We start from the raw sequence: 115,343 nt of genomic DNA on the forward strand, positions 1-115,343 counted from the left end.
CCACAAACGGTACTTTAAAATAAAGGCCAGGCTCTTTATTGACGGATACGATCTCACCTAGTCTTTGCACAATGACATACTGGGTTTGATTCACTGTGAAGGCAGAGGTCGATAACAACATCAACCCAACAACCACTAAAATTATTATATTTTTTGCCTTGTTCATTATTTTTCCTTATCTACTTTCTCTATCTCGGCTGCGAAAAGCTTCTCTCGAGCGCTCTGTAGTAGCTGCTGCTGAATCAAAGGCTGCGCCTGATTCAGTTTGCGGATTTAATGACTGTACGGATTGAGACTGAGGGGCATTAGACGCACCAGTCGCATTGATGAGTTTATCTAACGGTAAATACAACAAGCTATTACCTGCTTTTTGATCAACAATCACCTTACTTGTATTAGATAAAATCTGCTCTTGCGCATCTAAATACAAACGCTGACGTGTCACTTCTGGTGCATTGTTGTATTGCGCTAAAATCTGATCGAATCGACTAGCATTACCTCTAGCTTCACTTTCAACTTTTAACTTATAGCCAGCTGCCTCAGATAGCAGACGTGAAGCCGTACCACGTGCCTTTGGAATCACATCGTTAGCATATGCCTGACCTTCGTTAATTTGACGTTGGTTATCTTGGTTTGCACGGTTAACGTCTTCAAAAGCTTCTTGCACTTGCTCTGGTGGTTGAGCACTTTGTAACGATACACTGATAATTTTTACACCAGTTTTATAGCTATCAAGGATAAGTTGCATACGCTCAGAAGTATCAGCCAAGCCTTTTTGCAATAGATCATCTAATTTATTTTTACCGACCACTTCGCGAATCGCAGACTCTGCTGCAGACATAACAGCTGTATCTGTTGAGCGATTATTAAACAGATAATACTTGGCATTGTTCAAGTTATATTGCACTGCGAATTGCAGATCAATAATGTTTTCATCTTCCGTCAGCATTAAAGCCTCTTTAGGCAATTTGGTCTTTCCACCACCAGAGCCTTCTGCACTACTTCTGTAGCCAACTTCAAGCCTACGCACTTGCCCCATATTGACGACTTCTACAGTCTCAATTGGATAAGGTAAGTGCCAACGAGGGCCAGGCTCTGTTGTTTCATCTAACGCTTTACCAAAACGGGTGACTACACCAGTAGAACCTTGGTCCACAATATAGAATCCAGAACCAAGCCAAATAAGCAAAACGAGCCCCATAATCGGTACGATTGGCAAATTAATGTCCCCTGATGACGGACGTTTTGGCTGAGAGTTTGATTGATTACCACCGTTTTTTCCAAACATCGCATTAATTTTGCGGCTTAAATCACGCATCACTTCATCAAGGTCAGGTGGCCCTTCATTATTTTGCTGTCTCCAGCCAGGGAATTTAATCATTCATCACTCCAACACTAAAAATTGAATTACTTTAAATTTTGGTTTAAGCCTAAATTTTAATTTAAGCAATACTATTAAAAACCAAGCACATCAAATATATTGCACAACTTACTTAACACTTAAGCAAAGGCACTTTCTTCAGTACTTTGCTTTTGTAAATACTGGTAATGCTCAGCCATCGCCAATCTCAGAAACTCAAGCCCTTCGCCCGTTTTTGCCGAAACGTGAAGGCTCGTAATTCTACCATATTCATCACGGTCCACAGCAGGCTCTAGACCTACACGGTCGATTTGGTTATATACCAGAATCTGTGGCACATCAGAGGCCCCAATTTCATTTAACACCTTATTTACTTGCGTAATCTGCTCATCACGATTGGTACTAGCAGTATCTACGATATGTAATAGCAAATCAGCCTGCACAGCCTCTTCCAAGGTTGCGCCGAAGGCTTCAACTAATGCATGTGGCAAATGTTTAATGAATCCAACCGTGTCCGAAAGCACCACTGAACCACAATCAGGAATATAAAGCTTATGTGTTGTTGTATCTAGCGTCGCAAAAAGCTGATCTGCAGCATAAATATTAGCCTTAGTGAGCCGATTAAAAATGGTAGATTTTCCTGCATTGGTGTAGCCTACCAAAGAGACAGTCATCACATTGGAGCGCTTACGTGCCCTACGTTGCATACCTCGTTGCGCTTTTAACTTTAGCAACTTTTCACGTAATTGTTTAACGCGCACGCGTAACATGCGACGATCTAGCTCAAGTTGAGTTTCGCCAGGACCGCCACGAACGCCAATACCACCCTTTTGTCGCTCCAAGTGAGTCCAACCACGCACCAACCTTGTTGATAGATGCTCAAGCTGAGCAAGCTCAACCTGCAGCTTACCCTCATGCGTCTGGGCTCTTTGACTAAATATATCTAAAATTAACCCAGTTCTATCCACAACACGCGCTTGCAACAAGCGCTCTAGATTACGTTGTTGTGACGGTGTGAGATCATGATTAAAGACGGCAATATTAGACTCAGTCACTCGCATCATTTGCGCCAACTCATCAGCTTTACCACTGCCAATGAATAATTTAGCGTCAGGAGTAGAGCGTTTACCCTCCACTTTCCCTAGCACAGCAAGCCCTGCACTTAAGCTCAACTGACGAAGCTCTTCTAAACTTTCTTCGTAGTCGTTTTCGCCAAAATTAACACTTACTAATATGGCGGCCTCGCCACCGCTTGGCCTTTCAAATAAATCTTTCAACGCTTAATCATCACCTTCAGACAAACTAATATTGACTGCACGCGCAGGTACAATCGTTGAAATTGCATGTTTATATACCATTTGCGTCACAGTGTTTTTAAGCAGAATAACGTATTGATCAAACGAATCCACTTGACCTTGCAACTTGATACCATTCACGAGATAAATAGATACTGCCACATGTTCTTTACGTAGCGCATTGAGAAATGGGTCTTGTAACATTTGCCCTTTTTGATTCATGATGTCTCCTATTGTTTGGAGTTAAATAAAATTAACCACTAACGGCTATTTAGGCCATATACAAATATCTTACTCTCGTTAAGATATAGAACAACCAAATTCGTTCTTTAATTTAATTAAATTTAAAATTTAGCGTCATCAATTCGCATCATTACCTCATCTCTACCAAGTAAAACCATGACCTGATCAATACTTGGAGACTGTGCAATACCCGTTAACATGACACGTAACGGCATTGCCACTTTCGGAAACTTCAATTGAAACTCAGTGACCACATCATTTAACACATGGTGAATAGCCTCTGCCTGCCACTCTACCTTAGAGAGCGCCTCCGTTAGCGTTTGCATAGCTGGTTTAATTTCTGCCGTTAAATGTTTCTCAGCAGCTGCTTGATCAACCAATGGTTTCTGATAAAAATAAGCGATACTATTAGCTAACTCGTTCAAGGTATGTACACGTTCCTTGTATAGGTCAATCACCGCTGCTAAGTTAGGTGTTGCCGTGACCTGTACACCTAATTTAGTAAGGCGCTTAGTCACATCGTTCACTAGGTAATCAGAACTAGCCTGTTTAATATAGTGTGCATTGAGCCATCTAAGTTTTTCGGTATTAAATTGTGCAGCAGACGGTGTGATGTGGTCTAAATCAAACCATTCACAAAACTGTTGCATACTAAAAATCTCTTCATCACCATGACTCCAGCCTAGGCGCGCTAAATAATTAAGCACAGCTTCAGGCAAATATCCTTCATCATCGTACTGCATTACACTCACAGCCCCATGACGTTTGGACAGCTTCTGACCGTCATCACCCAAAATCATTGACAAATGCGCATATTGAGGAATGGTTGCACCAAGGGCTTTTAGCATATTGATTTGGCGTGGCGTATTATTCACATGATCGTCACCTCGAATCACTTGTGTAATCCCCATCTCCCAATCATCAACCACAACACAAAAGTTATAGGTGGGTGTTCCATCAGCGCGTGCAATGATTAAATCATCTAGCTCTTGGTTTGCGATACTAATTTCACCTTTCACCAAATCATTCCACACCACATGACCGTCTTTTGGGTTCTTAAAGCGAATGACAGCAGGAATATCTTGCGGTGGTGTTGGCAGCACCTTACCCGCTTCTGGACGCCAACGTCCATCATAGCGCGGCTTAACACCTTGTTGCATTTGCATCTCACGTAACGCTTCTAGCTCTTCTTTACTGCAATAACAATAGTAAGCACTGCCTTCATCCAGCATTTTTTGAATCACTTCTTTATAGCGATCCATACGCTGCATTTGATAAAAAGGGCCTTCGTTATAACCTAAACCAAGCCAGCCCATGCCATCAAGAATTGCTTGCACAGCATCGGGTGTACTACGCGCAACATCGGTATCTTCGATGCGCAGAATAAAGTCACCCTTGTGCTTCTTAGCAAAAGCCCATGAGAATAAAGCGGTACGGGCACCGCCGATGTGAAGAAAACCTGTTGGACTAGGGGCAAAACGTGTGCGAACTGTCATATCTGTTGATTTTTAATATCTATATTATTTAGAACAATATTTTATCATGGTCAGATGGAGTCTAAAAAATTAAAAATAGATTAATAGTCCAAACAAGCTAGGCATGAATTGGTAAAGCCATGCTCAAAACATTATAGAGCTACTTACCTTACAGCAAATAAACTGGCACATTATTTGCTGTAAGTAATATACCTAGTGAAAGAACGTAGTTAAAAATGGCATTTCTCCAAAATTTATTCAAGAACACATCAACACAGAAGATGAAAACATCTATGGATTGGATGAGTCAAATCAAAGGCATGGACGACCTCTCTGCTATTGAGTTCGCGACTGCAAAATTAGGGGATGAATTCAAAACAAACGCTTTTAACAATCCAGCCAACTTGGAGGCACTCTTTACAATCGACGAAAATACACACATTATTGTCGAAAGAATCACAACACACTTTATTCATATCGAACATATCAGCGTTGAGCTGGAAGAGCGCGTCTCTAATGCCGTGTTCTTTTACCATCGTCAGTTATTCTTAATTTACTTTTCACTCATTGATCACTTTTATGATCAATACCAAAAGCATATTCATGTTTTATTAGCGCGGGCGATTCGAAATGCAACGCAAATGGTTAAGTGGCGTTATTACAATTATCAAAGTGCACCAGCAAATGTGTGGCTACAGATATCTCAGCTATATTTATTGGCAGAAAACATATCACTTTTAAACGCTAAAATTCAACCTTATGCAGACCTTGAGCCGATTTCGATATCTAATGCTTATATACAAGTTTGCATGCTGGGTTCATTAGAGGGCTTAAGCTTAAAATGTGAACAGATAGAATTAGTGTGCAAAATGCTGTCCATTTGGACATCAAAAACTACGGTAGATAAAGTATTTGATCAACAACAACATCTTTTCTATGTTGACACCACCAGTAACAAACCTGCAAAGCGCATCCGCACTTTCAAGCCCGCAAGCACATATCGTTATTGGGATTTTGACAGTGTCATTTCAAAAATAGAACTTTGCATGTCCCTGATTGAATTTAACATCTCGCCCAAGCAACCTTTTATGAAAGAGTTAGTTTCTCATAAAGACGCATTTACAACATTTGAAATACTCAATACTGAGTGGTCACGCGTTGATTATAACCGCCAACGCAGATCAGAAGACCGCAATCGAGCTGCATCTAGCGCAACAACAACATTCGGTTTTAAAGAGGTTTGTGAGCAGCTCAAACAGGTTGAGAATATTAAGATGCAACGTGGTGAACGTGGTTACTTAGGCGAAAAGTCATTTGAAGAAAGATTAGCATCTCACAACATCAATCGTAATGAACCCAATATTATCTACATGGATTTAAGCACCGATCACTCAAGCATCATCGATCAATCCAATAGTGGATTAGGTTTACACGTCAGCAGACACCCCCACGAGGTGAGCTTGGGTATGTTAATCGGCATTTCAACGAAAGAACTCAGAAACAGAACCAGGTTAGGTATTATTAAGAACATCAGACCTATCGCACATGGAGAGTTGCACTTAGGTGTAGAGCTATTAAGCAATATTGGGTTTTACTCTCAAGCAGAAAATATGGGATTAAAAACACCGAAGGTTGCTATGTCAATTGGTGAACCTACTGTTCAAGACAACTACTTTGCTAACACAGTATTTGCTGACACAAGTAGCTTTCTAGATAGTAGCTTTGGCACTGACCCGAGTAACTTCACTTGTATTTTCTTGCCTAAGGAACAATCATTGTCTAAACAAGAGACACTGATTATTCCAAAGCTCCAATACAACAAGAATGATATTTTCAAAGTACAAATATTGGGTGAAGAGATACTTGTAAGATTCACTAAATCTTTCGAACGTCATGGTAACTGGGTACGCGTTACCTTTACTACAGACATAAGCAAATAATCAAAAGCACCGCTTCACTCATTACTTAACTTCGGCAGCTTGCCATCCGCCACCTAATACCTTAAACAAATCAACTGACGCACTCAATCTTGCCTGACGAGCTTGAACAAAAGCCAAACTAGCCTCATTGTAAGTGCGCTGCGCGTCCAATACTTCAATATAAGCTGAGTAGCCAGACTGGTATCTATTTTCAGACAAAGCCAACATTTTCTTGGCAGAATCTTGGCTAGTTAACAGAGACTGTTCGCGCTGTGTTTGTTGGCGCAAGTTGATTAATGCATCATTCACTTCTGTAAAAGCAGTTTGAATCGTACGCTCATAAGTTGCCAGTGTTTTTTTCTGTTTAGCAGCCTCTTGGTCGACTCTAGCATTCAGCCTTCCTCCATTAAAAATAGGCAAGTTCAAACTAAGCCCACCCGTCCAAATGCGCGCTGCTGATTTCAACACATCCTGCAACTCAAGACTTTCTCCACCCCAAGATGCAGTGAGCGAAATACTTGGATACAAAGCCGCTTTCGCCACAGCAATATTGGCGTTAGCTGCCACCATTTGTGCTTCAGCCTGGCGTACATCAGGACGTGATTCTAACAAACTAGAAGGTAAGCCGATTGGTGGTACTGGTGGTATCGGCAAAGCCATCATATCTGCTTGAGCCTGCTCTAATCCACGAACAGCTAAACCCATATCACCAGTTAATAACGCTAGCTGATTTAAACTTAATGATTGCAACCGTTTTAAATCGGAAATCTGTGCACGTAAATTGGCACTAGCCACTTCAGCTTGATAAACATCTAAAGCTGAAACGATTCCACCTTCTAAACGACGTTTTGTGAGCGCTAGACTTTCGTCTCGACTGACTAAATTTTGCTCTGCAATCTGAATTTGCTTTTCCAAACTTCGCAACGACAGATACTGATTCGCTACCAAGCCCGTTAGTGACAGCTCAACAGTGTCTTTTGCATAACGGCTTGATAAAGCTGATGCTCTAGCTGACTCTTTAGTTCGGCTCAACTTACCCCAAAAATCCAGCTCAAAATTAGTACCAAACTTAAAGTTATAGCTCTCTCGAGGATTATCACCAAACACTGGAAATGCACCAGCCTCTGTCACGCGTGAGCGTGTTCCACCAGCGTCTAAAGCAACGGTAGGATACAACAAAGTGCCTGCTTCTTTCATCACAGCATCTGCCTGCTCAATATTGGCGACTGCAACTTTAATATCAGTGTTGTGTTTCAAAGCACTGGCTATTAATGTGTTCAGTGTTTCATCTTGATACAGTGTCCACCAGTCCTTAGCAATTTGATTCTTTGCCGCGTCTTGGCTTATCTCAACATACCGATCTGGCGTATCAACCTTTGGCCTTAAGTAATCTGGCCATACTAGAGATTGGCACCCAGACAGCACCAAGCTACCAACCAAATAAAAAGCTGGTTTAATTAAAAAATTATTTTTTTTCTGTTTCATACAGCACCTTTATTATCGGTATCTACTGAAGTCACAACTACTGGCTCGTCGTCAGGTACTTCATGGTGTTTTCTATGCACGTTTTTATTACTTAACCATGTAAAGAACAATGGAATAAAAATAGTCGCTACAAAGGTCGCTAGCAACATACCGCCAAACACACCTGTACCCATTGATTGTCGAGCCGCAGCACCAGCACCAGTTGCAATCACCAACGGCACGATACCTAACACAAACGCCATTGAAGTCATCACAATCGGTCTAAAACGTAACCTGGCAGCTTCAAGTGCAGCCTCTGCAATCGGCATACCCTCTTCCATTTTCTGGCTTGCAAACTCCACAATCAGAATCGCGTTTTTAGCCGCCAACCCAACCAATGTAATTAAGCCAATCTGGAAGTAAATGTCATTTGGCATACCTCTCAACAACACAGACAACAAAGCACCAGCTAAGGCAAATGGCACTGCCATGATCACAGCAAGTGGTAAGGCCCAAGTTTCAAATTGTGCCGCCAATATCAAGAACACCATAATGATGGCAAAACCAAACGCAAACACTGCGGCTGACCCTGTTCTTTTTTCTTGGTACGCTTGTCCTGTCCAAGCAATTTGATAGCCATCCGGCAGGTTTGCTTCAGCAATCTTTTCAACCATTTCAATGGCATCACCCGAGCTCACGCCTGACGCGCCTTTACCTAGCACCTTAGCTGATAGCAAACCGTTGTAGCGCTCTAACTGCTCGGCACCAACAATGTAGTTCACTTTACTTAGTGCAGATAACGGCACCATCAAGCCTTTATCAGAACGTACATAAACCTTACCTAAGTCCTCTGCTTTCATACGGTAGTCTGCTTCAGCTTGCAATTGCACACGGTAAGTACGGCCAGACTTATTAAAGTCATTGACATACAAAGACCCCATCGTACTTTGCAAAGTATCATAGATACTTGATACAGGCACACCCTGAGAAATAGCTTTAGCCTCATCCACTTCTAAAAATAGCTGTGGTACGGTTGGTCTAAAGAATGTATTAATTTCAGTCAACCTTGGCTCTTTTTTAAGCGCCTCAATCAAGTTATTCACCACAGCAGCCAAACGTGCGGGATCAGAGTCACCACGTGTCTGCACATACAACTCAAAACCACCGGAACTACCTAAACCACGAATCGCTGGCGGATTAAATGCAATCGCCATCCCATCTGGTTGTTGCATACCAATGCCAAACAATTTTTGCACAATGTCATCAGCGGTCGTCTCACGTTCAGACCAATCTTTTAAACGTACAAACATAGTGGCCGCACTGGTTTTGTTACCGCCACCGATCAAATCGAAACCATTCACAGCAAACTCATGTGCAACCGCAGGATCTTGAGCAATCGCGGCCCTTACATTTTCAGTCGTTTTACTTGTACGTCCTAAGGTAGCACCATCCGGCATAATGACAGCAGATATCACATACCCCTGATCTTCGGGTGGTACAAAACTTCCTGGAATCACTTTTAACAGTACAGCCACTAACGCAATAATCGCAGCGAACACAACAGTGCCGATTATTTTATGATGTAAGGTTAAATTGACTGTTGATGTATATACATGTGTAAAACGTAAAAAAGTACGGTTAAACGCTTTAAAGAACGCCGACTCTCCGTGTGTTTTCTTTAATAGAACTGCACACAATGCAGGTGTTAACGTCAATGCAACAACGCCCGAAATCACAACAGCTACAGCAACTGTCACTGCAAACTGCCTGTACATTTCACCTGCAATACCACCCAAGAAAGCAACAGGGATAAATACCGCACACAGCACGAGCACAATCGCGACAACAGCCGCTGACACTTGCTCCATTGATTTCACAGCAGCTTTGATTGGCGACAGCTTTTCTTCTTCCATTAGCCGCTCTACGTTTTCCAACACTACAATCGCATCATCGACCACAATACCAATAGATAACACCATCGCAAACAATGTTAGCGTGTTAATTGAGAAACCAAACAACCATAAACCAGCAAATGTACCAATTAACGAAATAGGCACTGCGATGATAGGAATTAATGTCGCGCGCCAGCTTTGTAAGAACAAGAACACAACCAGCACAACGAGCACCATCGCTTCACCCAATGTTTTTAGCACTTCTAAAATAGATGCTTTTACAAAGTCACTGGTGTCATAAGGTACTTCCCAATCAATACCTTCTGGGAAACGTTCTTTCAATTCCTTCATTTGTGCTTTAACTGCTTCTGCCGTATCTAATGCGTTCGCACCAGATTGCAAGAAAATAGGGATACCTACACCAGGTGTACCATCCAAAGTTGTGCGAACGTTATAGCTCTGCGAACCAAGCTCGATACGTGCGACGTCTTTTAAATGAAGCACACCACGCTGTCCATCAGCACGAATAATGATATTACCGAATTCAGCAGGGTCAATTAAGCGACCTTTTGCTGTCACGGTATACACTAATTGCTGATTAGATGGTGATGGATCCTGACCAATTTTACCGGCAGCATATTGCGCATTTTGTGTTCGAATCGCGTTAGCAATATCAGTGGTAGTTACCCCTAATTGCGCCATACGATCAGGACGTAACCAGATACGCATTGAGTAATCTTGCGCACCAAAGATTGTAGCGTCGCCAACACCTTTTATACGCTTAATTTCATCAAGCACATTCAATGTAGCGTAGTTACTTAAAAATAAAGTGTCATACTTTTTCTGCTTATCTGTGAGCATCACAACCAGCAAGATATCGTTAGACCTTTTCTGGACAACTAAACCAGTCCGCCTCACTTCATCAGGTAAACGAGGTAAAGCAATGTTCACCCGATTACTGACGTTAAAAGTAGCCTGATTAACATCAGTGCCAACTTCAAACGTAGCAGTAATGGTCAAAGTGCCACTAGAGTCAGCACTAGAATTGAAATATAACAAGCCCTCAACACCACTTAATTGCTCTTCAATTGGGGCAGCCACTGTTTTAGATAGTGTTTCAGCACTTGCACCAGGATAGGTTGCTGTAATTAATACCGTTGGCGGTGCAATTTGCGGATACTGTGCAATCGGTAACTTCAGTGCCGCAGCTAAACCTGCGAGCACAATGATGATAGACAATACGCTCGCAAAAATAGGCCGCGTAATAAAAAATTTACTCATATAGATTCTCGATTAAGCCTGTTGTTATAGCTATTAGTAATACACTTATTTAGAACCAGCTGATTCATTGGTTTTTAGTGCAGGGCTTGTACTAGGATCGCTTAGCGGATGCGGAGATACTGGTGCACCAGGACGCAATTTAATAATATTATCGACGATTACTTTGTCACCAGTTTCTAGGCCACTTAAGATTACCCAATCCTTACCAACCCAATTACCAGCAACAATTGGTTTAATCGTCACGATATTTTTATCATTGGCCACATAAACAAACTTACCCTGATCACTACTTAACACGGCTGTTTGTGGCACAACAAATACGCCATCTTTCTTCCCTGTAATGACTCTAATCCGAGCAAACTGACCTGGAAGCAAGCGTTTATCCTCATTATCAAAAGTCGCTCGCAATAACTGTGTGCCCAATTGGGGGTCAATGCCACTAGCAGCAAAGTTCAACTGACCTGATTTTGAATACTCTTCACCACTAGGTAAAATCAGTCGTACGTCCTTAACACCTTTTTGCGTCAACGGACCACCTAACTGCGCTAACTCAGCATCTGACAAACTAAATCTCACCCAAATTGGACTAAGCTGACTCACCGTACTTAACAGACTTGTGTTAGCACTGACTAAAGCACCTTCAGACAACTCAAATCGCCCAGCCACTCCAGATAAAGGCGAAGTAACTGTCGTGTAGGATAAATTCAACTCCGCCTCACGCACAGCAGACTCATACTGAGCCAAACTTGCCAGTGCTAATGCATTATCTGAACGGGCGTTATCTGCTTCACGCTGACTCACTGATTGAGTGGCAACAAGTGCTTGCAAACGCTGAGCTTCACGCTGCGCTTGATCTAATCTTGCTTTTTGTTGTGCTAATTGTGCTTTGGCATTTGATAACGCAATTTGATATGGAACAGGATCAATTAAAAACATTGCCTGACCAGCTTTGATTGGTGCGCCCTCTTCAAATAGCTTTTTAAGCAAAATACCACCAACACGTGGTCTAATTTCCACCTCTTTAGCACCCTCTGTTTGCGCAACAGCTTCAGCGCTCATTGGTACACTAGTTGGCTCTACAGTGACCACACTGACCGGCATAGGCGGCATACCCTGTGCCTGCGCAGCGTTTTCCTGCTTACCACAAGCAGCAAGCACAGACATCGCGAGAACACCAATGAGCGCTAACATCATCCCAGATGTAACCATGGTTCGTTTAACATGAGCGCCCTGTCCATTTATAGACTGTATGCGAATATGCTGTTGATTGTGATTTGCAGTCTTAGTTACCATTGAAAACTCCACGTTTATTTTTATAACTTATTAATTATTCTATGTTTTTATTAAAACAATAGCTATCTGCACTTGCTTACATACAGATTTGTATGTATATTATATACAAACAGGAATGTATGTAAATGCCTAAATGTTAAAATATTCAATAATCTAGTTTTAACCAGTGGAATTAATATGGTCAGAAAAACCAAAGAAGATGCAGAACTCACTCGCCAAAAAATTGTAAATGCAGCACGTGCTGTATTTCTTCAACGAGGCGTTAGCAAATCCACATTGGAACATATTGCATCGCAAGCTAATGTGACGCGCGGCGCCGTGTACTGGCACTTTAATAATAAAGCAGAAATTTTTCATGCAATTCGCGAGCAAGTCTTTCTACCGCTGATTGACCGTATGGATGACACATTAGCGATCACAAGTGATAACTCACAAAACCCCCTTGATCAAATTGAAGCAAGCCTATGCCATACAATACATGAGCTTAATGACAATATTGAGATGCGTGAAATCTACGAAATCATGATGATCAAATGCGAATACGTAGATGAGTTTGCGTTGGTACTTCATCAAATATTAAACAACTGCTCGAGCTTAATTCAAAAAATTGAAATTGCTTACGAGCGTGCACAATCACAAAATCTACTAGCCAGCAAACTGACACCCCGCGCACTTGCACTTGATACTCACCTGTTCTTTGGCGGATTGTTACATATGTGGATTAAAGATGCCGATGGCACAAAATTTAGATACCAAGCGATTGAACTCATTAAATCGCATATCAATTTACGTAGGAAATAGAGTCTAAGAAATATATAGAAAATTTTACAAAAATTCTTCTTACAGAAAATTCTTGTGGTTCAGTAATTGTAGAGATACCATACGCAAATATTAAGCGTTGGAGGCATTGTGGCTATTTATACTGGTGAAATTTACGGTAAACAAACCGCAAGCAAGTTTGTGATGTACAACGTGCTAAAAGTGAGCAAGCAGCTTGTTACCTTACAAAATATAGACAACCCACTAAGCCTTTTTGAAACAACAGAACAAAAATTAAGCGCTTCAGGTTACATCCGTGTTAGCCAAACACCATTTATCGACTTAGTATCCACAACACCAAAACGTCGCAAAGCAGCAAAAAAACCTACTCGCTGCCCACTTACTTTTGATTTTTTAGAAGATCGTGCGGATAGTGAGCGTCCTGCACCTATTATGCAGGACTTATTTGGCTAGCATTTTAGCTACGTGGAGGTCCGCCTCTTAGATCATGACCATCTGCACTGTAAATTTCCACTTCCACAAAGTCACCCGGCGTTAAACCTTCAGCATCTTCTAAATAGACAACACCATCAATCTCTGGTGCATCTGCTTTAGTACGGCCGATAGCTTCGATATTACCTTCAACATCGGTCACGATCTCATCTACAAGCACAGTTTGAATACTGCCAATTTTTGCGTGTACTTTAGCTGCACTAATTCGTTCCTGCACTTCCATAAAACGGCTTAGGCGTTCTTGTTTGATCTCTTCTGGCACTTGGTCTGGCAAGGCATTCGCTACCGCACCGTCCACAGCGGAATAAGCGAAACAGCCTACTCTATCCAACTGCGCCTCCTCCATAAAGTCTAGCAACTGCTTGAAGTCATCTTCTGTTTCACCAGGGAATCCGGCAATAAAAGTGCTTCTAATCGTAATATCAGGACAGATTTCACGCCACGCTTTAATGCGTGCTAAGTTATTTTCACTGCTAGCCGGACGTTTCATCGCTTTTAATATACGTGGGCTAGCGTGCTGGAATGGCACATCAAGATAAGGCAAAATCAGGCCATCTGCCATTAATGGAATCACTTCATCAACATGTGGATATGGGTAAACATAATGAAGGCGTACCCAAACACCAAGCTCACTCAATGCTTGTGTCAGTTCTGTCATACGTGTTTTCACTGGACGTCCATTCCAGAAACCTGGACGATATTTAACATCAACACCATACGCTGAAGTATCTTGTGAAATCACTAAAATTTCACTCACGCCAGCATTGACTAGATTCTCAGCTTCGTTAAGTACTTCACCAATCGGGCGACTGACCAAGTCACCACGCATGCTAGGAATAATACAGAAACTACAACGGTGGTTACAGCCTTCAGAAATTTTAAGATAAGCATAATGCTGAGGGGTAAGTCTTACACCTTGTGGTGGCACTAGGTCAATAAATGGCTCATGGGGCTTTGGCAGATTGGCATGTACGGCAGTCATCACTTCTTCTAGCGCATGCGGACCTGTTACCGCTAGAACACTAGGGTGAGCAGCTTCAACAACTCCCTTTTTGGCACCTAAACAACCAGTCACAATGACTTTACCATTTTTGTTAATGGCTTCACCGATAGCATCTAATGACTCTTCAACAGCACTATCTATAAAACCACAGGTATTGACCACCACCAAATCGGCTTCATCATAACTACCAGAAATTTCGTAGCCTTCTGCGCGCAATTGGGTGAGAATACGCTCTGCGTCTGAACCAGCTTTAGGGCAACCTAACGATACAAAGCCTACTTTAGGCGTGGAATTTTTGCGTGTAGTACTCATTGTCATAAAAACCTATAAATCTTAAAAATTAATTCAAATGTATATTATTGCGATTGCTTGGATGTATGTTGTAATTTTAATGGCCGCCACTGAAAAATCAGTCACAGCAGGATTGCTTACATTTATATTTTATGGCCTGTTACCCTGTGCGCTGCTACTGTGGTTGCTTGGTGTAAAACATCGCCGCCACCACCAGAACAAGCAATCAATGGATGAAATGACCCACCAACAGGATGGTACCGACCCCCAACGCGATGAGTAATACCTGACTCAATGTCGCTTTTAGTTCGGTACGTTTATGTAAGCTAGGAATTAAATCAGCCACCGCCACATATAACATGCTTGCAGCTGCTAACCCTAAAATGTAGGGAATCCAACTCATCACATATTGCAGTGCAAAATAAGCAATTAGGCCGCCAACCAAAGTTGCCAAGCTAGATACTAAATTAAAAATCAGCGCCTGTTTTTTACTATAACCTGAGTGTAATAATATTAAAAAGTCACCCACCTCTTGTGGAATCTCATGTGAAATAATCGCAAGAGCGGTGACCACGCCTAATTTAACATCCACTAAAAATGCTGCTGCAATTAGCACACCATCCACAAAGTTATGAAAAGTATCGCCAATCATAATCATCATGCCACTACGACCGCTGTCATGTTGATGGTGTGCATGCGTGTGCACTTGCATTAATGATGGTGCTTTTGCTCTAGATGCCGCCTTGTACTTAGTGCTACCTGCATCAGGTTGAGGGTGCGTTAATGGACAGTTTTCTTCGCTATGAATGGCATGCACTTCACAATGATCACCATGGCAATGTCGCCAAATCACCAATTTCTCTAGCACAAAGAACAGTAGCAACCCAAATAATAGCGTTGCAGAGATACTTTCTATACTACTCGCTTCACTAAAAGCATGTGGAAGAATTTCTAAAAAGACCGCACCCAACATTGCACCAATTGCATAGCTAACGAGCATAGGAATCCAAGCAGTACGTAAGCTTAATGCAAACAATGCCGCTAAAGATACGCTCAACACCCCACCGATAAAGCTAGAAATGATGATCCATGCAAGAATGGGTAACTCTGGAATTGTCATGCAACACTTTTTTATATATGAAAGAGCGCTATTATAACCGAGCCGCCGTCATATCAGTGTTTGATTCAAACCAAATCATGCTTGCCATACGTCCTGTCACGTTATCGCGTCTAAAAGAGAAAAAGCGAGCCTCATCTGTGTAAGTACAAAAGTCTTCATTTACACTGGCACCATATACTTGCGTCACGCCAATGTTATTAAGTCGCTGCTGTGCAATTAGATATAGATTACAAAGCCATTTACCTTTTGAATCTTGATTGTTGATCGATTTAAACGCCAACGCTGCTTGGCTATCTTTTTCAATAAATTGTTCACGAACATCACTACCTACTTCAAATGCATCTGGACCAATAGCAGGGCCTAACCATACCAATACATCACTGGGCGATACATGCATTTTATTAACGGCAGCCTCTATCACACCATCACATAAGCCTCTCCAGCCAGCATGCACGGCAGCAACCACTGTACCTTTTTTATCACAAAGTAGCACTGGCAAACAGTCCGCCGTCATCGTGACACACACAACATTTGGCTTTGTCGTCAATGATGCATCCGCATTTTGCAGGCAAGTGCTAGTAGCAGCATCAATCACATCCACACCATGCACCTGATTTACCCAAACTGGCTCACTTGGCAAATATGGGCTCAATAATTGACGATTTTTTGCAACCGCCATGGGATCGTCCTGTACATGAGCACCCAAATTCAGATTCGAATACGGTCCAACACTTACACCACCAAGACGTGTTGTTTGTAACGCCTTCACGTTAGTCGGTGCAGGCCAATTTGGGGTAATGAATGTAATAGGTGCAAGATTTGTCATGGTTAATCCAGAGACTAGAATTAAACGTGATAAAAGTTAAGCGTCATCTTCTAAATCAAGATCAGCATCATCTTCCTCGTCGCCGTCGTCAAACAGGTCTTCATCATCATATTCATAGTCCTCATCAGAAAGATAAGGCTCCATGCTTAATTCAAAATCTTCCTCATCATCACGAACATCTTCATGACGCATGGCTTCTAACAATACTTTCATATCATCAGCCAACTCGATTTGCCACTCCATAAATTCATTAGTAGCGGGATGAACCAAGCCCAGCTTGATTGCGTGCAAAGCCTGACGGTTAAACTGACTCACTGCGTCACGCAACGTTTGCGTCATCGCGCGAATCGGCACAATGCCACGGAAACCATAAACAGGATCACCAACCAAGGGTGCTTTTAGATGCTGCATATGCACGCGAATCTGGTGAGTGCGGCCAGTTTCCAAGTTACAACGTAGATAAGTTTGCACAGAAAAACGCTCTAATATTTCATAGCGTGTTACTGCAGGCTTACCCATTCTGTTAATGGCCATTTTTGTACGAGAGCGTGGATCACGACCAAGCGGCTGATCAACTACACCATTACGCCATAATTGCCCCCAAACAATGGCACGATACTCACGTTTAACTGTGCGCGCTTGTAATTGGCGTACCAAATTAGTTTGTGCACTTAATGTTTTAGCCACAACTAACAAACCACTCGTCTCTTTATCTAAACGATGCACAATACCTGCACGCGGCACATCGTGTAATTGCGGTGCATGGAACAGTAAAGCATTTAGCAATGTACCTTCCCAATTACCAGCGGCTGGATGTACAACCATGCCAGCAGGTTTATTCACAACTAATATGTGCTCATCTTCATAAACAATATCAAGTGGGATATCCTGCGCAGTAAATGCATAGGTCTCGGGTTTAACCTGCACATCAACCAACACCTTCTCGCCTCCCCACACCTTAGTTTTTGAAGTACTAGGTTGACCATCTACCGTGACCAATCCAGATTTTATCCAAGCCTGTAGCCTTGAGCGTGAATGTTCAGGCAGAAGACGTTGTAAAGCGACATCTAGGCGCAAGCCGCCCAAATCTGATGAAATGGTCAGTGGAATTAGGTTATTAAGAGATTGTTGAGTAGCGTCTGTCATCGGTTATAATTGTGAGAAATTCTTAAAGGTGGTTTTGCATGAAGTATATCTCAATTTTGGCTTTTACCTTCCTACTCAGTGGTTGTGCAATCTTTGGCGCACCTACTGAGCTTGATGACACAAAAGGCTGGACCGCTGAACGCATCTATCAAGAAGGTGCGACAAAAATGCAAGAAAAAGACTACGACAAAGCGCTTGTTTACTTTCAAAAGCTAGAGTCTCGCTATCCGCATGGCCGATTTGCTACTCAGGCCCAACTTGAAACTGCATACGCTCATTATAAAAAACAAGACCCTATTTCAGCAGTCGCAGCGGCTGACCGCTTTATTAAGCTTCATCCAAATCATCCAAACGTAGATTATGCTTATTACCTAAAAGGGCTGGCTGTATTTAACGAGCGCGGGATTATTGAAAAACTAACCAAGCAACAGGTAAGTGACCGTGACCCTCGTGCATTAAAAGACTCATTCGCTACCTTTAAAGAGTTAGTGACTCGTTATCCAAAAAGCCGTTATGTTAAAGATGCAACGCAACGTATGGTATATCTGGCGAATAGCCTAGCCGACCACGAGCTACACGTTGCGCGCTACTACATGAAGCGTCAAGCATATGTAGCAGCAGTGAATCGTACTAAGTATGTTCTAGAATATTATCCACAATCACCACATATTGAAGAAGCGCTAGTGATTATGATTAGCGCCTATGATTTAATGGGTGTAGAAGATTTGAAAAATGATACGTTGAGAATCCTCAAAACCAACTATCCAGATAGCGCGATGCTTGGCAGAGGTGTACCTGATGACGAGCGCGTATGGTGGAAATTCTGGGAAAGTTTATACTGAACTAATTAGTATTAAAACTATCCATTGTTAAATGAAGTACTTGAATAAATTACCAGGATTCATTAGAACGCCATCAGGCATAGAGTGGATATTATTCAAAAAGTTACCCCTGATTTTTAGCATTGGAACAGCAATAGCCTGCATACCAATGCTAATGATTTATGTAGGTAACGAAATTATTACTCCAGATCAACAGCGAGTTATTTATCAATTACTTGGCGTACTTTTTAGTGTTTGGTTCTTTGTTGGCGCGATTGCAATTGGCTGTATTGTCGTCATTATCATGAAAGGGCCTGCTTATGTTGCAGACCCTTACGAGCTACCTAAAGAAAATAAAAAACTAGAACAACACCCTAATTTGTAGTATCAGCCATATTTAGCGCTAAAACTGCTGTCCACACAAACGCTTTTTGTAAATTCCACACCCACGATATCCCCACCCCAATCTTAACTCCGACTCGCTACTAGACTAGCTGAATTTTCAAAAATCTCAGAATGATTGCTATTCATGAATGAATTGTGTTTAATTGCGGTATTAGTCTATTAGAGTGAGTTTTGTCGAATTTAAAATTCACTCTAAAGTAATCTAAAGTTGTTACATAAACTTTCGTTTCGGCACTAACTTTTAATTCTTTTAATTAGGGATGAACGGCTACCAAGCACATTTTCTATCTGCAACGGCGCAGTTAGCTTAGGCTTAATCTAGCTAATATCAATTTAAGTTTTAACCCGCTCCCCAACGAGGGGGAGTTCGGACTGTGTTATCAATCCACACAGTCAAATTTATTCCAACGTGGGAATAGGTCTTGTAAAGCAATATTCATAACCAGAGTGTTATGAGTTACTCCTATGGAAACTAGCGGCTTAGTTGTACAAATAATTGACTTCTATCGCTCGCTATATCAATAAATTTAGGTTGAGGATAATAACTATGAACAAAGTGAGCTCTTTTAAAATTAGCAATTTGTTAAACAATTTAAGCTATAAAAGAAAATTCACACTACTCGGTTTGATTACAATTTTGCCTTTACTGGTTTTACTGTTTATCAATATCGATCGATTAAACTCAGACAAAAGAATCACACAAACAGAACTTCAAGGTATTACTTATTTAAATCCATTGCGCAATTTTATTGAGAATGTGCAAGTTCACCGTGGCATGTCTAACTCTTACCTATCTGGTAATGTGAGTTTTGCGGAAAAAATTGATGCCAATGAAAAGAAATCTGCAGACTTGATTTTAAAGATTGACACAATCGACAGTGAACTTGGTGCTCAATTCCACACAACAGACAACTGGAATAAAATAAAAAAAGACTGGAATAAAATAAAATCTAATTGGGATCTAACAAAAACAAAGTCTTTAGAAATTTCACCAAAAGACAGCTTTGAAGAACATACTAATTTAATTAACCAACTACTTGAGTTCTCTTTACAAGTAGCTGATTCAAGTACACTCACTTTAGATCCTGAAATTGACACTTATTATTTAGTGGACATTGTTTACCTAAGAACAATCAACGTTGTAGAGAACATGGCAAAGATTCGTGGTTTAGGTGCTGGTGTTGCCTCTAGGCAATTTGCAACTAATGACGAAAAACTAAAACTCTCGATATTATCCAACCAGGTGGAAGCATCTCTTAAGAGTTATGAGCATGACATGTTGGTGCTTAAAAATTACCAAAGCACTTATGACCAAATTAAACCTGTCATGAGCACACTGCATCAATCAATTTCAGAGCTAAACTCACTAGTAAAAAAAGAAATTATTGAAACAGAAGCGATTAATTTAGACTCAAAAGTCTATTTTGATAATGCCACAAAATCAATTAACGAGGGTTACCAAGCATATGATCAATTAAGCAGTTTACTTAATAGTCTACTAGCTCAACGTCTAATGCATCAAGAAGAGCAATTGTTAATGGTGTTGATTTTAGCTGCTATAACGATAGCAGTTGTTTGCATCATGTTATTCATTATCGCTAAAAGCATCATCCAAGCAACAAGTGAAGCAAAAAATTTAATGAATAATCTAGCGCAAGGAAAGGTAGCGCAACACAAAAGTGAAAAAGCCTTTAGTCGTGATGAAATGGGTGATGTAATGCGCTCCGCTTACAGCTTGGAGCAAACCATTAAAAACCTGATTGATGCTATGCAAAATGTTAGCCAACAACATCATGCTGGTGAAATTGACGCGACGCTAAATGCACAAGAGTTTAATGGCGTCTATGCTGAAATGGCAGTAGGCATTAACAAAATGGTGGCTGACCATATTGAAATGAATAAAAAGGCGATTGCTGTTGTTAAAGCCTTTGGTGAAGGTGACTTAACTCCGCAATTAGAAAAATTTCCCGGTAAGAAAGCATTTGTTAATAACGCAGTTGAACAAGTAAGAGCGAATATTAACGCGCTCGTTGTTGATACTAATGTACTTGTCAGCGCTGCAATTCAGGGTGAGCTGTCAACACGTGCTAATGCAGGTCGGCATCAAGGGGATTTCGGTAAAATTGTTCAAGGAATCAATAACACATTAGATGCCGTTATCAACCCATTAAATATGGCAGCTCAATATGTTGATAACATTGCAAAGGGTAATATCCCTACAAAAATTACAGACACTTACAATGGTGACTTTAACGCAATTAAAAATAATCTGAACCAATGTATTGATGCTGTTAATGCAATGATTACAGATACTGCCTTACTAGCTGAAGCCGCAGAGAAAGGACAACTTTCTACTCGTGCGGATACCAATCGACACCAAGGTGACTTCCGTAAAATTGTAGAGGGAGTTAACAACACCTTAGATTCTGTCGTCAACCCTCTCAACATGGCCGCTCAATATGTTGATCGTATTTCAAAGGGGGACATTCCTACGCACATCAATGAACAATACAATGGTGATTTTAATGTTATTAAGAATAACCTTAACACTTGTATTGACGCAGTGAATCGCCTAGTGAGTGATGCTAATATGTTAGCTGATGCAGCGACAGAAGGACGTATCAGCGCTCGTGCAGATGCAAGCCAACACCAAGGTGACTTCCGTAAAGTGGTAGAAGGCGTGAATGCTACACTTGAAACAATTGTAGAACCTATCGTAGCGGTAAAAGACGCGATTGAAACGATTACCACTGCGGCCAACGAAATATCAACAGGTAATAATGATCTTTCAAGCCGTACCGAGCAGCAAGCATCTAGTCTAGAGGAAACAGCAGCAAGTATGGAGGAGCTTGCTAGCACGGTTAAACACAATGCGGAAAATGCAAAGCAAGCCAACCAACTGGCACTTAACGCTTCGGATGTTGCAATTAAAGGGGGAAAAGTCGTTTCAGATGTAGTGACTACAATGATTGCGATCAATGATAGTTCTCGTAAAATTGAAGATATCATCTCAGTGATTGACGGTATCGCCTTCCAAACTAACATTCTTGCGCTAAACGCTGCCGTTGAAGCAGCCAGAGCTGGTGAACAAGGTCGAGGATTTGCAGTAGTTGCTGGCGAGGTACGTAGCCTAGCACAACGCTCAGCAAGTGCTGCTAAAGAAATTAAAGACCTAATTACTGACTCAGTAAATAAAACAACAGAAGGCACCACACTAGTTCAAAATGCAGGTCAAACTATGGAGGAAGTGGTGGTTTCAGTTAAACATGTGGCAGACATTATCGGTGAGATTGCTGCCGCATCGGTTGAACAAGCTGCTGGAATCGATCTAGTCAATGAAGCAGTCACCAGCATGGATGAATCTACTCAACAAAATGCAGCACTAGTAGAACAAGCTGCTGCTGCTGCTGAGTCGTTAGTAGAACAAGCTAATCAATTAGCTAGTGCAATTAGCGCTTTTAAACTAGACAACACTAAAAGTAATCATCGTAACAATAACAACCTGACGCCCACTCATCATAATATTGCATTATCTGTGGTGAAAAGTCGCCCTCAAGCAAGTTCTATCAGGGCGATTTCAAGTAAGTCATCAGATACTAATGGCGACTGGGAAGAGTTCTAATCATGGTGTCTTTGACGCTAACTTACTCAACGTTGTTAGCGTCAAAGACCAATTTAAAAATGATTAAAATTATCTAACATTGAAGAAATGACATCTGACCGTTAAGTGCTAAGTAATAGATACAATCGAACTATTCGTTTATGTCATTAAGCAATCAAGCAAACACTATGACCGATTGAAAAAGATAAACCTGCGATCAATCAGTCAAACTTGGCACTAATGTTTCTTAGCGCGACGATCCTTATCCTCTACTTCTTTTTTAGCTTTTAATTCAGCGCGCTGCGCAGTCTTGCGACGACGCATACTGACAATCCCCTCACCAGACTTACGCTTATCCTCTTCCTCAGCAAACGGATTATGCCCTTGTTTATACTGTACGCGTAATGGAGTGCCTGATAATTGGAATGTTCTACGGAATGTTTTCTCTAAAAAGCGAGTATAAGCGTCTTTAACACCATCCACATGGCTACCATGAATCACCACAATAGGTGGGTTACTGCCGCCCTGATGCGCATAACGTAATTTCGGACGAATGCCTTTACTGATTGGTGGTTGATGCTGCTGCATCGCATCAATCAGAACACGGGTTAACTGAGGGGTTGCTAGCTTAGCAAAAGCTGCCTTATACGCCACGTCTACCGATGTAAATAGCTCTGGTAGACCTTTTTTGCGCAACGCAGAAATGTAATGAAACTCAGCAAAGTCTAAGAACTGCAGCTTACGGTCAATCTCGCGTTTAATCCAATCGCGCTCATCGTCTTTCAAACCATCCCATTTATTGATAGCAACGACTAAAGCACGACCAGCATCTAAAATGTAAGCGGCGACGTGTGCATCTTGTTCTGTAATGCCCTCTTGCGCATCCACCACAAGAATCACCACATTAGCCTCTTCAATTGCTTGTATGGTTTTAATGACAGAGAACTTCTCAATCGCTTCAAACACACGACCACGTTTACGTACACCCGCTGTATCAATCAGCGTGTAGTGTTTACCGTTCTTTTCTAAATCAATATGAATAGAATCACGCGTAGTACCAGGCTCATCAAATGCAATCACGCGTTCTTCGCCTAGCAACGCATTTACCAAAGTAGACTTACCTACATTAGGGCGACCAACAATCGCTACTTTAGGAATTTTATCGCCTGTATAGTCCGTAACGGGCTCATCTTCTATTACCTTAAAGTTCTCTAAGGCAAGTTCAATAATGTCACGCACACCCTCACCATGAGCAGATGAAATTGAAAGCGGATAACCTAAGCCCAGTTCGTGGAAATCTGCACTAACAACTGCTTTTTGCATCCCTTCAGTTTTATTGACTGCCAACAAGATTGGACACTTAGTTTTACGTAAACGATTAGCGATTTCCATATCTTGTGGAGAAACACCTTGGCGACCATCAACCAAAAAGATGATAGCATCCGCTTCATCAATCGCTTGTAGCGTTTGCTTCGCCATTGCTTTAAGAATACCACTGTCTGTATTGGGTTCAAATCCACCTGTATCGACAACTAAATATGGCTGACTTGCACCAATGCCGCGTCCGTAGTGACGATCACGGGTTAAACCAGGTAAGTCAGCGACAAGCGCATCACGGCTTTTTGTTAATCGATTAAATAATGTTGATTTGCCGACGTTAGGTCGGCCAACCAAAACAATGGTAGGTATCATGTGAGCCTTCTATAAAGCATTGAAGCTAATTGATAAATGCAATCATCAATTAGCTTAATTAATTTTAATTCTAATGAAATGTGATTACATTAAGGTAATCATTTTACTTAATTTGAATCGCGTACAATCCGCCATCACGCGATTGAGCTAGCAAGGTGTCGCTATTAATAGTGACCATCTGCGGCATAATCGGGGTGTCATCTATTTTAATTCTGGCAGAAAATGCGCCATCTTCTCGCTTGAGAAAATGAACATAACCTTCTACATCGCCAACTGCAACGCGATCACCCATAGGCAAAGGTCCTGTCAACTGTCTGTTCTTAAGTGCAGCTTGGCGCCAGAAAGTTTTACCAGTCGTATAATCAAGCGCATAAATCGAACCGATAGCATGAGACACATAAATACGCGCATCTTCATGACTCAAGCCTGCAAGGCTAGATATATCTCGGTTCCATACCACCCGACCTGTTGCACGATCAACTGCAGCAATACGTCCTTGATAAGCAACAGCATACACTAGCGGGCCGTCAACCATAGGTAAGCTGGTAATGTCTGCAATACGTTCTATCTCAGTGACACCTTTAGGCTGTGCCACAGATGCCTCCCATAGAAGCTTGCCGTTATCGGCTCTAATGGCTGCTAATTTCCCACCGGCAAACCCTGCGTACACCGCGCCACCATCAACAACAATACCTGCACTGCTACGCAAGGTCAGTGCTGGACTTGTGCGGTCATAAACCCACTTTCTACTTCCATCATCTGCGTTAATACCATAAATACGACTATCACCTGTGCGTACAATCACCAAACCATCATAATACCTAGGTGCGCTTAACACCTCACTGCTAAGCCTAGATACCCACTGCAATTTACCAGCAATATCATAAGCATAGATCGCACCTTTTTGCGTACCGACCATTACTAAACTACCGCCTACACCTACACCACCTGTTAGTTTTTCACCAACGTTGTTGTGCCAAAGCTCTTTACCACTGACTGCATCTAACTTTACTAGGTCGCCTTCAGAACTTGCAGCATAAGCAGAACCAGCTTCAACTACTGGGGAGAAGTCATAATTGCCTGCCGAACCAAGTTTTGCCTGCCAAAGCACTTTTGCAGTAGCGTTTGCTTCGAACTCAGTCAAAGGCTCTATATCGACTAACTCTCGACCAAATACTCGTTCCGATAAGTCGGTTTTAAGATCGGTAATTGTGGTACAAGCAGATACTAGCGCTAAGCTTAATATAGCCAATAATAGTTTTGATTGTTTAATAAAACGCATTAATCACTAGCCTAGCGAATCAAGTTTTTGTTGCGTCAAATGACGATATCTACCTTGTGCATCAAGTTTAGTAAGCGCATGCTCATAAGCAGCTTTAGCTTCTGCTGTTTTACCCATACTGAGCAACACATCACCTTTTAGGTCGGAAAATAAACCATCAAAACCAGCATCATGCTTCGCCTCGAGTATTTTCAAAGCAGCATCGAAATTATTTTCTTCTGACAAAATATTCGCCAGCTGTAAACTTGCTATCGCACTCACAGCGCTTTCTTTAGCATTGCTAATTGCCCACTCCAACTGTGCTTTGGCACTTTTAATATCTTTTGCTTCGTAATTTGCTTTAGCTGCAAATATTGCTGCTCGTCCCGCATATGGTGTAGCACTATACTTCTCCATCAATACGGCAGATTTTGCTTGTATGGCTTTTAAATCTTTGGCATCCACAACCTGTAATGCCTGATATTCGGTAGACGCATCAACAGCTAGTTTGGTTTGGTAATATGTCCAACCTTGGTAAGCTGCGTAAGCCACTAACAAACCGATCACTAAATTACTTACCATTTTTCCGTAAGTTTTCCACCATGCTTTTAGTTCATCTAACTGTTCTTGCTCTTCTAAATCGTATGCCATGCTTAGTCCTAATTTATTTAATTCAAACTTAGTATTTAATTCAAAAACCTATTTTTTCAATCAACCATTCACTATTTTTTTACCGGGAATAGCTGCTAACAAATTCTGTGTATATACATGCCGTGGCCGTTCGTAAATGTCGGCGACTTCACCTTGCTCGACTACACATCCCTGATGCATCACAACAATGTCATCCGCAATATGACGCACAACACGCAAATCATGGCTAATGAAAATATAACTTAACGCCATTTCTTGCTGCAACTCTTTAAGTAATAACAATATTTGCGCTTGTATCGACACATCCAATGCAGATACAGGCTCATCACACACCACGACCTTTGGTTCTAGCACCAATGCTCTCGCAATACCAATGCGCTGCCTTTGACCACCAGAAAACTCATGCGGATATTTTTGCATATCCGCTTCAGTTAAACCAACGCGATTCAACATGGCAATCACTTTTGTTTGCCGTTCAGCCGCGCTTCCCAATCCATGTATCAGCAAACCCTCTCCCACCAAATCGCCCACTCGCATACGTGGGTTAAGTGAAGCGAAAGGATCCTGAAATACCATTTGCAGATCTTTACGGACGGATCGAAGTGATTCCGCATTTAGCTTACCAAGATCTTTCCCGGAAAAAATCACTTCGCCACTATCAATGGATTGCAATTGTAACAGACATCTCGCCAAGGTGGATTTGCCGCTTCCAGATTCACCAACAACTGCCAATGTTTTACCAGTACGTAACTTAATACTCACATCATTTAAAGCCTTTACCTGACTTTTAGCAAAACCAAAACGACCACTACGCTGTGTGTAAGTTTTGGTTAAGTGATTGGCTTCTAGAATGTATTCGTTCATCTTAAGTACCAGCCGACAGTGTTTTATTATCTGATAACCAAGCGTAATCAATTGGCTTTAAGTCTTTTTTTCCTTCTGCATCAGGCACACAGGCAAGCAAGGCTTTAGTATAGGGATGTTGAGGATTACTCAACACCTGCTCTTTACTGCCAGCCTCGACGATTTCACCTCTAAACATCACGACAACGTTATCAGCAATATCGGCCACTACGCCAAAATCATGCGTGATAAATAGCATTCCCATATTCATCCGTGTTTTCAGTTCATCTAGCAGTTTCAGTATTTGCGCCTGAACCGTTACATCCAGTGCAGTAGTAGGCTCATCTGCAATCAGTAAGCGTGGCTCGCAGGCAATACTCATGGCAATCATCACGCGTTGGCGCTGCCCGCCAGACAGTTCATCAGGGTAGCTTCCTGCTCGGTTAGACGGAATCCCCACCATTTCCAGCAACGTTGCAATCTTGGCTTTTAGTACTTCGCCTTTCAACCCCAAGTGCATGGTTAAACTTTCACCAATTTGGTAACCTACGGTCAGCACAGGATTAAGAGACGTCATAGGCTCCTGAAATATCATGGCTATCTTAGCACCACGAATTTTTTGTAGCGCTTTATCACTTAGCAACGCAATATCTTGTACACCTGACTCTTTATCGTTAAATAATACTTTGCCACTAGTAAGCTGTAACTGCTGAGACAACAACCCCATTATCGAGAGTGCAGTAAGACTTTTACCACTCCCAGACTCACCAACCACACAAGTAGTCTTACCTGCTTCAAGCGTAAAACTGACATTATTGACCAATAAGCGCGATGGAGATGTTTTAGGGGAGATACTGACATCTTGAAGTTGCAGTAAGGGCTGAACTGTATTGATTGAGTCTGTCATAGCTTATTCAATACTATAGACAATAGTCACTACTACGCGAGCAGTTTTATCAATGGTGGATTTATCGTAAACTCCACCGTAACTGTCATCGCCAGCGTCACCACCAACGGGCAAAATGTAAAATGCACCTTGGGAAGCGGACTTCATCACACCGACTTTTACGCCATCTTGTTTTACAAATTCAGTTGCCCGACTACGTGCATTTTTAGTGGCAGCTGCAATCAATGACATTTTGATATTCTCTAAATCACTGACCAAATATGATGGGGCTCTAGCTGTTACTGGGTGGTTTTCTGCTCTTAGCTGCAATAAGGCTTTATTGGCATTGGTGATTTTGTTTAAATCTTTAGTCACCACTCGAATAGTTTGATAGGCATCGAAACCGTTTTGTACTTGTCTTGGAACCTCTTTGATAAAGACTTCGTCATAATGTGGGTTCAATGTCGCAATATCAGCGCTCCAAGTCTTAGCATCTAGGCCCTGCGCAAGCAAGAAAGCTTCCACCGCTTCTCGCTCTATGGCTAAACTATCCAGGGCTGCAGCTTGCGTAGGTTGCGTCACGCCTATACTTAACTCCCATTCGGCACTATCTGCTTTAATTGGCTTTTCAGCTAGGCCTTTTACTGTGATGGACTGCTGTCCTGTCATCGCACGCTTACCTTGTACGCCTAAGATGAATGCGGCGGCAGACATACCAATTGCCAAAAAGATACCCAATGCCGCCATGGATTTAAACAAATTATTTTGTTCATTCATTGGGATTACCTTTTAAATTAATTAGTTAAATATTTAGCTTAAGTGAGTAGTTAAATACGTTATCGCAGCCTCAACACTCAGCCTCTGTTGCTCACCTTTCACGGTAGCTAACATTGGTTTTAACGTTACCTGTTGATTGGCCACTTCATCGTCACCCAATATCAACGCATATTTAGCATGGCTTCTATCCGCTTTTTTCATTTGTGACTTAAAACTACCACCACCAGCATGTAATACCACTTGAATATTGGCATTGCGCAATTGCTCAGCAATACTAAATGCAGCACTTTCGGCTTGCTCACCTACGTTCACAAGATACACATCAGGTGCGTCATCAGCCTGAACACCATACTCCTGCATCAATAAAAATACACGCTCTAAGCCAATACCAAAACCACATGCCGGTGTTACATCGCCACCCAAACGCTCCACTAACGTGTCATAGCGACCACCGCCGGCAATCGTTCCTTGTGCACCCAGTTTTGTTGTCACCCACTCAAACACTGTGCGGTTATAGTAATCTAACCCACGCACTAACCTCGGATTAATCGTATAAGTCACCCCAGCATCATTAAGTCTTTTACACAGACCCTCAAAATGTGCGCGAGTTTCAACACCTAAACAATCAATTAACTTTGGTGCACTTTCGCACATCGCTTGCATACGTGGGTTTTTTGTATCCAGAATACGTAGCGGATTTGAATGCAAACGACGTTTAGCATCTTCATCTAGCAAATCAGCATGCTGTTCAAAATAAGCAATGAGTACATTACGATATTCAGCACGCTCGTGTGCGTCACCAATACTGTTAATTTGGAGCTCTACATCCTGAATCCCAAGCTCTCGCCATAATCTAGCCAACAACACGATTTGTTCAGCATCTACTTCTGGCGTATCAAACCCAAAAGCTTCAACACCAATTTGGTGAAATTGGCGCTGACGGCCTTTTTGCACATTTTCGTGACGGAACATCGCACCTGTGTACCATAAACGCTGAGGGCCGTTATACGTCAGGTTATGCTCAACAACAGCACGCACACAGCCGGCAGTTCCTTCTGGTCGTAACGTAAGCTTGTCGCCGTTAAGTGCGTCTTCCCATGCGTACATTTCTTTTTCGACAATGTCAGTATGCTCACCAACACTGCGTACAAATAACTCTGTAGGCTCGACTAAAGGCATGCGGATATTTTTATAGCCATACTGCGCCAATACGCGACGCGCAGTATCTTCAAGTTTGAACCATAAAGGCGTCGCCTCAGGCAGAATGTCGTAAAAACCTTTAATGCTTTGAAATTTGTTACTCATGAACTTTTTGTTATTGCCTATTATTAATTAACCGATTGTATTGGAATGGTTTTTTGCACAGTTGCTAAGCGAAGCTTGCCACCTTCAGCATAGTTTTTTTGCACGTAAGCTTCAACAATTGCTTGAAACTCTTCTGCAATATGATCACCTTTCAGTGTCACAGTTTTTTCACCGTCAACAAATACAGGTGCGACTGGCACTTCACCGGTACCAGGTAAGCTAATGCCAACATTAGCTAATTTAGATTCGCCAGGTCCGTTAACCACGCAGCCCATTACAGCGACGCTCATGTTCTCAACTCCAGCATACGCATCGCGCCATATCGGCATTTGATTACGTAAGTAAGTTTGAATTTGCATGGCAAGTTCTTGGAAATAAGTTGAGGTAGTGCGGCCGCAGCCTGGGCAAGCCGTTACCAATGGAGTAAATGAACGAATACCCATGGTTTGCAAAATCTCCTGCGCCACGACCACCTCTTTAGTGCGAGACTCATTAGGTTCTGGCGTGAGAGAAACTCTTATCGTATTGCCTATACCTTGTTGTAATAACAAAGCTAAAGCAGCAGTTGAAGCAACGATACCTTTAGACCCCATCCCAGCTTCAGTTAGCCCCAGATGCAAGGGATAATCGCTACGTCCGGCCAGCTCTGTGTACACTTTCACTAAATCCTGTACATCGCTGACTTTGCATGAAATGATGATTTGATTAGGAGACAAGCCTAATGCTACTGCTTGTTCAGCACTTTCTAGTGCTGACTGAATTAAAGCTTCACGCATCAAGGCATCTGCAGTAAGCGGCTCTGCCAGCTTGGCATTATCATCCATCATCTGTGCCATTTTGGCTTGATCAAGGCTTCCCCAGTTTACACCGATACGAACAGCCTTCTTATATTGTATTGCGGCTTCTATCATCGCAGCGAACTGCTCATCCCGCTTTGAACCCTTACCTACATTACCTGGATTAATGCGGTATTTTGCTAAAGACTCAGCACAATCAGGATATTGAGCCAGCAACTTGTGTCCGTTGTAATGAAAATCACCGACTAGCGGGACATTACAACCTAACTTATCTAAGCCACGTCGAATATTACCTACTTGTGCAGCAGCTTCAGGCGAGTTAACCGTAATACGAACAACTTCTGAGCCTGCCTGCCATAATTCATATACCTGTTTAATGGTGGCATCAGCATCGGCGGTATCTGTATTGGTCATACTCTGCACAACCACAGGTGATGGTAATGTATTTAATAAGCCACCACCTACAGGTACATGACCAACCATCACTTGCAAAGTGTTACGGGCTTTATTTTGCATAAACAAACTCAATGACTACTCCAAACTAATACGTGCAACATTGTTTCGAGTATAACCAACCAAATCCACAGCTTGTCCAGAAACATTAACCGTCGCAGCTTTGGCATTACCAATAATCACATTAAATGGCGGTTGAAAACTAAGCTGTTGTGTATCCCCTGCGTTCAATGTGCTTTCATATAACACCTGACCAGCCTTATCACTAACTCGCACCCAAGTTTCTGCTGTCACGGTCATACTCACTTTTTTCGCCTCCAAAGCTGGGGCTACAGTCTCTGGCTTAATTTGAGGCTCAGGTTTAGTTTGAGATTCTGCTTTAATGGCCACTTCAGACTTAGCTGGCGCGACCTGCGGCGTTAGCGCTGCTGGGGCAGCTTGCTGAGCTGTTGCACTGACATTCGCTTGCGTAACCATCTGCGCAGGCTGATTAACAGCGACCTGACCAGGCGATACTGCATCCACTGTAGGAAGAGGCGTTTCTTCAAATTGACGCTCAGCAGCCGGCAAAGCAACTTCAGGTAAAGGCATTTCTAAAGCATGCTGATTTACTTCTGGCGACTCTACTGCTGACGTGTTTGCTTGCTGAGCATCATCACCTTGCAGTTTGAACTGCTCTGGCAAATACTCAAGATACACAAACCAAGCAAGTAAAAAGAATAAGACCAGAATGCTGCCTAAAATATAAATAAGCCAAGGTTGGCTATCTTTAGTTAACTGGACTGGCTGCATCGATGCATTAACTGCTAACTGACTGGGTGATTGTGTTGGTGACAATTGACGATAAGCATCTAATAGTGGTGCAGCATCAATTTCCAAGAGTCGCGCATAATTACGGATAAAACCGCGGGTAATCATCGCATCAGGCAACAAATCAAATGCATCTCGCTCAAGTGCATCAACTTGTTTAACGCTGTAGCGCAAACTGTCCGACACGTCTTGTTGTGACATTTTTCTTTCATTTCTAGCTGCCTGTAAAATAGCACCTAATGACGCCCCCACTAAAGTGTCAGCGCTTCCCTCTTCAACCTGTTGTGTATCTGTCATTATTAATTTCCACTCTGTAACAACTTAGCCTGCTCTGAATCTGGGTATTGGCGCCTCAACTGAAGCGCATAACTTGACTCGTCATCTCGGTGACCAAGCAACCTTGCGATTCTGACTGACAACCAAAGTAGCTCAGGACCAGGCCGACTGAGCATTGCATTCTGCAAAGTAGCTTTTGCACCAGCTACATCATTCCGGTTAAATTGAATAAGTGCAAGCTGATAAGCTGCTGAATGAAACAAAGGCTCAGTTTGCAAAGCTCGCTGAAAATAGATTTCTGCATTACGTGTATCTTGTTTGCGTAATGAGCAAATACCAGCATTGGTATATGCCATTGCTGGTGTTGCATATAATGGATTTTTTACTGCAGCCAAAAACTCTTTAATCGACTCATCGACTCGACCACGTGAGCACAAGAAACTACCATAGTTATTATGCGACTCTGAATTATTAGGCTCAATTTGTATAGCCTGCTTAAAATTCTTCTCAGCCAAAGCATCTTGACCAATTGCAGAATGCACTAAACCTAGGCCGTTGTATGCCAATCCAAAGCTTGGATCAATTTTAGTGGCGACAGTAAACTCTTCTAATGCAACCTCGAAGTTTCTTTGTTGAAAATAAACAGAACCTAAATCGTTGTGTGCGCGTGCCCGTGCTCGCGCATTTTCAGTATCGTATGCTTGCTGTTGCTGAGTTGCACAAGCAACTAAAAAACCAGAACACATCGCGACTAAAGTCAACTGGCGGCCAGCAAATTTGGCGAGAGAAAATTGTCGAGTTAAAAACTGTATCAAATTCATTTAGCATTTACCTCTTTAGCCAACGGATTCTATTGGAATGTGCCTAGCCGTTCGTTTGGTTTTATCCAATACTTTGCCTGCTAATTGACCACAAGCAGCATCAATGTCATCACCGCGTGTTTTACGTACAGTCACAACATACCCTGCCTGCATCAAAATATCACGGAAAACACGAACATGACTCGGTTTAGACGTATCATAACCGCTATTAGGGAATGGATTGAATGGAATTAAATTAAATTTACAAGAAACGTTTTTCACCAAAGCTAAGAGCTGATGCGCATGCTCAACCGTATCATTCACGCCATCTAGCATCACATATTCAAACGTCACAAAATCACGCGGGGCTTTTTCCAAATAACGATTACACGCAGCCATTAGGTCTTTAAGTGGGTATTTCTTATTAATTGGTACAATCACATCACGCAAGGCATCGTTCGGCGCATGTAGAGACACCGCCAATGCAACAGGACAATCTTCTTTCAAACGATCCATCGCTGGCACTAAGCCACTGGTAGATAATGTTACACGGCGACGGCTTAGGCCATATGCACTATCGTCCAACATGATTTGCATGGCAGTCACTACGTTATCGTAGTTAGCCAAAGGCTCACCCATACCCATCATGACTACATTACTAATGATGCGATCATTGGCAGGCAACATGTCGTAGCCTGTTTCTTGTCGCAACGATCTATTTGCAATGGCAAGCTGACCTATAATTTCTGCAACACTCAAGTTGCGATTAAAACCTTGACGCCCAGTAGAGCAAAATGTGCATTCAAGCGCACAGCCCACTTGACTAGAAACACATAAAGTACCGCGATCATCCTCAGGGATAAAAACGGTTTCAATACTGTTCGCAGTATCTGTACCAATGAGCCATTTATGAGTACCATCATTGGATACCTGTGCCAACTGCACTGTCGGCAAAGTAATCTCTGCATCGACAGCGAGTTTTTCACGCAGGCTTTTAGCAATATCAGTCATCTGCTCAAAATCATGCACGCCAAAGTGGTGCATCCAACGCATTAACTGCTTGGCACGAAAAGGTTTTTCACCTCTTTCAGCAAACCATTGAGCTAGCTGTGTTTGATTGTAATTGAGCAAATTGACCAAAATTATTACACCTTAATATTAACTTTCAATTAATTTTTCTAGGTTGCAGTACATGCGTTTGCATGACAAACCAATGTAACGCAACCCGAATAATTAAATTACTTACCGAAGAAGTAAGCGATTTCGATTGCTGCATTTTCAGCAGAATCAGAACCGTGCACTGCATTTGCGTCGATACTTTCAGCAAAATCAGCACGGATAGTACCAGCAGCAGCTTCTTTAGGGTTTGTTGCGCCCATCAAGTCACGGTTAACTTGCACTGCGTTTTCACCTTCTAACGCTTGAATCATCACTGGACCAGAAACCATGAATTTTACCAAGTCAGTAAAGAATGGACGCTCTTTGTGAACTGCGTAGAAGCCTTCAGCTTCAGCTTGTGTTAATTGCGCCATTTTAGCTTCAACAATTTTCAAACCTGCGTTTTCAAAGCGTGTGTAGATCTTACCGATTACATTTTTTGCCACTGCATCAGGTTTGATGATAGAAAGCGTACGTTGAACTGCCATAATTACTCCATTAAATAGACTTATTGAAAAGACCGTTAAAATACCATTTTTAGCACTTAAAATAAACCAACATTTTATGTTATGGTGTTAATTAAATGAGTTTTAGAATCACACTTGATGTGTCAAAATTGGCGTTATTATGAAAAACAATTTAAATTCACCCCTCCCGATCTCTGTTACTTGTCCTGCATGCGGCATGCTTTGTGATGACTTATCACTCAACGACATAACACCGGTATCGATTAAAAACGGTTGCGCCAAAAGCATTGCATTTTTTGAGCAATCTTTTAAATCAAGCAACGAAAGTGCCTGTACGCCAAGCTTATCTGGCAAGCCAACCGATTTAAACACTGCGATTAAAGCAGCAGCTGAAATCTTAGCAAAAAGCCAAGCACCGCTCTTTGCTGGACTCGGCACTGAAGTACAAGGTATGCGCGCCATCATGCGCCTAGCCGAAAAAAGCAACGCAACTCTAGACCATATGCATAGCGAGTCAACCGTACGCAATACACTCACCATGCAAAACGGTGGCTGGTTAACAACCACACTCTCAGAAATTAAAAATCGTGCTGATGTGATTTTAGCCATCGGGACAGATATTGGTAGCAGCCATCCACGTTTTTTCGAGAAACTCGTATGGGACTCGGCAAACCTTTTCAATAAACCAAGCTCCGAAGTAATTTACTTAGGGGTATCTGAAGAAAATGCCAAATCAGGCACTTCACCTAATGGCAAACCAGCAAGCATAATCGGCAACGATCCAAGCAAAGTGCCAGAGATCATTAACGCACTCAACGCCTTGTTAATCAATAAAAAAATTAACACTGAAACCATTGGCAGCATATCTGTGGTGACACTTCAAGCGCTGGTAGAAAAACTGAAAACTGCGCGATATGCGGTGATTGTATGGTCGGCAAGCAGCTTTAAATTCAGCCATGCAGAACTGACGATCCAAAGCATCGTACAACTGATTAACCAGCTTAACGAAACAACACGCGCTGCTGGCCTGCCGCTCAACTCTGGGGATGGCGACTCATCAGTGAACAATACGAGCGCATGGTTAAGTGGATATCCAACTAGAAATCGCTTCGTCAATGGCAAACCTGAGTATGATAACTATCACTTCTCAACACAGAAACAACTACAAAATAGTGATGCACTATTATGGATTAGCACATTTAATCCGCTCAGCCCACCACAAACAACATTACCAAGTATCGTGATTGGACACCCCGACACAAAACTCGACAGCACACCTGATGTGTTTATCCCTGTTGGTATTCCAGGAGTTGACCATGCAGGCACTATGTTCCGTATGGATAGCTCAATCACGTTACCATTAAAAAAATTACGCAATAACGAATTACCCAACTTGAGTGAGGTAATAAATAGAATTGAGGCAGAATTAGCATGATCACTTTACTCAAGAATGGCAAAATCTACGACCCAGCGCACAACAAAGATGGTGTGGTAGAAGATATTTACATCTACCAAGGCCGCATCGTACCGAAACCGCTTGATCAAGCAAAAGTCACCCAAACTTATGACTTAACTGGAAAAGTGGTCATGGCTGGCGCTATCGACATGCACAGTCACATCGGTGGAGGCAAGGTCAACATTGCTCGTATGATGTTGCCAGAGTATCAACAAAAACAAATGCAGGAAATTAAAAACCTGAGCGAACCAGAAGCGCATATCTGCACGCCATATTGTAGCCATCACGCAACACCAACGGCTACAGATACTGGATTTAGATATATCGAAATGGGCTACACCGCTGCTTTTGAGCCTGCAATCTCCCCCATAAATGCGCGTCAGGCGCATTTGGAGATGGGCGACACCCCGATGATTGATAAGGGTGGCTACGCAATGCTGGGCAATGATGATTATTTTTTGCGCATGCTAGCGGCAAAAAAAGACCAAAAAGCCATTAACGATTATGTTGCTTGGATTCTACATGCCACACAAGCAATTGGTATTAAAGTGGTGAACCCGGGTGGCATTAGCGCATTTAAATTTAACCAGCGCAGGCTTAACTTAGATGAAAACCATCAGCATTACCAAGTGAGCCCGCGTGAGGTTTTACAAAGCCTAAGCCGTGCTGTTCATGAGCTTGGCATTGCTAAACCTTTACATGTGCATTGTAACAACCTTGGCGCAGCTGGTAATTTTGAAACCACGCTGAACACCATGGGCGCAAGCAATGGCTTGCCTATGCATTTAACGCACATTCAATTTCATAGCTACGGTACTGAGGGCGATAAAAAATTCTCTTCAGCAGCCGCGCAAATTGCCGAGGCCCTCAATAAAAACAAAAATATTACGGCAGACGTTGGTCAAATATTGTTTAATCAAACTGTCACTGCTTCTGGCGATTCAATGATGCAACACTTGAATGCTAAGCATGCAAATCCTAAAAAGTCGGTGATTATGGATATTGAATGTGATGCTGGCTGTGGTGTATTACCATTTAAATATCGCGACCAAAACTACGTGAATGCATTGCAATGGGCAATCGGCTTGGAGATTTTCTTATCAGTTGAAGATCCATGGCGTATTTTCTTAACCACAGACCATCCTAACGGTGCGCCGTTTACCAGTTACCCTCATTTGATTCGTTTACTGATGGACAAAACTTTCAGAAATGAAGCATTTGCCAAATTGAATCTAGACGCACAATCCATGAGCAACCTCACAAGCTTAAATCGTGAATATAGCTTATACGAAATCGCCATTATGACGCGTGCTGGTGCAAGTAAACTGATTGGCCTAAACGACCGCGGTCATTTAGGTGTGGGGGCAAACGCAGATATTACGGTTTACACAGACCAAGAGAATCGTGAAGCGATGTTTGCCAAGCCTGATTATGTATTCAAAAATGGTGAGTTAGTTGTTAAGAATGGAACCATTGTTAAAGTGGTATGGGGCGCTACGCATACCGCAAAACCTGCGTTTGACATTGGTGTAGAAAAAGACCTAAAAGACTATTTCGACCGCTATCAAACCATCGGTCTAGATAACTTCAAAATTAGCGATGCCGAGATTTTTGACGACGGCAGAGGCAGTGTAGTTGTTAACAAAAACTAACAAGCTACCTTACTGAAAAGGAACGATATGAGTAGGTTATATGGCGAACAACACCGTCAATTGCAAGATGAGTTTGCTACACGAAAGATGGCAGACCGCGTTGAGGAACTGGCTTGTAAAACTGAGTTTGATGAAGAGTCTCAAGGCTTTATCGAACACATGGATATGTTCTTTTTATCGACAGTAGATCATCAAGGCCGCCCTACTGTATCTTACAAAGGTGGTGATGCTGGCTTTGTTAAAGTGATTGATAGTAAAACATTGGCTTTCCCAAGTTACGATGGCAACGGCATGTTTTTCTCGATGGGCAATATCACGACACAGCCTCAAGTTGGTTTGTTGTTTATCTCATTTGAAGCACCTCATCGAATCCGTGTACAAGGCACCGCAACGATATCTCGTACCGACCCACTCATGAGTGAATACAAAGAGGCGGACTTTATTGTTAGAGTTACCCTGTCAGAGTTATGGCAAAATTGTCCGCGCTACATTCACCAACGCACTAAAGTACGTGATTCACGCTATGTGCCACGTGAGCATTGTGAAACACCGATTGCCGAATGGAAGCGCTTGGATTTAGTTCAGGATGTACTGCCAGAAGCGGATGTTACGAAAGTAAAAGAACTAGGTACCATTCAAATTGAAGAATGGATTGATAAAATTAAAACTGCTGACCCTACGGCTTAAATGATGATGTTGCTAAATACTATACAAATTGACGATACTTTTGCCGAAGCTTTTAACATGCGCGGCACACGCGTAATTATTACCGCGCAAAACCTAAAATGGGCATATCATGCCGCCAATGCAATGACAGGCTTTGCAACCTCAGTGATTGGCTGTGGTGTTGAGGCTGGTATTGAACGTGAGCTAACGACCGAAGAAACGCCAGATGGCAGACCAGGTGTAAGTATTCTTATGTTTGCAATGGGTAGTAAAGTGCTCATGCAACAACTAGAAACTCGGATGGGCCAATGTATCTTGACTTGTCCGACTGCTGCTGCTTTTTCAGGTATTGATGGCGAAGATAAAATCAGTCTAGGCAAACACCTACGCTATTTTGGTGATGGCTTTCAAACCTCTAAACTGATTGATGGAAAACGCTACTGGCGCATTCCAGTGATGGATGGTGAGTTTATTACAGAAGAAACCACCGGCATGGTACGCGCAATTGGTGGTGGTAACTTTTTGATTCTCGCCACATCGCAACCAGCAGCGCTTGCTGCAGCTGAAGTAGCTATCGAAGCCATGAAAAAAGTGCCTAACGTGATTATGCCGTTCCCTGGTGGCGTGGTGCGGTCTGGCTCTAAAGTCGGCAGCAAATATAAAACCATGTTTGCATCGACCAACGATGCATTCTGCCCTACACTAAAAGGCGCTACCAATACCGAGCTTTCACCAGAAATTGAAAGCGTGATGGAAATTGTGATTGATGGTTTAACTTTTGAAGATATTGCACTCTCAATGAAGGTGGGTATTGAGGCGATTTGCAACCTAGGTGCTGCCAGCGGCGTTAAACGTATTTCAGCCGGTAACTATGGCGGCAAACTTGGCCCTCACCTTTTCAAATTACATGATATTTTAAATGGCAGCAACTCATGAACGCGCTCACCTTTACATTAAAAAATGCACTCAAATTTTCAGTCAACTGCAGTGGTTTAACCCCAAATAGTTTGGAAAGCAAATCGATGACTGATATTGCTAATACTAAAGTAACTTATGGCAATCACTCAGTCCAAGTGACTGATTTATTTGATATCACAGGTAGTGACGTTACGCATATCGTCTTTAAGAATGCATCCAATAAGATGGATTATATTGGTGCTCATATGTCATCTGGCAACATTACGATTGAAGGTAATGCTGGTGCCTATTTAGGCTTCACCATGAAAAGTGGCGAAATTCACTGTACTGGCAGTGCAGAAAGCTATGCTGCATGCAATATGGTTGGTGGCCTATTAAAAATTGACGCTAACGTAGGTGACTTTTTAGGCGCAGGCTCTGAAGGATTGCGTAAAGGGATGCGTGGCGGTACTGTTCTCATTAAAGGTAACGCTGGAGACCGCGTGGGTGACCAAATGCGTAGAGGTTTAATTTTAATTGAAGGCAATGTGGGAGACTATTGTGGTAGCCGCATGATTGCAGGCACTATTGGAGTGTTGGGTAACGTTGGCAGCTATACTGCTTTTAATATGCATCGCGGCACGCTGTTGCTAAAAAATGTACCTAACTTACACGCAACAGTGCAAGATTGTGGCACACACACATTGCCATATCTGAGCCTATTATTTAAATCATTTAAAAAATACAACACCCCATTTAGCCAACTCAGCTCACAACGCGTGCAGCGTTTTGTGGGAGATGCTGCTTACAAAGGCAATGGTGAGGTATTGATTCTAAACGCTTGATTTATAATTAATATAAAAAAGCGAGCTAATTCAACATGAAACCACTTGAACTTTATACTCAGCCGCTTGCCGTATCGTATCAATTAAATTCCTTATTAAGTTAGTGAAGCATTTCCTTATCAAACCATGCGTAAATGCTTCACATTCGATCAGTTAAAAATTGCAATTTTAATTAGTTGCGCATACTACGCACTTGCGTTATTAGGCGTATATCAAACAGTGAGTGCGCAAGGCATTGCAATTGTATGGCTTGCAAATGCTGTTATTTTAGCAGCGCTTCTCATACTTCCTTATCGCCAATGGCCACTCATTTTAATAGGCACCTTAGTCGCTGAAGTGATTGCTGACATTTCCACGTTTCCCATATGGTCTGCAGTATCATTTGGACTTATTAATATACTTGAAGTAACACTTGCTGCTACACTGATTCGCCGCATCAGTGGAGAACAGTTTGATTTTGATAAATTGAGGCGTGGTGGCTACTTTTTGCTCTTTGGGCCTTTAATTGCATGTGCAATTGCAGGCTTAATCGGCGCAACAATTAACTTAAAGCTTGGAAACTCAGCTCTAGACTACTCAAAGTTTTGGTTGATTTGGTGGTTTGGCGATGCACTAGGGCTGATTCTATTAACACCTATGATAGTCGTCGTTTGGCGTTTTTTTGAGTATGGTATTCCTAAAATACCTAACAAAATAATCATTGAAGCTACACTATTTTCACTCATACTAGTTTTGATTGGTATTTATGCGTTTTCTGGAAATCATGAGCAGTTACAGTTTCTCGTTAGCCCATTATTATTGTTATCTCTAGGAGTTTATGCTGCCATTAGATTCGGTGTATTAGGTGCAACTTTCGCCGTAACAATTGTTGCCACTTTAGCAGTATATCAACTCACACAAGGCATATACCCTTACTCGACTAAATCTGTACAAGAAGCTGTATGGTTAACGCAAGAATATTTGGCTCTGATTTCTGTTGTCTCAGTTGGACTAGCCATATTGATGCGCGAAATTAATAACCAACGCAGGGCGCTCGAAGAAAAAGAATATGCATTGAGAATGCATAACAGCACACTAGAGTCACATGTACACGAACGCACTTTATTGCTTGAAAAAGCCAACAATGCTTTGCATGAAGCAAATATACAACTTGCACATATTGCCTCAGTTGATGAACTAACTGGTATAGCGAATCGCCAACACTTTAGAACTGAAGCTCAACGTGAGCTTAATCGCTTGAAACAGGATAACCAAACAGCATCGATGATTTTAATCGATTTAGACTATTTTAAGCGCGTTAACGACACCTACGGCCATGGCGCTGGTGACTTCGTATTAAAGTCAATCGCAGAACCTATACGTCAATCACTAAGGCCAAAAGACCTCCTCGGACGGATGGGCGGTGAAGAATTTTTTATATTACTCACTGAAACAAACGTTAATAGTGCAGCAAATATCGCAGAGCGTATCCGTCAAGCACTTGAAAGCCTCGAACTGCATTACGATGGCAATATGATCAAAATCACTGCAAGCTTAGGTGTAGCTGAGTTAAACAAACATGAAAACTGGAGCAATCTAGAAGATCTAGATGACTTAACAAGTCGAGCGGACCAAGCACTTTACCGCGCAAAAGAGCACGGTAGGAATCGTGTTGAGACTGCAACAGAATAATTCGTATAAGATTAGTGGTAATACTCGTATAAGTGATACGAATTTGTTAGTTACTAACTTTAAAGTCTAGTAACTAGGGGGTGTAAATAATTTTGTGTAAACGTCATTTTGCAGGAAACTGCTATTTTCAGGAATGGAATAAAAATGACGATACCAAAAGTATTACCCAATGATCTAATTGATAGCTTATTAGCTAACTATAAAAAACCAGAAGACCTGATTGGTGAGAATGGTCTTCTCAAGCAACTCACCAAAGCACTGGTTGAACGTGCGCTGCAAGCTGAGATGGCTGAACACCTTGGCCATGACAAACACGAAGCAGTAATGAATGGCACTGGCAATGCCCGTAACGGTAAAAGCCGTAAGACGCTCAAGGGTGAATTCGGTGAATTGCCTATTGAGATTCCCCGTGATCGTGATGCCAGTTTTGAACCGCAACTGATTCCTAAACATCAAACACGCTGGACAGGCTTTGATGACAAGATCATCTCCCTGTACTCGCGTGGCATGACGGTGCGTGAGATTCAAGGCCACTTGGCTGAAATGTATGGCACTGAAGTGTCACCTACGCTCATTTCATCGGTCACTGATGCTGTGGTTGAAGATGTGAAGCAATGGCAGTCTCGCCCATTGGATGCTATTTACCCAGTGGTGTATCTGGATTGCATCCATGCCAAAGTACGAGATACCGGTGCGGTCAGGTCTAAGGCAGTCTATCTTGCCATCGGCATCAACATTCAGGGAGAGAAAGAAGTATTGGGGTTGTGGATCGCCCAGACCGAAGGTGCCAAGTTCTGGCTAAGTGTTGTGACTGAACTCAAGAATCGAGGGGTACAGGACATTTTCATTGCCTGTGTGGATGGTCTAAAGGGCTTTCCTGAGGCGATCGAAACTGTCTATCCCAAGGCAACGGTTCAATTGTGTATTGTGCATATGGTGCGTAACAGCTTGAATTACGTGGGCTGGCAGAAGCGTAAGCTTGTGGCTGCTGATTTAAAGCGCGTTTATACCGCGTCAACGATTGATGAAGCAGAACAATATCTGTCTGAGTTTGAAGTAAGATGGGATGATGCCTACCCACCGATTGCACAATCCTGGCGCAGCAACTGGGCGCGTATCATACCGTTCTTTGATTACCCACCAGAAATACGCAAAATCATCTACACCACCAATGCGATTGAATCGGTGAATATGAGTTTACGTAAAGTGACGAAGAGCCGTGGTTCATTTCCAAATGATGAAGCTGTGATGAAATTGTTCTACTTGGCGCTGCAAAACATCAGCAAGAAATGGACGATGCCACTACGTGATTGGAAACCTGCTTTAAATAGGTTTACTATTCAATTTGAGGAGAGGATGCCTCAGCAGTAATCAACCGACGTTTACACAAAATTCGGGACACCCTCAGTAACTAATATTTAATATTTTTAATTAAGTCCAGTTTCAGCTAAAAATCGGTTAAAACATTCATTCACAATCACTTCCATACATTAATAATGGGACGTAACACAATTAATCCTCATCTTTTCTAGGTCTCTCTGCTTTATCTGCTGTTGCTTTACACCCCAATACCACTTCAACTTGCTCTCCAAAATTCATTACCTAACACATAATTACTGTATCGATTAATTGTGTTACGTCCCCTATTTACTTATTAATCAAATTCCTAAGGTTTTATTGACGATAATGAGATACACAGCACAACTTCATTTTTTAATTTGATATTGCTGTTTGGTTTTAAAGTTTGAGTGTGATGGCAATCAGCGCTTATCAATAATGCATCAAAAAATGTTGTTTAATAAACATCATGATATTTTTCAGGGATGATATACGACACGATTACTTCAGAGTGAAGCAAGGACTTAAGTTAACAATTGTTTACAATAAGAGCTTGTTTAAATTAACTATAATCTGATTTAAATGACATCATGTTATTTCAGTTTAATAGCACTGACACATCAATGTAGATAAACATTGTTTTATAAAATCATCTGTTAAAATAGCGTATTACATATTACTGCAACTGCCATGCCTAAGTACTTGACCGCCGCCTTATACAAATTTGTTAGCTTGCCTGAATACCAGACATTGCAGGCCCCCATTCTTGCTGCATGTAAAATTCATCATATCAAAGGCACGCTATTGCTCGCAGAAGAAGGCATCAATGGCACCATTGCAGGCCTGCCTGAAGACATTCATCTTTTATTAAATTATTTACGCACAGCGCCTTTGTTTGCAAGTAAGTTTTCGGACTTGGAACACAAAGAATCTTTTGCTGATGAGCATCCGTTTTACCGCATGAAGGTAAAGTTGAAAAAAGAAATCGTTACACTTGGCGTACCTGGCGTTAGTCCTACTAAGAAAGTTGGTACTTATGTGAAACCTGAGGACTGGAATGCCCTGATTTCAGATCCTGATGTTGTGTTGATTGATACTCGTAATGACTACGAAGTGGATATTGGAACGTTCAAAGGAGCAATTGACCCTAAAACAACCACTTTCCGTGAGTTTCCTGAGTATATTGCGAAAAACTTTGATAAAACCAAACATAAAAAAGTCGCCATGTTCTGCACGGGTGGAATTCGTTGTGAAAAAGCATCTTCTTACATGTTGGACCAAGGGTTTGATGAGGTCTATCACTTACAGGGCGGAATATTGAAGTACCTGGAAACAGTGCCAGAAGAACAAAGCATGTGGGAAGGTGAATGTTTTGTATTTGATCAACGCGTCGCCGTTAAACACAATTTAGAAGTCGGTGAATTTGACCAGTGTTACGCCTGCAGACACCCGCTATCACCTGCAGAAATGAAAAGTGAGCAATACGTTGCTGGCATTTCATGCCCGCATTGTTTCGATAAAGTATCAGAAGAAAAGCGTGCAAGGTTATTGGAAAGACAAAAACAGGTGGCATTAGCAAAACAACGTGGTGAAACACATATTGGTGAAAAACAAAAATAAATGTGTACTGCTCGTGAAAAAGAAGCAATTAGCGCCTACTTCAAGTTACTTGAGAAAAAAGGCGCAAAGAGTGGCATGCTTTATAAGCGCTCGTTATTTTTAGATCAATTTATTCCATTACTAAAAAACCAACCGCTTGAGCGGTCAAGCTATAGCAAAGCCATTGAAAAAATCATTAAAACTATTCCTGCTGATATCTGGCATGATAGCCTGAACACAGCCAGAGAGTTCTACCCATTCTGGATGCAAGATATTAAATCAATCGCGGCATTTAGTCGTCAGGGTGGTTTTGATATACAGCCACTTAAATGGCAACCTCAACCTACGTCACTAAAAGTACTGACCGATGCTTTAAAAACCGCTAAATTCGATGCAACAGAATCTAGGCATTTAAGCGCGTATAAACAAGCGTTAATGGACAAAGGCGCAAACCAACAACTACTGGACAATCGTCTTAACCTTGCAAAAATATTACTCTTACAATTAAAAGGCTCACCAACTGATGATGCAAGAATCTATCGAGTTGCTGTTGATGTAACGCTTCCATTATTTAAAATTGATGAAAACAAGCAACTATTCTTGCTAGTTATCCGCGAGTTTTATCAATACTGGATAGATAACCCTGATAATAATTTAGGGTCAGACCAAGGAATTGAAGTTACCTTTATCGACTAGATTTATGATGACAGACCTATCCATACTGCCAGAAAGTCTTTTAGCACCATCTGATGATAACGCAGCACGGCATCTTAAGGGCATGAACTTACCTGCGTTAAGACTGTTAGGCACAGATTACGTCAACATTAACTTAGCTGAGCTAAAACACAGACACGTAATCTACATTTATCCAATGACGGGGCGGCCTGATACTCCTTTGCCAGATAGTTGGGATCAAATACCTGGAGCGCGTGGTTGCACACCACAATCCTGTGCATTTCGTGACCATTATGCAGAGTTGCAGGCACTGAACGTTAATGTATTCGGTCTGAGTAGTCAGACAACTGAATATCAACTTGAAGCGCGTAATCGTCTGCATCTTCCATTCCAGTTATTAAGCGATCACACACTTCAACTGAGAGATCAGTTGCAGCTACCAACGTTCTCTGTTCTCGGCAAGACACTGTACAAGCGTTTAACGATGATTATTGAGAATGGGAAAATTAAAAAAGTGTTTTACCCGGTATTCCCACCAGATCGTAATGCCGATGACGTGATTGCATGGTTACTTGCCCATCCGTTAGCGATCGAATAGTAAGTGGGATAAGTCTGTGCTAGCATGAATGGCAGTGATATTTAATTGCATCTAATCATGAAGTGAAACTAACGTGCACAACACTCTCCGTATTGCCACTTTCAATATCCACAAAGGATTAACCCATTTTAACACCAGCTTTTCGTTGCACCACCAACGTGATCTATTACGCAAACTACACGCAGACGTTGTGTTCTTACAGGAAGTGCGTGATGTACATAAAGAACACAGCAAACGCTTTGATGCTTGGCCAATAGCTGGGCAAATGGAGTTTTTAGCGGACACCGTATGGAAAGAATACGCGTATGGAAAAAACTCAGTATATCCAGCGGGTCATCATGGTAATGCTCTATTATCTAAATTCCCGATTATTAAAACGACGAATATCGATATTTCTGCACACAGCACTGAAGAGCGAGGTATGCTACATACCGAAATTAGCATCCCTAACTGGGATGTACCATTACATACGATATGTGTACACTTGGGCTTATTCGCACGCTGGCGCAAGCAACAACTGATGGCGATTAAAGACTATATCCAGCAAGAGATTCCGCCACACTCTCCATTAATTGTTGCAGGCGACTTTAATGATTGGGGCATGCGCTCTGGCAAAGACTTTGCACATCAAGTTGGGTTACAAGAGGTATTTGACCACCACACTGGCAAGCCAGCACGTAGCTTCCCATCGTGGCTACCGATTCTAAGATTAGATCGTATTTATACTCGTGGATTTAAGATTCAGCATGTAGAAGTTCACTCTGGCGCACACTTTGTTAAACTCTCTGATCATGCCATGTTGTCTGCAACATTAATCAAAGGCCATTAAGCGTTATGCATTTCATCAGCGGAAATCAAATTCAGCTGTTACGAAGCGGCATTGAGTACTTTCCTGCCCTAGAGCATGCGATTGACCATGCGCAGCATGACATTTATATACAAACCTATATTTACGAAGCAGACGAAATAGGTACACGTATTGGTAATGCTATGATTAATGCCGTGAACCGCGGTGTTTCGGTATATTTGCTGATTGATGGGTTCGGCTCAAAGACCTTACCAAAAACGTACATTGAATCGCTAGAATCAGCTGGTGTTAATGTCATGGTTTATCGGCAAAAGATATCTCCATGGACCTTTAAAAAGAATCGATTACGCAGGCTGCATCAAAAAGTAGCTGTAATAGACGGTATAGTCGCATTTGTCGGTGGAATTAATATTATTGACGACCATAATGTGCCGCACCAAACTGCCCCTAGAATTGATTACGCAGTTCGCGTACAAGGCGCACTTCTACCTACAATTTCAAATAACGTAAAAAAATTATGGCAACGTTTAGCCTGGCTACACTTTCACAGTAAACCAGTCTTAACCCCTGACACTCACGCTCCCGTTCATTCCACCAAAGAAAGTATTAAAGCCGCTTTTGTGACACGAGACAACATATTGCACAGAAGAGATATCGAAGCAGCATATTTAAAAGCCATCCATAGTGCCAAGCATGAAATCATGATTGCCAACGCTTATTTTATTCCTGGCAGACGTTTCCGAAAGGCATTAATCAGTGCGGCTAAACGTGGTGTTAAAGTAAAACTACTACTGCAAGGTCGCAAAGAATACTTTTTGATGTTCGCAACCCATGCTTTTTATCATGTTTTTTTGAAAAATGGCATTGAAATCTATGAATATCGAAAAAGTTTTATGCATAGTAAAGTCGCTGTAATTGATCAAGAATGGGCGACGGTAGGTTCATCAAACATTGACCCATTTAGCTTATTCTTGGCGCGTGAAGCTAATATCATTGTGAAAGATAAATACTTTGCCACTACCTTACACCAAGATATCCTCACGGCTATTCATGATGGTGCTTATGAAATTAAAGTGAATGACTGGGCTAAAGGAAACATTGCAAAACGCTTTCTTTCTTGGGTTGCATATGGACTGGTTCGCCTATTCTTAGGCATTATAGGGTACGCAGATCAGCATTAAAATCACACATAAAGATTCATTCTCTTAGCTCGTCCACTACACTTTCTTTGACTTGTTAAATTTCATTGAACTTTAACCCGCCTGACTTGACCAATGTGGTCGAGTGTCTATAAAAAATACAACCATGCATTCGCTGTATTTAGTACTAATACAGCCAATAGTACGTAGCTTCTAGCAAAAATAAAACAAAGAAAGATCACTATGCAGCTTACAAGCTTAGCCATTAATCTTGCAGAAAATGGAAAAATCCCAGACTGTTTAATTCGATATGGTATTCGAAACCTTTCTAAACAGCGATTGGCCGAAATCAATGCAACTGACTGTGAAAAAAGTGCTGAAATACAATCCAAGTTTATTGAGGCAATGAATACAGCTTCTGTAGCGCTTGTACCAGAGCTTGCTAATACTCAGCATTACGAGGTTCCATCTGAATTTTTCTCTCTGTGCTTAGGTATTCACAAAAAATATAGTAGCTGTTTTTGGCTACCAGAAACCCAATCTCTAGATGAAGCTGAAGCTAACGCTTTAGATTTAAGTTGCGCACATGCTGACTTAAAAGACGGGCAAACCATATTAGAGCTGGGATGTGGTTGGGGCTCTCTTACACTATGGATGGCAGCTCGTTATCCTAATACTAAAATTACAGCAGTCTCTAACTCTAACTCTCAACGTGAATACATTACAGCCCGTGCAAAAGAAAGAGGCTTGAATAATATACGTGTTATCACTTGCGACATGAATCATTTTGACCCGTCAAATTACATCAATGAGCAGTTCCATCCCAAAAATGGTTTTGATCGAGTCGTGTCAATTGAGATGTTTGAGCATATGCGTAACCACAAGGCGTTATATAAGAAGATTCATGATTGGCTGAGCCCTGGCGGTAAATTCTTTATGCATATTTTTGTACATAGAAGCACCCCCTATTTATTTGAAGTACAGGGTGAAGATGATTGGATGAGTCAATTCTTCTTTTCTGGCGGCATGATGCCAAGTGATGACTTGCCATTAAACTTTCAATCAGACCTACAGCTAGTTGAACGCTGGCGCTGGGATGGCACACACTATGAAAAAACAGCAAATGCTTGGCTTGAAAATATGGACCATCATCACAATGAGATGACCGCCATATTAGAAAAGACATACGGTGCTGAACATGCAGAGCAATGGCGTAACCGTTGGCGCATCTTTTTTATGGCCTGCGCCGAGTTGTTTGGCTATAAAAATGGTCAGGAATGGTGGGTAACTCACTATCAATTCGAACGTCCATCTCAATAGATAAAAAGACGGCTGATGCTAATACTTAATTTCATTCTGTTTCAAATTGCATGGTTTGCCTGCGTCTTAGGCGCAGCCAATGCAATGCCATGGTTAGGTGTTTTGGTCACAGTAGTGATATTAATTTGGCATCTATATAAGTCTAAAAATGTTAAGAATGAACTGAAACTACTCGTTTACACACTGGTGATTGGCGCATTTTTAGATCAAGCCTTACTTTCATTTAATCTAGTTAATTATGTACATCACGGCTGGCATCAATTTATCGTGCCCGTATGGATTTTAGCCCTTTGGTTGGCATTTGGGACTACGTTGAATATGAGTTTGGCGTGGATGCACAAACGATATTACGTAAGCGTTATTTTTGGCATGATTGGTGGGCCATTAGCATATCTTGCTGCTGAGAAACTAGGTGCAGTAACAATGACTGGCCAATTATCTTTTGTTGTATTGGCCATTGGTTGGGCCACTATAACACCTGCCCTACTTTATATTGCTCGTCGTGTGAATATTGTTAAAAGGTGATGAGATGCCAGTATTAGATCTATATTTAAACGGATTGTGGGCAATGCTTGGATTTGGCTTAATTGGTTGGATAATAAGTGTGTTCAGAAATAACGTGACACATGTCGATAGCATGTGGAGTTTGTTTTTTCTAGTTGCTGGATTCGCCTATATCGAGTCATTCAGCACGATCAGTGACAGAGGCATGCTTGTCACCATTTTAGTCGCTACTTGGGCGTTACGTTTATGCATTTACTTAACGTGGCGGAACTGGGGACCACATGAAGACCATCGCTACGCTGCTATCCGCAAAAATAACGCGCCGTATTTTAGATGGAGCAGCATTTATATCGTGTTTGGTTTACAGGCCGTATTGGCTTGGATTATTTCATTACCAATTTTGGGCGGAGTCACCTCCAGCACACCGTTAAATATGATTGATATGCTGGGCATGTTGATTGCCATTTTCGGCATCGTCTGGGAATCAATTGCAGATTGGCAATTAAGCAGATTTAAACATCACGCCACTAATAAGTATAAAGTCCTTGATACTGGAGTTTGGCGTTACTCTCGACACCCTAACTACTTTGGCGAGTGTTGTGTATGGTGGGGATTTTTCATTATTGCAGCAGCAGGCGGTGCTTGGTGGTCAATTCCCTCAGCGATATTAATGACATTATTACTACTTAAAGTGAGTGGTGTAGCACTATTAGAAAAAGATATTGCAGAACGTCGACCTGAATATTTGCGCTACATTAAAACTACCAATGCTTTTATACCTGGTAAACCCAGAAGTTAAATTTCATCATTAATGATTGCACTTACACACCTCATGAAATCATTACGTTTGCTCGCTCATACACTGCTCACACTGCTACTCGTATTACTATCGAGCAGTAGCTATGCTAAAGAATGGGCTTTTGATGTGTATTTAGATAAAACAAAAATCGGCGAACACATATTCAATTTAAGTGAAGATAAAACGCTCACAAGCCGTGCAAAATTTAATGTGAAACTACTGTTCATTAATGCTTACCAATACGATCACCAAGCAACCGAAAGTTGGGATAAAAATTGCATTAAAAGTTTAGAAGCAGACACATTAGAAAACAAAATAAAAACGGTAGTGAAAGGACAGCGTCAAGCTGACCATTTTGAGGTAAGTAATGGAAAAGAATCACAAAGCCTACCTAGTTGCACAATGACTTTTGCCTATTGGAACCAAAGAATTTTAGAGCAATCCAAGTTACTCAATCCGCAAAATGCTGAGTATTTAGACACCTCAGTGAAAAAATTAGGCAAAAAAACACTAGAAGTAAAAGGTAAGGCTTTAGAAACACTTCACTATAAGCTTGATGCTAGTTTAAATGGAAAACCTAAACTAAACATTGAGTTATGGTATTCAGCTGATCAACAGGAATGGGTTGGTTTAAAATCAATCACCCCAGAAGGTTATCAGATTTATTACAAATTAAAATAATTAACCATATGATGAATATAACAAAAAGGCTTATTTTTATGTCTCTATTAGCGAGTCTAATATCTGCTTGTGCGGGTAAGCAGCTAACACCTATTGCCACGGTTCCTCAAGTAGATTTACCTAAATTCATGGGTGATTGGTACGTGATTGCTGCGATTCCAACTGCGATTGAAACTGAGTCTTACAATGCAATTGAGAGCTACAAGCTTGATGACGATGGCACGATTGCCACTACCTTTACCTTTAATAAAGGTAGCTTAACTGGGCCACAGAAAAAATACGAGCCTCGTGGTTTTGTTGTGAAAAACTCAGGCAATGCTACATGGGGTATGCAATTTATATGGCCAATTAAAGCGGAATATTTAATCGCTCACCTTGATAAAGACTATACACAAACAGTGATTGCACGAAATGCCAGAGATTATGTATGGATTATGGCTAGGACTCCGAAAATAAGCGAAGAAGACTACAAAAAGCTGACAACGCTTGTCAACAACCTAGGCTATGACATGACCAAGCTTCGTCGCGTACCTCATAACCGCTAATATTAATTTAAGCAGTTGCCATTGAGCATCAAAAGAAATATACGAAAACCCAGTAAACATTATGTTTAATAAATTACTTTCATGGTTTGATAATCACTCAGTTCAACTTCATGCCGATGTTGACACTGTCAAGAACCAATGGCACACGATAGATTGGCTTCGTGTCGCTCCTTTTATCTTAATGCATGTTGCATGTTTTGCAGTGCTATTTGTAGGGTTTAGCTGGTTTGCGTTAGGGTTTGCACTTGTACTTTACTTAATAAGAATGTTCGCAATTACCGCTTTTTATCACCGTTATTTTTCACACAGAGCCTTCCGCACTACCCGTGTCTTTCAGTTTATTCTAGCCTTGATTGGTGCCACTGCAGTGCAGCGTGGCCCTATTTGGTGGGCATCTCATCACCGTCACCATCATTTGTACTCTGACGAAACCGAAGATGCACACTCACCTGTACAACATGGCTTTTTATGGAGCCACATTGGGTGGTTTTTATCGTCCAAACACTTCACAGCACAAACTGAAAATGTAAAAGAACTATCGAGGTATACCGAGCTTCGACTTTTAGATCGTTTTGATGCCATCATCCCAGTCATATTAGCAGTTGGCATCTACTTACTAGGCGATTGGCTAGCACATGCGTATCCAAATTTAAGCACAAATGGAATGCAGTTACTGGTTTGGGGATTTGCAGTTTCAACTGTAGTGCTTTACCACGCAACATTTACCGTTAACTCCCTCGCTCATGTATGGGGTAAACGCCGTTACGCTACAACTGACCAAAGTAGAAACAACTTTTGGATTGCGTTAGCCACATTAGGTGAAGGTTGGCATAACAATCATCATCATTACCCAGGTTCTGCCAAACAGGGTTTTTACTGGTGGGAAGTTGATCTAACCTACTATGGCCTAAAATTACTGGCAATGTGTGGGCTGATATGGGACTTACGCACTGTACCTGTATCGATAAGAGAGTCTCGTAAAATTAAACAAGACCATAAGCTTTAGCACTACTGATCAACACATAACCAAATAAGAACAATCCGACTTTTAGTTTTAACCTCTTTGAAAGACCTCAGTTTGAAAATAGCGATTATAGGAAGCGGGATTGCAGGTAATACGATTGCACACTACCTGCATGCAAATCATGACATCACCGTATTTGAAGCTGAAAGTCATATTGGCGGACATACTCATACGCATCAAGTTCAGCATGAAGGTAAAACCGTCAATGTCGATACAGGTTTTATTGTATTTAATGATCGCACCTACCCTCACTTTATCAATTTATTGAATGAGCTAAACGTTGCGTGGCAACCGAGCAGCATGAGCTTTAGTGTACGCTGTGAAAACACAGGCCTAGAATATAACGGCACTAGTCTGAATAGCTTATTTGCACAACGTATTAATCTATTCAAACCTTCGTTCCACCGCATGATTCGTGACATTTTACGATTCAATAAAACATCACTGGAGCTATTAGCTGATGGAAATGAAATAAAACTTGGTGACTACTTAAGACAAGGCAACTATAGCCAACAGTTTATAGATCAGTATATTGTGCCAATGGGTGCAGCTATCTGGTCAACCGATGCAACACAAATGCTTTCTTTTCCAGCGCGTTTTTTTGTACGATTTTTTCATCACCATGGCATGTTAACCGTGAATGATAGACCTGAATGGCGCACTATATCAGGTGGGTCAGCCAGTTATGTATATGCACTAACGACACCGTTTAAGCATAAAATCAGGCTCAACACACCAGTAGAAAGTGTACGCCGCTTAAAAACGTCCGTGCGGGTAAAACCAATCAATGGTGAGGAAGAAAAATTTGATTTTGTCTTTTTTGCGTGTCATAGCGACCAAGCACTGAAGATGTTATTAGATAAAACAGCAGAGGAAACACAAATACTTGGTGCAATCCCCTATCAAGAGAATACCATCTTTTTACACCATGACATCAATCTGATGCCAAAAAGAAAACTTGCATGGGCAGCATGGAATTATCACGTGACTAACCCAGCATCAAACAAAGTTGCGGTGACTTACAACATGAACATACTGCAAGGTTTGCAATCCGTAGAGCCTTTATTGGTGACACTCAACCATACCCATGATATTCATCCAGACAAAGTGATTAAACGCTTAACCTATATGCACCCTGTCTATACCCTAGCAGGTGCGGCTGCACAGGCAAGACATAGTGAGATAAGTGGCATAAACCGCACTGCTTATGCTGGTGCTTATTGGCGAAATGGTTTTCACGAGGATGGTGTGGTGAGCGCGTTAGAAGCACTCAAGCATTTTGAGCAGTACATCAATGCATCAACATAAATTATCTAGTAGTGCTATTTATCAGGGTTGGGTATCTCACCAGCGCTTCAAACCCAAGGCCCATGGCTTTGGCTATCAGGTATTTATGATGTTTTTAAACTTAGATGAACTGCCATCATTATTTAAAAACAATACGTTTTGGTCTTTTGAATCTAGAAATTTTGCATGGTTTAAACGTGCGGACTATTTTGGGGATCCAAACAAATTACTAAAAGACGAAATCAGCCAATTAGTTGAAGCCAACACAGGAAAGAAGCCTAAAGGCCCCATCTGCATGTTAACGAATATGCGTTATTTTGGTTATTGTTTTAACCCTGTCACATTTTATTACTGTTTTGAAGATGACGGAGAAACATTACAGGCAGTTGTAAGCCACATTACCAATACGCCTTGGAATGAGTCATTTGCTTATGTGCATGATTACTCAAAAAACAGAACTGTAAAATTTACAAACAATGGCGAACTTTCTATTTTTAAGTTTAGTAAAGCATTCCATGTGTCGCCATTTATGCCAATGAATATTGATTATGACTGGGCGTTTCAACTAGAAGAAAATCAATTGCATATACACATGAAAAATCTTCAAGATGAACATCTAATCTTTAATGCCACACTGTCGCTGACTCGAACAGAACTTACCCCGTCTAAACTCAATATACTGCTCATCAAATACCCGTTGATGACAATTAAAGTAGTACTAGCAATTTATTGGAACGCATTAAAACTGTGGCTCAAACGATTACCGTTTCATTCACATCCGAACTCTACCCATCAACCTTGATGCTCTAAAAATTTATGACAACACCCACCCTACAACAAGAAAAACTAACGACCAGCCTACGTCCAAAGAATCGGGCAAAGTGGGTTGCTGATTTAGCAAAACATAAAATTCTGCAACGACTGAAGCATTTGCATACTGGTCAATTAACCTTGATAGACGGTGAAGAAACGCACAGCTTTGGCCAAACATCCACTGAGTTGCATGCGGTGATTAAGGTTCATGATAGTCGATTTTATGGTGAAATTGCTTTTGGCGGCAGTATCGGCGCTGGTGAGGCTTACATGCTGGGCTACTGGACCACTGACCACCTCACTGAGTTGGTCAGGATTATGTGTATCAATCAATCAGTAATGGATGCACTAGAAGGTGGCTACCAATGGTTGACCAAGCCGATTCTTAAAGTATTGCATTGGTTAAATAGCAATACAACAGAAGGCAGCCGTAAAAATATTGCAGCACATTATGACTTAGGCAATGAGTTGTTTCAGTTATTTTTAGATCCAACCATGATGTACTCAAGTGCGATATTTAACCACCAAACACAGACACTGCAACAAGCATCCGAATTAAAACTAAAAACCATTTGCGATAAACTCGATTTAAAACCAACTGACCACGTGGTCGAAATTGGGACAGGCTGGGGTGGTTTTGCGATTTATGCGGCAAAACATTACGGTTGCAGAGTCACGACGACGACTATCTCTAAACAACAGTTTTCACTTGCAAAACTACGCGTGGAGGCGGCTGGGCTTAGTGACAAAATCACATTATTACTTGAAGATTATCGCCATTTAGATGGTGTGTTTGATAAATTAGTCACCATTGAAATGATTGAAGCCGTTGGACATCAGTTTTATGACACTTACTTTGCAAAAGTAGGTGCATTACTCAAACCTGACGGGCTTGCCTTGATTCAGGCAATTACGATTACCGATCAACGTTACGAGTCGGCTAAATCTTCAGTAGATTTTATTCAACGCTATATTTTTCCAGGCTCGTGCATCCCTTCTAACACTGCTATGCTTAATAGTATTACGCGGATGAGTGATATGAGATTAATTGATCTTGAAGATATTGGTCCACACTACGCAACGACACTGGGCATGTGGCGGATGAATTTCTTTAAAAACATCAACCAAGTACGTGCATTAGGTTACTCAGAAGAATTCATCAAAATGTGGGAGTTCTATTTCTGCTACTGTGAAGGTGGCTTTATCGAACGCGCCCTAGACGATGTCCACCTATTATTAGCCAAGCCAAATAATAAAAGAGACACGCTTACACCAAAAGACTAATACGAGTATTCATCCATTCTCGTTACCTGACTTGATAGTTGTCTGACTTACGCTGCTTTTATGGTTTAAAATTGAGATCAACTTGCGAATACGCTATTTGGCCTCTATTTAATCGGTATTAAAACGTATGTCAGACAACATCACACCTCATTCAGGCAACGAAGATAGGGCCATCCCTGCAGAATTAACATGGGTAGATGGTTTACCCTACTCATCCAAGTTTCAAGATGTTTATTTTTCTAGTGATAACGGCTTATTAGAAACTGAATATGTCTTTTTACAAGGTAACGATTTACCAATACGCTGGCAACAGGCTGATATAAAAAACTTTACCATTATTGAAACTGGGTTTGGCACAGGCTTAAACTTCTTATGTGCAGCTAAGCTATGGCTTGCAACGGCACCGGAGCATGCGGTATTGCATTTTGTTAGCGTAGAGAAATACCCACTTAGCTTGAGTGACATCTCAACCGCGTTAGCATTGTGGCCAGAACTCTCTGAATTAAGTACTCCTCTGATTCATCAATACGAGTCCTTGATGAATACAACATCTATTAGCCTGTACAACCATAGAATCCAGCTGTCTGTATATATAGGCGATGCCACCGATCAATTAGCACGCATCACTCATGTTGCTGATGCTTGGTTTCTGGATGGTTTCTCTCCTGCTAAGAACCCAGAGATGTGGCACAGCGGCTTGTTCTCAGAAGTGGCAAAACATGCCAAACCCTTAACCACATTCGCAACATTTACCAGTGCTGGAGGTGTAAGAAGAGGCTTAATCAACGCAGGGTTTAAGGTAAACAAGCGCACAGGGTTTGGTAAAAAACGTGAAATGCTTTGTGGGGAATTCATAGGTAAGCCGCATGGCTAATAGTGCAATTGTGATTGGTGGTGGCATTGCTGGTAGCAGTAGTGCTTATGCATTGGCTAAACGCGGTATTAAAGTCACGCTCATTGAGCGTAATGCAGAAATTGCCAGTGCCGCCTCAGGCAATCCGCTCGCGATGTTATATCCACGCTTAAGTGGCGATGACTTAAGTAGTCAATTTGCATTAGATAGCTACCTATATAGCTTGGCGTTTTATCAATCTCTTAATCTACCTGCCTCTGACTTTTCGATGTGTGGCATGTTGCAACTTGGGTTCAACGCTAGAGAGCTATCACGCATTAAAAAAGTGGCTACGCGCAATTACCCTACTAGCGTGCTCCAATATGTGTCGCATAATGAAGCTAGCACCATCGCAGGCATTTCGATTGACCATGATGCATTATATTTCCCAACAGCGGCATGGATACAACCAAAGAACCTATGTCACTATTTAACGCAACATCCAAACATTACGATTATTAACACACAGCAAGTCAATCAGCTGATTAAGCAAGCGCAAGGTTTTGAGGTTTACAGTCACCATCATTTACTCGCAACAGCAGATGTACTTATCATTGCGAATGCTAACGATGCACAACAACTGCTACCTGATTTACCGCTACAGACAAAAGCAGTACGCGGTCAGGTGAGCGTGCTGGATTCAACGATTAATAGCCGCAAAGTGAACACCATTATTTGCAGCGATGGCTACTTAAGTCCATCCGCTTATACCGCACAATCTCATTGCTTAGGTGCTTCATTTTCTGACACACAAACCACCTCAACCGAACCGCTTGATTTAACCCTGACAGAGGCAGACCATACTTCTAACTTAAATAAACTCAACAACATCTCACCAGCACTCTATCAGGACTTGAAACAAAACCTGACTGGGGGTCGCGTTTCTTACCGATGTTCCACCAGCGACTACTGGCCGTTAGTGGGTGAATTAATCGATGGTGCTAATCTCACAAAAAACCCTGTAAGACCAAGTGCATCATCTGAATCACTACCGTGGTTATCAGGTTTATATATCAACGCGGCACATGGCAGCAAAGGGTTCACCAGTGCACCATTATGTGCAGAGCTGCTAGCAAGTATGATTTGTCATCAGCCTTTACCCGTAAGCAATGAACTGGCTTGCCAACTTAACCCCAATCGATTCTTGCTCAAAGCGTTAGGATTAAAGAAATTGGCAAAAACCATCGCCTCTCAGCATAAAAATTCAGGTTAAAATGAGTCTATGGCGCAATCTCATTATCTAGCAGCAGTTCAACATCATCGTGTAGGCCAATTAGCAGAAGCAGAGTCGCTTTACCTACAAGTGCTATCCCTGCAACCCAAACATGCTGATGCACACCATATGCTAGGCCTTGTGTATTATCAAACCAATCGGGCCGCACTCGCGGTGTCACATATTGAACAAGCGCTCGCCATTAATCCTAAACAGGTGGAATATTTAAACCACTACGGTTTAGCATTGCGTGAAAACGGCCAAGTTGATGCTGCTATCAAAAGTTTTCAACAAGCAATTTTATTGCAACCTAAAGACCTTGACATCCAACTTAACCTTGGCAACACAATGCTTGCTGCTAACCGGTTTGAAGAAGCTGCAGGCTACTACCGACGTGTATTAAGAGTGAGACCAAAAGCTGATGACATACGTGAGGCACTTTGTCACTGCTTATCATCACTGGGGAATCAAGCACATGCACTTGGCAATTTCATCCAGGCGGAAGCTTGCTTTCAGGAAGCCTTACTATTTACCCCGCAAGATGCGGCACTGCTATATAACCTAGGCAACGCACAACGCGAGTTAGGCAAACCTAATGATGCCGCTAAGCAATACCAAAAAGCAATTCAGCTGGCGCCTAATGATGCCGATACACATAACAACTTAGGTAACGTACAGCGCGAATTAGGTCAGTTAGATTTAGCCGTCGCAAGCTATCAAATAGCACTCACACTCAACCCTAAGCTGCACCACGCCAAAGTGCATCTGGTTCACCAAAAGCAACATATGTGTGATTGGCAGGAGCTAGATGATGATATTCAACAGATACGCCAGTGGGTAAAACATGAGCCTAGCGCACAAATCTCCCCATTCGCTTTTCTGGCGATGCCTTCTACCACGGCAGAAGAGCAAAAGACTTGTGCTAACAACTGGGTCAATAATCGCTACGCGCAACTGATTCAACTTAGCAAACAACTCAACTTTAACCATGCCGCTACCTCTAACAAGAAAATTAAAATAGGCTATTTATCTGCGGATTTCAGATTACACCCACTGGCTTTTCTGATTAGTGAACTCATCGAACTACATGATAAAAGCCAATTTGAAATTCACGCTTTTTCCTATGGCATCAATGATAAAACTAGCGCAAGAATAAGGTTAGAAAAAGCATTTGATCATTTTCATGATATTCGCACACTGTCTGAAATAGATGCCGCGAAGAAAATACATATTGCTGGTATTGATATTTTGGTGGATTTAACTGGTTTTACACAAACTAGCCGCAGTGGTATTGCAGCACTACGTCCAGCAAAAATCAACGTTAACTGGCTTGGATTTCCAGGTACGATGGGTGACATTCATCACAACAATGAGCCAAGCACGCCATTATTCGACTATCTATTAACTGATAGCTTCATTATCCCACCTACATCAGCTCAGCATTATGCGGAAAAGCTGGCCTTACTACCGTACAGCTACCAACCGAATGACCGCAAACGTCCAGTAGGTAAAACACCTACTCGCGAAGCATGCAATCTGCCCGAAGATGCTTTTGTCTTCTGTAGTTTTAATCAATCATTCAAAATTACACCTGATGTTTTTAATGTGTGGATGCGCCTGCTCACGGCAGAGCCAAATAGTGTGTTGTGGTTGCTAGATTGCAACCCTTGGGCCAAACAGAACCTACTGCGTGAGGCTAAATTAAGGAATATTGAAGCAGAGCGTATTATTTTTGCACCTAGAGTGTCTATAGCGGACCACCTAGCAAGACATGCGCATGCGGACCTATTTTTAGACACACAACCATACAATGCACATACAACTTGTAGCGATGCCTTATGGATGGGTGTGCCAGTATTAACGTGTGTAGGTGACACATTTGCATCACGCGTCGCAGGCAGTTTGCTTCATGCTGCGGGCTTAACGCAACTCATCACTTATTCGCTAGAAGCTTATGAAAATACAGCAATGAGCTTCGTACAGAATAAAGACACGCTGACAAGTATTAAAGAAAAACTAAGCACTGAAAATATGACATCGCCCTTATTTGACACAGCTAAGTTTGCAGAATCGCTTGAAGAATCCTATCGAGAGATACTAAAACAGCATGCTAAATAACCCATATTGGCAGGCTAAATAAAGCAGCACAACTAGCTAATGAGTTCAATTAAAATTATGCTAAAGTCTTTATATGTGCAAATGCACTAAATGATAAAAACAACAAATTTGAGAACATTCAGGACACAACCATGGCAGCAATCGACATCACCCCTGTATTGAAATTTATGCTGGACAAAGGTGGTTCAGATTTATTTTTTAGCTCCGGGACCAGTATTCATATAGAAGTTGAAGGTGAAACCACACCTATTAACGCTCAAGTTATGCAACCTGGCATGATTAAAGAAATTGCTTACTCACTGATGAGTGCGGATCAAATAAAAGAGTTTGAATCAGAGCTCGAGTGCAATTTTGCACTCGGTAAAAAAGATATCGGACGATTCCGCGTTAATGTATTTAAACAACGCGGTGAAGTCGGCATGGTGATTCGCCATATCAAAACTGAAATACCCTCCTTAGAAAGCTTAGGGTTACCACCTGTGCTAAAGGATTTAATCACCCGCAAACGCGGTCTTATTTTGGTAGTTGGTGCGACTGGCTCTGGTAAGTCCACCACACTAGCATCCATGATTGACTTCCGAAACGAAACAACCAACGGCCATATTCTTACCCTTGAAGACCCTATTGAGTTTATACACCCGCATAAAAAATCAGTAGTAGATCAACGTGAAATTGGCATAGACACGCTATCGTTTGAGAATGGCCTTAAGAATGCAATGCGCCAAGCACCGGATGTTATCTTAATTGGTGAGGTGCGCGATATGGATGGAATGAAAAATGCCCTTGCCTATGCTGAAACTGGCCATTTATGTTTAGCCACTCTACATGCGAACAATGCCAATCAAGCGCTTGAACGTGTTATTTCGTTCTTTCCAGAAGATGGTAGAAATGGTTTATTGCTAGGCATGTCGATGAACCTAGTTGCAATTATCTCGCAACGTTTGGTACCGGGTAAGCAAACTAAGCGCGTAGCAGCCACTGAAGTCATGATTAATACGCCGTATATGGGCGAGTTGATACAAAAACAAAAAATGGGTGAAATCAAAGAGATTATGGGAGAGCATGGGGATATTGGCATGCACACTTTTGACCAGTCTTTGTTTAAACTATATGCAAATGGCAAAGTCGACGAAGACAATGCATTAGCCTACGCAGACTCACGCAACGATTTATCTCTGAAAATTCGCTTCGCAGCAGAAGGAACCCGTAACGGGAATGGTGGTATCGGGCTATAGTCGAACAACTCACTCTACATCTACAGTTCAAATAGCCTATACAAACATGGTGATGAGTGCAGCTAACCATGGCAAAACACTATTAAACCTAACTCATCATTTTTAATGCATTCACAATCACTAATACTCATGAATGCATTAAAAAGATGACACCGTATTTATTGCTGTTTCACAGGATCAAACGGATTTGTCAGCATTCTTAGTAAGAAATCCACATCAACGCATTGAATAAACAAATTTCCCTCATTCGCCTTAATAATCCACTTAATCAAATTGCCGCGTTTATCGTTGGCAAGTGGCGTCATGCTTATTTGTGTTTGATTAAACTGCGCTACAGAGTGCAAAGCCCCTACCAGCAAGCCTATTTTATGTTGACCGCACATGATGACAATCACTTGGCTATTGCTATCAACCACAGATGGAACACCGCTTAATAGATAGCTCAGATCATAAACCCACACATAATTCTGGCCCTTGCCCTCATGCTGAACGGCTATCACACCCACACGCTCTGAACGACTACCAATTGACACTGAAGATATCTCTGAGGCCGACAAGGCCTCTAGAACAATTTCCGCTTCTAATGCAAATAGCGTCTCATCCACAAAAAAGGTTGCAAACTCAGGATCTGATGACTGTGTAGAGTCAGATTGAATAATAGATGCTGAGTCATTACCAGAACTAAAGTGATTTCTCACTTCACCGAACGCATCATAAACGACAGCAATGACATCCTCTTTATATCCATCAGTGACTTTAAACTCTCGATAGCCATTAGACACACTGCAACCAAGAATGCAGTAATGACCATCACGTATCACAATACGTGACGCGCTTTTACCATTGGGCAACCTGAGCAAGTCCGGATCAATGTCTAGAGTAGAACCTACCGGACGAGAAGGATCGGTGCTCGAGATAATCTTCGCCTGTCTATCAACGTAAAATGCCTTAATAGATTGATTTTCGGCAATGCCGCCCAGCAACATGGCATTAAACTCAGGCGTGGCATCAAAAACAATGCCGATACCACCAACAACATCAACCCCATCAGGTGACATAATCGCTGCATGGTAAATATAAGTAGGATTATCTTGATAAATTGAACTAGGCTCGAATGGTGAAACATAGTACTGCTGTTCATTACGCAAAGATAACACTTCATTCAGTGTTACATCATCAATAGTCGTGCCTATAATTGAACCATTCTCATCAACAGAGTTAGTGCTAGCGATGATAATGCCTTGTTTATCATAAACAAATATACGCGTGTAAACAGTATACAGTTGGTTAATGTAATTCAATATCTCTGTAATACGGGACACACTCGCCACATCTACTTTTCCAGAAGCAAGCGCCACTCTCAATTCAGGGGTCACCGCCCACCAACGGCAATCATCAGAGCGTTCATATAAATTACGGTCTAGCAAATCAACTAATAAATGCGACATAAACTCAGAATCCTGCAGTCTAGAAGCAAGCACAGTCTCATAAAGATCATTAATTGATTGAGCAAACAACTCGTTACTTCGTGTACCAGTTTCACTAATCTGGTCTAGTATTGTTTTGAGTTTAAACAACTCACCAGTTTGTCCAACAGTCATGACCTGACCATTCCACACAACCCGACGAATCGTTGAGGCAGCCGTCATCACCTCATAAAGCGGAGGACAAAAAGACTGTGCATGAGATAACAACCCTCTGGCCACTTTAGCATCTAAGGATTTCAGAGCACTCGTTTCCTGCCCAGTAAAAGCAATATCTACAGGCGTCATCACTTGGCCTTGCCAACCCTCTGGCCCCATATATCCTTGGTAGCCATTAGCTTTAAAAGTAGCAACAAGGTACTCTCGTCCGCCGTATATCATTAATCCTGATTGAGCATCATGATTCACAGGCACCACAGCACCTACAGGAATCCAGCGAGGATCACTGGTTTCAATCACCTGCTGATTCTGATCTAGCAATAACATCACAGAACGCAAGCTAGGATCGCGATGAGACTGGAAAATGCCAGCCATCTCTTCAACGAAGTTAAAACACAAACATAAAATACCAATCACAGCGCCAGTATCTGGATGCAACATACGTTTAGAATAAATCAGCGCTTTATCTTTGTTTGGGCGCAAATCGGTATGTCGATAAGTTTCTACATAGTCATCAGAGGCTATCGTTTCATGAATCAAAGGATCCAAACTGCCCTCAATCGGTGTTTCTTGATTAATCTGCACCAAAACGTTGCCATGAACATCGAGAAGGATAATTTCATCATAAACCGTATATTTGCTTCTGTAAGCTCTTAAGCGCAAGCGTATATCTTCAATACTCCCACCTACACCAGCCACAAAGCTACATAACTCACGATCTGTCGCTAAAAATCCAACATCTGCAGTACGCTCATAAAGATTACGCACCAAGATATCGATCACATATTTTGCCTTAGTGCCAATCTCGTTAAACACAGTGGCCACTTTCTCATGCACTAAGCTTAACACCAACTCTTTTTCCAACCGATTAAAGCCATCACGGGTTGCAGCCATTGTAGGCAGGATGCTCTTTGCCTCCACTGGGCAGTTCATTTTTGCTGAAGACTCAATAATTCTCCACATTAAATTTAGCTCATGAAGTGATTGTTCACAACGAACAACATCTCTCATAAAAGGTAAATAATTATCTATTTGAAAAGAAGAAATCTGACTCATTTTAAACTCACAGACAATGATTGATAGTTAGTCTTATTACTTGCATTGGTGTTAGATAAGCAATATGTAGGCCAATATAAATATCAATTTACTCCCCTTTAATATTTATATAGGTTGCAGTTACTTAGTGTTTTTAAAATAGAAAAACATGATGGTGCAATGCACTAACTCATGCACTTTAAATGTGCACAAATACTTGGAAAGTAAAAAGGTGAATTAATCATGATGTTGATTTAGGCCGTTTAAAAAGAAGAGCTTGAATGATTAATCCTGAAGTAACGGACTACCATTCAATTGGCATAGTTAATGCTTAATTAATATTGATATAAAACTTGGTATCACATCAACATCAATGAAACTTGCATCACCATCATCTCAATCAGGAACATCAATGACCGCTTTTAAAAACGATAAGCACATGCATGATGCGCTGATGCACAACCTTGAAGGGATGTTGTATTGCTGCCTTTATGATCAAGACTGGACGATGATTTTTGTCAGCAATGGCTGCAAAGAGCTAACTGGTTATGACACCGAAGATCTACTTCATAACAAGTATATTTCTTATGAAATCATGACGTATGAAGATGACCGAGTGATGGTACGTGATGCAATCAAAAACGCACTAAGCAATGGTAACCGATACGAAATTGAATATCGTATCAAGCATGCTAATGGCACTGTTATTTGGGTATGTGAGCGAGGAAATCCAATTTATAACGATGCTGGGGTTGTTACCGCGTTAGAAGGCTATATTCAGAATATTACAAAACGTAAAAGTATCGAACAATCACTTTTAGCAGCAGAACTTAAATACCGCTCGATCTTTGAAAACACGCTCGAAGGTATCTTCCAGACAACCGCTGACGGTCATTATCTAATAGTAAATCAATCACTTGCTCGCATGTATGGTTATAGCTCGCCAGATGAGCTCATCCACGCATTCAACAATATACAAGAGCAGTTATATGTGAAGCCTGGACGTCGTGTGGAATTTGTACAGCTACTTAAAGAAAACGATAGCGTAGAAAAATTTGAATCATTAGTTTACCGAAAAGATAAAAGTACAATCTGGATCTCTGAAAATGCACGAGTTGTGCACGACGAGGCAGGCAACTTGCTCTACTACGAGGGAACAGTTGAGGACATCACAGCACGCAAGAGTTATGAAGAAAAACTCGAATATCAAGCGATGCATGATAGCTTGACGGGTTTACCCAACCGTAACATGCTCAACGATAGACTACAGTTGTGCATCAACTTTGCAAACCGCTATAAAAATAAAATGGCGGTTGCGTTTTTAGACTTAGATCAATTTAAACTGATTAATGACAGCATGGGCCATGAAGTTGGAGACCAGTTGCTTATTATTATGGCAAAAAGATTATCTAGTGCCGTACGCGAAATTGATACTGTAGTTAGGCTAGGTGGCGATGAGTTTGTGATACTACTCACCAATATTGATGATACCAATGATATTTTTCTTAGCATGCAACGCGTGCTTGAGGCGGTTGCTGTTCCATTAACCATCAACAATCTAGATTATTTAGTCACCTGCAGTATTGGTGTCAGCATTTACCCTGATGACGGGCTCGATGCAAATGCGTTACTTCGTAATGCCGATACCGCCATGTACAAAGCCAAAAAAGCAGGTAGAAATAATTTCCAAATTTATACGCAAGCACTAAATGCAGCATTAACCGAACGTGTCACTTTAGAATACAACTTGCGCCAAGCGATTGAACTAGAAGAATTTATATTGCACTATCAACCTAAAGTGAATTTTGCTACAGGTAAGATTTGTGGAGCAGAAGCTTTAATTCGCTGGCAGCCAGAAAATGGTGAATTAATATCGCCACTTAAGTTTATCAATATTGCCGAAGAAACAGGTTTAATAGAGACGATTGGAGAATGGGTGCTTGCAACCGCCTGCTATAAGGCCAAAGCTTTGCAGGAAAAAACTGGCCAATATATCCCTATTGCAGTTAATGTTTCCCCTAGGCAATTTAGACAATCCAACCTAGCCAATACTATCAAAAAGATTTTAGCCGTCACTCAACTAGACCCTAGTTATCTCGAGCTTGAAATTACAGAAAACTCACTGATAGATGATTCATCTAAATTTATCGAAACTTTACACACGCTGAAGAAAATTGGCGTGAAACTAGCCATTGATGATTTTGGCACAGGTTATTCAAGCTTGGCTTATTTAAAAGACTTTCCAATTGATCGATTGAAAATTGATAAAGTATTTGTAAGTAGTATTGAAGATGACCCTGCAAACAAGGCAATACTGAAAGCAATCATTGTCTTAGGACAAAGCCTTGGCATCGAGGTCATTGCTGAGGGCGTAGAAACGCAGTATCAATATGACTACCTTAAATCCATAGGATGCGATGAACTACAAGGGTATTATTATAGTAAGCCACTACCTGAACGGAAGTTTGAGGAGTTCCTGCTAGCGCAACTAGAAAACTAAAATTGCTATTCAACAATCAAAGTGACGGGCCCAAAAGGCAGACCGCCACTTGATTGGCACTAAAGCAAGCTAGATGCAATTGCCTTTTTTTGCTTGTCCTGGTGGACAGTGATGCCCAAAGTGATGACAGCCACTGATCAACAAAGCAGAAGCAACTAATAGTATTGAGATTGTTTTTTTCATCTGGTTAAGATAACACAATTTCAGTCTTAACTGACAATTTGTATGATGCATTTCTGATCAAAATATAGTCTAAGCCCATCATTTTTAAGGTGCTGTAGTCATTGACATGAGTAAGCATCAACAATCGGTGAGTCTTCAATATCAGTTATGTAGCAGTATCTTGATGATGAATACCGGCAAAGATGGCAGCAACAACAATTAAGCTCCCACCAATCCACTCATTCAACGCCATCGTTTCATGGGCAAGATAATAAGAAGCGATGGCAGCAACCACTAATTCAAATAAAAACAATACAGAAGCTCTAGTGGCTTCAACTTTTGATACACCATACTGCACAAAGAAAGTGGCAGCGATTAGCAGTAGTGCAATTAAGAACATCACACCCCAATCGTTTAAAGTAAATATTGTTGGGTTTGGAATTGGCAACTGCATAATCGGCACAAGTAGCAGCGCCACCGTCATCACGCCCACCCAAATAGCATAGGACTTAGCGACTAATGATAAATGGCTAGACTTTCTAGTAATAACATTAGTAAATGAAAACCCTATCCCAGCAGATAGGGCAAGCCATTCTGCTGTATTTCTAGGTAGCGGTAAATATCCGAACTTAGGATCGTGAAGCATAATAAATGCACCAAGCAATGAAGCAGCAATCGCAATATATCCTGTCAGTTGCGTTTTCTCTTTTAACCAAAAATGGGCAAGAATTAAAGTCCATAACGGTGACAAATAAAACAGCAACATGACGCGCATCACTTCACCATCGATAATGGCAAGCACATAACTCAAGTTAGTCCAACCAGCCACCAATCCAAGCCACACGATACTCACCGGGAGTTTGGCGACATCTCGCCAATATTTAGCAAAAAAAACAGATGCGATGACAATCGTAATCGCGTAAGTATAGAAACTAGACGCGACTCCCGATATGCCAGCCTCAGACAACAGACGATATGGATACCAGATAATTCCCCAGCAAAACGCACCGAAAAGTAGACCAAATACCGCAAAAAAGTTTTTATTATTGCTGTTGCTCACTATAATGTTACCTTATGAATCCAAATCTAAATTTATTACAACCATACCCATTTCAACGCCTGCGCGACCTATTTAAAGGGATTACGCCCAATGCAGCGTTTCAACCGATTAACTTATCAATTGGTGAGCCTAAACACGAAACACCACAACTCATTAAAAATGCATTAGTCAACAACCTGAGTGGTTTAGCTAATTATCCCACGACTATAGGCGCTATTGAGCTAAGAAGCACGATTTCCGATTGGATTTCACGCCGCTATCAAATACCTGCACTCAATCCTGAAAAAGCAATCCTGCCAGTTACCGGTAGCCGCGAAGCGCTCTTTGCTTTTGCTCAAGTCATTATTGATCAAACAAAGCCTGACCCGATTGTCATCTCTCCAAATCCGTTTTATCAGATTTACGAAGGAGCTGCCTTTTTAGCTGGTGCTACCCCCTACTTTTTAAATACACTGCCCCATCAGGATCCAACCTATAACCATGTGATGGATTTTTCAAGTGTACCTACTGAAGTGTTAGCGCGTACCCAATTGGTATATGTTTGCAGCCCAGGCAACCCTTCTGGCAAAGTCATGAGTTTAGAGCAATGGCGGACTGTTTTTAGTTTATCAGACCAATACGGCTTTGTAATTGCAGCCGACGAATGCTACTCAGAAATCTATTTTGATGAAGCATCACCACCATTAGGTGCATTACAAGCCGCACATCTACTCGGTAGAGACTATAAAAATCTGGTTGTGTTCAGCTCACTTTCCAAGCGCTCCAACGTGCCGGGCATGCGCTCTGGCTTTGTTGCTGGCGATGAAAAAATTATTGAGTCATTCACGCTTTACCGTACTTATCACGGATGTGCGATGAACCCGGCCGTTCAAGCCGCTTCTATTGCTGCATGGAATGACGAAGCACATGTGATTGAAAACCGCAGGCTCTACGCAGCAAAATTTAAATATGTGACGCCGCTTCTCACTAAAGTGTTGGATGTAGCTATTCCAGATGCAGCATTTTATCTATGGGCAAAAATTAATGACCCTAGCATTTCAGATACGGATTTTGCTGTGAGGTTATATCGAGACCTTAATATTACCGTGCTGCCTGGCAGTTTTTTGGCTCGTGAAGCGCATGGTGTTAATCCAGGAAAAAACTTCATCCGCATGGCACTAGTGGCCTCATATGATGAATGTATTGAGGCTGCTCATCGAATTAGCACTCATTTTTAATCGATTAATCCAACATGGCTAAACCTGAAACACATCAGATTAGCCATGTTGTGATGACGTTTGCACGTATGCTACTTAATGTATTGATTATTTAAACGCACAGCAAGTGCACTCAAACCAATTAAAGCAATGCCAATCATCACCAAAGCAATAGGCCAACCCACAGTATCAGCAAAATGCTCTGCAGTATAATATCCAATATATAACAACATCGTTATTGTACCTACCAATAAGAGTGTCCTACTGCGCACATACGTACTTAAAAATATCGTAAAAGCCGTAGCGCCCAGATACAAAGGTTCCAACAAAGTATTTTCTACAGATTCAAATATTGACCACAATAACAAAATAGCACCAACAAAGTACCAAAACGGGCTAATCGCCATATGCTTAGACTTGTTGATAGCATAAGCGATACACAATAAAGAGCTACCGATTACCATGCCGATCAACTTCTCATTTATATCCCAGATATCAAATAAGTTTGCAAAAAAGATACACCCAAAGAGTATCGCGCCGAATGCCAACACTGTGCGCTGCTTTGCCCAAAAAGTCGCCCCTTGCTGAACCAGCATATAAGCTGCCATAAATAACAAGCCATGACGCACATCACCTCCTGATGAGTACTCTTGCAACATCACCATGATGCCCGTCGGTTGTAATACCGAGGAGATTAAAAATAATGGCGTTGCGGCCCGTTCATATTTACTATCCGCCACACAAATCAATCCCATCACGAATGCCATCAGACCCGTGCCTAATGTCACAATCACACGCGATGCAGAACTAAAGTCATCCCAGTACATTGAAATAAAGACACCAATACCTGCAAATACAAAGATACCGCCTATATATCCAAACAGTTTAGACAGTACACTGCCAGACTCCTCTTGATTAGGTTGTCGTGTGTGCGCCTCTAATGCCAATGCAATTTCTGCCAGACTGATTTGGTTATGTTTCGCTAATGAAACTATATCCTGCAACGCATCATCTTTAAGTGACATCATCGCTCCTTATTTTTTGATAACCCAACCGATAAACTGCACTTGGTTATAGTAATAATGCTGTTGTGTATTTGGAATCTTATAACCAATACTTCCTTTCTTCAGCCTAAAACCGCTGTTACGATAACCATCACCAAACAAGCCACCCACCATACCACCACTGCCGCCATAATTCGGGCCATCTAGGCTATAACCATCAGGAGAAACAATGGTTGTATCAATCAGCAACCCTTCGGTTTCATGTAACACAGCAACACCATTAACCGCTGAAGCAACCGCATTAGGCACATCGATTACAATCTCTCGCACAGTATTCGTCTTAGCATCGTAAGCCATTAATCGTTTCAAATCGTAATTGATATCTTTATTTTCACGTTTCTTCACTTTCACCATCAATTGTTGATTTTTCACTGAAAAATCAAGTGTGTAATCAGTGCTATTTTGGTAGTCATATAACTTGGTGCTGAACAACATTTCATATTGTGGCGGCGCACTCATCAGCTTAGGAATTACGGTCGATGCAAAAAATATAAGAATCAGTATTAATGGAAAAGTCAAACCGACCACTAAAACTAAGTTTTCTTTAATAAAGTTTTTCATCATTGTCCTTTAATAAATGCTGAAACGATATTGAATACATCTTGATGCATTTCTGCACTCAAACAGTCTATTTGTTGCAAATCTTCCATACCACGCAACCAAGTCAACTGCCGCTTTGCGAGCTGGCGAGTAGCAAAAATGCCTCTGTCCCGCAATTCAGATTCTTGATACGCTCCAGCTAAATACTCTAAAGCTTGGCGGTAGCCTACACAGCGCATTGAAGTGCTATCTGATGTCAATGCAGGGTACTTTTTCACTAACGCTTTCACTTCATTAACAAAGCCATCTGCCAGCATATGATCAAACCTGACGGCGATTCGCTCATGTAATACTTTTCGATCACTCGGAACTAGTGCTAACTTGAGCAATCGATATGGCAAGGTATCACCGCTTGTTGCTTGATGTAATGATGTCATCGATTGCCCTGTAATTCTATATACTTCTAAAGCACGTTCTATTCTTTGTACATCATTAGGCTGCAAACGTGCAGCACTTTCAGGGTCAACCAATGCTAATTTGGCATGCATGGCTGGCCAGCCAACTTTCGATGCTTCCTCTTCAATCATGTGCCTAACTTCAGCATCAGCCTCTGGTAACTGGCTAAATCCATTTTCTAAAGCTTTAAAATATAACATCGTGCCACCTACTAACAGTGGAATCTTCCCACGTGAGGTAATGTCAGCCATTAATCTTAATGCATCATTTCTAAATTGTGCAGCTGAGTAAACCGCAGTTGGCGAAATAATATCAATCAAAGCATGCGGCGCCTCTGCTAACAACGCTGCGTTAGGTTTGGCAGTTCCAATATTCATCTCTTGATAAACCAATGCTGAATCTACGCTGATCAGTTCTACAGGTAGATTTTTATAAAGATATGCTGCTAAATCGGTTTTTCCGCTAGCAGTTGGCCCCATTAAAAAGATAGCTGGTGGCAGTGTTGTTTGATTCATTCAATACATTCTTAATTAAGATACACTCTGAAGTAATGTAACTATTGTTAATCATAGCAATGACCCTTTTGGGCCGTTACTTCTTGCAATCAGGTCTAGATGAAATCTGTATAATATTGTTATTAGCTGATATTAATTTGCCTTGATTGTATGGCGCACACCATAAATTAGTATATATTTTTCGCACGCTCTTTGTTGATAGGATTATCCATGAATTTAGAAAAAGTTGTTTTTGGTTTTTTCATCGTTCTCGCCATGACACTGAATTTTGGTTTCTTTATTGGCGAAATTGATGAACCTACACATCACCATGTTTACGAGCTCTACGCGGCGATTATCGTCAGCCTGATTGCAACTGTACTTAAGTTTGGCGACCGTACCCACGTAGGCGCCATCTTACTATCAACCAGCTTAGCTGCTGACTTACAACTGATCACTGCGGCAATATTATGGGCGGCTCTGAGTGGTAGCTATGATGAGGCAAGCCTGACTGTATATATCGTTTCATTATCAGGTGGTGCATTAATGGCTAATATCATTTCAGTGGTACTGTTAATTTCTGAAACAATTAGCCAAAAACGCTAAATATCATTAGCTCAGAAGATTAATCAGCATGGATAGCATACTGTTTTTAATATTACGTAGGTTAAGACGTCCGCTGATCTTAATCATCGTGAGCTTTGCGATTGCGATTATCGGTCTAACACTTATGCCTGGGGTTGATGATAAAGGTCAACCTTGGAAAATGAGCATCTTTGATGCCTTGTATGTCATTAGCTACACGGCTACGACCATCGGCTTTGGTGAGATTCCCTACGCTTACAGTAAAGCACAGCGTTTATGGCTCACATTTTCGATTTACTTTACTGTTATCCCATGGTTTTACGCTATCGGTAAAATCATTACCCTACTGCAAGATACAGGGCTTCGCCAAGCAATCACCACAGAACGTTTTGCAAACAAAGTACGTCAATTCCAAGAACCTTTTTATATACTCTGTAGCTACGGTCAGTCATCTAGCTTATTAGCGAAAGCCTTAGATGAAAAAGGCATGCGTGTCGTCGTCATTGAACCTCAACAAGACCGCCTCAACGAGTTAGAACTCATCGATACAAGAAACATCATTCCATATTTATGTGCAGATGCCATACTGCCAGAAAATCTGGAGAGAGCTGGTGTGCTTCATCCATTATGTAGCGGAGTGATTACACTTACCGATGATGACAATGTCAATCTTGCAGTAGCCGTTGCAGTCAAGCTGATGAATCCTGACCTATTAGTTATTGCGCGCGCAGAGCGTGACGACATTGCTGCTAACATGGCATCATTCGGTACAGATCACATCATCAACCCTTACACGCTGTTTGGTGACCAACTAGCGATGCGTGTTCATGCGTTGGGGACTTATCTATTACACGAATGGCTTACTGGTGTACCAGGTGACACATTACCTCCACCAGAAAACCCGCCCAAAGGCAGATGGGTAGTCTGTGGTTATGGTCGGTTTGGTAAGTCTGTCGTACAAAATCTAGAGCGTGAACACATCACCACCACAATTATTGAAGCAATGCCAGAAATGACTGGTTGTGATCACTGTATTGTTGGTAGCGGTACTGAAGCAAAAACCTTACTTGAAGCCGACATCACCAATGCTGTGGGTATCGTTGCAGGAACAGATAACGACACTAACAATTTGTCTATTGTGATGACAGCGTTTGAGCTTAACCCAAAACTGTTTGTGGTGATCCGTAAAAACAGACGTCACAATGGTCGGTTATTTAAGCAGTTTAATGCGGACATCACCATGCAACCTACTGAAATCATTGCACATGAGTGTTTGGCTCACATGATTTCACCCTTACTTGCACAATTTTTAAGCTTAGCTCGGAGCCAAACAAACGATTGGGCAAACAAATTAATCAGCCAACTTGTGATGACTATGGGTGAAACTGTGCCTGAAACTTGGGCAGTCAGAATCGACAAAGAAAATAGCCCTGCAGTGATAGAGCTAATCAAAACAGGTTTACATGTGACGGTACAGCATCTCATGCAGGACCCTGCTAACAGGAATGATCAGCTAGAGCTTGTCCCTATCTTACTTTTACGTAACAACGTGCCTAGCTTAGTACCAGATCCGTCTACTCGCTTAAAAGCTGGTGACCGCATTTTATTCTGTGGTAGCCCTGAAACCAAATCGACCTTACCCTCAATATTAAACAATACAAAAACATTGACTTACATTATTGATGGGATTGAAGTACCGAACAGTTTAGTTTGGCGATGGCTGGAAAAGAAATTTAAAAGAGTAAATTAACTCACTTGTGTATCCATCAATCTACAGAGTAGTAGGATGGTAGTTCAGTGGCATTATTTGCCACGCATGAACATTTTATCTAAATCAAACATGCTCACTTGAAACCAAGTAGGTCGACCATGATTACACTGTCCTGAACGTTCAGTGGCTTCCATATCTCGCAGTAAAGCATTCATCTCAGGAATAGTAAGGCTACGGTTCGCCCTAACAGCCGCATGGCATGCCATGGTGCCAAGTAATTCGTTTCTGCGCTCTGTGAGCACTCGGCTAGCACCAAACTCTCGAATATCTCGTAACACATCTCGCGCTAAGCTTACAGCATCAGCATCTTGCAACATGGTAGGCACTGCACGGACAGCTAGTGTTGTTGGCGACAACACGGCAATATCAAACCCCAACTGCTGCAATGCGGCATGGTTACCTGCCAAAGCTTCTTGCACTGTAGCAACTTCAAACTTGTCCGCATTAAAACTAACAGGCAACAATAGTGGCTGCATTTGCACTGCCTTGTTATCTAGTGCATTTTTCAATTTTTCATACATAATTCGCTCATGCGCCGCATGCATGTCAACCACCACTAATCCCTCTTTATTTTGAGCGAGCACATATACGCCATGCACCTGCCCCAGAGCAAAGCCCATTGGGTAGTCATGTGGCGCTTCTTTATTAGCTAAGTTATCAGATAATAAATTTGTAAATGCGGGAGTTACGTTGGATGCTTGATGCTGATTAACATCAAATATTGATTGATAAAAGCTAGGGCTTTCGTGGGCACTTAAGTTAATTTGAGATTGATATGTTGGATATAAAACTGTATTAGAAGAACCTGTATTCGGAAAGCTAGCATGCGAAGCTTGTGGACTAAATGGATTATATTGCGCTTGATTTGCAGTCACCGCATTTGAAACACCCGTTGGAATCGCCAACGCTTTGTTAAGCGAATGAAATATAAAACGATGGATAGACTGACTATCTCTAAATCTAACTTCAGTTTTAGCAGGATGAACGTTAACATCCACCAAGCTAGGGTCCAACTCTAGGAACAACACAAAAGCTGGATGCCTATCGTGATGTAATACATCTTGATAAGCTTGACGTATCGCGTGTGAAATTACTTTATCTCGAACAAAACGTCCATTCACATAAACATACTGGGTGTCTCGACTATTCCGGTTAAAAGTCGGTTTTGCAGCCATTCCCCATAATCGCAAACCAGCGGCTGATTCATCCACACTAATAGACTCCGCCACAAACTCGCTTCCCAAAACTTCAGAGAATCTTCTTTCAGGCTGGCCTATCGCTAAACGACTTAACGCTCGTCCGTTATGTTGCAACATTAGCCCAACATCTGGGCGCGACAGTGCAATACGTGTGAACATCTCCTCACAATGCCCAAACTCAGTGGCCTCTGTTTTCAAGAACTTGCGACGGGCGGGCGTATTAAAATACAAATCAGACACTTCAATCACCGTGCCAGCATCTAACGCTGCTGGCTCTATCACAGATATATCACTACCTTCCGATGCGATACGCCATGCATGCTTACTGTCAACTTGGCGACTTAATAACTGTGTACGGGAGATTGAAGCAATACTCGCCAAAGCCTCACCACGAAAACCCAGACTGGCAACAGACTCTAAATCTTCGAGACTGTTTATTTTGCTAGTAGCGTGGCGCGTTAGTGCTAGGATCAAATCCTCTTTAGCTACACCAGCACCGTTATCTGTGACACGCATTTGTTTAATGCCGCCTTGTAACAAAGCGACTTGAATATCAGTGCTACCAGCATCTAAACTATTTTCCAGCAACTCTTTCAAGGCGGATGCCGGCCGCTCAACCACCTCGCCCGCGGCGATTTGGCTAATAAGTTGGTCAGGAAGTAAACGTATGGTGGCCATAAAGATTTAGTTATTTTTTGATGTTAATATTTTACCCTGCTTTATATGTGTCGATTTAACTATTACAGATGACTTAATGGTTATTTAATTTTGCCCAACCATGAAAAAACTGCAATCTAGCTAAGGTAGATGACTGCCAAATGATAAAAATTTTAAACTGAGATTTAATGCTTAAGTTGAATGAAGCAATTGATAGTTGCGCACTATCAAGCCACATTAACAACGCCCCAAAGTAGTGCTAACGCACTACTCTGAAATATTTTGGTTAGAGAAACTAGTCTAAAAATCCTCTGTACAAGCTCAAACATGGCATCAAAAATAAACCATTACCATGCTATTTCTGACCGTGAAATACTTAGCGATAATCTCTAAACTGATGAGGTGTGAATAAAAACCAACCTGACACTAAACAGATACATTGCCTACTGCAACTCGCACTAATTCATCAATCTTAGCGGTAATATTAGTCAACTCACCGGCAACGACAGCAAATTCACGTCCTACTTCACCTGCACGGGCCGCGACAATTTGTGCATTCACAGATACGATACGTGCCTGTTTTGCAATGTTTTGAATACTGCTCATTAACTCATGGTGCTGTTTACGTTGTACTTTTGCATGTTTCTTCGACTCATCTTCATAAACTACGGTAATGCGATTAAGTAATGCAACAATTGGTGTCGCTTGCTTTCCCAGCTCATTAAGTAGATCCGGTACTGTACGAAAACCAGACTCACAAGCACTTAATGCTTTTTCTACTAAATTGGTAAAGTCGACTATTTTTCGATCACCCTCAATTTCGCCAAAATAAACTAAGCGTAACTCTTCAAAAAATACACCTGGCAATTCACTGTTTCCATGTACTAATGCAGCATGACTCACTTTAAACAAAGCTAGTGCTTCACGTGCCGTTTCCAACGCTGTTTCGTGCCCCATAGTAGAAAGTACGGCGTTCAATACAATACGTTGTGACAACATACGCTGACGACCAGCTAAGTTAATTAGTGCGCCAAATGTTTCTGCACTAACGGCCATACTTGATGTATTAAATTTATGGCTACGCTCTGTAGCTTGATGAGGCTTTAAATCTGCTAACAAAATATTCTCCCTTTTATTGATATCATTAACATCGAACGTCATCAGCACAATTACTCAGCACTTAGAAACCATTCACATTACGCATTCAATACAAGCAATTTCTATTCCATGCATATTCATAGGCAGATCAGCGAAACGCATCAAATGTCGATGTTGTTCAGCTATCATTAAAAACCATTGACTAGCGTGTCGCTGATATTTGCATGTTGGTGTTTTAAATGTTTTGATATAAATTCACGTCAACATGAAAATAAGCAACCAAGATTTAACACCTACTAGCTATACAGATAGCTTTAGTCTTGCTCGCAAGCTCAAACGCCACCATCACTTTTATCTTGGCCCTACCAACTCTGGTAAAACCTATCAAGCACTCCAAGCATTAGAAAAAGCAAAATCTGGTGTGTATCTAGCACCACTGAGGCTACTGGCAATGGAGATACGTGACAGACTGGTGGCATCTGGTGTGCCCTGCAACTTAATTACAGGTGAGGAGCGCGTCATCATGGCTGGCGCTAAGCATACGGCATCAACCATTGAAATGATGAATGCGAACAAAGAGGTGGATGTCGCAGTCATCGACGAGATTCAAATGGTACAAGACCCAGACCGTGGTGCAGCATGGACAGCTGCATTAGTTGGTGCACCCGCATCAACAGTTTTTATTTGCGGCTCTACAGCAGTCACAAGCCCATGCATCGCAACAATTGAATCATTAAATGAAACTTACGAAATCACACAGTTAGCACGTAAAACACCGCTAGTATTAGAGCATGAAAGCATGTGTGGAAAGCATTACAATCGCCAGAAGCTCAAGCCTAAACTACAAAAAGGTGATGCCATCATTGCATTCAGCCGCAAAGATGTGCTGACATTGTCGGCTAGATTCCGCCAATGGGGTTTCAATGTAGCAAGTATTTACGGCGCACTCTCCCCCGAGGTAAGACGAACGGAATCAGAACGCTTTAACACTGGTGAGGCAGATATCCTAGTGGCAACAGATGCCATCGGCATGGGCTTAAACCTACCAATACGTCGTGTAATATTTTCTAATATTCATAAGTTTGATGGCGTAGCTTCGCGATTACTCAATATGACAGAGGTGCGTCAAATTGCAGGGCGTGCAGGTCGATTTGGTATTTATGAAACAGGCTATGTCAATGTACTTGAAAATGATGAGCTGATTCACATTGAGCATATGTTATCGACCGATGACACTGCTGATTTAAACAAGCTCCCCGTGAGCATTAATTTAATGCAGATTAGCAGCCTTGCTCACTCACTACATACAAATAAAATTGCTGAAGTACTCAGTTACCACCAAGAAAGAACTCGTTTTCAACACGCTCTTTTTGAACAAGCACCACTAGAAACTCAAATTTCACAAGCCATCCTTATTGATGAGTATGCACCTAAAATGTCCCTAAAAGATAAGTATATCTTCGTATGTGCGCCAATTTCATTGAATGTTGCATTTGAAAAAGACTACTATCTAATGTGCCTAAAAAGTGTATCAGAATCTACTATTCGATATCTACCGCCAGCACCAAGCTGGCTAGACGCACAAAATCCAAAACATCTGGAAGAAGCAGAGTTGCTTAGCCACAATCTAAGCCTGTATGCATGGCTGAGTTATAAGTTCCCACAATATTTCACAGACGGCGAAAAAGTCCCTGAGTTACGAAGAAGAATAAGTCGTTACATAGAAAGCGCATTACTCACACAAGCTGGATATGGTGATACCAGCAGAGAAATCGATTACATCATGACAAAAAGAAGATATTGATATTAACAATCCAATATTAAATTAGTCCAGTCTTACCGTTTCCAAGTACTCGGGCACTTCCACTTGCCAATGCAATTTTTCTTGAATATGGCGTCGCATCGAATCCGCTGCAACGGGCTCTCCATGTACGATAAAAGTTTTTTTAGGTGGTGCTTCAAATCCGCTAAGCCAATCCAAGATTTCCGCATAATCAGCATGGGCAGACAAATTCGAAATCAACTCAACACTTGCTCGAACTGGGATATATTCACCATGAATCTTAATGCTTTCTGCGCCGTCCAACATAGCAGCACCTCTGGTTCCCGCAGCTTGAAACCCAACAAATAATATAGTGTTATTAGACTTGGGGGCAAATGCTTTCAGATGATGAACAACACGCCCTCCAGAAGCCATTCCACTTGCGGATAAAATAATCATCGGACCTTTAAGCTCATTAAGGGCTTTTGATTGCTCAATACTATTGACCATATGTGCCGTCCGAAATAGCGCACGGCATTGCTCGGCGTTTAAGCGATGTTCACCATGATATAGATTAAAAATCTCAGTGGCATCGACGGCCATTGGACTGTTTAAATAGACAGGAATATCTTCTGCAATCGCTCCGGAAGTTTTCAATAAGTGAATGTAATAAAGTAACTCTTGTGCTCTACCTACCGCAAAAACAGGGATAACAACCACGCCCTTTCGCTTCACAGTCCGATTAATAATCGTTGCTAGCTTAGCTTTGGGATCATCATTCTGATGTAAACGATTGCCGTAAGTAGACTCAATTAACAAATAGTCTGCTTGCTTGATACGGACAGGAGGCTTCATCAAAATATCATTAGCGCGCCCAATATCACCTGAAAACAGGATAGAAGTCTTTTGGTGATGAATGCGTACGAACGCAGATCCCAAAATATGACCACTTGGTGAAAGCCTCAGCGTTAAACCACCACCCAAATCCACATCTTGCTCAAAGCTCACAGGCGTCAATAAAGCAAGTGCATTTTCGGCATCTTCTTTGGTATATAAAGGTAGTGCTGGATGATGTTTAGAAAAGCCACGGCGATTTGCATACTCGGCCTCTTCTTCTTGCAAGTGTGCAGAGTCTGGCAACATGATTTTGCATAAATCGGCAGTGCCTTCACTGCAATAGACTTTGCCAGAGAACCCATTTTTAACCAGTAAAGGTAAATACCCACTATGATCGATATGCGCGTGTGTTAACACCACGGCATCAATTTTTGCTGGATTGATAGGTAACTTCGACCAGTTTTTTAATCGTAATTGCTTTAACCCCTGAAACAAACCACAGTCAACCAAGATATGCTTTGTGTCAGTCTTTAGTAAATACTTTGAACCAGTAACAGTGCCTGTTGCACCTAAAAATGTGAGCTCCATACAACCTCTCCCCTATACTCAGTGCCGTCAATTAAATCAGTGCAATTAATTCAACTAGCACTGCGAACGCTATCCAGTAAAAAAGATTAATCCAATGCGACCTTTGTTTTAGCTAGCGCAGGATTTGTTGAAAAATATTTTTTAATTCCAGTTAAAATGGATAGCACTAACTTATCTTGATAAGCACTGTCGTTAAGCCTGCGTTCCTCATCAGGATTACTAATAAATGCAGTCTCTACAAGAATAGAAGGAATGTCCGGTGATTTCAATACAGCAAAACCTGCTTGCTCCACATGGTTCTTATGTAACTTATTAATCTCGCCAATATTACCTAATACTGCTTTACCAAGCTTCAAGCTGTCGTTAATCGTTGCGGTTTGAGATAAATCTAATAAGGTTCTAGCAAGCAATGGGTCTTTTACGTTTAAGCTCACTCCACCTATTAAATCAGACTGATTTTCTTTATTTGCTAAATATCGTGCGCTGGCACTTGTTGCACCTTTTTCAGATAATGCAAATACTGATGAGCCCCTTGCCGCTGGGTTAGTAAAAGCATCAGCATGAATCGAAATAAACAAATCTGCTTGTAATTTACGCGCTTTGAGCACACGCATATGCAACGGAATAAAATAATCTCCATCACGGGTTAGTAAAGCACGCATATTTGGCTCTTCGTCTATTTTTGCCTTTAACTTCTTAGCAATCAACAAAGTAATCTCTTTTTCACGGCTACCTGTAGCACCTATTGCACCAGGGTCTTCCCCACCATGTCCAGGGTCAATCGCAATAGTAATCTGGCGTAAGCCTTTAGATGATGGCTTATTGTCAGGGACCTCTTTGCTAACTTCCGCTTGCAGAGTAGCAGAGGTTTGGCTGGTCTGTGATGTAGTTTCGACTGCATTAACACTATTAGTTGTTGTCGTATTAGCTGGCTTAGCACCCTCATCAATTTTCACCGCAGCAACATTACTATCTACTGTTACAGACGGAACATCAGTGGATTGTGGCAACGTAACTACCTGTGTAGACTTGTTATTTGCAGTCACATCAACCGTTTGAGGTGGATTATCACGTTCATCTAGCATCGCCATCAGCGGGTCTTTAGTTGGGTAAATATCCAACACTAATCGATGCTTGTAATCACCTGCTGGCGGTAACGTAAATATCGCAGGTTTAGCCTCGCCTTTTAAATCCACTACCAAGCGCACCACTTTAGGCTTAAAGTTCGCTACACGTATTTTAGAAATATACGGATCACTCTCTGAAACCTTTTCACTTAACGCCTTAATCACCACATTTAAATCAACATCTTCCACATCAACAACTACGCGCTCAGGATCTTTTAAAGTCGTCATTTTATAGAGGATGGGTTTTTCTGCTTCTATCGTAATTCTTGTGTAAATATCTGCAGGCCAAATGCGAACAGCCGTGACAGTGTTCGCTTGAACTGGCGTAGAGAGCATCAAGCCCACCACAGAAAAAGTGAAACACATTAATATAGAAAAACAGTATTTAATCAAATAGTTACTCATATGGTTTAGCTATACAATTCTTTAATATTCTTCACACACGCCTGAGCGTTTAAGGAATGTCCATCAATATGCACATCGCGCCCAGTGGGCTTAATCTTGAAGTAAATATCAATATCTGGCATTGGCAATATATGCTCAGCTTTTTCTGGCCACTCAATGAGGCAAACACTTTCCTTATTGAAGTAGTCCCTAAAACCGGCAGATTCCCACTCTTCCTCATCATTAAAACGATACAAATCAAAATGGTACAAATTCAACAATCCGTTTTCTGTCGTCAGATTTTCATAGGGTTCTACCAATGTATATGTTGGACTTTTAACCTTACCACTAAACCCCAAACCCTGTAACAACCCTCGCACTAAAGTTGTTTTACCAGCACCAAGATCTCCGTGTAAATAAATGGTGAGATTAGGTATGATAGCTTTGCCCAAAGTAGATCCAAAAGAGAGCGTTGCCGCTTCATCCGCCAAATCAAGTGTAAAATTATTATCCATGAGCCATTCTACTAAAAACTTGAACGATCTGAGCCATGCAATTAAAAAATGGGGGCTTGAACTCGGCTTTAATCAAGTCGGCATTACCGACACCAACCTGCAAACTGCAGAGCAGGAACATCAAGCTTGGATTGAAAAAGGTTTCCATGGTGATATGGATTATATGGCAAAACATGGAGTTAAACGTACTCGCCCAGCCGAATTAGTCCCGAATACTCAACGCATTATCTCTGCACGGCTAGATTACTTACCTCCAGAGGCAGAAAATAGCACATCTATCCTTCAAGATAGTCATAAAGCTTTTATTTCTCGTTATGCATTGGGCCGTGATTACCATAAGGTCATGCGTAATAAGTTACAAAAGCTGTGTGAGAAAATTCAAAGTGAATTGCAATCCTTTCAGATAGATCAATTTGAATATCGTGCTTTTACTGACAGCGCGCCTGTACTTGAAGTTGCACTAGCTGAAAAAGCGGGCCTAGGATGGCGCGGAAAACATACATTATTAATCGACAAAAACAATGGCTCATGGTTTTTTATCGGTGAGATATATACCAACCTCCCTTTACCGATTGATGAGCCTGCCAGCAACCACTGTGGTAGCTGTAGTAAATGTATAGAAGTATGTCCTACGCAAGCAATTACAGCGCCTTATGAAGTAGACGCAAGACGTTGCATTTCTTATCTCACTATTGAACTGAAAACTAGCATTCCAGAAGAGTATCGCCCTTTAATTGGCAACCGTGTGTACGGTTGCGATGACTGCCAGCTATATTGCCCATGGAATAAATTTGCAGAAATCACCCAAGAACCAGATTTCTCGGTAAAACATGGTTTAGCTGATGTGAACTTAATTGACTGCTTTAATTGGTCAGAGGACGAATTCAAATCAAAAATGGCGGGTAGTGCCATTTATAGAATAGGCTATTTGCAATGGTTAAGAAATATTGCAGTAGGTCTAGGCAATTCAGAAACAACGCCAGAAATCATCGACACACTCAAACAACACCTCCATCATGAAAATGAAATGGTGCAGGAACATGTACGCTGGGCACTCGACCGCCATTTAGCGTGAGTGTTTTGAGCTAAATCAGGCCTCACCTAAAAGCAAATATTGCTGAATAGCATCCAAACCAATCGGTTTTGAATACAAGTAACCCTGTGCATAACGACAATCATATGACTTGAGTAGCTCAGCCTGCTCGAGTGTCTCAACGCCCTCTGCAACCAGCTCTTTATTGAGAGTCGCGGTAAGCGCGATAATGGCTCTAACTAAAAGCGCATCATGAGGGTTATTGATAATTTCTTTCACAAAAGAATAATCAATTTTCACTTGATGTATAGGAAACTTGCTTAAATAGGCTAACGCAGATTGGCCTGTTCCAAAGTCATCTAGCGAGATTTTGATACCAAGTTCATGAAAGGCCTCTAGGGCTTTTAATACCTGCTGATTACTCTCTAACAAGAGGCATTCAGTAATTTCAAACTTTATCCATGCAGGGTTACAACCTTCCTCTTCTAATAAATGGCTAACCTGATGGGCAAAGTCTATCTCAAAAAACTGGCGTGCGGACAAGTTCACTGAAACTGATATAGGTTGCTTAAGCTGCAGATTAATTAGGCGTGCAGATTTAAATGCTTCTCGCATAATCCATTTACCTAATTCGACAATCATGCCCGTTTCTTCCGCAATCTGAATAAAAACCATTGGCGAAACCACACCCAGCTTGCGACTATTCCACCTACATAATGTTTCCAGCCCCATCACTCGCTGACTCGCAATATCTACGATAGGCTGGTATTGCAAATAAACCTCATTACCTTCAATAGCCCTTCTTAATTCAGTTTCAATATTGAGGCGCTTTTGTATGGATTCAGTCAGATTTGGAGAGTAGGTATGGTAACGATTGCGCCCACTTTTCTTTGCGTGATACATGGCTGAGTCTGCATATTTTAGCAAATCATTCATGTCTTCACTGTCATCTGGATAATATGAAATCCCGATACTAGCCGAAATAAAATACTCGGTCCCTTCAATCAAATAAGGCTGCACGATTTGATTAAGCAAAGTGTTAGACATGTGCTCGACATGCGCGCGATTTGATAATGGATCAACTAAAATGATAAATTCGTCACCTCCTAGACGCGCACATGTATACTGACCTTCAAGACCATCAGTTACTCTTTTAGCGACTTCAATCAACAACTTATCACCTATCGCGTGCCCCATTGTGTCATTGATAGATTTAAACTGATCTAAATCAAGCATCATCAGCGCAAATTTACTATTGTCAGTTTGCGCCTTACTAATAGCGGTTAATAATTTTTGCGAAAATAATGTGCGATTAGGTAACCCTGTTAACTGATCGTGAAACGCCATATTCTCGATTTTTCGTCTGTACTCAGCCACTTCAGTAATATCTGTTGCTATTGTGAGTGCACCACATATCTGATGGTTTTCGTCAAACTCAGGCACAATACGTACCTGATGCACAGCAACTAAGGCTTCATGTACACTATGAATTTCTAGCGTCTTCTGCAAATTAAATTGCATTACCTCCATTAACTCAGCCATAAAAGCTTCGCCCGTCATATTAACGATATAGGGGCTCCACAACTCTAATGGTGTTTTGTTAAGCTCATAAGGGATCTCTACATCATATGTTTCATGGCAGCGTGAGTTGACAAAAATTCTTTTACCATCAAGGTCATAACGAATAATGGTTGTCGGTAAGTTTTGTACTAAAGACTGATAAGCGTTTTGTTGTTTAGTGACCTCAGATTGCAGATACTGCTTTTCGGTAATATCGCGTGCAAAGCCCACGGTGCCAATGACTTCGCCGTCCAGCCTCACTGGTGACTTATAAGTTTCTGCCCAGTAGATTTCGCCAGACTCTTTTTTAATCTGTTCACTCACACTTTTAGGCACACCGTTTTTTAAGATATCGAGATCATCATTCACATAACCTTGTGCCATCTCGGTGGGAAAAAAATCAAAATCCGTTTTACCCTCTAAATCTTCATAATGCTCAGCACCAACCACCTCTACAAACTTCTGGTTTGTGGCTAAAAAACGTCCAGCTTTGTCTTTCATCCACACAATAAAGGGAAATGTATCCATCAATGCACGTAAGTACTGCTCACGTTGTTCTGTTTCTTGATTTTGCTGTTGTTTATTAAAATCGAGATCTCGACCAACTGCTATCACACCAATCACTTGGTTTTTATGATTTTTTATTGCAGAGAAATTAACAAGGTCATAAATCACGCGGGAAATGCGCTGATGCTCAAAGTTCAGCAAAATTGCACAGGGTTCACCAGTCGCTAATGTTCGATTAATCGCATCATAATAGTGATCAAATGCGCGCTGACCTTTTAGGTCAACATAATCGGTGTCAGCTTCTTGTTTTAGATTTAAGGTGTTTAATAATGCTTGATTGGCATAGGCCAAGTGACCGGAGGGTCCATATATGGCAATATTATCAAAAGAGGTATCAAAAAGAGCTCGAAATAAAAATAATAGCTTGGTCACGTCTTCAACATCGTCGTCAACACCAACTTGTTGATTAAGCCCGCTAGATTCCAGCTCTATCATCAAACATCACCTCCAATAGCAGAACATCAACACACCAACACTAGATGACAGTAAAGTAGCCTATGCTGGAATCACCTCAATCATTTGAATGCGATGCTAACATTGCTGCGCCGACAATACCAGCCTGATCTCCCATATTAGAAATACGCAGGTTTAATTTACCGCGTAACGCTGGGATTAAATCTTGTACTAACTGCTGTTGAAAAGAAGGAGCTATCAAAGGCCATGCAGCACTCATACCTCCACCTAAGACTATATCGGTCACATCAATCACTTTAAGGATATGTGCTAATGCTTGCGCCAGCGACTTTCCTGCAAGCGCGTAGGCAGAAGTTGCTGCTGTATCACCCTGCTCTGCACGCCTAGCAATTTCAGCAGCAGTACAATGCTGTTGAGCCGATTCAAAATAACTAATGGCAACCCCACTGGCTGAAGCATATTGTTCCATACAGCCAAAATTACCACAACCGCATAATCTGCCACCGTCCTTCACGACAATATGCCCAACTTCCATCGCTACGCCATGTGCCCCTTGGAATGGAAGCCCATTTAAAATCAAACCACCACCAACCCCTGTGCCTAAGCCAATGTAGATTAAATTATTAAGTCGAGATGGGTGCATCACATACTCACCGTAAGCAGCAGCAAGCGCATCATTTTCAGTAATGACTGGCAAGCCAATCAATGCCGACAAATCTTTACTTAAATCAACATCTTGTAGGCCTGGCAAGTTGGGTGATTGTGAAATAACCTGTGTATGTGGATCAATGAATCCGGGAAAGCCAATACCAATAGCAGAGATTTCAGGATATTGCTTTCGTACCTCATTAATTGCATTTGCAATAGTCGATAGAATTTTTTGCCATGCGAATCTAGGTTCACATTGGTGTTGTTTACATAAACTTGAAAAGTCTGCCTGAAATCGCATTTCCTCAATTAAACGAGGTTTGGGTGATTCAATTGAAACTGCATCATCGACTACCCCTAGGCGCAGATTTGTACCACCAATATCAATCCCAATTAACATAAATATCGTTTTTACTAACGCCCAGTGCGTGAAATGACCGTACGAATTGATTCTTTTTGTGCTGACGTTAACTGTTGCCAGCCAAAGCGCCAGTGCCAGTTCCCCGTAACAGTCCCTGGCGTGTTCATACGATGCTGACCATTCAATTGCAAAATATCCTGCATCGGAATAATCGCTAGCCGGGCCTTGCTCTCCAATGCCATATCAATCAAATCACTAGGCATATTCGGCACATAACCTTCAGCATGTGTTGCGGTCAAATAGGCATGCAGATTTCCTCGCTGATAATCATCCAGATTGTTATACCAACTTAACGTCGTATCGTTATCATGTGTACCTGTATACACCACACTATTCTCTGAAATATTCTCAGGCAAATAAGGGTTATCACTTGCACCACTAAAAGCAAACTGCAAAATCTTCATACCAGGTAAATGGTATTTCTTTCTCAGCGCTTCAACTTCTACTGTGATGATGCCCAGATCTTCAGCAACTAAATTAATCTCTGGCAATGCTTGCTTAATCGCTGCAAGTAAACCATCCCCTGGCGCCAGCACCCACTCACCATTAATCGCAGTTTCTTCTGTTGCAGGGATTTCCCATGCGGCCTCTAACCCCCTAAAGTGGTCGATACGAACAATATCGAACAGTTCGCTTTGTGTCGCCATGCGAGATATCCACCAGCCAAAACCATCACGTTGCATCGCATCCCAGTTGTAATGCGGGTTTCCCCAGCGCTGGCCAGTCTCAGAAAAATAATCTGGTGGCACACCCGCCACTACGCTAACTGTTTTGTCAGCATTAAGTTTGAATAAATCAGAATGCGCCCATACGTCGGCACTGTCATAGGCAACAAAAATTGGAATATCACCAAATAACGCGATATTTTTTTCGGTAGCATACTTCTTAAGGGCAAGCCATTGGCTAAAAAATATAAACTGTGTAAATTTAACAACAGCAATCTCATGTGCTAACTGCTCTTGCGCTTGTTTGAGTGTTTTTTTATCACGGTTCTTGTAAAGTTCAGGCCAGTGGCTCCATCCAGCCTCATTGAAGTGGTGCCGTAAAGATAGAAACAATGAAAAATCATCTAACCAACTCGCTTGTTTTTTACAAAAACGGGCGAACGCTAGATGCAGTTTTTTATCTTCAGGCAGACTGTCAGATTGCTTACTAAAGTTAAGATATGCCTTGTCGAGCAAATCTAGTTTACTGGTAATTAAACCAGTACAGTCTTCCTTTGTGAGTAGCCCTTGAGCCTGTAGTGACTCTAAACTAATAAAGTCTGGGTTACCTGCGTGTGCAGATAAGCATTGGTAAGGAGAGTTATCCGCATGTGGCATATTGATTGGCAGTGTCTGCCAAACACTAGCGCCTATTTCACGCAAAAAATCAATGAACCGATAAGACTCAACACCTAAATCACCCGTATAAAAAGCACTTGGTAAAGAGCTTATATGAAGTAAAACACCTGCCTGGCGCTGATTTAAAAGTGATGCTTGAGTCTGTAACGTCATAAATACCTACTTAATCATTAAGGGCATTGAAACTTAGACAGTACTAATCATTCCTGCCCACGTCTCATTGTGCCAGCGTTATCTGCATTCCCGCCACCAGCACTGATCTTATGATATAGGGCATCGGGAATTGGTTCGCCAAGCAGCGTGTATAAATTAATTAAATTACGGCGATAAAGTTGGTCAAAGCTGGAAACACTATCTGATGAGTTGTAATCCCCAAACCACCAGAACCAATCAGAACCTTCACAAATAGCTAGTTGACGCTCAACGGCTTCAAGCTGCTGCTTATTTAAAGCGTTCTTGGCCAGTACTTTGTCATACGTTTTCTTAGCTGCACATAGTAAATCCCAGGCCAAATTCTTATCTTTACTGCCTATCCATGTGCTAAAGGTACCGTACACCCAGCTACCTGCTGCAATCTGTGGCAACACCTTTGCAGATAATCCCTCATCTAAGGCATTGTTGGCTTGATACATGTCAACAATATCGCTAAAAGTAGTCATGACAATGTCAGGGTGATTTGACAAGGCAGTGTACAACTCACTCAGGAAATAGAAGCCATTATATGGAAAGTACTCCCAAGCATTTTCACCATCTAAAATCACACTGACAATCTTAGGGATACTGCTGTGATTATTAGATTGAATTTGCGCTAAGGTCTGGACAAAATCATTGACTGCATCGTGCGAATGCATTTTTGCGTATTCAAACCCGATTTTGTCTGATAACTGATCATCTCTAAAAAAGCATAAAATATCATTCTTGCCGTTAGTAACACGGTAAGGCTGATACAAGTAGTCATGCTTATCGTCTGCACTTAATTGCGACTTCAATAAGCTATTTGCTAACACACCTTGCCCAGTAGCTGCCCAATCCAAATCGTATTCTGCCATTAAAGAAAGAGCCGCATGAGAAACTGCCCCTTCTGCTGGCCACATCCCACGAGGGGTGGCACCAAAATAGTGCTCATGCGCTTTTTTAGCTGCTGTGATATGCGCAATAGATCGACTCTGCCCTCCTGCATAACCATTACTTTCAGGTAATGGAGCATCAGGCATCGCATCTAAAGTAGATTTAAAGTCTAAAAGCAAAGGTAATATTGGATGGTAATAAGGTGTGGTAGAAATCTCAATCTGCCCACTTTGCATTAATGCTTTATAACGTGGAATCAAACCAGAAATGGTCTCTGCAATCACATCATATAATTGCAAACGCTCTTCATAGGTGAATAATACCCCTTTAGTCATCAATGCCTGAACCACAGTATTTGTTCTGCGTAAGCTTTCACCACACCAAGCCAAATGATACCAAACCAACAAATCGGCTTTATATTGTGCTGATAAGTAGTGAAACTGATCATTGGTCATCATCGGCTCTACCAACTGATACATATGCAGTAGGCGTTGATAATGCGGGAATGGACTCAACATTTTTTCATGATGACTTTTGAAGCAACTTTGCACAATCAGATGACATTCCTCATTACTAATGTCAGTAAGATTTTCTTTCGCTAGCAACGCCAACAATGGGTCACGAATTGTGTTTTGTTTAAACTGCTGAGCGTAATCGTCCAGTTGTTCTAACAGGATAGGCACAAAGTTAAAACTTACGCGCGCTTTAGGATTCACTTCAAGGTGATACGCCATATCACTGTAATCTTTAATGGCATGCAAATATGTCCATGGAAGTACATATTTATTGGTTGCCAAATCCCTGTAATCTGGCTGATGCATATGCCAGTAGAGATTGAGAAATAACTTGGGACGAGCAGTATTCACTTCAGTGGAACCTTAAACAATTAAAATTAAAACCAACATTACTTCATCAAAGACAGCGTGTAATTAGCTAATATCAAAACACGCTACTTTTAGACACATAAAACAACAAATCTTTTATACCACACGATATAGATCTTGCCCCAACATATCTGGTGTCACTAACACAATTCCTTTTTCAGACACATAAAAACGTTCAGCATCCAAGGCTAGGTCAACCCCAATTTGCATTCCCTCAGGAATCACACAGCCACGATCTACAACAACATTTTTAAGAATGACATTACGATGAATCGTTGCTTTGGGCAAAATCACAGACCCATCAATATTGGCATAACTATGTACACGTACATCTGAAAACAACACTGTGTTGGTAATACAAGCACCACTAATTAAACAGCCGCCTGAAACGAGCGAGTCTGTTGCCTTACCAGTACGCCCCTCATCTCTAAACACAAATTTAGCTGGTGGCAGCTGTTCTTGATAAGTCCAAATTGGCCACTCTCTGTCATATAAATTGAGCTCAGGAATCACTTTAGTTAATTCCATGTTTGCTTCCCAATAAGCATCAATCGTACCAACATCACGCCAATAATAATTTCCGTTTTGCGCACCTACGCAACTATCGGTAAATCGATGAGCTTGAATTTTATATTTTTTAATAATGTACGGAATAATGTCGCCGCCAAAATCATGGCTAGATTTAGAGTCGCCCGCATCTCGAATCAGTTGCTCGTACAAGAATTTTGCGTTAAACACGTAAATACCCATACTCGCAAAAGCTTTGGTAGGATCACCAGGCATATGTTTAGGATTAGCAGGTTTCTCAGCAAACTCGACCACTCTGTCAGTATCATCCACCGCCAAGACACCAAAACCTTTAGCATCCTCTAACGGCACATTGATGCATGCAACCGTCATATCAGCATTGTTACGTACATGCGTTGCTAACATTTTGCCGTAATCCATTTTATAAATATGGTCGCCAGCAAGAATCAATACGTATTCCGCTCCACCTTCACGCAAAATATCTATATTTTGATAAACAGCATCTGCTGTACCTTTATACCACTCTTCAGAAATTCTCTGTTGCGCTGGAATAATATTGACGTACTCATTGAACTCGCCGCGTAAGAAACCCCAGCCACGTTGAATGTGCTGAATTAAACTTTGGGCTTTATATTGGGTTGCCACGTTAATGCGGCGTATACCAGAGTTAACGCAATTTGATAGTGGAAAATCAATAATTCTGAACTTTCCACCGAATTGTACAGCAGGCTTTGCACGCCAATCAGTTAGGCTTTTTAGACGACTGCCTCGACCACCCGCTAAAATCATCGCGACGGTATTTTTGGTTAAGGTACTAATAAAACGATCTGAATTTTGGTCCGCTTGTCGGGTTTGCGACATGATGCCCTCCTGAAGTTTGTATAGTTACTTAAATTGCGCTAGCTGGGCTCTCTAGCTTATTTTACGTACGACTGCTGTCGTTTACATTATAATCAGCTTAAAGCACTATAATCTAGCTAAATATAGCGCAAAGAACACAAATAAAAGCTAAAAACCTTAAAATTATTAGGGAAGTGATATTTTGGTAAAATCTAAATCAATTCAGGCATCATCTAAAGCTCACACCAATGCCCTTCACCGCATATTAGAAGCGCGTCATCACGACCCTTTCAGCTTTTTAGGGCAGCATGTAATTGAGCTTGATGGCCATCAATCCAATGCTTATCGCACATTTATACCTAACGCCTCTAGCGTTAAACTAAAAGTCGGAAAATCATGGGTAGATTTAGAAAAAACACATCCTGATGGTCTATTTGAACTTAGCTATGAAAACGCCATTACAACGCCATGCTTGATTCAGGTAACAGCGGGCGACCAAACATACGAAACACACGACCCCTATAGCTTTGGCTCAAGCATCACTCAAGATGAGCTTTACTTATTTGGTGAAGGTCGCTTAAAACTTGCGTACAAAACACTAGGCGCCCAATGTATGACGCAGGACAAGGTCACTGGCGTACGTTTTGCAGTCTGGGCACCTAATGCTGAACGAGTAAGCGTAATTGGTAGCTTTAACAATTGGGATGGACGCATTCACTCGATGCGTACACACGGCTCCAGTGGAGTTTGGGATATATTCATCCCAAACTTAACAACAAGTGACACATACAAGTTTGAAATCAGAAATCGCCATACTGGCCATATTTTGGTAAAAACAGACCCTTACGGTTTTGAGTTTGAACCACGCCCCGGTACCGCAACGAAAATCAGCACGACTCACTACCAGTGGGAAGATAAGCAATGGTTAGAAGCACGCAAAAAACGTGATTGGTTACATGCTCCGTTTAATTGCTACGAAGTGCATCTAGGCTCTTGGCAGCGCAACGACAAAGGGCACTTTCTCACTTATCGAGAGTTAGCTAAAACGCTGGTACCTCACGTTGCTGCAATGGGCTATACACATGTTGAGTTACTACCTATCTCAGAACACCCACTCAATGAATCATGGGGATATCAAACCACTGGTTACTTTGGTGTGACTAACAGATTCGGCTCACCTGATGATTTACGATTTTTAATTGATGCGTTTCATCAAGCCAATATCGGTGTCATACTAGACTGGGTTCCTGGTCACTTTCCTAAAGATGACTGGGCGCTGGCACGCTTTGATGGCACCGCACTATATGAACACGAAGACCCACGACTAGGCGAGCACCAAGACTGGGGTACTTACATTTTTAATTACGGCCGAAATGAAGTCCGTAACTTCTTAATCAGCAATGCTTATTTTTGGCTTCAAGAATTCCATATCGATGGCTTGCGCGTAGATGCGGTAGCTTCTATGCTTTATCTTGATTACTCACGCAACCCTGGTGAATGGCTACCTAACAAATTTGGTGGCAGAGAAAACCTTGATGTCATTGATTTCTTAAAACAACTCAACATCATGGTAGGCGAGGATTTTGCAGGCGTATTAACGATTGCAGAAGAATCAACCGCATGGCCAATGGTATCTCGTCCCGTTTACCTAGGCGGGCTTGGTTTTAGCATGAAATGGAATATGGGCTGGATGAATGACACATTGTCCTACATCGAAAATGACCCTGTACATCGACGCTACTACCATGACAAACTAACTTTTGGGCAGCTGTATGCTTATTCTGAGAATTTTGTATTACCGTTCTCACATGACGAAGTCGTGCATGGTAAAAAATCTTTGCTCGACAAAATGCCAGGTGACTCTTGGCAAAAATTCGCAAACTTACGTTTATTAGCCACCTACCAAATGACCACACCAGGTAAAAAACTCAATTTTATGGGTAATGAGTTTGGTCAAGGTCGCGAGTGGAACGTCAACACTAGCTTAGACTGGCACTTATTAAGCGACAGTTACACTGGCAGTAAATGGCATCAAGGTATTCAGCAATTACACACAGATTTAAACCGTATGTATAAAGAGGTCAACGCACTACATACACTAGATTTTGAAGTGCAAGGGTTTGAATGGATTGACTGTCACGATACAGAACAATCAATTATCAGTTATGTAAGACGTGGATTAGACAATAGTTTTGTTATAATAGTGTTGAATTTTACGCCTGTGTTACGTAATGAATACCGTATTGGTGTTCCACAAGCTGGTAGTTACTCAGAAATATTTAACAGTGATGCAAGTTGCTACGGCGGCAGTAATCAGGGAAATGGCAAGGGTTTACATACCGAAAACATAGCATGGATGCATCATGCACAATCGCTTGTCATCACCCTGCCACCATTGGCTGGTATCGTTTTAAAAATACAATAACCTATTGAAAATAAAGTACTAAAATAAATGGCTAGACTTAACAAACACCCTGTATGGCAACTACTTTGTCAACATCAACAAAAAATAGCATCGCTCCATATGCGCGACATATTCGCCAATGATGCAGATCGTTTCACTAAATATAGCCTTAAATTTTCTGACATATTGCTCGATTATTCAAAACACCGCATCACAGACGAAACGCTACCACTGCTATTCCAAATGGCACGTGAAGCAAAAGTTGAAGAGTGGCGCGATAAAATGTTTGCTGGTGAAAAAATCAATATCACCGAAAACAGAGCGGTATTACATACAGCGTTGCGTAACCGTGCCAATACACCAGTGATGGTAGATGGTCATGATGTCATGCCTGATGTTAATGCAGTGTTAGCGCAAATGCGCCAATTCTCAGACAAAGTAAGAAATGGTACTTGGCTAGGTTACACTGGTAAACGCATTACTGATATTGTGAATATTGGTATTGGTGGTTCAGACCTTGGTCCAGTCATGGTGTGTGATGCATTAACGCCATACGCCAGCCCCGACCTTAACGTACACTTTGTGTCCAACATTGATGGTGCGCATCTAATGCGTGCACTGAATGTATGCAATCCAGAAACAACGCTTTTCATTGTTGCTTCAAAAACATTCACTACTCAAGAAACCATGACTAATGCACATTCTGCACGTGCATGGTTCTTAAAAGCTGCAAAAGATGAAGCACATGTGCCTAAACACTTCGTAGCGCTCTCTACCAACGCAAAAGCAGTTCAAGATTTCGGTATCGACACCGCTAACATGTTTGCATTCTGGGATTGGGTCGGCGGTCGCTATTCTCTATGGTCGGCTATCGGCTTGTCGATTGCCCTTTATGTTGGCATGGATAATTTTGAAGACTTACTCACAGGCGCTTTTGAAATGGATGAGCATTTTAAAAATGCCCCATTAGAACAAAACATGCCTGTCATCATGGCCTTAGTGGGTGTTTGGTATAACAATTTTTTCCATGTAGACTCTCAAGCTATCTTACCTTATGACCAAGGCTTATCTCGCTTCCCAGCTTATTTGCAGCAAGCAGACATGGAAAGTAATGGTAAGTTTATTTGCCGCGATGGTAGTCGCGTTTCTTACAAAACTGGCCCTGTGGTTTGGGGTGAGGCAGGCACGAATGGCCAACATGCATTTTATCAACTGATACACCAAGGCACACAAATCGTGCCGGCTGACTTCTTAATTCCAGTGCATAGTCACTATAAAGTAAGCAGCAATGGTTATGCACACCACAAAATACTGCTCGCAAACTTCCTGGCTCAGACACAATCATTGATGTTGGGTAAAACGACAGAACAAGCACGTGCTGAGCTTGAAAAGCAAGGTTTGTCAGGTGAAGCATTAGAGCAACTATTACCGCACAAAACATTTGAAGGTAATCGTCCTACTACCTCAATCCTGTTTGACAAGTTAACACCAAACACATTGGGTAAGCTCATTGCACTATACGAGCATAAAATCTTCGTTCAAGGGATTATTTGGGATATCAACAGCTACGATCAATGGGGCGTTGAATACGGCAAGCAAATTGCACAGCAAATTTTGCCGCAACTCACCAACGATGAAGTGGTAGGTAATTACGACAGCTCAACTAATGGTTTGATTAATTACACTAAAGCCCTTAAACCTGACTAAACTTAACTTGATTAAGCTATAAAACAGATTAGTGATTACTTTAGCTTGATTTTATTTGCTATGATAAAAGCCCAATGACTGATGTTGTTGGGCTTTTTGTTATCTAGAATCAACCCCTCTTAACCATCAAACCTACTGAGCAGACTACTTGAGAAAATTATGGCAAATCTTGATAAATATCGTGTGAACCCTAAAAAATTCTCACTCAAAGATTTTGATACTAAAGACAAAACTGAGCGCAACGGAAGCAAAGAAGAGAACGAAGCCGCACTCTATGAATTGGCAACCGAAATTAATGCATTGCAGGATATCCTTCATGCTGAAGGCAAAAAGAAAGTACTACTCATTCTGCAAGGCATGGACACTAGCGGAAAAGATGGCACAGTGCGCCATGTATTCAAAGAAACGGACCCTCTTGGTATTCGCTTAGCTAGCTTTAAAGCACCCAGTGGTGAAGAGCTTGCTCATGATTACCTATGGCGTGTTCATCAGCAGGTACCTAAAGCTGGCGAGCTAGTCATTTTCAATCGTAGCCATTATGAAGACGTACTCATCGTTAAAGTACACAATTGGATTGATGAAGCAGAGTGTAAACGTAGATATGCTCAAATCAATGATTTTGAACGCTTACTGACCGAAACCGGCACGACCATCATTAAGTGTTTCTTACATATCTCAAAGCAGGAACAAAAAAAGCGCCTGCAAGAGCGCCTGGACAACCCGGATAAAACTTGGAAATTCAATCCTGGTGATTTAGAAGAACGCAAACTATGGCCCGACTATACCGACGCCTATGAGCAAGCGATCAAAGCGACATCAACCGTACACGCGCCTTGGTATATTGTACCAGCAGATTCAAAGACCAACCGAAATCTGCTGATTTCCAGACTATTACTCAATACACTCAAAAAAATGAATTTGAATTACCCTCCAGTACCAGAGGCATTCAAATCCATTGTGATTGATTAACGTAATCTAATTTCACCTGAATCAACAAGCTGCCTTGAAATCACTTCGCCTATTGCAGTGCTTACACTAGCACCAATACGTTTAGCAATGCGGCTTGCCAAATCATCTTGATAAGTAAAGTCTACAATTTCTTCCTGCTTGATGACTTCTCGTGCAACATAATCTGCACTACCCACAGCATCGGCCAAACCGATTTTGATACTCTGTTCACCACTCCAGAATAAGCCACTGAACGTTTCTGGTGTCTCTTTCAATCGCGAACCTCTGCCTTGACGCACCACTGTTTTGAATTGCTCATGAATTTCATCTAGCATCGCTTGAGCTAACTCCTGATGTTTAGGATTCACTGGTGAAAATGGATCTAACATGGCTTTATTTTCACCTGCGGTCATCAATCGGCGCTCTACACCGACCTTCTTCATCGCCTCAGTAAAACCGTAGCCATCCATTAAAACGCCAATCGATCCAACTATACTGGCTTTATCCACATAAATTTTATCGGCTGCGGCAGCAATATAATATCCACCAGATGCACAAATGTCCTCAACTACTGCATATACAGGAATCTTAGGATGTAATTTCTTCTGCCTTCTAATCTCGTCATTGATAATCCCGGCTTGAACTGGGCTACCACCTGGGCTGTTGATTCTTAAAATAATCCCTTTTGTGCCCTTACTCTCGTATGCATCATTCAAACTAGCCATCACTGCATCGGCTGTAACCTCACCACCAGCTTGAATAACACCATTAATTTCGATTAAGGCAGTATGTTCATCAAAGGTTTTTTTCTCATCGCCGAAGACACCAAGTAACATGAGCAATAAAATTAGCAGATAAGTAAATGTGAGTCCTTTAAAAAAAGTACTCCAACGACGTGCCGTTTTTTGTTCAGTGAGCGCCGCTGTTGCCAACTTCTCTATCACGTTACGTTGCCAAGTAGCATCTTCCGCCACCGTGGGCTTGGTGCCTTCATTGGTGTCTACCGTTTGTTGATTTTGTTCAGTCATTTTTAATTCACCTGTGTTTTATTTTATTTAGGTTATAGACGCTATATTGATAATAATTTCTTTATTTTGTTCAATTAATTCAATGGGCTTTAAGCGCTTGCCTTTACATGGCCCCATGACACAAAAACCATTATCAGGACGATAATGTGCCCCATGTGTTGCACAGATGAGATAGTCACCTTGCGAAGTAAAAAACTCGCCTTCGTTCCAATCCAACTCCACAGACACATGCGCACATTGATTAACATATGCATAAGGCTGCTGATTAAACCTGACCACAAATCCTGTTGCAAACTCACCTAATTTAACAAGAGGGAACCTAACACCTTTACCACCCTCTTGCACAGCTGAACTTTCAATCACAATCTTATCTTGCTCAATATGCATCATGAAGACTTCCTATGCGTGCGTCAGCAGCCATTGACTCAAATTAGAAAAACTATCAAATTGCTCAATTGGACTTAAATGCTGCCATTGTTCTGCAGGTTGGGCACCATAAGTGACACCGATAGCACTCACACCGGCGTTTTTAGCCATTTGTAAATCATAACTGGTATCGCCAATCATCAAAGTACGTTCAGGCAATACAACTAAGTGATCCATTAACTCATCAAGCATTTGTGGGTGCGGCTTTGAAAAGCACTCATCCACAGTACGCGTCGCATGAAACTGCCGACCTAAGCCAGAATGCTCTAATGCTAAGTTAAGTCCTCTACGCCCTTTACCTGTTGCAACTGCTAATTTAAAACCACGTTTATTTAACTCAACAATGGTGTCTGCCGCGCCAGTAAACAAGACTATCTCGCTCTCTTCCGCATAATAATTAGCGTTATATTGTGCAGCAAGTGCCTGGGCCTGCGTAACAGGAATATCCCCATATAAAGCATGAATAGACTCACGTAGACCAAGACCAATAATACTGCTCGCAGCTTCACGTGTAATGGTCGGCAAACCGACCTGTTCTGCCGCTTTTAAAATGGCATTTACTATCATCCCTGTAGAATCGGCTAAGGTACCATCCCAATCCCACACAATTAAATCAAACTTCTTTGGCATTACAAATTACTCTTTCTCTAACTTTAGTAAAAATTTATTTAACTCTGGCGGCATTGGTGCAATTAGCTCTAACTTCTCAGCAGTTAAAGGATGGCGAATCTTAGTCACAGATGAGTGTAAGAACATGCGCTTGAGGCCATGTTTGATTAACGCTTTATTTAAAGCAAAATCACCATATTTATCATCGCCTACAATCGGAAAACCCAAATGTGATAGCTGCACGCGTAATTGATGTGTTCTACCAGTCACCAGTTGTGCTTCTAATAAACTGAATTTACCCACTGCTGGGCTGTTAAAGTTCTTGAGTAAGCGAAACATAGTTTCTGAAGTTTGGCGCTCACCAAATTTGTCTTTTGAAACATCGGTGACTACATTCACACGACGCTCACCATTAGGCAGCACATACTTCTGTAAATCCAGCACAACACGTTTTTTCGGTTCCAACCATTCGCCTTGCACCAACATCAAATAACGTTTGTCGGTTTGATTGTTACGAATCGCTTCGTGCAATGCCACCAATGCACTTCTCTTTTTAGCCAGCATCAATACGCCTGATGTTTCTCTATCTAAGCGATGCACCAACTCCAAAAACTTAGCGCGTGGGCGCTCTAGGCGTAATTGCTCAATCACCCCACGACTAATGCCACTACCACCATGCACAGCAAAACCAGCGGCTTTATCGATGACTAGCATGGCATCATCTTCATAAATGATGGCTTGTTCAAATTTTGAAGTCACTGGCGTGGCTGATTCTGTTTTCTCAACAGCGGTTGAGCGCGTAGGCGGGACTCTGACTACATCACCCAAACTTAAGCGAAAATCTGCATTGATACGCTTTTTATTAACACGCACTTCTCCACTCCGCAAAATGCGGTAAACGTGGCTTTTAGGAACTCCCTTTAATGTTTTGGTCAGAAAATTATCTACGCGTTGTCCCTCACTTGCCTCATCTACTGTTAAAAATGCAGCCGCAGACTCGCTCACTGTAGTGACTGGATTGCCTTGCTCATGTGTAATTAAATTGTTCATGCTTTGCTTAAATGGTTGATGTAGCTTATACTCTGCGAATTCTTATGAATTTAACAAATTAAATCACAGTTAAATTCTTGATAAGAATACAATTATTGAATATAAATACATCTAATCAAGACAATTACTTGCACTTGATGTGTTTGTTAATAATAGTGACAACTAAATACTTGGTTAACACCGCTCGCCACATTATAAAGTAGCGGTAAGTAAAAATTAGCGCTCAAGCCGCCGCAGACAAATAAACATAAAGCGCGACTTAAAGTGAAAAGTTAAATTTGGCACATTATTTAATCAGCTCATAAGCCATTAAATAATTTAGACAAATTAGAATTTACTAAAGATAGAATTTTAACGAATTTAAGCTGCAACTGGCAGAATACTTGGCCACATTTAAGCATAAATTTAACAATAAATTTGCTTTAACGAATAAATAAACTTGTTTTGGCATGATTAATATCTGCCGAAACAATAAAACTAGACGATTCAATCTGACGCAGTCCAATTGACCGAATTGATGAATCTATATATGCAGGGTGAAAGAGTACCCAAGAGGTACGGTTATCCACCCATGTCTTTTCAGTAAGACTTCGTTAATTTGCACTATTGTTACATTGCAAATCGTTAAAGGCCCTCTAGTCATCATTAACACTAGGGCTTATTTCATCTGACACATCGTGTCTTTGTTAGTATCAATTCACCACTTCCACTTTAAATACAGCTTTTTTCAGCATTGCATCACTTTATGCATTGTGTCTGCCCGCCTTGCGACGCTTAGGAGCAAACAATGAAACGCATGTTATTTAATGCAACGCAATCTGAAGAGTTACGCGTTGCGATTGTAGATGGGCAAAAACTCATCGATTTAGATATCGAACACGCTGGTAAAGAACAACGTAAAAGCAATATTTACAAAGGTGTCATCACTCGCATCGAGCCTTCGTTAGAAGCCGCGTTTGTAGACTACGGCCAAGACCGCCACGGCTTTTTACCATTTAAAGAAGTCGCTCGTAGCTATTACAAAGATGGTGCTGATAGTCGTGCACGTATCCAGGATGCTTTAAAAGAAGGTCAAGAATTAATCGTTCAAGTAGATAAAGATGAGCGCGGCAATAAAGGCGCAGCATTGACTACTTTCATTTCGCTAGCTGGTCGCTATTTGGTGTTAATGCCAAACAACCCACGTGGTGGCGGTGTATCACGTCGCATTGAAGGCGAAGATCGAGACGAACTACGTGACGTATTAGCACAGCTTGAAGTACCAAAAGGTATGAGCATCATCGCCCGTACTGCTGGTATTGGCCGCAACGCAGAAGAGCTACAATGGGATTTAAACTACCTCACACAGTTATGGTCTGCCATTGATGGTGCCTCTGCCATGCAAGCAGGCGCATACTTAATCTACCAAGAAGGCAGCTTAGTGATTCGCGCTATCCGCGATTACTTTAGCTCAGATATTGGTGAGATTTTAATCGATACACCAGACATTCACGAACAAGCAGTACAGTTTATGAACCACGTAATGCCAAGCAATGTGGCACGTGTTAAATTGTACCAAGATGAAATTCCTCTGTTCACACGTTTCCAGATTGAACACCAAATTGAATCAGCGTTTGCACGTGAAGTGCGCTTGCCATCTGGCGGCGCAATTGTGATTGACCATACAGAAGCTTTGGTTTCTGTAGACGTTAACTCTGGCCGTGCAACACGTGGTAGTGATATTGAAAACACTGCGTTCAACACTAACTTAGAAGCTGCTGAAGAAGTGGCTCGTCAACTACGCTTACGTGACTTAGGTGGCTTGGTCGTGATTGACTTTATTGACATGGAAAATCAGCGTAATCAACGTGAAGTTGAAAACGCACTCCGTGATGCATTACATGCAGACCGTGCGCGTGTTCAAACAGGCAAGATCTCACGTTTTGGCTTACTTGAGCTATCACGTCAACGTTTACGCCCTAGTTTAGGTGAAACTAACCACATTCCTTGCCCACGTTGCCACGGCACTGGACACATTCGCGGTATTGAATCAACTGCGCTACATATCTTACGTATCACTCAAGAAGATGCGATGAAAGAAAACAGTGCAATTATTCAAGTGCAATTACCAGTTGAAGTAGCTACATTCTTACTCAATGAAAAACGTGCTGATATCCATAAGATTGAAGAGCGCATGGGTGTAGAAGTTGTGTTGATTCCAAACATCCATCTTGAAACGCCGAATTACAATATCATTCGTATCAAGCATGATGACGTTAACGAAGATACCAGCAAAGCCAGTTATCAAATGGTAGAGCTACCTTCAGAAACAACGTATGTAACAAAAGCGGCTGAAGAAGCGAAAGCGGTAAAACCTGTTGCTGCGGTTAAAGGCATTACACCAACAGCACCAGCACCAATGTCAGTTGAAAAGGTTGAGCCTAAAGTATCTCTATTTGCGAAAATCAAAAAATTCTTCGGTTTAGGTGAAAAGTCAGAGGCTGAAAAAGCTGCTGATAAATCTAGTGATGGACGCCGTGATCATCCTCGCAACAACCGCAACCGTAACGAGCGTAATCGTAACCGTAACGAGCGTAATCGTAACGAACGTGGTGATAAAAATGTAAACCAAGAGCGCGCGCCAAAAAATGCTGATCAAAAAACGCAAGACTCTCGTCAAACTGAGGTGAAGCCACAAGAGCAACGTCAGCCAAAACCACAGCAGCAACGTAGTGACAATCAACGTCATGACAACAAAAACCAAGAGTCAGTGCGTAACGTTGCACAGGCAAATACAGGTGAGGTTTCTGCAAATGAATCTACAGAACAACGTAGCGAACGCAGTAGTCGTCGTAACCGTAACAACCGTCGCAATCGCCGTGATCGTGATGAAAATGCTACACGCGACAACACCCGCACATTTGTTCCAAACGATGAGATCAACACTACTGCACCAACAAGCGCAGCTGAAGGTACTAATGCACCTAAGAGTGTTGAGCCAACCGTTGCAGTAACAAGCAACCACGTAACAACTAAAGCTGACATTACACCTGCAAACGCAGCAGCAGAAAAAGCGCCTGTAACAGCCGTGCAAGAGACAGAAACAAAAGCAAAAGAAGCTAGTGCTCAAGAGAACGTACCAGCGAATGTTGTGAATAGCACAGAAGTTACGGTATCAGAATCTGCACCTGTGGAAAAAGAAACTAAAAAATCTAAAACACAAAGAAATACTGCCAATAAATCAGCATCAAATAATAAAGATGCTGTGGCTAGTGAGAGCCAGCCTGCAGATGCAAATGTTGCAGAAGTTTCTGAAAGCAAGACTGAGAAGAAGCGTCCAGCTCGCCCACGTAAAGCAAAAGCTGAACCAAAGAAAGTAGACCTAACAGACTCAGGCTTACAATTGGTTGAAACGAAAGCAGATGCGACCAAAGTAATAGCACCGGCTGAAGTTGAAAAACGCACTGCTCGCAAACCAGCATCTTGGCAGAAAGAGCAAAAAGCAGAGACTAGCAATGAGCCTCTTGTGATGGTGGAAACTCAGAATAAATAATTCAATTATTTTAATCACCACATAGCATAAAAACATAAAGCCCGATTTATCGGGCTTTATGTTTTTATGTAGCAGGTAAATACATACTTGAAACATCATCAAAATTTGTAAACAACATGCTTGAAAGGCGCTTAAAATATACAAAATGCAATAATCTATTTACAAATTGCAAGCAAAAAATCATCAAAATCAGCTGATTTTTTATAAAAAATGGTTGACTTATTCACACTATTCTAATGTTTACTACTTAGTCTCTAAAAAACCTATATAAATCAATGTTAAAAACATAAGCGATTGATTTATATAGATTAAATTTTTAGTACAAAGATTAAGCTTTTCGAAAAAAGCCTTATAAATTGGTAAGTTACATATAATAGCCACAAGTAATCACAGAGTTATCCACAGATTTTGTGGAATACATATTGATCAGCAAATATATGAACGTAGCGGCAATAAATGTAACTGTGAGTGACTGCTTTATTTGTAGAGATGCCTAAAAACCAAGACTCTCTAAGAGCCCATCAACTTCAGACTGATTAATGTTAGTTTCGCTTACATCTTGAGTGGATAGTGTCTGCTGATGATTTAAATTAGGATGATTTTCAATATTGACAGTAGAGAAGTCAACTAAAACCTGCAACAACTGCTTTTCCATTTCATTGATTAACTGCGTGATTTTCTTAATGACTTGTCCTGTGAGGTCCTGAAAATCTTGAGCCATCATAATCTCAAGGAGAATAGCTTTCGTATCATTTGCCCCTTGATCCAAGTGTTGCAAATGTTTGACCGTTTGCTCAGCAACCAGATTGTATTCACTTTTTAATGAAGGATGACTCAACACAGTTTGCCATTGTTTAACTAACAAGGCCGTACGATCAGTTAAATCGTCTTGTATTGGTATCGCTTTATCAGTTGCATTTAATACACGTTCAGCTGCTTGCTCTGTCATTGTTGAGAGGTAATTAAGTCTATCTCTAGTATCTGGAATATCTCGTGCAACCTGCTCCAAAATTTGACTCAGGCCCAAAGCAGCCATCGTGTCATGTAGAGCTCTGGCAATGTGACCTACTCTATTTAAAATATTTGTATCAGGGTTAGCACTTTGAATTAAGTCCAAATTAGCGATAACGGTTTCTGTATGATTAACAATCATATCGCTTCTGCCACTTTATGGATTCTTTCAAATATTTTGGATATTTTTTCGTCTAATATTTGTGCTGAGAATGGCTTAACAACATAGCCGTTGGCACCTGCTTTCGCTGCCATTAAAATATTTTCTTTCTTCGCCTCTGCTGTCACCATGAGTACTGGTAAATGATTAATATCACGATCTGCACGAACATTTTGCAATAGTGTTAAACCATCCATGTTAGGCATATTCCAATCGGTGATAAGGAAATCATAAGTCCCACTTTGAAGCTTACGCCAGGCAGCAACGCCATCTTCAGCCTCATCCAAATTTGTATATCCGATTTCTTTTAGTAAATTCATCACAATTCTTCGCATGGTGGAAAAGTCATCCACTACAAGAATTTTCACATTTGGTTTACTGTCCATGCAAAGTACCATTAACGTTGTTAGTCATAACCATATGAGAATTAATAGAAAAATTAGATGTTAATTCCCACTCGATGTGAGTATCTTCTAAATCATCTTCATGAACTCCATCAATGAAGATATTTAAACTAGGCCTACCTTCAGAAAACTGATTTCGTCGACTTGTACAGATTATTTGTTCCATGATGAAAGATGAATGCATTTAACGCCTTAAATTTTAACTAGCTGGTCTATCGTTTAACTTCTAATGTGTTGTTTCGCGATCATTTGAACGCAATTCTGCCTGTAAAAAACTTATAATTGCCTTTAGCTTCTGTACATGTTCAAAACTCACTGAGTTGTTAGACTGATGTATATTGACTAATATGGACTCTGATAACGCAAAAGTACGTGCGATATGCGTCTGAGATAGCTCCGTCGAATAGACTATTGCTGCAATTTCCAACATCAAGCGAATTACATTCACTATTGCATCTAATTCATGCATCTCATCATCTGACACGTCTTCAAGCATGAGCAACTCAGCCTGAGCTAGCAACAACTCGGTTTCTGATAAAAAAACCTCGTAAGTTTCCTCAATAACAACTTCATTTATCTGATGACTTGCTGTCAGCAACATTACGCACTCCTAACTAAATTTAATGGCGTAACTAAAAATAATTTATCTCATTAAATTTAGTTAAAATTATTTCGTTACTTGACTCAACTCATGATTAAGTAACGTTTGAATAAAGTTAAGATGCTCATCATCCACAGGAGTATCAAAGCACAAACTATCCAATTGCATTTTTAATGCATCATTCACTTTTATCAGATTACTAATACGTGATTGCGTTAATATCAATTTATTTTCAATCATCTTCATAAGTAAAAATTCTAAAATAAATGTCATTTCAGTCACGTCATCAAAACTACATAAGGTACTGCCAATCCTGATTATCTTTGTGTTTCTTAAAATCGCATCCAAGTACTTTAGATGCTCTGTGTTACTGTTGATGTAATGATCGAAGCTCAACGCTAAATTGATTAAAGACGCTGATATTTCTGCTAAACCACTTTCTGCAACATTGAAAAACTTACGATGACCTTCTTTAATATAACGCTGACTATCTATCACCTATATAGCACTCCGTTTTCATGCAAATTCACAAAATAACCGTCTATAAAAATTAAGACCCAATCACCTTTTGCACAACATTCACTAGTTGCTCTGGATGAAAAGGCTTCACTATCCATCCATTTGCTCCAGCGGCCTTACCTTCGCTTTTCATTTCAACGCTAGATTCTGTCGTCAACATTAGAATTGGCACTGTTTGGTAAGAGCCTAGCTCACGTAGCTTTCTAATGAGAGTTAAGCCATCCATCACTGGCATATTATGGTCAGTCAATACAAGGTCTACCGTTTTCACCTTTGCCTTATCTAAGCCATCTTGCCCATCTACGGCTTGCACGACCATGTAACCTGCTTGCTCAAGACTAAATGCAACCATTTTTCGTAAAGAGCCTGAATCATCTACAGCTAAAATTGTTTTGGTCATCGATATACCCCAGTCTCTCTATTTGATGTTATTTATAAAGTTTGCAAAGTTTTTAATCGCTTAAATTTCAATTATCTTTATAGATAACTGATACCTAAAACTCTTCCCATCCATCTTCATGCAGTTGACTATTACCGAAGACTCTTAGTGGCATGCCTTTGCTTCTTATCAATTTATTATTAATCTGCACAAAAGGTTTAATAGTTTTGAGTTTGCTTGTGTCAGTATTGGAGCCTAGCAATTTATACGCAGATACAGTTTCTATTAATCCAGCAGCTTGCTCTACTAGCGATTCAGCAGCCGCTGCGGCTTCTTCAACAAGTGCCGCATTTTGTTGTGTCACTTCGTCCATGCTGGTGATGGCGTTGTTGACTTGGTCAATGCCTGCACTTTGTTCTATGGATGCTGCTGCGATTTCACCCATGATGTCGGTGACGCGTTGAACCGAGGTCACGATTTCTTGCATGGTGGCGCCGGCGTTTTCTACTTGTTTGGTGCCTTCTGCGGTTTTGTTGACGGAGTCGGTGATGAGTTCTTTGATTTCTTTGGCTGCTGAGGCTGAGCGTTGTGCTAGGTTGCGGACTTCTCCGGCAACCACTGCAAAGCCTCGACCTTGTTCTCCGGCTCTGGCCGCTTCTACTGCAGCATTGAGGGCTAGGATGTTGGTTTGGAAGGCGATGCCGTCTATCACGCTGATGATATCTTCAATCTTGTGTGCGCTTTGGTTAATGGCGTTCATGGTGTTGACGACTTGACCAACGACTTCTCCACCTTTGACTGCGACACCTGATGCAGCACTGGCTAGTTGATTGGCTTGTTTGGCGTTTTCCGCGTTTTGTTTTACTGTCGAGGCAAGCTGTTCCATGCTAGAGGCTGTTTCTTCTAGACTAGATGCTTGCTGTTCTGTGCGGCTTGATAGGTCGGTGTTGCCTGAGGAGATTTCTCCAGCTGCGGTGTTGATCGCCTCACTAGATTCTCTAACGTGAATAATTACTTCGCAAATCTGATCCATCAACGCATTCACACCATTGCATAAACTAGCAATATCACCGCTTTTACCTTCTAACGGTACTCGATTACTTAAGTCACCATTTTTTGCTTGCTCAATAATACTTTGCGTTTCAGCAACAGCAGACTGTAAAGTCAACGCGTTGTTATGCTGAATGGTAATATCAGTTGCATATTTCACAACTTTGAAAGGCCTACCATTCATATCAAAAATTGGGTTATAACTTGCTTGTAACCATACCTCTTTCCCGCCTTTACCAATACGTCTATATTGACCAAACTCAGCTTCACCCTGGGCTAGATTATCCCAAAAAGCTTTATATTCAGGACTATTCTGCTCCGTTGCATCAACAAACATGCGATGATGGTTACCAACTATTTCTTTTTCGCTATACCCTGTTACGCGACCAAAATTATCATTAACCGCGATAATTTTTCCTGTCAAATCAAACTCAACGACCCCTTGTAGTTTATCGATAGCAGCTATCTGCCCTGCATTATCCGCCGCTTGCAATTTTTGCTCAGTGATATCAATCGTGTAATTAATCACTTTTGATAGCTTGCCATTTACATCGTAAATAGGGTTATAAGATGCTTGAATCCAAACTTCTCTCCCATCTTTTGCGATACGCTTATATTGTCCTGCGTCACTGGCTCCGTTAATCAAGTTACTCCATAGCGTGCTGTAAGCTGTACTTTTTGCATAAACTGAATCTAATACCATACTTACATGACGACCAATCAGCTCTTTTTCAGTGTAGCCAAGCATCTCTAAATATACTTGATTCGCCTTCAGTATCTTGCCGTCTAGTGCGATTTCAATCACACCTTGTGATCGATTAATAGCTGATACCTGCCCTTCAAAGTCAGCATTTTTTATTTTCTGGGCTGTAACATCGGTCGCATATTGAACAACTTTATATGGATTACCTGAGGCTGAAATAATCGGATTATATGAAACTTGCAACCATATCTGCTTACCGTTTTTACCGATACGTTTAAACTCACCTGTTACGGCTTCAGAACGTGTTAGTGTTGCCCAGATTTGGCCATAATCATCAACGCCTTGATTAGCAAGGTCAACATAAGCATCATGTTCCTGACCGACCACTTCATTACGAGTGCATCCCAATATATTTAGATAGATATCATTCACAGCGATTACTTTTCCACTCATATCAAACTCGATGACACCAGTAGATTGACTGATTGCTGCTAACTGTCCTTCATACAGGGTTGATTGCTCCTTCACTTTACCCGCTAGCTCTTTCGCCTCATTCAAATTGACACTTAGCGTCGTTTGTGTGACTTTCAATGCCCTAAGCACACGAGCTAGTTCATTATTACCGCTAGCTTCAAATTGAGCATCCAGTCTGTTAGATTTAATGTTATCAAGCACTTTAAATATCACAGATAACGGATTGGAAATCGAACGCATAATAAAATATGCAAAGCAAATCAGAAGTCCCACAACAACAAGCAAACCTGCAATTGTCCAGTTACGCATTAACTGATAATTTGCAACAGATGCCTCGTATTCAGCCTTAGCACGATTGCTTTGATATTTAATTAATGCAGTCACATTCGGATGCGCAATGTCATATAACATCCTAGCTTTGGTTGAATATAACTTTGTCTTTTCGTAATTATTGTCACGCAATGATGCCACTGCTGGGAGCAATGCCTCTTTTACAAACGCACCGCGTGTTTCTGCAAACTTATCTGCCAGTAATTTTTCTTCATTGGCAATCTCTGTCGCCTTGTACTTTTCCCATAGCTCAGTAATTTCACCTATATTCTTCTCGATAGACTCAGCAGCTTGTGCTGAAGCTTGTGGATCCATTTCCAATTCTGGTGCTACATTATTTGCTTTATAGACTACTTCACTGAGCGCGATACGTAGAGCTGTTCTATTCTCGAGCATCAAGTTGGAAATGCGACCAAGATCTTCAATCGGTTGCATACGGTCGTTGTAAATCGACATTGTGCGCTGGTTAGCATGGTCCATCTCATTAAGAGACATCCAAGACTGCACTATTAGTAAGATTGCAGAGATAGTGACGATTGCCATCAGACGTTGAGATAGTTTTAAATTCAATAAATTGTATTGAACTTTGCCAATTAAGCCGTTACTCATGACTTTACCTTCATGAATAACCAAATGCTGCGCTTTACCTTCTTTAAACAAGCGATATGCGGCATCTGCTTCATTAATTTGCTGACGGCTTGGTTTTCTGCGCGCGGAAAGATAACCAACCAATTGACCATTTTCTAGAATTGGAGAAACGTCCGCCATTACCCAATAGTAATCACCTTGCTTAGTACGATTTTTTACTAAACCAGTCCAAGGTCTACCAAGTTTTAGATTTTTCCAAAGGTCAGCAAAGGCCTCAATTGGCATGTCTGGGTGCCTAACAATATTATGACTTGACCCAATCAGTTCAGTTTCTGTAAAACCTGAAGTCTTAATAAAGTCATGATTAGCATATGTAATAATGCCCTTTAGGTCTGTCTTGGTGAGCATAAACTCATCATCCCCAAACAACACCTCATGATTTGTAATTGGCATATTGACCTTCATCCGACTCCCCTTTGCTGTATTCTCTATAATTAAACGTTAGCTAAACATCAAACTTTACAGCACATTAACTAACGTAATTTTTGATCTAGATTAAACACTCGCGTCATCAATTAAACCTATTTCCTGGCTAGCCATCAGCTCTTCAATCGCAACTAAAATTAACATTCGTTCTTCATAAGTTGCCAAGCCGATAATGTATTTAGTATCAATACCGGTTACTAATGAAGGCATGGGTTCGATTTGCGCTTGATTCAATGCAATGACATCTGAAACACCATCAACGACTACTCCCACAACACGCCCACTTAAATTTAAAACGATCACCACTGTGAATTCGTTATATTCAATATTTTCTAGATTAAACTTAATGCGTAAATCTACTATCGGTACAATTTTTCCTCGAAGATTAACAACACCTTTGATAAAAGTTGGAGTGTTAGGAATTTGTGTTACTGCGTCATAGCCACGAATTTCCTGGACTTTTAAAATTTCAATACCATACTCTTCATGCCCCAATAAAAAGCTAAGATACTCACCCTCTTCTGAAGGTAACGCATCTGTCAATGGTGCTGATGATGTCATGTCTAGCTCTGCCATTTATATAACCCATATCCGTTAAGACCGTAATTTACACCATTAATAATAAATTAATATTAAATATGATATTAAAATGATACTTAATAAATTAAACATTGTCTACTGATAGGTAATTTATTTTATAAAGATATTTATTACTTTATTGACGCTAGTCATTGCCTTACTGAAAACTAAAGCAAGTAATTGACGTAATAATTGATAATAATTAGCACACCAAATATCAAATATGTATTAGAATTTCGTAAAATCAGTGAGTTAGCGCTTTTTAAACAATGCCTAGCTAAGACTGCCAATTCAAATGTAGTCAAATCGCGGTATTGAAAAATATGACTAAAATATGCTCGCTGTAGCTATGTGTAATCCGAATGAACGCTTAATTAACTTCTCAAAGTAGAAATATGTCTATAAAAAAATCAGCGCTTAAAACACTCGATTTAATGACAACGACTGACGTAGCCAAAGCACTAGGTGTTACAGTAAGGTCAGTACAGCTATGGGTAGAGCAAGGCGCATTAGAGGGTTGGAAAACACCAGGTGGCCACCGTAGAATCACCCGTGCTTCATTTAACAAATTCAATTCAAATGTTGCTTCTGATGAACATAAAGTAACAACGCGTCTCAATGTTGTCGTTGTTGAAGATAGCTTAGCGATGCAAAAGCTTTATCAAATGACCATTGCATCTTGGCAGCTACCGATAGACATCAAGTTTGTATCAAACGGGTGCGAAGGTATTATTTACGTCACCCAACACATGCCAGATCTACTCATTACAGACTTAAAAATGCCTGAAATGGATGGTTTTACAATGTTAAAATCTCTACGTGATGTAGATACGTTCGCTAAGATGGCAATTGTTGTTGTGACAGGTATGCAGCCCCAAGAGATTGAGGAAAAAGGTGGCTTACCAAGAGGTGTTAGACTATATGGCAAAAGCCCAGTGCCATTTTGGGAAATGCGTGAATTAATGCAAGGTTTAATTGATAGAAAATTAGAAGCTTAGTCGCTTGAATACTGATAAAAAAATCCCCGCGGACGTTACTCAAATTATTGATGCTTGTCCTTTCGGTATTGTGACGGTTAACTCGGCCAGCATTGTAGATTATGCGAATACTGCATTTACTAAAATTACTGGCATTGAGATAGAGTCTATCCTCAATACGCCTAACCATGTAATGTGGAAAACTTTACTGAAGTATTATTCAGTAGACGGCAATATGAAAACATATATTGGTGGTGTGTTGACGCTTCGAGCTAACAACTCACTCAACGTGGTGAGATTAAGCTGTCAGTTACCAAAACAAAGTAACACAAAACAGATCCTTTATTTTCAAGACATTACTGCAGAGTCTGAAGTTGATCGAATGAAAAGTGAGTTTCTTTATTCAGCAACGCACGAACTGCGCAACCCGATTGCAATCATTTTTGGATTCTCTGAACTGCTCATCAATAACGAGTTTGATCGTACTGCTTCGCTTGATATTATTGAAACAATTCATCAACAGGCAAAAGATCTCAACCACCTGACAAATGAGCTATTGGACATTGCAAGAATAGAATCTCGCAAAGGTAAGGATTTTGCGATATCAGAGGAATCTGTCGGTAAAATACTGCTCACAATTGAAAAAGAATGGTGTGGCAGAGTTGGCAAGGAAAGAATCAGACTCACATTACCATCACAAATACCCAAGGTATTAATAGATAAAGACAAAATAAAACAAGCAATTACGAACGTAATGAGTAATGCTTGTAAATATTCGCCTGAAGATAGCGTAGTTTCTATCGATATCGCTTTAGATAAAGTCATGTCTGACAGCATGATTGGTATTAGTATTCATGATGATGGTTTTGGGATGTCAACTGAAGACATCAGTCATTTATTTGAGCGATTTTGGCGCTCAGATCGATTTAGGCACATACCAGGCACTGGCTTGGGCATGTCAATCGTGAAGGAAATTGTTGAATATCATCAAGGTGTTATCGACATTGCCAGCGCAGTGAATCAAGGCACTACAGTGACAATATGGTTGCCCGTCTACATTGATTTAGCGTCTCTGGAATGATAAAGACTCTCCCGATTAAACCAACAATCAATTAAGTAAGGCTAGGTATAGTCCATTTGTGATAACACCTGATTCGTCCAAATTAACGCCTCATTTTGACAAGCCATGATTACACTATTACTCGTATGCAATTTTTCTTTGTAGTTCGCTACATGCTCAAACTCAGCCGCCTCTAGTGCTTCAGCCAATGCTAACAAATCTCCAGCCAACCCAGTCCTATTAAGCAGTGCATCTTGTATTGTTTTGGCTAGACTCATTTTGACCACAATGCTTTCCATCGTGTCATTAAGTAACATATCAGCTAAAGATAAAATGCCAGTAATAAAAGCAGCATCATGATGCACGATTGAACCGTGATGATTACATTGCGTACTCATTAGCTCCATAAATTTTGCACGCCATATAACTGTGTAAAGCAACATTGTCGGCATTTTCACATGACTATCAATGACGTAAAGCATCACTTGCAACCAGCGCATGATTTGTCCACGCCCCAAAATCATAATGGCATGCCTAATCGAACTTATTTCTTTTCCAGCACCAATCGCAGCTGAATTTACTATTTTAAGCATTTGTAAACTTAACGCAGGATTTTCTCTAAAGAACCCTTCTAACCTAGCATCACAGCCATCTGAATTTAACTCTGCAATCAATTCTAAGATTGTATGCACGCTCAAAGGCAACTCTTTATTTAAGCTTACTTTCATCCCTTGATAGTAGCGGCCTTGAATAAATTTGATACTTGATAAATTAGCACGACTTTTATCTTTATCATCATTTACATCTGTAGCTAAAATATTGAGAGATGGGGAACGCAACGCTTGTATTAATCGAGAGCTATCGTCATCATTAATATTAACTTTTACAAAAGTCATATAAGGGATTAGCGTTGCTAGCTGATCAGATCTAATCTGAGTGCCTGTTGCTAAGTAATACCCAGAACTGGATAGCGCTGACAATCGATTCAATAAGGCTGGTAATATAAACTCACACTCATCAAGCTCAAATACAATCCTATCCATAGGCAATGTGGCATTGACCTCGTTCATCAGAAATAGCTGATTAACTTTTATGAAAATCTTATAGTTACTCATCAAACCATTTGATTCAGGTCCTAAAAACGGACTTAGTGCTGACATAACATTTTGCGAATGATTGTTCACTTCCATTTGTGTTTCATCAATCACTAATGCTATCCCAACCATGTTGCTGTGTTCATCAGTGATGGGCTGATAGGAAACCAATACATCTTGCATTGCCAACTCCTAGCTTAAATTTAACATTCACAGTGATTGATTGACATCACGATTAAAACAATTTGAAATTTAGATCTTGTGTTAGTCGTGCCAATAATGTTTTTAGCACCATAGGACTAAATGGCTTGATAAGATAGGTATCAGCACCCACATCAGCCCCTTGATGAATATCCTTAACCTGCCCTTTACCTGTTAATAATGCAATGTATGTATGTTTAAGATGTGGGTCGTTTTTCACTGCCTTACAAACCTGAAATCCATTCATTTCACCAGGCATCATAATATCCAATAAAACAATATTGGGACGCCACGCTTTAATCGCATTTAAAGCATCCACACCATTAGATACTTCTTTAAGCTCATAAGCGTCACCTGCAAGCGTAAGTTTCAGCAAGTTGCACACCTCTGGATTGTCATCCACAATTAATAACTTACAAGCCATTCTGATTAAGCCTTCATTGGTATCATATTTATAAAATAATGCTTAATTACAATCATCATTAACATCACATTTATTGGCTTATCTCGCCATCTAAAAACCAGCTATACATCAGTTTTTACTATAAAAAACTGCTGCGAATAAGCCTTACTTCTGAAAAATCATCAAATATCGACACATACAACCGATTAATAAAAAAATTAATTGTCATAATATTACACTTTATTTGATAAATTTGATAAATTTGATAAATTTGATATTTAATGTAACAATTAAGTCGTGCACTAATTCAACTTTAAAGTGCGTTCATAACTAATATTAAATAGATGGGGTGAAAAATGGAGAGAATGTTAATTGTTGATGAAGGCTATGATTTACATAACAGCCTATTGCTCACATTTGGGTACGGGGAATATAAAATCACCCAAGCAATGAACGAAAACCAAGCAATCAAAGTAGCAGAAACTGAACATCCTGAAATCATCATCGTAAACTTAACGGGTGATAATGAAAGTGAGCTGGCAACTTGCAAAAAACTAAAGTCTATTCCTCAGCTTCATCATAGCCATATCATTTTGCTCACTTCGCAATATCAGCAAGATGAAACATCAAAACACATTGAAAGTGTTGCGAACTATTGTCTACCTAAGCCATTTTGCCCCAATAACCTGACAACAGTAC

General features: G+C 41.2%; 96 protein-coding genes (2 of these 96 running past the window's edge). 44 read left to right on the forward strand and 52 right to left on the reverse strand.

Annotated features, from left to right (window positions below):
* From hflC to gltX, 5 genes are all read right to left on the reverse strand, one after another.
* Positions 1-166 carry the beginning of a protease modulator HflC gene (hflC, locus tag A391_RS0109385; RefSeq protein WP_019898961.1) on the reverse strand. Its footprint begins 707 nt before the window's first position, so only the first 166 of its 873 coding nucleotides appear in the window; it begins with the start codon at positions 164-166; the stop codon falls past the left edge of the window.
* Positions 167-175: 9 nt separating this feature from the next.
* The gene (hflK, locus tag A391_RS0109390; protein WP_019898962.1) at positions 176-1,381 is read right to left on the reverse strand and encodes an FtsH protease activity modulator HflK; all 1,206 of its coding nucleotides are present in this window, start codon (positions 1,379-1,381) and stop codon (positions 176-178) included.
* Positions 1,382-1,500: 119 nt separating this feature from the next.
* Complete coding sequence (gene hflX / locus A391_RS0109395) at positions 1,501-2,637, reverse strand: GTPase HflX (protein WP_019898963.1); 1,137 nt, start codon at positions 2,635-2,637, stop codon at positions 1,501-1,503.
* 3 nt (positions 2,638-2,640) lie between these two features.
* Positions 2,641-2,877 carry an RNA chaperone Hfq gene (hfq, locus tag A391_RS0109400; RefSeq protein WP_019898964.1) on the reverse strand — a complete coding sequence of 79 codons (237 nt, stop codon included), beginning with the start codon at positions 2,875-2,877 and terminating at the stop codon, positions 2,641-2,643.
* A 122-nt stretch (positions 2,878-2,999) separates the two neighbouring features.
* The gene (gltX, locus tag A391_RS0109405; protein ID WP_019898966.1) at positions 3,000-4,394 is read right to left on the reverse strand and encodes a glutamate--tRNA ligase; all 1,395 of its coding nucleotides are present in this window, start codon (positions 4,392-4,394) and stop codon (positions 3,000-3,002) included.
* A gap of 215 nt (positions 4,395-4,609) precedes the next feature.
* Between gltX and A391_RS0109410 the strand changes: the two genes are divergently transcribed.
* Positions 4,610-6,313, forward strand: coding sequence for a hypothetical protein (locus A391_RS0109410; RefSeq protein WP_157261344.1), 1,704 nt, complete (start codon positions 4,610-4,612; stop codon positions 6,311-6,313).
* Positions 6,314-6,334: 21 nt separating this feature from the next.
* Here A391_RS0109410 and A391_RS0109415 read toward each other — a convergent pair whose 3' ends face one another.
* Genes A391_RS0109415 through A391_RS0109425 form a run of 3 tightly spaced genes read right to left on the reverse strand, consistent with a single transcriptional unit; the run spans position 6,335 to position 12,222 of the window.
* Positions 6,335-7,777 carry an efflux transporter outer membrane subunit gene (locus A391_RS0109415; RefSeq protein ID WP_019898969.1) on the reverse strand — a complete coding sequence of 481 codons (1,443 nt, stop codon included), beginning with the start codon at positions 7,775-7,777 and terminating at the stop codon, positions 6,335-6,337.
* Complete coding sequence (locus A391_RS0109420) at positions 7,774-10,929, reverse strand: efflux RND transporter permease subunit (protein WP_019898970.1); 3,156 nt, start codon at positions 10,927-10,929, stop codon at positions 7,774-7,776. The genes A391_RS0109415 and A391_RS0109420 overlap by 4 nt, the downstream gene beginning before the upstream one ends.
* A gap of 45 nt (positions 10,930-10,974) precedes the next feature.
* Positions 10,975-12,222 carry an efflux RND transporter periplasmic adaptor subunit gene (locus A391_RS0109425; RefSeq protein ID WP_019898972.1) on the reverse strand — a complete coding sequence of 416 codons (1,248 nt, stop codon included), beginning with the start codon at positions 12,220-12,222 and terminating at the stop codon, positions 10,975-10,977.
* Between the two features lie 177 nt (positions 12,223-12,399).
* Between A391_RS0109425 and A391_RS0109430 the strand changes: the two genes are divergently transcribed.
* The gene (locus A391_RS0109430) at positions 12,400-13,023 is read left to right on the forward strand and encodes a TetR family transcriptional regulator (RefSeq protein WP_019898974.1); all 624 of its coding nucleotides are present in this window, start codon (positions 12,400-12,402) and stop codon (positions 13,021-13,023) included.
* Positions 13,024-13,131: 108 nt separating this feature from the next.
* Positions 13,132-13,455 (forward strand): hypothetical protein, encoded by a 324-nt coding sequence (locus A391_RS0109435; RefSeq protein WP_019898976.1) that lies wholly within the window; start codon positions 13,132-13,134, stop codon positions 13,453-13,455.
* Between the two features lie 4 nt (positions 13,456-13,459).
* Here A391_RS0109435 and rimO read toward each other — a convergent pair whose 3' ends face one another.
* The 4 genes from rimO to rluD all read right to left on the reverse strand — a co-directional run bounded on the left by rimO (position 13,460) and on the right by rluD (position 17,880).
* Positions 13,460-14,815, reverse strand: coding sequence for a 30S ribosomal protein S12 methylthiotransferase RimO (gene rimO, locus A391_RS0109440; protein ID WP_019898978.1), 1,356 nt, complete (start codon positions 14,813-14,815; stop codon positions 13,460-13,462).
* Positions 14,816-15,014: 199 nt separating this feature from the next.
* Positions 15,015-15,908: a ZIP family metal transporter gene (locus tag A391_RS0109445; protein ID WP_019898979.1), complete on the reverse strand. Its 894-nt coding sequence runs from the start codon at positions 15,906-15,908 to the stop codon at positions 15,015-15,017.
* A 31-nt stretch (positions 15,909-15,939) separates the two neighbouring features.
* On the reverse strand, positions 15,940-16,734 hold the full coding sequence (gene pgeF / locus A391_RS0109450; RefSeq protein ID WP_019898982.1) for a peptidoglycan editing factor PgeF: 795 nt from the start codon (positions 16,732-16,734) through the stop codon (positions 15,940-15,942).
* A 36-nt stretch (positions 16,735-16,770) separates the two neighbouring features.
* A complete protein-coding gene (rluD, locus tag A391_RS0109455) occupies positions 16,771-17,880 on the reverse strand; it encodes a 23S rRNA pseudouridine(1911/1915/1917) synthase RluD (protein WP_019898983.1) in 1,110 nt (369 codons plus the stop codon).
* A 38-nt stretch (positions 17,881-17,918) separates the two neighbouring features.
* Here rluD and A391_RS0109460 point away from each other — a divergent pair, with 38 nt between their 5' ends.
* The 3 genes from A391_RS0109460 to A391_RS0109470 all read left to right on the forward strand — a co-directional run bounded on the left by A391_RS0109460 (position 17,919) and on the right by A391_RS0109470 (position 22,728).
* Positions 17,919-18,722, forward strand: coding sequence for an outer membrane protein assembly factor BamD (locus tag A391_RS0109460; protein ID WP_019898984.1), 804 nt, complete (start codon positions 17,919-17,921; stop codon positions 18,720-18,722).
* Positions 18,723-18,753: 31 nt separating this feature from the next.
* Positions 18,754-19,086, forward strand: coding sequence for a hypothetical protein (locus tag A391_RS0109465; RefSeq protein ID WP_019898985.1), 333 nt, complete (start codon positions 18,754-18,756; stop codon positions 19,084-19,086).
* Positions 19,087-19,653: 567 nt separating this feature from the next.
* Complete coding sequence (locus A391_RS0109470; protein ID WP_019898986.1) at positions 19,654-22,728, forward strand: methyl-accepting chemotaxis protein; 3,075 nt, start codon at positions 19,654-19,656, stop codon at positions 22,726-22,728.
* A 216-nt stretch (positions 22,729-22,944) separates the two neighbouring features.
* Here the strand turns inward: A391_RS0109470 and der are convergent, their stop codons facing one another.
* From der to ndk, 12 genes are all read right to left on the reverse strand, one after another.
* Positions 22,945-24,399 carry a ribosome biogenesis GTPase Der gene (gene der / locus A391_RS0109475; RefSeq protein WP_019898987.1) on the reverse strand — a complete coding sequence of 485 codons (1,455 nt, stop codon included), beginning with the start codon at positions 24,397-24,399 and terminating at the stop codon, positions 22,945-22,947.
* A gap of 103 nt (positions 24,400-24,502) precedes the next feature.
* Positions 24,503-25,681 (reverse strand): outer membrane protein assembly factor BamB, encoded by a 1,179-nt coding sequence (bamB, locus tag A391_RS0109480; protein WP_019898988.1) that lies wholly within the window; start codon positions 25,679-25,681, stop codon positions 24,503-24,505.
* A gap of 6 nt (positions 25,682-25,687) precedes the next feature.
* Positions 25,688-26,311 (reverse strand): tetratricopeptide repeat protein, encoded by a 624-nt coding sequence (locus tag A391_RS0109485; protein ID WP_019898989.1) that lies wholly within the window; start codon positions 26,309-26,311, stop codon positions 25,688-25,690.
* A 60-nt stretch (positions 26,312-26,371) separates the two neighbouring features.
* A complete protein-coding gene (locus tag A391_RS13900) occupies positions 26,372-27,175 on the reverse strand; it encodes an ATP-binding cassette domain-containing protein (RefSeq protein ID WP_019898990.1) in 804 nt (267 codons plus the stop codon).
* 1 nt (position 27,176) lies between these two features.
* Positions 27,177-28,061 carry an ATP-binding cassette domain-containing protein gene (locus A391_RS13905; protein WP_019898992.1) on the reverse strand — a complete coding sequence of 295 codons (885 nt, stop codon included), beginning with the start codon at positions 28,059-28,061 and terminating at the stop codon, positions 27,177-27,179.
* Positions 28,062-28,064: 3 nt separating this feature from the next.
* The gene (locus A391_RS0109500; protein WP_019898993.1) at positions 28,065-28,817 is read right to left on the reverse strand and encodes an SIMPL domain-containing protein; all 753 of its coding nucleotides are present in this window, start codon (positions 28,815-28,817) and stop codon (positions 28,065-28,067) included.
* A 33-nt stretch (positions 28,818-28,850) separates the two neighbouring features.
* On the reverse strand, positions 28,851-30,122 hold the full coding sequence (gene hisS, locus A391_RS0109505; RefSeq protein ID WP_019898994.1) for a histidine--tRNA ligase: 1,272 nt from the start codon (positions 30,120-30,122) through the stop codon (positions 28,851-28,853).
* Between the two features lie 23 nt (positions 30,123-30,145).
* Positions 30,146-31,435: a flavodoxin-dependent (E)-4-hydroxy-3-methylbut-2-enyl-diphosphate synthase gene (gene ispG / locus A391_RS0109510; protein ID WP_019898996.1), complete on the reverse strand. Its 1,290-nt coding sequence runs from the start codon at positions 31,433-31,435 to the stop codon at positions 30,146-30,148.
* A 15-nt stretch (positions 31,436-31,450) separates the two neighbouring features.
* On the reverse strand, positions 31,451-32,479 hold the full coding sequence (locus A391_RS0109515) for a RodZ domain-containing protein (RefSeq protein ID WP_019898997.1): 1,029 nt from the start codon (positions 32,477-32,479) through the stop codon (positions 31,451-31,453).
* A 2-nt stretch (positions 32,480-32,481) separates the two neighbouring features.
* Positions 32,482-33,279, reverse strand: a complete 798-nt coding sequence (pilW, locus tag A391_RS0109520) for a type IV pilus biogenesis/stability protein PilW (protein WP_019898998.1) — start codon at positions 33,277-33,279, stop codon at positions 32,482-32,484.
* Between the two features lie 15 nt (positions 33,280-33,294).
* A complete protein-coding gene (gene rlmN, locus A391_RS0109525; RefSeq protein ID WP_019898999.1) occupies positions 33,295-34,398 on the reverse strand; it encodes a 23S rRNA (adenine(2503)-C(2))-methyltransferase RlmN in 1,104 nt (367 codons plus the stop codon).
* A 98-nt stretch (positions 34,399-34,496) separates the two neighbouring features.
* Positions 34,497-34,904 (reverse strand): nucleoside-diphosphate kinase, encoded by a 408-nt coding sequence (gene ndk, locus A391_RS0109530; RefSeq protein ID WP_019899001.1) that lies wholly within the window; start codon positions 34,902-34,904, stop codon positions 34,497-34,499.
* A gap of 139 nt (positions 34,905-35,043) precedes the next feature.
* Between ndk and A391_RS0109535 the strand changes: the two genes are divergently transcribed.
* From A391_RS0109535 to A391_RS0109650, 25 genes are all read left to right on the forward strand, one after another.
* Positions 35,044-36,318 (forward strand): formylmethanofuran dehydrogenase, encoded by a 1,275-nt coding sequence (locus A391_RS0109535; protein ID WP_019899003.1) that lies wholly within the window; start codon positions 35,044-35,046, stop codon positions 36,316-36,318.
* The gene (locus A391_RS0109540) at positions 36,315-37,991 is read left to right on the forward strand and encodes a formylmethanofuran dehydrogenase subunit A (protein WP_019899004.1); all 1,677 of its coding nucleotides are present in this window, start codon (positions 36,315-36,317) and stop codon (positions 37,989-37,991) included. The genes A391_RS0109535 and A391_RS0109540 overlap by 4 nt, the downstream gene beginning before the upstream one ends.
* Positions 37,992-38,018: 27 nt before the next feature.
* The gene (locus tag A391_RS0109545; RefSeq protein ID WP_019899005.1) at positions 38,019-38,678 is read left to right on the forward strand and encodes a pyridoxamine 5'-phosphate oxidase family protein; all 660 of its coding nucleotides are present in this window, start codon (positions 38,019-38,021) and stop codon (positions 38,676-38,678) included.
* Between the two features lie 6 nt (positions 38,679-38,684).
* Positions 38,685-39,593, forward strand: coding sequence for a formylmethanofuran--tetrahydromethanopterin N-formyltransferase (fhcD, locus tag A391_RS0109550; RefSeq protein WP_029144107.1), 909 nt, complete (start codon positions 38,685-38,687; stop codon positions 39,591-39,593).
* Positions 39,590-40,399, forward strand: a complete 810-nt coding sequence (locus tag A391_RS0109555) for a formylmethanofuran dehydrogenase subunit C (RefSeq protein ID WP_019899007.1) — start codon at positions 39,590-39,592, stop codon at positions 40,397-40,399. The genes fhcD and A391_RS0109555 overlap by 4 nt, the downstream gene beginning before the upstream one ends.
* Positions 40,400-40,525: 126 nt before the next feature.
* Positions 40,526-42,070 (forward strand): sensor domain-containing diguanylate cyclase, encoded by a 1,545-nt coding sequence (locus A391_RS0109560; protein ID WP_019899008.1) that lies wholly within the window; start codon positions 40,526-40,528, stop codon positions 42,068-42,070.
* 144 nt (positions 42,071-42,214) lie between these two features.
* Positions 42,215-43,441 (forward strand): IS256 family transposase, encoded by a 1,227-nt coding sequence (locus A391_RS0109565; protein WP_019897592.1) that lies wholly within the window; start codon positions 42,215-42,217, stop codon positions 43,439-43,441.
* Between the two features lie 657 nt (positions 43,442-44,098).
* Complete coding sequence (locus A391_RS0109570) at positions 44,099-45,028, forward strand: rhodanese-related sulfurtransferase (RefSeq protein WP_019899009.1); 930 nt, start codon at positions 44,099-44,101, stop codon at positions 45,026-45,028.
* A complete protein-coding gene (locus A391_RS0109575) occupies positions 45,029-45,703 on the forward strand; it encodes a hypothetical protein (protein WP_019899011.1) in 675 nt (224 codons plus the stop codon).
* Between the two features lie 4 nt (positions 45,704-45,707).
* A complete protein-coding gene (locus A391_RS0109580) occupies positions 45,708-46,280 on the forward strand; it encodes a peroxiredoxin (RefSeq protein ID WP_019899012.1) in 573 nt (190 codons plus the stop codon).
* 73 nt (positions 46,281-46,353) lie between these two features.
* Positions 46,354-47,109, forward strand: a complete 756-nt coding sequence (locus A391_RS0109585) for an endonuclease/exonuclease/phosphatase family protein (protein ID WP_019899013.1) — start codon at positions 46,354-46,356, stop codon at positions 47,107-47,109.
* Positions 47,110-47,114: 5 nt separating this feature from the next.
* Positions 47,115-48,269, forward strand: coding sequence for a cardiolipin synthase ClsB (gene clsB / locus A391_RS0109590; RefSeq protein ID WP_019899015.1), 1,155 nt, complete (start codon positions 47,115-47,117; stop codon positions 48,267-48,269).
* A gap of 201 nt (positions 48,270-48,470) precedes the next feature.
* On the forward strand, positions 48,471-49,547 hold the full coding sequence (locus A391_RS0109595; protein ID WP_019899019.1) for an SAM-dependent methyltransferase: 1,077 nt from the start codon (positions 48,471-48,473) through the stop codon (positions 49,545-49,547).
* Between the two features lie 15 nt (positions 49,548-49,562).
* Positions 49,563-50,072: a DUF2878 domain-containing protein gene (locus A391_RS0109600; protein WP_019899020.1), complete on the forward strand. Its 510-nt coding sequence runs from the start codon at positions 49,563-49,565 to the stop codon at positions 50,070-50,072.
* A gap of 4 nt (positions 50,073-50,076) precedes the next feature.
* The gene (locus tag A391_RS0109605; RefSeq protein ID WP_019899021.1) at positions 50,077-50,850 is read left to right on the forward strand and encodes a DUF1295 domain-containing protein; all 774 of its coding nucleotides are present in this window, start codon (positions 50,077-50,079) and stop codon (positions 50,848-50,850) included.
* Positions 50,851-50,883: 33 nt separating this feature from the next.
* Positions 50,884-51,531 carry a DUF6134 family protein gene (locus A391_RS0109610; protein WP_157261345.1) on the forward strand — a complete coding sequence of 216 codons (648 nt, stop codon included), beginning with the start codon at positions 50,884-50,886 and terminating at the stop codon, positions 51,529-51,531.
* 38 nt (positions 51,532-51,569) lie between these two features.
* Positions 51,570-52,076: a lipocalin family protein gene (locus A391_RS0109615; protein WP_019899023.1), complete on the forward strand. Its 507-nt coding sequence runs from the start codon at positions 51,570-51,572 to the stop codon at positions 52,074-52,076.
* A gap of 61 nt (positions 52,077-52,137) precedes the next feature.
* The gene (locus tag A391_RS0109620; RefSeq protein WP_019899024.1) at positions 52,138-53,082 is read left to right on the forward strand and encodes an acyl-CoA desaturase; all 945 of its coding nucleotides are present in this window, start codon (positions 52,138-52,140) and stop codon (positions 53,080-53,082) included.
* Positions 53,083-53,154: 72 nt separating this feature from the next.
* Positions 53,155-54,408 carry an NAD(P)/FAD-dependent oxidoreductase gene (locus tag A391_RS0109625; protein WP_029144110.1) on the forward strand — a complete coding sequence of 418 codons (1,254 nt, stop codon included), beginning with the start codon at positions 53,155-53,157 and terminating at the stop codon, positions 54,406-54,408.
* Positions 54,395-55,189, forward strand: coding sequence for a DUF1365 domain-containing protein (locus A391_RS0109630; RefSeq protein ID WP_019899026.1), 795 nt, complete (start codon positions 54,395-54,397; stop codon positions 55,187-55,189). The genes A391_RS0109625 and A391_RS0109630 overlap by 14 nt, the downstream gene beginning before the upstream one ends.
* A 14-nt stretch (positions 55,190-55,203) precedes the next feature.
* Positions 55,204-56,484, forward strand: a complete 1,281-nt coding sequence (locus tag A391_RS0109635; RefSeq protein WP_019899027.1) for an SAM-dependent methyltransferase — start codon at positions 55,204-55,206, stop codon at positions 56,482-56,484.
* A gap of 127 nt (positions 56,485-56,611) precedes the next feature.
* Positions 56,612-57,358, forward strand: a complete 747-nt coding sequence (gene mnmD / locus A391_RS13910; protein WP_019899028.1) for a tRNA (5-methylaminomethyl-2-thiouridine)(34)-methyltransferase MnmD — start codon at positions 56,612-56,614, stop codon at positions 57,356-57,358.
* The gene (mnmC, locus tag A391_RS13915; RefSeq protein WP_019899029.1) at positions 57,351-58,589 is read left to right on the forward strand and encodes an FAD-dependent 5-carboxymethylaminomethyl-2-thiouridine(34) oxidoreductase MnmC; all 1,239 of its coding nucleotides are present in this window, start codon (positions 57,351-57,353) and stop codon (positions 58,587-58,589) included. The genes mnmD and mnmC overlap by 8 nt, the downstream gene beginning before the upstream one ends.
* A gap of 9 nt (positions 58,590-58,598) precedes the next feature.
* Entirely contained in the window at positions 58,599-60,707 is a 2,109-nt protein-coding gene (locus tag A391_RS0109645) for a tetratricopeptide repeat protein (protein ID WP_019899030.1), read from the forward strand.
* A gap of 131 nt (positions 60,708-60,838) precedes the next feature.
* Positions 60,839-61,942 (forward strand): PilT/PilU family type 4a pilus ATPase, encoded by a 1,104-nt coding sequence (locus tag A391_RS0109650; protein ID WP_019899031.1) that lies wholly within the window; start codon positions 60,839-60,841, stop codon positions 61,940-61,942.
* A gap of 158 nt (positions 61,943-62,100) precedes the next feature.
* On the opposite strand, the gene A391_RS0109655 is transcribed toward A391_RS0109650, so the two are convergent.
* The gene (locus A391_RS0109655) at positions 62,101-64,548 is read right to left on the reverse strand and encodes a chemotaxis protein CheW (protein WP_232416169.1); all 2,448 of its coding nucleotides are present in this window, start codon (positions 64,546-64,548) and stop codon (positions 62,101-62,103) included.
* Between the two features lie 484 nt (positions 64,549-65,032).
* On the opposite strand from A391_RS0109655, the gene A391_RS0109660 reads away from it, so the two are divergent.
* Positions 65,033-67,120, forward strand: coding sequence for a bifunctional diguanylate cyclase/phosphodiesterase (locus A391_RS0109660; RefSeq protein WP_019899033.1), 2,088 nt, complete (start codon positions 65,033-65,035; stop codon positions 67,118-67,120).
* Positions 67,121-67,448: 328 nt separating this feature from the next.
* Here A391_RS0109660 and A391_RS0109665 read toward each other — a convergent pair whose 3' ends face one another.
* On the reverse strand, positions 67,449-68,342 hold the full coding sequence (locus tag A391_RS0109665) for a DMT family transporter (RefSeq protein ID WP_019899034.1): 894 nt from the start codon (positions 68,340-68,342) through the stop codon (positions 67,449-67,451).
* 14 nt (positions 68,343-68,356) lie between these two features.
* Here A391_RS0109665 and dapC point away from each other — a divergent pair, with 14 nt between their 5' ends.
* Positions 68,357-69,559, forward strand: coding sequence for a succinyldiaminopimelate transaminase (dapC, locus tag A391_RS0109670; RefSeq protein WP_019899035.1), 1,203 nt, complete (start codon positions 68,357-68,359; stop codon positions 69,557-69,559).
* A 71-nt stretch (positions 69,560-69,630) separates the two neighbouring features.
* On the opposite strand, the gene A391_RS0109675 is transcribed toward dapC, so the two are convergent.
* The 3 genes from A391_RS0109675 to miaA are packed head-to-tail and all read right to left on the reverse strand — an operon-like array spanning position 69,631 to position 72,113.
* Positions 69,631-70,563: a DUF2157 domain-containing protein gene (locus A391_RS0109675; protein ID WP_019899036.1), complete on the reverse strand. Its 933-nt coding sequence runs from the start codon at positions 70,561-70,563 to the stop codon at positions 69,631-69,633.
* A 9-nt stretch (positions 70,564-70,572) separates the two neighbouring features.
* Positions 70,573-71,166 (reverse strand): hypothetical protein, encoded by a 594-nt coding sequence (locus tag A391_RS0109680; RefSeq protein WP_232416170.1) that lies wholly within the window; start codon positions 71,164-71,166, stop codon positions 70,573-70,575.
* Positions 71,163-72,113 carry a tRNA (adenosine(37)-N6)-dimethylallyltransferase MiaA gene (gene miaA / locus A391_RS0109685; RefSeq protein ID WP_019899041.1) on the reverse strand — a complete coding sequence of 317 codons (951 nt, stop codon included), beginning with the start codon at positions 72,111-72,113 and terminating at the stop codon, positions 71,163-71,165. The genes A391_RS0109680 and miaA overlap by 4 nt, the downstream gene beginning before the upstream one ends.
* 210 nt (positions 72,114-72,323) lie before the next feature.
* Here miaA and A391_RS0109690 point away from each other — a divergent pair, with 210 nt between their 5' ends.
* Entirely contained in the window at positions 72,324-72,698 is a 375-nt protein-coding gene (locus A391_RS0109690) for a DUF6394 family protein (protein ID WP_019899042.1), read from the forward strand.
* Positions 72,699-72,726: 28 nt separating this feature from the next.
* Positions 72,727-74,427, forward strand: a complete 1,701-nt coding sequence (locus A391_RS0109695) for a potassium channel family protein (RefSeq protein WP_019899043.1) — start codon at positions 72,727-72,729, stop codon at positions 74,425-74,427.
* Between the two features lie 53 nt (positions 74,428-74,480).
* Here the strand turns inward: A391_RS0109695 and mutL are convergent, their stop codons facing one another.
* Positions 74,481-76,325, reverse strand: coding sequence for a DNA mismatch repair endonuclease MutL (gene mutL / locus A391_RS0109700; RefSeq protein ID WP_019899044.1), 1,845 nt, complete (start codon positions 76,323-76,325; stop codon positions 74,481-74,483).
* Between the two features lie 405 nt (positions 76,326-76,730).
* Positions 76,731-77,423, reverse strand: coding sequence for a type IV pili methyl-accepting chemotaxis transducer N-terminal domain-containing protein (locus A391_RS0109710; protein ID WP_036317215.1), 693 nt, complete (start codon positions 77,421-77,423; stop codon positions 76,731-76,733).
* A gap of 244 nt (positions 77,424-77,667) precedes the next feature.
* Between A391_RS0109710 and A391_RS0109715 the strand changes: the two genes are divergently transcribed.
* Positions 77,668-79,206, forward strand: a complete 1,539-nt coding sequence (locus tag A391_RS0109715) for a helicase-related protein (RefSeq protein ID WP_019899049.1) — start codon at positions 77,668-77,670, stop codon at positions 79,204-79,206.
* 21 nt (positions 79,207-79,227) lie between these two features.
* Here A391_RS0109715 and A391_RS0109720 read toward each other — a convergent pair whose 3' ends face one another.
* The 3 genes from A391_RS0109720 to tsaE all read right to left on the reverse strand — a co-directional run bounded on the left by A391_RS0109720 (position 79,228) and on the right by tsaE (position 82,615).
* Entirely contained in the window at positions 79,228-80,589 is a 1,362-nt protein-coding gene (locus A391_RS0109720; RefSeq protein ID WP_019899051.1) for an MBL fold metallo-hydrolase, read from the reverse strand.
* 86 nt (positions 80,590-80,675) lie between these two features.
* On the reverse strand, positions 80,676-82,121 hold the full coding sequence (locus tag A391_RS0109725; protein WP_019899052.1) for an N-acetylmuramoyl-L-alanine amidase: 1,446 nt from the start codon (positions 82,119-82,121) through the stop codon (positions 80,676-80,678).
* Between the two features lie 5 nt (positions 82,122-82,126).
* Positions 82,127-82,615, reverse strand: a complete 489-nt coding sequence (tsaE, locus tag A391_RS0109730) for a tRNA (adenosine(37)-N6)-threonylcarbamoyltransferase complex ATPase subunit type 1 TsaE (RefSeq protein WP_019899054.1) — start codon at positions 82,613-82,615, stop codon at positions 82,127-82,129.
* Here tsaE and queG point away from each other — a divergent pair.
* Positions 82,614-83,690 carry a tRNA epoxyqueuosine(34) reductase QueG gene (gene queG, locus A391_RS0109735; RefSeq protein WP_019899056.1) on the forward strand — a complete coding sequence of 359 codons (1,077 nt, stop codon included), beginning with the start codon at positions 82,614-82,616 and terminating at the stop codon, positions 83,688-83,690. The genes tsaE and queG overlap by 2 nt on opposite strands.
* 15 nt (positions 83,691-83,705) lie before the next feature.
* Here queG and A391_RS0109740 read toward each other — a convergent pair whose 3' ends face one another.
* The 5 genes from A391_RS0109740 to glgC form a co-directional block, all read right to left on the reverse strand.
* Positions 83,706-86,210 (reverse strand): EAL domain-containing protein, encoded by a 2,505-nt coding sequence (locus A391_RS0109740; protein WP_019899057.1) that lies wholly within the window; start codon positions 86,208-86,210, stop codon positions 83,706-83,708.
* A gap of 76 nt (positions 86,211-86,286) precedes the next feature.
* Positions 86,287-87,237, reverse strand: a complete 951-nt coding sequence (locus A391_RS0109745) for an ROK family protein (protein ID WP_019899058.1) — start codon at positions 87,235-87,237, stop codon at positions 86,287-86,289.
* Between the two features lie 14 nt (positions 87,238-87,251).
* Positions 87,252-88,754, reverse strand: a complete 1,503-nt coding sequence (malQ, locus tag A391_RS0109750; RefSeq protein WP_019899060.1) for a 4-alpha-glucanotransferase — start codon at positions 88,752-88,754, stop codon at positions 87,252-87,254.
* 47 nt (positions 88,755-88,801) lie between these two features.
* Positions 88,802-90,535 (reverse strand): glycoside hydrolase, encoded by a 1,734-nt coding sequence (locus A391_RS0109755; RefSeq protein WP_019899062.1) that lies wholly within the window; start codon positions 90,533-90,535, stop codon positions 88,802-88,804.
* Between the two features lie 114 nt (positions 90,536-90,649).
* Complete coding sequence (glgC, locus tag A391_RS0109760) at positions 90,650-91,942, reverse strand: glucose-1-phosphate adenylyltransferase (protein WP_019899063.1); 1,293 nt, start codon at positions 91,940-91,942, stop codon at positions 90,650-90,652.
* 181 nt (positions 91,943-92,123) lie between these two features.
* Here glgC and glgB point away from each other — a divergent pair, with 181 nt between their 5' ends.
* From glgB to A391_RS0109775, 3 genes are all read left to right on the forward strand, one after another.
* A complete protein-coding gene (gene glgB / locus A391_RS0109765) occupies positions 92,124-94,346 on the forward strand; it encodes a 1,4-alpha-glucan branching protein GlgB (protein ID WP_019899064.1) in 2,223 nt (740 codons plus the stop codon).
* Positions 94,347-94,373: 27 nt separating this feature from the next.
* Positions 94,374-96,032, forward strand: a complete 1,659-nt coding sequence (gene pgi, locus A391_RS0109770; protein WP_019899066.1) for a glucose-6-phosphate isomerase — start codon at positions 94,374-94,376, stop codon at positions 96,030-96,032.
* A 159-nt stretch (positions 96,033-96,191) separates the two neighbouring features.
* Positions 96,192-97,001, forward strand: a complete 810-nt coding sequence (locus A391_RS0109775; RefSeq protein ID WP_019899067.1) for a polyphosphate kinase 2 family protein — start codon at positions 96,192-96,194, stop codon at positions 96,999-97,001.
* Here A391_RS0109775 and A391_RS0109780 read toward each other — a convergent pair.
* Genes A391_RS0109780 through A391_RS0109795 form a run of 4 tightly spaced genes read right to left on the reverse strand, consistent with a single transcriptional unit; the run spans position 96,998 to position 100,093 of the window.
* Positions 96,998-98,008, reverse strand: a complete 1,011-nt coding sequence (locus A391_RS0109780) for a S49 family peptidase (protein ID WP_019899068.1) — start codon at positions 98,006-98,008, stop codon at positions 96,998-97,000. The genes A391_RS0109775 and A391_RS0109780 overlap by 4 nt on opposite strands.
* A 27-nt stretch (positions 98,009-98,035) precedes the next feature.
* On the reverse strand, positions 98,036-98,398 hold the full coding sequence (locus A391_RS0109785; protein ID WP_019899069.1) for a Rieske (2Fe-2S) protein: 363 nt from the start codon (positions 98,396-98,398) through the stop codon (positions 98,036-98,038).
* Positions 98,399-98,407: 9 nt separating this feature from the next.
* A complete protein-coding gene (locus A391_RS0109790; RefSeq protein WP_019899070.1) occupies positions 98,408-99,064 on the reverse strand; it encodes an HAD-IIIA family hydrolase in 657 nt (218 codons plus the stop codon).
* A 6-nt stretch (positions 99,065-99,070) separates the two neighbouring features.
* Positions 99,071-100,093, reverse strand: coding sequence for an RluA family pseudouridine synthase (locus A391_RS0109795; protein WP_019899077.1), 1,023 nt, complete (start codon positions 100,091-100,093; stop codon positions 99,071-99,073).
* A gap of 787 nt (positions 100,094-100,880) precedes the next feature.
* Between A391_RS0109795 and A391_RS0109800 the strand changes: the two genes are divergently transcribed.
* Complete coding sequence (locus tag A391_RS0109800) at positions 100,881-103,625, forward strand: Rne/Rng family ribonuclease (RefSeq protein ID WP_019899078.1); 2,745 nt, start codon at positions 100,881-100,883, stop codon at positions 103,623-103,625.
* A gap of 493 nt (positions 103,626-104,118) precedes the next feature.
* Here the strand turns inward: A391_RS0109800 and A391_RS0109805 are convergent, their stop codons facing one another.
* The 7 genes from A391_RS0109805 to A391_RS0109840 form a co-directional block, all read right to left on the reverse strand.
* Positions 104,119-104,778, reverse strand: coding sequence for a protein phosphatase CheZ (locus tag A391_RS0109805; RefSeq protein WP_019899079.1), 660 nt, complete (start codon positions 104,776-104,778; stop codon positions 104,119-104,121).
* Positions 104,775-105,182, reverse strand: coding sequence for a chemotaxis response regulator CheY (cheY, locus tag A391_RS0109810; protein WP_019899081.1), 408 nt, complete (start codon positions 105,180-105,182; stop codon positions 104,775-104,777). The genes A391_RS0109805 and cheY overlap by 4 nt, the downstream gene beginning before the upstream one ends.
* 244 nt (positions 105,183-105,426) lie before the next feature.
* The gene (locus tag A391_RS0109820) at positions 105,427-105,801 is read right to left on the reverse strand and encodes a hypothetical protein (RefSeq protein WP_019899084.1); all 375 of its coding nucleotides are present in this window, start codon (positions 105,799-105,801) and stop codon (positions 105,427-105,429) included.
* A 66-nt stretch (positions 105,802-105,867) separates the two neighbouring features.
* Positions 105,868-106,299, reverse strand: coding sequence for a hypothetical protein (locus A391_RS0109825; RefSeq protein WP_019899086.1), 432 nt, complete (start codon positions 106,297-106,299; stop codon positions 105,868-105,870).
* A 52-nt stretch (positions 106,300-106,351) separates the two neighbouring features.
* A complete protein-coding gene (locus A391_RS0109830) occupies positions 106,352-106,720 on the reverse strand; it encodes a response regulator (protein ID WP_019899088.1) in 369 nt (122 codons plus the stop codon).
* Positions 106,721-106,814: 94 nt separating this feature from the next.
* The gene (locus tag A391_RS13920) at positions 106,815-110,297 is read right to left on the reverse strand and encodes a PAS domain S-box protein (RefSeq protein WP_232416171.1); all 3,483 of its coding nucleotides are present in this window, start codon (positions 110,295-110,297) and stop codon (positions 106,815-106,817) included.
* A 102-nt stretch (positions 110,298-110,399) separates the two neighbouring features.
* Positions 110,400-110,906, reverse strand: a complete 507-nt coding sequence (locus A391_RS0109840) for a chemotaxis protein CheW (RefSeq protein WP_019899092.1) — start codon at positions 110,904-110,906, stop codon at positions 110,400-110,402.
* Between the two features lie 398 nt (positions 110,907-111,304).
* On the opposite strand from A391_RS0109840, the gene A391_RS0109845 reads away from it, so the two are divergent.
* Positions 111,305-111,907 (forward strand): response regulator, encoded by a 603-nt coding sequence (locus A391_RS0109845; protein WP_019899093.1) that lies wholly within the window; start codon positions 111,305-111,307, stop codon positions 111,905-111,907.
* 4 nt (positions 111,908-111,911) lie between these two features.
* Positions 111,912-112,967 (forward strand): sensor histidine kinase, encoded by a 1,056-nt coding sequence (locus A391_RS0109850; RefSeq protein WP_019899094.1) that lies wholly within the window; start codon positions 111,912-111,914, stop codon positions 112,965-112,967.
* A 41-nt stretch (positions 112,968-113,008) separates the two neighbouring features.
* Here A391_RS0109850 and A391_RS0109855 read toward each other — a convergent pair whose 3' ends face one another.
* The gene (locus A391_RS0109855; protein ID WP_019899095.1) at positions 113,009-114,223 is read right to left on the reverse strand and encodes an EAL and HDOD domain-containing protein; all 1,215 of its coding nucleotides are present in this window, start codon (positions 114,221-114,223) and stop codon (positions 113,009-113,011) included.
* Between the two features lie 52 nt (positions 114,224-114,275).
* A complete protein-coding gene (locus A391_RS0109860; RefSeq protein WP_019899096.1) occupies positions 114,276-114,665 on the reverse strand; it encodes a response regulator in 390 nt (129 codons plus the stop codon).
* A gap of 335 nt (positions 114,666-115,000) precedes the next feature.
* On the opposite strand from A391_RS0109860, the gene A391_RS0109865 reads away from it, so the two are divergent.
* Positions 115,001-115,343, forward strand: the 5' portion of a protein-coding gene (locus A391_RS0109865) for a response regulator (RefSeq protein ID WP_157261346.1). The gene runs 35 nt beyond the window's last position; only the first 343 of its 378 coding nucleotides appear in the window; it begins with the start codon at positions 115,001-115,003; its stop codon lies beyond the right edge, outside the window.

It is taken from the genome of Methylotenera mobilis 13 (assembly GCF_000384255.1).
In the GTDB taxonomy this organism is placed as follows: Bacteria; Pseudomonadota; Gammaproteobacteria; order Burkholderiales; family Methylophilaceae; genus Methylotenera; species Methylotenera mobilis_B.

What these genes read in the sequence shown, in the direction of transcription:
- hflK (WP_019898962.1), bottom strand. Translation starts at nt 1,381, where the DNA reads ATGATTAAATTCCCTGGCTGGAGACAGCAAAATAATGAAGGGCCACCT.
- hfq (WP_019898964.1), bottom strand. Translation starts at nt 2,877, where the DNA reads ATGAATCAAAAAGGGCAAATGTTACAAGACCCATTTCTCAATGCGCTA.
- gltX (WP_019898966.1), bottom strand. Translation starts at nt 4,394, where the DNA reads ATGACAGTTCGCACACGTTTTGCCCCTAGTCCAACAGGTTTTCTTCAC.
- A391_RS0109410 (WP_157261344.1), top strand. Translation starts at nt 4,610, where the DNA reads ATGGCATTTCTCCAAAATTTATTCAAGAACACATCAACACAGAAGATG.
- A391_RS0109415 (WP_019898969.1), bottom strand. Translation starts at nt 7,777, where the DNA reads ATGAAACAGAAAAAAAATAATTTTTTAATTAAACCAGCTTTTTATTTG.
- A391_RS0109420 (WP_019898970.1), bottom strand. Translation starts at nt 10,929, where the DNA reads ATGAGTAAATTTTTTATTACGCGGCCTATTTTTGCGAGCGTATTGTCT.
- A391_RS0109425 (WP_019898972.1), bottom strand. Translation starts at nt 12,222, where the DNA reads ATGGTAACTAAGACTGCAAATCACAATCAACAGCATATTCGCATACAG.
- A391_RS0109430 (WP_019898974.1), top strand. Translation starts at nt 12,400, where the DNA reads ATGGTCAGAAAAACCAAAGAAGATGCAGAACTCACTCGCCAAAAAATT.
- rimO (WP_019898978.1), bottom strand. Translation starts at nt 14,815, where the DNA reads ATGACAATGAGTACTACACGCAAAAATTCCACGCCTAAAGTAGGCTTT.
- A391_RS0109445 (WP_019898979.1), bottom strand. Translation starts at nt 15,908, where the DNA reads ATGACAATTCCAGAGTTACCCATTCTTGCATGGATCATCATTTCTAGC.
- pgeF (WP_019898982.1), bottom strand. Translation starts at nt 16,734, where the DNA reads ATGACAAATCTTGCACCTATTACATTCATTACCCCAAATTGGCCTGCA.
- rluD (WP_019898983.1), bottom strand. Translation starts at nt 17,880, where the DNA reads ATGACAGACGCTACTCAACAATCTCTTAATAACCTAATTCCACTGACC.
- A391_RS0109460 (WP_019898984.1), top strand. Translation starts at nt 17,919, where the DNA reads ATGAAGTATATCTCAATTTTGGCTTTTACCTTCCTACTCAGTGGTTGT.
- A391_RS0109465 (WP_019898985.1), top strand. Translation starts at nt 18,754, where the DNA reads ATGAAGTACTTGAATAAATTACCAGGATTCATTAGAACGCCATCAGGC.
- A391_RS0109470 (WP_019898986.1), top strand. Translation starts at nt 19,654, where the DNA reads ATGAACAAAGTGAGCTCTTTTAAAATTAGCAATTTGTTAAACAATTTA.
- der (WP_019898987.1), bottom strand. Translation starts at nt 24,399, where the DNA reads ATGATACCTACCATTGTTTTGGTTGGCCGACCTAACGTCGGCAAATCA.
- bamB (WP_019898988.1), bottom strand. Translation starts at nt 25,681, where the DNA reads ATGCGTTTTATTAAACAATCAAAACTATTATTGGCTATATTAAGCTTA.
- A391_RS0109485 (WP_019898989.1), bottom strand. Translation starts at nt 26,311, where the DNA reads ATGGCATACGATTTAGAAGAGCAAGAACAGTTAGATGAACTAAAAGCA.
- A391_RS13900 (WP_019898990.1), bottom strand. Translation starts at nt 27,175, where the DNA reads ATGAACGAATACATTCTAGAAGCCAATCACTTAACCAAAACTTACACA.
- A391_RS13905 (WP_019898992.1), bottom strand. Translation starts at nt 28,061, where the DNA reads ATGACAGACTCAATCAATACAGTTCAGCCCTTACTGCAACTTCAAGAT.
- A391_RS0109500 (WP_019898993.1), bottom strand. Translation starts at nt 28,817, where the DNA reads ATGAATGAACAAAATAATTTGTTTAAATCCATGGCGGCATTGGGTATC.
- hisS (WP_019898994.1), bottom strand. Translation starts at nt 30,122, where the DNA reads ATGAGTAACAAATTTCAAAGCATTAAAGGTTTTTACGACATTCTGCCT.
- ispG (WP_019898996.1), bottom strand. Translation starts at nt 31,435, where the DNA reads ATGCAAAATAAAGCCCGTAACACTTTGCAAGTGATGGTTGGTCATGTA.
- A391_RS0109515 (WP_019898997.1), bottom strand. Translation starts at nt 32,479, where the DNA reads ATGACAGATACACAACAGGTTGAAGAGGGAAGCGCTGACACTTTAGTG.
- pilW (WP_019898998.1), bottom strand. Translation starts at nt 33,279, where the DNA reads ATGAATTTGATACAGTTTTTAACTCGACAATTTTCTCTCGCCAAATTT.
- ndk (WP_019899001.1), bottom strand. Translation starts at nt 34,904, where the DNA reads ATGGCAGTTCAACGTACGCTTTCTATCATCAAACCTGATGCAGTGGCA.
- A391_RS0109535 (WP_019899003.1), top strand. Translation starts at nt 35,044, where the DNA reads ATGAAAAACAATTTAAATTCACCCCTCCCGATCTCTGTTACTTGTCCT.
- A391_RS0109540 (WP_019899004.1), top strand. Translation starts at nt 36,315, where the DNA reads ATGATCACTTTACTCAAGAATGGCAAAATCTACGACCCAGCGCACAAC.
- A391_RS0109545 (WP_019899005.1), top strand. Translation starts at nt 38,019, where the DNA reads ATGAGTAGGTTATATGGCGAACAACACCGTCAATTGCAAGATGAGTTT.
- fhcD (WP_029144107.1), top strand. Translation starts at nt 38,685, where the DNA reads ATGTTGCTAAATACTATACAAATTGACGATACTTTTGCCGAAGCTTTT.
- A391_RS0109555 (WP_019899007.1), top strand. Translation starts at nt 39,590, where the DNA reads ATGAACGCGCTCACCTTTACATTAAAAAATGCACTCAAATTTTCAGTC.
- A391_RS0109560 (WP_019899008.1), top strand. Translation starts at nt 40,526, where the DNA reads ATGCGTAAATGCTTCACATTCGATCAGTTAAAAATTGCAATTTTAATT.
- A391_RS0109565 (WP_019897592.1), top strand. Translation starts at nt 42,215, where the DNA reads ATGACGATACCAAAAGTATTACCCAATGATCTAATTGATAGCTTATTA.
- A391_RS0109570 (WP_019899009.1), top strand. Translation starts at nt 44,099, where the DNA reads ATGCCTAAGTACTTGACCGCCGCCTTATACAAATTTGTTAGCTTGCCT.
- A391_RS0109575 (WP_019899011.1), top strand. Translation starts at nt 45,029, where the DNA reads ATGTGTACTGCTCGTGAAAAAGAAGCAATTAGCGCCTACTTCAAGTTA.
- A391_RS0109580 (WP_019899012.1), top strand. Translation starts at nt 45,708, where the DNA reads ATGATGACAGACCTATCCATACTGCCAGAAAGTCTTTTAGCACCATCT.
- clsB (WP_019899015.1), top strand. Translation starts at nt 47,115, where the DNA reads ATGCATTTCATCAGCGGAAATCAAATTCAGCTGTTACGAAGCGGCATT.
- A391_RS0109595 (WP_019899019.1), top strand. Translation starts at nt 48,471, where the DNA reads ATGCAGCTTACAAGCTTAGCCATTAATCTTGCAGAAAATGGAAAAATC.
- A391_RS0109600 (WP_019899020.1), top strand. Translation starts at nt 49,563, where the DNA reads ATGCTAATACTTAATTTCATTCTGTTTCAAATTGCATGGTTTGCCTGC.
- A391_RS0109605 (WP_019899021.1), top strand. Translation starts at nt 50,077, where the DNA reads ATGCCAGTATTAGATCTATATTTAAACGGATTGTGGGCAATGCTTGGA.
- A391_RS0109610 (WP_157261345.1), top strand. Translation starts at nt 50,884, where the DNA reads ATGAAATCATTACGTTTGCTCGCTCATACACTGCTCACACTGCTACTC.
- A391_RS0109615 (WP_019899023.1), top strand. Translation starts at nt 51,570, where the DNA reads ATGTCTCTATTAGCGAGTCTAATATCTGCTTGTGCGGGTAAGCAGCTA.
- A391_RS0109620 (WP_019899024.1), top strand. Translation starts at nt 52,138, where the DNA reads ATGTTTAATAAATTACTTTCATGGTTTGATAATCACTCAGTTCAACTT.
- A391_RS0109630 (WP_019899026.1), top strand. Translation starts at nt 54,395, where the DNA reads ATGCATCAACATAAATTATCTAGTAGTGCTATTTATCAGGGTTGGGTA.
- A391_RS0109635 (WP_019899027.1), top strand. Translation starts at nt 55,204, where the DNA reads ATGACAACACCCACCCTACAACAAGAAAAACTAACGACCAGCCTACGT.
- mnmD (WP_019899028.1), top strand. Translation starts at nt 56,612, where the DNA reads ATGTCAGACAACATCACACCTCATTCAGGCAACGAAGATAGGGCCATC.
- mnmC (WP_019899029.1), top strand. Translation starts at nt 57,351, where the DNA reads ATGGCTAATAGTGCAATTGTGATTGGTGGTGGCATTGCTGGTAGCAGT.
- A391_RS0109645 (WP_019899030.1), top strand. Translation starts at nt 58,599, where the DNA reads ATGGCGCAATCTCATTATCTAGCAGCAGTTCAACATCATCGTGTAGGC.
- A391_RS0109650 (WP_019899031.1), top strand. Translation starts at nt 60,839, where the DNA reads ATGGCAGCAATCGACATCACCCCTGTATTGAAATTTATGCTGGACAAA.
- A391_RS0109655 (WP_232416169.1), bottom strand. Translation starts at nt 64,548, where the DNA reads ATGTGGAGAATTATTGAGTCTTCAGCAAAAATGAACTGCCCAGTGGAG.
- A391_RS0109660 (WP_019899033.1), top strand. Translation starts at nt 65,033, where the DNA reads ATGACCGCTTTTAAAAACGATAAGCACATGCATGATGCGCTGATGCAC.
- dapC (WP_019899035.1), top strand. Translation starts at nt 68,357, where the DNA reads ATGAATCCAAATCTAAATTTATTACAACCATACCCATTTCAACGCCTG.
- A391_RS0109675 (WP_019899036.1), bottom strand. Translation starts at nt 70,563, where the DNA reads ATGTCACTTAAAGATGATGCGTTGCAGGATATAGTTTCATTAGCGAAA.
- A391_RS0109680 (WP_232416170.1), bottom strand. Translation starts at nt 71,166, where the DNA reads ATGATGAAAAACTTTATTAAAGAAAACTTAGTTTTAGTGGTCGGTTTG.
- miaA (WP_019899041.1), bottom strand. Translation starts at nt 72,113, where the DNA reads ATGAATCAAACAACACTGCCACCAGCTATCTTTTTAATGGGGCCAACT.
- A391_RS0109690 (WP_019899042.1), top strand. Translation starts at nt 72,324, where the DNA reads ATGAATTTAGAAAAAGTTGTTTTTGGTTTTTTCATCGTTCTCGCCATG.
- A391_RS0109695 (WP_019899043.1), top strand. Translation starts at nt 72,727, where the DNA reads ATGGATAGCATACTGTTTTTAATATTACGTAGGTTAAGACGTCCGCTG.
- mutL (WP_019899044.1), bottom strand. Translation starts at nt 76,325, where the DNA reads ATGGCCACCATACGTTTACTTCCTGACCAACTTATTAGCCAAATCGCC.
- A391_RS0109715 (WP_019899049.1), top strand. Translation starts at nt 77,668, where the DNA reads ATGAAAATAAGCAACCAAGATTTAACACCTACTAGCTATACAGATAGC.
- A391_RS0109720 (WP_019899051.1), bottom strand. Translation starts at nt 80,589, where the DNA reads ATGGAGCTCACATTTTTAGGTGCAACAGGCACTGTTACTGGTTCAAAG.
- A391_RS0109725 (WP_019899052.1), bottom strand. Translation starts at nt 82,121, where the DNA reads ATGAGTAACTATTTGATTAAATACTGTTTTTCTATATTAATGTGTTTC.
- queG (WP_019899056.1), top strand. Translation starts at nt 82,614, where the DNA reads ATGAGCCATTCTACTAAAAACTTGAACGATCTGAGCCATGCAATTAAA.
- tsaE (WP_019899054.1), bottom strand. Translation starts at nt 82,615, where the DNA reads ATGGATAATAATTTTACACTTGATTTGGCGGATGAAGCGGCAACGCTC.
- A391_RS0109740 (WP_019899057.1), bottom strand. Translation starts at nt 86,210, where the DNA reads ATGATAGAGCTGGAATCTAGCGGGCTTAATCAACAAGTTGGTGTTGAC.
- A391_RS0109745 (WP_019899058.1), bottom strand. Translation starts at nt 87,237, where the DNA reads ATGTTAATTGGGATTGATATTGGTGGTACAAATCTGCGCCTAGGGGTA.
- malQ (WP_019899060.1), bottom strand. Translation starts at nt 88,754, where the DNA reads ATGACGTTACAGACTCAAGCATCACTTTTAAATCAGCGCCAGGCAGGT.
- glgC (WP_019899063.1), bottom strand. Translation starts at nt 91,942, where the DNA reads ATGTCGCAAACCCGACAAGCGGACCAAAATTCAGATCGTTTTATTAGT.
- pgi (WP_019899066.1), top strand. Translation starts at nt 94,374, where the DNA reads ATGGCTAGACTTAACAAACACCCTGTATGGCAACTACTTTGTCAACAT.
- A391_RS0109775 (WP_019899067.1), top strand. Translation starts at nt 96,192, where the DNA reads ATGGCAAATCTTGATAAATATCGTGTGAACCCTAAAAAATTCTCACTC.
- A391_RS0109780 (WP_019899068.1), bottom strand. Translation starts at nt 98,008, where the DNA reads ATGACTGAACAAAATCAACAAACGGTAGACACCAATGAAGGCACCAAG.
- A391_RS0109785 (WP_019899069.1), bottom strand. Translation starts at nt 98,398, where the DNA reads ATGATGCATATTGAGCAAGATAAGATTGTGATTGAAAGTTCAGCTGTG.
- A391_RS0109790 (WP_019899070.1), bottom strand. Translation starts at nt 99,064, where the DNA reads ATGCCAAAGAAGTTTGATTTAATTGTGTGGGATTGGGATGGTACCTTA.
- A391_RS0109795 (WP_019899077.1), bottom strand. Translation starts at nt 100,093, where the DNA reads ATGAACAATTTAATTACACATGAGCAAGGCAATCCAGTCACTACAGTG.
- A391_RS0109800 (WP_019899078.1), top strand. Translation starts at nt 100,881, where the DNA reads ATGAAACGCATGTTATTTAATGCAACGCAATCTGAAGAGTTACGCGTT.
- A391_RS0109805 (WP_019899079.1), bottom strand. Translation starts at nt 104,778, where the DNA reads ATGATTGTTAATCATACAGAAACCGTTATCGCTAATTTGGACTTAATT.
- cheY (WP_019899081.1), bottom strand. Translation starts at nt 105,182, where the DNA reads ATGGACAGTAAACCAAATGTGAAAATTCTTGTAGTGGATGACTTTTCC.
- A391_RS0109820 (WP_019899084.1), bottom strand. Translation starts at nt 105,801, where the DNA reads ATGTTGCTGACAGCAAGTCATCAGATAAATGAAGTTGTTATTGAGGAA.
- A391_RS0109830 (WP_019899088.1), bottom strand. Translation starts at nt 106,720, where the DNA reads ATGACCAAAACAATTTTAGCTGTAGATGATTCAGGCTCTTTACGAAAA.
- A391_RS13920 (WP_232416171.1), bottom strand. Translation starts at nt 110,297, where the DNA reads ATGCCAATTACAAATCATGAGGTGTTGTTTGGGGATGATGAGTTTATG.
- A391_RS0109840 (WP_019899092.1), bottom strand. Translation starts at nt 110,906, where the DNA reads ATGGCAGAGCTAGACATGACATCATCAGCACCATTGACAGATGCGTTA.
- A391_RS0109845 (WP_019899093.1), top strand. Translation starts at nt 111,305, where the DNA reads ATGTCTATAAAAAAATCAGCGCTTAAAACACTCGATTTAATGACAACG.
- A391_RS0109855 (WP_019899095.1), bottom strand. Translation starts at nt 114,223, where the DNA reads ATGCAAGATGTATTGGTTTCCTATCAGCCCATCACTGATGAACACAGC.
- A391_RS0109860 (WP_019899096.1), bottom strand. Translation starts at nt 114,665, where the DNA reads ATGGCTTGTAAGTTATTAATTGTGGATGACAATCCAGAGGTGTGCAAC.